Genomic DNA, 115,343 nt, shown 5'->3' with positions numbered 1-115,343 from the left:
AAATAGGCATACTTGCCGATGCCTTTAACAGTATGGTGGGGGAACTTAAGGAAAACATAATGTCCCTGGATGCAAAGGTAAATGAACGCACTTCTGAGCTTCAGGCAGCTTACGATAAACTAAAAGCCGTTGATGAGATGAAATCAGCGTTTCTCTCTAACGTCTCTCACGAGTTGCGGACTCCGTTGACCTCTGTGCTGGGGTTTGCAGAAATTATAAAGCAGTCTTTTGAAGAGACCGTTATGCCCCATGTTAACATGGAAAGTAAAAAGGTGGAGCGCTCTGCAAAACGCATCAGCGAAAACATAGAGATTATAATATCGGAAAGTGAGCGCCTTACGGCTCTTATAAACGATGTGTTAGATATTACAAAGATGGAGGCAGGTAAGATGGTTTGGAAAAAGGATACCATTAAAATATATCAATTGATAAATCACGCAATCAGAGCAATATCGCCGCTTTTGCGCGGCAAAGAGGCTCTGAGATTTGCAGTTGCGATGGAGGAAAATGTGCCTGACACAGTGGGCGATTATGACAGGATTCTACAGGTAGTGATAAACCTGATTTCAAATGCAGTGAAATTCAGCAAAGAAGGTGATATAACAATAAGAGCATCATCAGATGACAATAATGGAGAGATATTGGTATCTGTAACCGATGACGGGATAGGCATTCCGGCAGAGGAGCAGGAGATGGTTTTTGAAAAGTTCAAACAAATAGGAGACACTCTTACGGATAAACCAAAGGGGTCGGGTCTTGGGCTTCCCATTAGCAAAGAAATTGTAGAGCACCATCGGGGGCGGATCTGGGTTGAAAGTGAGCCAGGGCGTGGTAGCATTTTTTCTTTTACACTGCCTGTGGTACAGGCTGAGGCTGCCCCCTCAGCATAACATTAAATTGAGGAAATAACGTATAATGTTTAGAAAGAGGAGGATAAGTGGATCTTTTTAATTTGCGAAAGTTTCTTCAGAAAAAAGATACCATTAAACTGATAGACTCGCTTACTGACTCTATGGGGATAAAGGTCTGCATAGCGGACAGCACTGACACTGTCATATACGGTGCTGACAACCGCAACCACTCAGGGCTACCTGTAATAGTTAATGATGCAACCGTAGGGTGGGTCTATGGGCAGGATACAACTAAGAGTGCAACAATTGTCACACTACTGCATCACATGGTAAAAACAGAGATGGAGAGAAAAGCGCTGGCAACGGAGACACTTGATAAATACAACGAAATCACAATGCTCTACGATTTTGTAGAAAAAGTTAACACATTCAATGTTAAAGAGATCTCAAACTTTCTTATAAATCAGGTGTTGGCACAAATCAAAGCCGATAACGTATTTGTTATTTTAAAAAACGAAATAAGTGGCAGGCTTGAGATAGCGGCAGGATATGGTACAACCTATAACATAGGCATTGAGTTGCCGCAAAAAACAGAAACTATCTGTGACATTATGCTTAGCGGCAAGGCTGCGATAATAAATGACTGCCACTCAAAATCCGCATGTGTTTTGGATATAGATAACATAAACTCAATGATATGTGCTCCGTTAAAGGCAAAAGAAAAGACCCTGGGTGTGGTAACTGCTAGTACAAAGGATTCTTACAACTACTGTGCGGATGATCTCAGGTTTTTCTGCACTTTGGTTTCTCAGGCGGCCTTTGCAATTGATAACGCAAGGCTTTATGAGTCTCTTAAGGGGGCTTTTATTAAAACAGTTCACACACTTGCTGAGACCATTGAACAGAGGGACCCCTACACAGGAGGGCATACAAAACGTGTAATGAGCTACAGCATTGCTATAGCCGAAACCCTCATGTTATCAAACAGGGAGAGAGAGAGGCTTGAGCTTGCCTCAGTCCTCCATGACATAGGCAAGATAGGGGTCAGTGATAATGTGCTGCGTAAGACGTCTAAGCTTACGGATGAGGAGTTTGAGGAGATCAAAACCCATCCGGCCAGCGGGCAGCAGATACTGTCTTACATAGAAGAGCTCAGAGACATAATACCTGGGGTTAAGTCTCACCATGAACGTTTTGACGGCAAGGGGTATCCTGATGGGCTTAAAGGCACAGATATAGACCTGATAGCACGGATAATAGCCGTTGCCGACTCCTTTGATGCAATGACCTCAGACAGACCTTACAGAAAGGGGCTGCCTTTTGAAGCTGCCCTCGCCGAAGTGAAAAAATGCTCTGGTACTCAGTTTGACGCTGATGTTGTGGAGGCATTTTTTAAGGCATGTAGCGAAAACAAGATTAGACCCGCCGAACCGGGGAAATAAATTAAAGGAGGGACAGTAATAATGCCGATAATACTTATAGCAGATGATGAACAGCACATACGGATGTTAATCGAACAGACCCTCGAGACTCTGGAGGATGAGGGAGTGGAGATTCTTACAGCGGAAAATGGCGCTGAGGCGCTTGAAATAATCAAGGAAAAGCGCCCTGAGCTTGTTTTTCTTGACGTTATGATGCCAAAGATGAACGGCTTTGACGTGTGCAACACGGTTAAGAACGTACTTTGTATCACAGGAGTATATATAATAATGCTAACAGCTAAGGGTCAGGAATTTGACAAGGAAAAAGGCGTCGAGAGCGGCTGTAATGAGTATGTCACAAAACCCTTCAGTCCGAGGGAATTAAAAAACAAGGCTAAGGAAATCCTTGGGCTTACCTGAGAGGATAACTATCGTGAAGGCTGTGGCATGAGGCGGTTGACTGTGGCAACACTTGGAGTTGTTGTGTTACTTTTAGCAGCCGGGTGCGCCAAAAAGCAGGTGATACGTGAGCCTGAATCTCTGGAGCAGGAGATAAAAACACCATATGATGTTTTAGAGAAAAACATTTACAGCGCAACCAAGCCTTTCATAGGAAAAAAATACAAGACAGGAGCTAATCCTGAAAAATCTCCGTACACCGATTGCTCTCACCTTGTATGTGCAGTAACAAAAAACTCACTATCTGGCAGCGGCTTTGATTTTAAACCTCACTACCTGCCCTCCGATAAGATATACGACATGTCTTACGAGGTAACAAAACATGAAATCCGGCCAGGTGATCTGATGTTTTTCACAGACAGTAAAAACAGCCAAAACCATGTAGGTTTAATCACAAGGATACACAAAGGGGCGGTTTATTTTGTGCAGGCATCTTCACAGGCAGGCGTGGTGGAAAGTTCAACTAAATCGGATGCATGGGAGTATTACTGGAAAAGGCGGTTTGATTCTTTCAGGAGATGGAAAAAGATAGTTTTTAAAGAACTCGGATTAAAATATTAGTAATTGAGTTGAAATAATTATTATTTGATGGTACAATAATTAATGGTTACCCAGGAGAGGTTTACAGAGACGGGGAGAATATGAAGAAAAAAACATTTATAATAACGGTTGGGGTTCTTTTGTTGCCGCTAATGCCTTTTTTTCTGCCAATAGCGTTGATATACTTGTTTGCGGCAATTAATTTGAGCAAAGGTTACAGCAGACTTTATTGCGGAGGGGTTAAACCTACAACACGGGAAATTATTATCGAGAGCCTGGAGGACAAGGGAGTAGCAGTGCCAGCATGGCTTAAGACCAAGCCAAGACCATGTTACTAAGCCTTAGTTTATAGACAAAGCTAATCGCTGCCTTTTTTATCATTGCCTTTAATTTCCACATATAGCCGTATTAGCGATTTTTCATCCTCAGTAAGGTCAAGAAACTGCCCGCCTGCGAATTGGTAGCCGCCTGTGATTTTGGAGTTTCTTATCTGAAGCCGGATGTTTTTAAGGTGTTTGTCGAAAATCTCAAACTGCAGCCCATACACACGTTTTACTTTTAACGATTCGTGGCCTGTGGCAAATGCCCTTGTAGAAATCTTAAGCAGACAGCCGCTGACACTGAAGTTAAGAATAAGAGAATTTACGGAAAACCCTGTTTCCGGCTCTTTAACAACAGCAATACAGTTTGCAATAAACCTGCTGTGGCGTCTTTTTTTGGCAGGGGATTTCTCAAAATCTGAAAATCCCCAAAGTTTATGCGGATTTATGTGAAGATTTATGTCCGAGTATGAAAGCATCTCCACTACGGCGTAATCGTCCTCAGACGTGTCTCGTTTTATTGGGTTAGATGATGGAAATCCATTTGCCTTCAGTATGGTTTTAACCACAGGGGTATTAGCAAGTTTTCCTCTTGCTATAACTACCGCAACCTCCTTATTCTTAAGTTTAACAAAAGACCCCGGAGGATAAATCCCCAGATGTTTAATAAACAACATGGCAAGCGTGTCATCCACATCTTTTCCCTTTTGAAGAAAGATCCTCTTCATTGCCTCGTTAGCATAAAGAGGCCCCCTGTAGTTTCTCTCAGATACCATAGTGCAGTATATGTCGGCAAGGCGGGCAACCCGTGAGCTTTCTGAGATTTCCTCTCCTTTAAGTTTCATGGGATAACCGCCTCCATCATAGGATTCATGATGTTCCATGACAGTGCGCAGCCATAGTTCATCCTTTACCCCGCGTGCCTCCAGCATTTCAACACTTTTTGCAGGGTGGCTCTCTATTTCCTTGCGTTGGGATTCAGTAAGTGGAAGGCTTTGCCGCAGCAGAACGTTTTGAAGTTCCACGATTGATATATTCATAGTGACAACGGCAGCTATCAGGGATTTTCGCCACTCAGTGCTCCGGTTGAGCCTCCTTGCTATGATTTCAGCCACTGTTGCCGTATGAATAGGGTGTTTTACAGTGTATGAAAGACTTCTGTCCATGTAGAGAGCTCCCAGAGACAAGTCCTCGTCATCATAGCAGCACTGCTGAATACTGTCGGTTATCTGATTAACACGCAGCGACATGTTTAACTTTTCAGATGTATCTTTTATGAGGCTGTTGTAGTTATCTGTTACGCTTTGGATTATCTCAAACGGAGTTTCAACCATTAAGCTGCCCTTGCCTGCCGATAAATCCTGCTCGAATTCGTGGTAAACCGTCTTTGCATAAGGAGTCATGAGGTCGTTTAACATTCTGAGTTCGCTGTCGTTTCTTACCACATAACCACGCTGCAGCATGAGTTTTCCATGGACGTCATAAACGGGATGGGTAAGAGGTACTCCAACACGGATGTCTTTAAGTCCTATGAGTCTGCTTTCCATTGCAGGCGCCTTATTGAGAAGTTATACCAATTATTATTTAATAAAATGAAAGACTCACCCCATAACGGCAGGAGTGACTCACCCCCTAGACTTTCTTTACTTTAAGCACATCTTTTAGATTTAATGTTTCAAGCAAAGTGAACAATCTCTCATCTTTCACAAAAAGTTTAATCCCTATTTGATTTTCCAGTACAATCTTTAGCAAGTAACCTATTAATGAGGATGGCATTGAGACTGAATCAACGACCTTGATTGACAAGCTGTTTGTCCCTTTTTCTAAAAGGCTGCTGAGCGAGCCTTTGATTTTTAAATAATCATCTATTGTTTTAATATGTCCAGTTACTGTTAGCTCAGAGTCACTTGTTAACATAATTTCCATATTATCCTCATCCTATCGCGTTTATCAGTACCGCAATGGTACCTCGTTCATTATACAATACATTATTTGAAAGAGTTTTTGCAATTCTAATTCCCCTGCCGGAAAATTGTTTATTATCCGGATTTGCGTCGTTAAGTTTAGAAACATCAAAACCTAAACCTTCATCCTCAATTTTTATCACTAAAAAGTCCCGAATCTGATGTTTAATGGTATTAATGGTAACTGTTATTTTTTTGTCAACGAGTTTTTCTTTCTCAAGCATAAAATCCTCGTATTCGCCTTTTTTAACCATTTCGTCTTTTTTGCTTGATTTTATGTCCAAACTGCCGTGTTCATAGGCGTTTATCAGAAGTTCATTAAAAGAACTTATAGTTGCAACATTCTGTTCTTCGTTTAAACCTATAGAGGCCAGATATTTTTCCACCTCACATCCAAGGTAGTTAACCTGTTCAATCCGGCTCTCTATTACAAAGGTCTTTTGGTTTTTATTGGGGCAGTTAAACCTCTGAAGCAGGATAAATGTGATATCGTCCTCGGATACTTCAGTCGCTGCTTTGAATTTTTCATATAAATCATCTTTGAAAGCAGAGTTCAGGAAATCATCTTCAAGCTCCTCCTGGTAAATGCCGTTTTTGTTTATAGTGCGGCATTCATTTAAGCCATCGCTATAGATGAGGATCTTCGTGATGTCTTTAAGGCTGCAACTGTTAATAACATGGGAGTTGATGTATCGCATAATCGGCAGGTTATTACATCTCAATTTAAGCAGTGAGCCATCAGATGCTTCTATAAGTACGGGTGGCATGGAATATATGGCATAGTCCATGGTTTCATTCTGAAAATCGAAAAAAACAAAAGCTGCACACAGGATTTCCTCAGAAAGGAGTTCTTTTTTTATAAACTCAGTATAGTTTACTACAAAATCCTTAAAATCAAAGTTGCCGCTTTGTTTACTTTGGTCAATCATGTGATTAATGAAAGAGGTTGTAAGGATAGTTGTAACCGAGGCTGAAAGACCCTTACCCATAGCATCAGATATACAAAATAGGTATTTTTGTGTTGACACTTCTCTTATAGAGTAGCTGTCGCCGCTTAGTATATCCAATGGCACGTAGCAAACCCCCGCAAACCATAAGCTCCTGTCAGGGGATTCAATTGTTCTATGGCTGAGATCGTTTTTTATGATTTTAAGTTCTTTTAGAAAAGCCATCTCCTGTTGTGCCGAGTGGTATTTTTCCTTATACCGGAGAATTTCAAGTTCCTGGGCCTGATTTTTTTGTACAATATCCTCCACCACGTACTGTGAAACAGCCATTTCAATGGCATCAATAAGGGCTGGCATCTGAATTGGTTTTATGACAAACTGTGTTACGCCGAGATTGATTGATTCAATTAAGAAATCCGTGTCAACATAACCTGTTATAAGGATAATTGGAATCCGCTGGTTAACCTTTCGTATTTTCCTTATAAGATCGAGGCCGTTTAGCTCAGGCATCATGTAATCTGTGAGGATGAGGTCAATGTGGTTTTGATTAAACTTCATGAGTGCTTTCATGCCGTCCTCAGCCACTATGACATCTTTAAATATACGCATCAGCTTTCTGATAAGCCACGGTGCCGCCTCGTCATCAACATAGAGGACGGTTAACCCCTTTTTTATTTCAAATAACTGGTTGTAATCAAGCATAATTATCTCTACCGATATTAGATTATATTTTATTGCGGCCTTTGCCGTCAACTTTACCAAAATTTCATAAAACTTAAGACATTGACGCTTTGTCTGTAAAAATGGTTGAATACATAGAATACTTATATTTGATAAAAAAGATTTTATAATGATTGGAGTAAACATGATGACAGAACAAGGAACAATTAAAAGGTCTTTATATTCTTTAGTAACACGGCAGGCGCTAAACTCAAAGGGTTTTACGCTTATGGAGATACTGATAGTGGTTATGATTATAGGTCTCATTGCCTCTTTGATAGCTCCTAATATTATGGGCAGATTTGCCAGATCACAGGAGGAAATAGCCAAGGCGCAAGTGGAGATGCTCTCCTCCTCCGTACAGTCCTTCTACCTTGATATTGGGCGCTGTCCGGCTGATTTAAATGAACTGATTGCTTCTACGGAAAAGCTATGGAGAGGGCCGTATCTTTCTAAAAAAATCATTCCCGATGACCCCTGGCACAGAGCCTATCAGTACAAATGTCCCGGCGAACATGGCACCTTTGACCTCTACTCCCTTGGGCCTAACGGCAAAGTGGATGACCAGATAATAAAGAATTGGTAAACGAACTCCTGACAGACACAACGCCTGCCGCTGACTCCCAATCGCTTAACTCAACCGGCGATAATGCTCCCCACGGGCTTTTTTCATCCTCACCGCTGATAGGACAGATACTTACCGATAAGTTTGGTATAAGACAAGAGGAGATAGCAAAGGCTCTTGACGTTCAAAAGGAAATCGGTGGGTTCATTGGACAGATTCTTATCAGCACCGGCGCCATTACCGACTATCAACTGATTGAAAGCCTTTCCATCCAACTTGGAATTGAAATCTTTGACAGGGATACTTTTGGTGAGCCAAAAGACGATTTGGTTCAATCGTTTACCGGAAAACTTAATATTGACTACCTTATAAGAAACCGCTTTGTCCCCATTGAGTTAAAACAAACCCCGGCTGGGCTATCTGTCACGCTTATCACAAACGATCCGCTTAATGCTCCAATTATTGACTACATTACGATGGCGCTCAATGCCGATGTATCCGTGCTTCTTGCCACAGAGCAGACCATCAACGAGTTTTCAAGACCATTTAGAGTCACAGACAAAGACCTCGTATCCCTTAGTATTGACGATAATCCGGAGTTGCTTAAGGAGATGGCATCAGAGGCGCCTGTCATTAAGTTTTTAAATAACCTGCTTAGTTCTGCCGTAGAACTCAGAGCCTCAGACATTCACATAGAGCCCTCAGAGAGTGCCCATCGGATAAAGATGCGCATTGACGGAGTCCTCCACGAAACGCAGGATGTTGAGGATAAACTCTATCTTGCCATTATTTCGAGAATAAAACTCCTTGCCGGGCTTGACATTGCCGAAAAGAGACTGCCGCAGGACGGTAAATTCAGCACTAAAATCGCATCGGCGCTGATTGATATCAGAGTGTCCTCAATTCCTTTTGCAATAGGCGAGGGCGTGGTTATGAGGCTTCTTTACAGAGAGCGCCTCACGTTTGACATCACAAAACTTGGCATCGAGCCCGATGTGGCACCTGTTATTTTAGAACTTATTAATGTGCCTTTTGGAATTTTGCTTGTAACAGGCCCCACTGGCTCCGGAAAAACCACCTCGCTCTACTCTATGATTAGCACACTGGACAGGAAAGAGAAAAAGATAATAACCGTTGAAGACCCCGTTGAGTACAAACTTGACGGAATAAACCAGATACAGGTCAAATCGGAAATAGCCCTCACATTTGCCGCCGCTCTTCGCTCCATTTTAAGACATGACCCTGATGTCATAATGGTTGGTGAAATCAGAGACCCGGAAACTGCTGAAGTTGCCGTGCAATCAGCTTTGACAGGCCACCTTGTGCTCTCAACACTGCACACAAACGATGCTCCAAGCAGTCTGTTTCGCTTAATTGAAATGGGGCTTGAGGACTACTTGCTTAATGCCTCTGTGCTTGGAATTATTGCCCAGAGAATTGTCAGAATGAATTGCCCTCACTGCTCTGTTTCTATAGAAGCGCCAGAGCACATTGTTAAAAAGTATAACCTTACTGAGCTGATTAAACGATTCAGCGGACTCAATCTATCTCTTAATTTGAAAAAAGGACAGGGCTGCAAAAAATGCTCCGGCACCGGCTACCGAGGGATGCTTGCCATTTACGAGGTGTTTAAATATACCGAAGACCTTAAGGAATTGTTTATAAAAGAGCACTCCATTGTCTCACTAAAACGGCGGCTTATTGAGGTGCATAACTTCAGAACTCTTAGAGAGGATGGACTGATTAAGGTAATCTCCGGTATAACAACAATTGAGGAGGTGCTCAGGGTTACGTGAGCAGCTTTAAGTATCAGTGTGTTGATCTCACAGGTAAAGAAACAAGCGGTACTCTCTCTGCTCCCACTCTCTCTGAGGCTCGGACTGTGCTTAAAGACAAGGGGCTCAGGGTTGTCTCAATTACTGAGTCTGTATCCATTAAATCACCGTTTTCCTCTGCAACGTTTTCTGTAAAAAAAACAACAGTCGGTGAAACCGATCTCTACAACATGTCCAAAGAACTGAGTGTGCTCTTGCGAGCTGGGCTGAGGATTGACAACTCCCTTGAAATTGTAACTCAAACGGCTGCAAATCAGGTACTTAAGGCCTGCCTGCGCAGTGTGGTGAAAGAAATCAGAGCCGGCAAAAGTGTTGCCGAAGCCTTCGAAAAGACAGGCACATTTAACAACCTCATGCTCTCAGTGATAAGAGTTGGCGAAAGTGTGGGCGATCTTAAAATGTCCTTTGAGCAAATCGCCGGCAATCTGCAGTTTCAAATTCAATTTAAGGCTGAAATCAAAAACAACCTGACATATCCTGTTTTCTTAATTCTTGCCAGTATGGTGACACTGTTTATTATCTTTAAATTCATAATCCCAAGGTTTTTTAGTGTTTTTGGCGCAGATCAACTGCAACACCTTCCTGCTGTCTCAAAAATGCTTTTTGCAATGTCAGAGTACTTAAATATGTATGCAATTTTTGGAGTTATCGTTGCTATTGTGTTGTTTTTTAAATATGTCGGAGTTAAAAAGCTCTTTCACAGCGCTTATGCCCGCGCACTGTCCCTGCCTGTGTTCAGACCCCTGATACTAAACCTGGAGCTTTCCAGATTTTCCTACTCCATGCACACTATGCTCAGTAGTGGCATAGAGTTTATAAAGGCACTTAAGTACTCGATAGATTTAATTCAAAACGAAAGAATACGAAATGTGTTTCAGCCTGCGCTGAAACTGATAAAGGAGGGGCGCTCTATCGGAGAGGTGTTTTCAGGCATTGAGATGTTGCCCGATATTGTACCAAGCATGGTAACGGTTGGCGAAAAAAGCGGCAATATGAAAGAGATTTTTCTTGAGCTCTTTAACGTCTTTGACGACAGATTTAAACGTGCGGTTAAGAAAATCGTTATTCTCATTGAGCCTGCCATAATAATACTTATGGGTATAATTGTGGGGTTTATAGTGATTTCACTTATCCTTACCGTAATGAATGTGGGAAATATAAAGTTGTGAGACCAAAGGGTTTTACCCTTATAGAGCTGCTAATCGTAATAGTAATCATAGGCCTTATTTTTGCCGTGACAGTGCCGGTCTCTGTCAGGATGTACAACAGGTACATGGCCTCCCTTGAAGCTGAAAAGGTTATGCTCTTTATGTTTAAGCTCCAAAGGGACTCATTTCTTGACGGAGATGAAAAACTGGTAGAAACCGACACAGGGCTTGTAACAGTTAATGGAGTTCCCCAAAAATTCTCGGAGGAGTTCAGTGTTAAATCAGAAGGGCCGCCACAGGAACCGCAATCCGGTAAAACCAAAAGTAACTTCGTCTATATCCCTACCCCTATACTGTTTTTTACAAACGGCACAACCAGCGGAGGCATTGTGATGGTCTATGTAAAGGATTTCATTTTTGCCGTAAAGATAACTCCGCCGTATGGTGAAATTCGCATGGAGGCTCATAACACATGAGGAAATAGTTTTATTTGGATCTTTATTGGCTTTTAACCGTTATGTATGGGTAAAAGAATAAGTCCTTTTGTTTAATTATCAATAAACATCGTCATGAGAACCTATGTTGAGTAGATATATGTTGTCGTCGGATAGCTTAAACGTAATACGGATGTCATCGGTTACAAAACATGAGTATCTATCTTTCAGATTGCCTGAGAGTTTATGCGTTTTCAAAGCAGGTGTGAAAGGATTTTCCTGTAAAGTCTTTAAGATTTTCAGTAGTTTTTCATGTATTGCTTTTGAGTTTTTAGTAATCCTGGATGACTGCCGCATAAAGTGCTTTTCGATTTTAAGCGTGGGCAATCATTCTCTCCAGTTTATTATCGCTTCCATAGCCTCTTCGGCAGTATTAAATGTATAGTATTCACCCCTTTCTTCGGCAGCCAGAGTCTCTTCAATAAAGACTTTATGTTTACGTTCTCTCTCGGCAAGATAGGCTGTAAAATCGGCTATCTCCTTAACGCGCTCAGGGGACAACTCCGGCAACATCCCGATAATACGTTCGATATCGGGGTTCTTTATAACGGCTACCGGAGCCTTATCAATAAACGTTTCACTCATAAATTTATAGTAGCATAAGGGAGGTTCTAATGGCTATATTAAAAAAATTTTTGTGACATCAACGTAATGCTCAGAACGTTCCGAAAGTTACCCACCCATGCACTAACCTGGACACGGGTTAAAAACTGGAAAAAAAATCCCTTTCTGTCTAATTTCCACCTTGTGAATGCCAGTAAAACCACATTTTCATGAAGAAAGACACATTATTAGGGGCGCACACAGTGGTGCGCCCCTACATGACAGAGACAATCCGATGTGTTGATTTTAAGTTTAATATATGGTATGATAATACTAATATATGATAGCAGAGCTTATTTATCATGAAAAGAAATATTACAAAGATGATGCTATTAAGGAAATAAAAATATGGAGAGTTCCCAGGACAAAAGACAAACCATTTGGCTATAAATATTCTCTGGTTTATATAGTTAGAGGTGAACGGATTGTCGGATATGATAATTCTGAGGGCAAAGGTGATCACAGACATTTTAAGGAAATAGAGTATCCGTACAAATTTCAGACTTTAGACAAGCTTTGGGCAGATTTTGAAACTGATATTAAAAACTCTAAAGAGGACAAATCATGAAAGTAAGAAACATAAAGATAGTAATTAAATCCGACGAGGATATTTTTAATGAGGTCAAAGAGGTTGTAAGAAAGATTGAACAAAACGAAAAAATAAAAAAACACGAGGAAATATCCTTTGACGATATAGACACACTAAGAAAAACTCTCACAGATGGACGTATGAAAATACTTAAGGGAATTAAGAAGTATAATCCTCAATCTATTTACGAACTTGCTAAGATTCTTGACAGAGATATTAAGAATACTTTTGATGATGTTCAATTTCTTGCTGAGATGGGACTAATTGAACTAAAAAAGACAAAAAACGGCAGAGAAAAAACAACTCCGACTGTAAGCTATGACAATATTTTGGTAGAAATACATGTGTGATATTAATTTTCGTCCCCTCCGATAAGCGTTCTTGAAATAAAAAACTATGGGGTGTATAATCTTTTAAATGCTTAAGCAGTTAACGCCGCTAAAAAAACAATTACAAAACAATGGGTTTCTTGTAATAGAGATTCTGATTTCCGGCCTTATCCTTACAGCCTCCATAGCGGCCAGCATGTACCTTTTCAGAATTGGCTACGAAAGCCTCTCCCGGGCGCAGGATTCAAATATGATCTCGGCAAAAATGCCTGAGATCATAGATTTTCTTAAAAACGCCGACTTAGCAGAGACTAAAACCAGCGTTGATATGGGTGATGACGTTATACTTACGTGGAGAGCAACCCCTATAAGGCAAGGGAAACCTTCTTTGATAATTAATCCGATTAAAGACTACTCACTAACCCTGTACAGGATAGAGTTTGGCGTGACTTACAACCGATTGGGCAGGGAATATACACTAAATGTGCTCAGATATTAAAAAAAATACCCGAACGTGGATTAAAGGTTCCAAAGGTTACACCTTAATTGAGGCTGTGGTGGCTGTGGCAATATTTTCTGCCATGATGATGCTTGCAATGGCAGCACTTAATCAGGGGTTTAAGCAGTATAAGGCTGTAATGGAGGAGGGTGTTAACTTCTGGAAAATAGCCAGAAGCTACTGGTTGCATAAAAGTGTAAGCGGTGTGGTCTATTACTATGTGAGTGACGAGAAAAGACTTAGCTGGAACACATGGCGTCCTTACATTGTGTGCAGGCCGGATCTGTTAAGCTATGTAAGTAACACCCCGATGGCAGGAGAGCTGCCCGTTGTCGTCTGGATAGTGACAGAGAAAAACTCCACAAAAGATGCCCTCAATCTCATGTACTATGAGCTGCCGGTTTATACAAAAAACATAGAGGATATAAACCAGGAATTTATAAGCGGAGCGTATAAAAACGGAAACTCCTTTACAATTGTTGAAGATGTCACAGATGTTACGATGGAGTGTTACGCAATGGATCCGTCAACAAAGCTCTGGAGCTGGGTACAGAAATACGAGATGAAACCCGGCATGACAGCTTTGCCCTCTGCTGTCAGGATAAATTACAGAAAACATAATAAAAATCAAAATATTTTTTTTAATATAAGGGTAAATGGAACTTTTCACTCAGACCCTAACATAATATAGTATAATATGTGTGGTTTGAAGGACGTGCACGGAATAAATTTAGCATTATTACGGAACGAAAGTGGCTCAGCTGTTTTGTTGACGATAATGATAGCGTCAATAATAATAACGGTAGGGTTGGGGTTCAACTGGATTATCAAAGAGCATATAAAAACTGCAGGAGCGCTTAAGGATAAGTCCGAGGCGATGATTTTAGCCGAATCCTCCTTCGATACTTCGATGTTTGCTATCCTAACCGGAAAACTAACCCAGGACGGAGTTGCCTTTACGGATGATTCACTCCTTGGAGCATCTCAGATAATAGCTAATGGTAGTCCCTTGTGGGTTAACGAAAACATTATCCTGCGCTTACAGGACGCTAACGGTATGGTTTCTCTGGCAGCTAACGGTAACACCCTCACAGATAACTCCGCCTCTGATCTCAAAAAGCTTATAAACACTATTGCACCGGGAAAAAATGCAGACGAAATAGTTGATTGCATAAATGACTGGATTGATCCTGATGACCTTGTGCGTACAAATGGCGCTGAGTCAGACTACTACAGGATGATAGGCGCACCTTATCAACCCAGAAATTTTCACCTTCAGTACCTTGAGGAAATTCTCCTTGTTAAGGGTATGGACATTCAGCTCTTTAATAAACTTAAACCCTTTATCACTATGTTAAGAAACGAGGGGTTTAACGTCAACACTGCAAAGCCGGAGTTAATTGTCGCTCATTACGGCTTAAGTTCTGATGTTATCGAGCCTCTGAGACAGCATATGAAAACTAACACCACAACAGGAGCCATGGAGGCTCTAAACCAGATAGGGGTTGATACGTTATCCTTTTCAGGCACTCAGGCGCGTCCAACCGAGTTTTTTGAAATAACGCTTGCCGTCAGATCAGGCGAAAGCCTGTACCATATAAAGTCCGGAATCAGTATAAGAGACACGACAGGGTTTTCACCACATTCGGTTTACTATTGGAAAGAGGGATGAGCCGGTCTTGAAATCTGCTAATAAAATAGTTGACGGTATTAAAACCTATCTTAAAAAGACTTTTAAACGTAATACGGCAGAAAGTAAGGCAGCCATAACAGCCTGCTATATATATGAAAAAGGATTTGATTACTTTAAAATTGGAAAAGACAAGGTTGACAGAGTCCTCAATGGCAGAGTTTCCTTTATAAACAGGATTTTTGGCAAAAACGTTCTCATAATCGGTAAGGAGCTCTCCTTTTACTTAAGGAGCAAATATCCGCCCACAGGAGATAAAAACCTGATGGGAATGATTTCAAATGAACTGGATGAGCTCTTTCCAATGATTACATCCCCGGCATTTTATTTTCATGTATTTGAAAAACACGAAAACTACGTCCTGGTTGATATATGGGCGTGGGAAAGCGGGATTTCAGGCCGTATAACCGATGAATTTCCCTATAACTACACAGTCCCTGAGGATGTTTTGTTTAAATCCCCTGACTACGAGATCTCTGTGCTGCAAAATCAAGGAAAAACCTTTCTGATAGCTCACGGGCCGGAGGGTTTTATCGGCACACGAGTGTTTGTAAGAGCTGTCAACCAAAAGGACATGGAAACATTCATCAGAGGCCTTGGAGCGGTAAGAGAGAAAATTAAGCTCATCAGGTTTTTTGTTGTAGGAGAGGCAGCGGGTATTAGCAAAGGGTTTTCGCTTTCAATCCCAGTTTTGGAAACTGAGCCAAAGGACTATCCGGCAGTCCTTGATAATTTAGCCGCCTTTAATCTCAGTCCATTTTTATCGAAACCGTGGTATGCAGGCATTGACATAGAGTTTGTTATGAGAGTTTCTGCTTATTCCTTTGTCTGTTACATGATTTCAACATACATATCGCTACACAGGCTGGATAACACTGCCACAGAGCTGCAGAGTAAGATTTCAGATACAAATAAAAAAGTCTTGCTCTTAGCTGAGGTACAATCTAAGGACATTACATCAAAAGTGCTGACAGCCCTTGCCACTAAAGTGAAGGAGACCCTGCCGCCTCTTGAAGTTCTGGATGCGCTTGCACTTGCTTCACCGCAGGGTGACCGGTATCAGCAGATTCAGATAACCAACAGAAACGTAAATGCCATGATGCTTACAGCTGACCCAGCCTCTGCCATAAAAAGCCTTAGCACTAACCCTGCTGTGGAATTTGTTCAGTTAGTGGGTGAACCTCAAAAGGATGCCAAAAACACATACAAGATAAATCTGAGCATAACTTTTGCAGATAAAGACAAACTTGAACAGGCTCTTATGATACAAAAAAACATTGTCACAGCCTCTTTGCCTTCTTTAAAAGCCGGAGACAGCAATCTTAACTCATTGAAAGCGCCCTCATCACCTCAGCCTGTAATTAAATCTGATAACAATCTTAACTCACTAAAAGCGCCCTCAACGCCTCAGCCTGCGATTAAGTCCGATAACAAGGTTAACAACTCACTAAGGACGCCGTCGTCTCCTCAGGTGCAGTTTAAATCCGGTAAGGAGTTTTAGCGGAAATGTCTCAGAACATAAAACAAACCGGAGCTGGTATAAGCAAGGACAGGATCCGAAAGATCGGATTTCTTCTGGTAGCACTTCTCACAATAGCTCGTTTTGGCATAGTGCCTCTGACAACTGAGGTAGAAAAAAAGAAGTCTGTAATTGAGGACTATAAGGTCACTTACGCCTCTAAAATGGAGCTCCTGAAACGCTACATGTCAATAGATATGAACGACTACCCTGAGGTCAATCAGGAGCTATCCCAGCTTGTTTTTCCAAAGGAGAGCAATAAAACCTCAGTTCAGACCGACATTGTCAAGTTTTTGACTACAACTGCTGAAGGCAGGCAATTAAACGTGTCAAACTTTCAGATGGTTGAGGGCTCAGAGGGTTCAGTTATTACAGAGGTTACAGTCATAATTAAACTTAAGGGTAAACCAAAAAAAATTATAGAATTTTTGAGAGAAGTCCAAAATCACAAACCTCTTGTCAGAATAAAAAACATAGAGCTAAATCAATCCGGTGACACAGATTATGCAGCTAAAATTGTTGCCTCTGCGTACATCAGAAAATTATAACTTGACAAATGTTGATGATAAAAGAATATATTAAGGGTGTAACGAAACATTTCAGAGGGGGTACGGGTATAGCCAAACGTTGGCTTCCCGAACTTAAAAAGCACAGAAAGGATGTCGTTATATTGTTGGTAATGCTCAGTCTGATACCAGTGTTGGTGGTTAAAAAGCCGGATATCAGTTTAACAACCACAGAACATGGTGAAAAAAACAAATATATTGACAAAAAAACACTTCTTAAGTTAGTTTCAAACGGGATTGATAAACAATATGCGGGGATCAATGACAGAAATATCTTCTCTCAGGATGGCAAATATGAGGCTGAGGCCCCGCCAAAACCAACAAAGACTTACACACTTGTGGGGATAATCCGGGCAAAGCTCATTCAAGTGTTTTTAGTGGATAATCTTGGAGGAACTTATATTATAAAACAGGGTGATACTCTTGATGACGGAACTGTGGTAGCCAGTGTGGATAACATATCAGTGGTGTTGAAAAATGGGACGGAGGAGAAGAAATTGAAGATTTTGACGGTGGAAAAGAAATGAAATTAAAATATTTTTTAATTATAGTGCCTGTATTATTTATGTTTTTGTCCTGCTCGATGTTTTATAAAGCTACAAAGACTGAAAACGACTCATACTATGGTGTTTCAGGTAAAGACAATACAACGGCAGACAACATATCGCGGCGTTCTCCAGGCACTGGCTCTTTGCTGAATTTTGACGAAAAGAAAAAAGAGGGAAAGGATGAGGAGATTCCATATCCGGCTTACGAGAAAACCTCATCCGAAAAACTGGCAGCTGCGCTTGAACCTATAGATTATAAGAAGCTTGTGACTGAAACAAAACCTGTGATGATAAATGTGGATGGAATGCCGTTAAGCGATTTTATAGTATATGCTGTGGGAGACGCCTTAAAGGTGACTTTTTTCATTGATGAGGCAGTAAAAGCGCTGAAAACCCCTGTTACTATAAGAATGACAAAGGAGCTTCCGCCTGAGACAGTGCTTGAGATTGTTGTGGAGCAACTTAGGCAAAACGGCCTTCTGGTGGGAGCCCGTGGCCCAAGCCTGTATATTTTAAAACCTGCCGCCGTTGGAGAGCCCACAGATGTGAAGTTAGGGCGTGGCCTTGTTGCAAGTTCCGCACGAATTGTACAAGTGGTTCCACTTAGCTACGTAAACTCTGCAGATATTGTGCCCCTTATAGGTGAGCTCTATAAAACAAGCGCAATTGTTAAGAACTATCACAAGGACAATTCAGTTATTCTCATTGGAACGGCTGCCTCAATGAAGGACATATTAAACTTCATAGAGGTTTTGGACGTACCGTACTTGAATAAGAAAAAAATCATGCTCTTGAAACTTGTTTATTGGAAACCAGAGGAGTTCGTAACCCAGATGGCGTCAATTCTGGCAGGTACCGGAGTCACAGTATCATTGGACCCTAAGATGCCGGGCGTTACGTTTATTCCTATTAAGTTTTTAAATAGCGTACTGGCCATAAGTCCTGATGATACCTCAATGGAGTTGGTGATAAAGTGGAAAAATCGCCTTGATACCTCTGAATCGGCAGGTGCAGAAGAAAAAATTTACGTTTATACCCCACGGTTTTCAATGGCATCCGAACTGGTTGACTCTATACAGAAGCTTTATGGTTTAAAAACCGGCGCTACACAGCCAAAAGGCAAAACAGCCACAGGAGGGCTGCCCTCGTCATCGTCAAAGCCAGCTGCCGGAAAATCTCAAACTGACGGTGAATTTGCAGTGCCTGCGGCGCTACCCAAAACTGCGGCTACGGCTTCAACAGGGCTTTTACCTACAGCCCCGGGAGCTGTGACACCAGAGGTTCCCGGCCTTAAGATAACTGCTGACGATAAAAGAAACGCAGTGCTTATGATGGCATCTCCATCTTTGTACCGGACATTGCTGGGTCTCCTTAAAGAGCTTGACACACCGCCGCGACAGGTATCAATAGAGGCAACGGTTGCCGAGCTGACTCTTGACGATTCAAACAATATGGGCTTTGAGTGGTACCTTGCCGGCAGGATGCTTGGTAATGTGCTTGGAAGTAAATATATTGGACCTTATACATTGGGCACCCTCGGCAACCTTGGAGTAAGCAGCGGTACAGGCTTGTCTTATTCTTTCACTTCAGACACTGGCAACCTTCAAGCGCTTATAAGTATGTTGGCAAAAGACAAAAAGGTTGAAATCCTCTCTAAGCCGCACCTTATGGTACTTGACAATGAGGAGGCGACAATTCAGGTAGGAAATGAGGTCCCTGTTATAACAAGCGAGGTATCCGGCACAGACCTGACCTCGACCTCATCAACGACTCCCAGCGTGTTAAGGAATGTCCAGTACCGGACTACCGGTGTAATCCTGACTTTAAAACCGACTATAAATTCCGAGGGCCTTGTCACAGTTGATGTCAATCAGGAGGTAAGCGAGGCTGACACTAACACAACGTCAAGCATAGACTCCCCTTTGATTCTTAAACGGTCAATACATACAAAAGTAGTGGTTTCTGACGGAAATACAGTAGTGCTTGGCGGTATGAGATCGAAGTCGAGGTCACACTCTGTTAGTAAAATACCGTTTTTAGGGGATATTCCTATACTGGGATATTTATTTAAGGCAGATTCTGCAAGCGAGATAAAAACTGAATTGATAATCCTTATAACACCTAAAATAATTCATAATACCGAGGATGCTACATCGGTTACTAAAGAATTAAGGGAGGGTTTAGGGTGGTTCCACTAAATTAATTAAAATATACTTAAGTTTTTGAATTTATATACCGATAAGATGATTAAAAACAACGGGTCGGGCAGGAGTCCGCAAAGGAGGTGGATTGGAACTACGGGACAGAGAGCCGGACGCAGGATGCTAAAGATTTATCATACAGGATGTGTGGGGCCGGTGTTAGCAAGGTAGATTGTTTGCGTTAAAACGATATAGTATTATAGAGTTTTGGGCAAAAATTTTAAGTCTGTTGACATTGGAAGCAACAAGTGTTATTATGCCTATTAGTAGTTTGTGAGTTTTTGAAGGTAGAATGTGTGTATTTGTAAATATTATGACTGAAAGGGGGTATGGAGGAAAGGACAAACTGTTTGTTGCAAACTGCTATGCAGGGATTTTATATTCACTCATATAGAAAAAAACAGTAAGGAGGATGTAATGAAAAAGAGATTGGTATTTATACTTTTACTGGCTCTTGTTTTGACTGCATTTGCACTAAGGGTTGGTGTTGTTGCTGTCAACGCTATGGACAATGTGACATATACTTTGCCTTTTATGGGCATCCATACCAATAGTGTAGTTTATTGCTGGGCTGCAAATATGTCCACGGACAATGTGTCGGTGGGAGTCTCTGTGATGTCTAATTCTGTTTCCACTGCTCCACCAAGCCAGAATATCGCAATGCTTGGCGGTATGATTATTTACTCAAAGCAAACAAATATGATTACCTTTACTGGCGCAACGGCAACATTAGGCTCAGCTGTCGCCGATCTGTCTCAGCAAGTTGGTACAAACAGTGCCACTATTTATGGTGTTAATGTCACCTTTATTGGATCATATCAGGGTGTTACCACAACTCTTTTGACTTCCGGTCCAAACACTGTGTTCGGACCACAGGTTAGTACGAATATGACTACCTCGCAAGGCCTGCCAACAGTCCCAGCCAATTGTTTGACTATCGGAATGGCCTGCTATCAGGGTACCACATCACCTAAACGTAACTTAGTCGGTTACACTTGTATGGACAGTATTAATACATTTATCAAACCTATTAGTTACTAGGGTGGAGGAGGAAACTATAATGAAAAGAAGATTTATATATTTTCTGGCACTCGTGCTCTTACTGACAGGGGTGGCTGTTAACCAAACTGGTAAAAATGTAATTGCATCGGACAATGTTTCGTATATAATGCCTTTTTTGCATACTAACACCGGCAATGTTATTTATTGTGTAGCATCTAATATGTCGTCGGACAATGCGACGATTAGCGTAACGGTAATGTCAAATCCAACAGGCTTTACTCCTGCATGGAGGCCTGTAACAGTGACAACTGTGAATGCACGAAAGACAACGATGCTCACTTTCTCAGGCACATCTGTAATTGCCGGCACATCAGCAGCAGCCGATATATCCTCAGACGTTGCATCTGGTGCCAACGCTTATGCTGCAATTGTTAATTTTGCTGGCGCTAACAGTGCCACAACCACAGGTGCGGTATGGTATATGAATGGGCCGATGTCTGCTTGTACCCACATTGGACTAAATGATTGCTATATGAGTAATTCAGGCTATTCACCGAAATATACGTTTGGCAGATCAAATCGTTTGATAAACGGTACATATTACGACGTATATAATGGTCAGACTACTGTTCCTCTTACATGCCAAACTCTTACTATGTCTTGTTTCCAGGGGTCGACGACTCCTAAGAGAAATCTTGTGGGCTATATGTGCATGGATACTCTTAACTCTATGTATCCGCCGTTGTCATATTAGTTTTGGAAAGAGCTGGATACTAAGATGATGGCAGGGTGTGAAGGTGTGTCTGAGATGGTACTGTTCTTTCTGAACGGTAGTGAGTTGGTTACTTATATTAGTCAACGAATAAGGAGGATATAATGAAAAAGAGATTGGTATTTACACTGGCTCTTGCTTTGGCTGTAATTGCTCTAAAGATAAGCATACCTACAGTGAGTGCTGGAGACAACGTGACATATACGTTACCGTTTCTGGGCATTCATACAAATAGTGTAGTTTATTGTTTTGCTACAAACATGTCTGCAGATAATGTAACTGTGGGAGTTTCTATAATGTCTAACTCGATATCAAGCACTGACACTAGCCAGGAAATCGCGATGTTAGGTGGTATGAAAATCTTTGCACGAACAACGGATATGATTACTTTTACTGGTGCAACAGCGACCTTAGGCTCTGCCGTAGCAGACTTTACTGCATACACAGGGACAGACTCTGGTACCATATATGGCGCTAATATTACCTTTTTGGGGTCTTATAATGGAGTTACAACAGCGATTGTGACATCAGCCCTAAGTACGATATTCGGACCGCAAACTAACACAAACATGTCATTGAGCAACGGCCATCCGACCGTTCCAATCTCCTGTCTGACTATCGGTTTGGCTTGCTACCAGGGGACCACATCACCTAAACGTAACTTAGTTGGTTACACTTGTATGGACAGTATTAATACAAATATTAAACCTTATAGTTACTAAGGTGAAGGAGGAAACTATAATGAAGAAAAGATTTATATATTTTCTGGCACTCCTGTTGGTAATAACCGCAGTGGCTGCTAATGAAGGCAGTAAAGGTGTTATGGCTGCGGATAATGTTTCATACATTATGCCGTTTTTGCATACTCACACAAACAATGTTGTTTATTGTGTTGCCTCTAATATGTCTTCAGATAATGCAACAATATACGTAACAGTGCTGGCTTCTGGAACTGCCTCTACAGTTATACCATCATGGACAAGTGTGAATCTCTCCGGGTCAACTTTGTATGCAAGGTCAACCACTATGCTTACTTTCTCCGGAACTAGCGCAATCGCAGGTTCAGCAATTACAGATTTATCCAGCTCAGTCTCCTCTGGCTCTAATGCCTTCGGTGCACTAATTACTTTTGCCGGTGCAAATACACAAGCATCTACGACAGGAGTATGGTATGGAGTCCCGACGTCTTCTTTGGCTTATGAGGCAGGTAACAGAAATTTGGGTATTTATCAAGCCGGGCTTAAATCCGGCCTTTCACAGCTTCCACGTTATACATATGGTCAACAGGCCCGTTTAAGCGGCAACACCTATATAGATGTTAACGGTGGTCAGCCCACTGTTCCTCTAACTTGCCAAACTCTTACGTTGGCATGTTTCCAGGGAACAACATCCCCTAAGAGAAACCTTGTAGGTTATATGTGTATGGATACTATTAATTCCATGTATCCTGCGGAAACGTTCTAAGTATAGAAAAGTAGAGCAGGCCTGAAAAGGCCTGCCTACACTACTTTATTACCACTTAACACTGTGCTGAAATCCTTTCGCCCCCTATTTGAAAAGGAGATTATTTTTAGAGCAGCATATCCTGCATTTATAATTTTTTTTACAATCTTAGGATATTCTAATACGTTGAACTGCCCTTTTATTTTTGACGACGATGCTATCAGAAAAGTGACCTCGCTGCCAACTCTGCTTGATCCCAGATTTTTAGTGAATCTCTCTTTCTTATTCAATTACAAACTTAATTATCTCGGCGTTAAAGGGTATCATGTTTTTAATATTATTATCCATGTAATAAACGGGCTTTTAATATATTACGTTATTTCGCTTATTAGCAAGATTGAAGCAAATGAAAAAAACAATAGTTATTATCATTATGAAACGCTGGCATTTTTTGCCGCCTTAATTTTTGTAGCTCATCCCATGGAATTGTTTGCCGTGACTTATGTTGTGCAAAGGGCAGCTTCAATGGCGGCTATGTTTTATCTGCTAACACTTATTTTCTATATAAAATTCCGAATCGCACAAAGTACTGCTTTAGGAACAAAAAAATTTTATTTATTGTCATTGTTATTTACTCTTATGGCGTCAAAAACTAAAGAAATTACAATTACTTTACCTGTTATGCTTACAATCTTTGAGTTTGTTTTTTTTGACGGCAGTATCAAAAAGAGGCTGACTTATGTAATTCCTTTTTTTTTGCTGATACCACTAACCATTATTCAGATAAACGCAGTTGGAGTTGATGTTATTTTCAGTGAACCGCAAAGTAAAATCTATGTGCAACATTCTGCAACAGGAGCTGCTGCCAAATCTCCACTTATTGCAAGTAACCGTTGGGAGTATCTCTTTACTCAGTTCAAAGTGATAACTACATACCTGCGAATGTTTTTTTATCCCCACAACCTCACACTTATTCATTATTTTACAGTATCAAGAACTTTTTTTGAACTAAAGGTGGTTTTGGCTTTTATTTTGTTGCTTATGTTATTTGCATTTGGGACATATTTACTCTTTATAGGCAAGAAGAGAAGCAAATTATTCGGATTTGGTTTGATTTGGTTTTTTGTGGCTATATCTCCGCAGTCAAGCATAGTGCCAATTCAGGGGTGGATGATTTTTGAGTACAGGGCATATTTAGCCTCCATAGGTATTTATATATCTGTTATTGTGACAGTTTTTGGTCTTTTAAAGAATCATTATAGGATTGTCTATATGTTGATGCTGTCGCTTTCTATTTTACTTACAATTTTGACTTATAACAACAACAAAATCTGGGCAACTGAGATATCATTATGGGAAAGAAATGTCAAAGTGGAGCCGCTGCACCCTGTCCCCCACATAAATCTTGGAAGCTGTTACTTTGCTGCTAAAAGATATGATGATGCTATTGCTCAATTTAAACAGGCTATAGCCTTGACTCCAAATACAGCTGAAGCCTATAATGACCTTGGGTTAGTGTATGAGCGTAAGGGGCTCTTTAATGAGGCTTTGGAGAAATTTAAATACGCAATGAGTCTTGACAGCTCTTATGCCTCCCCTGTAGTTAACCTGGGCATGATGTACATGAACAGAGGGATGAATGAACAGGCTTTGGCGGAGTTTAAGGCGGCTTTAGTAATCAACCGCTCTAATCCCGGAGCACATATCAATCTCGGAACTCTTTACGCAAAAATGGGGCAAAGGGAAAAAGCAACAGAGGAATTTAAGAGAGTAACCGTTACTAATCCAAATATAGTTGAGCCATACGTTAACCTTGCAGCACTGTATGCAGAGCAGGGACTTAGTGCTTTAGCAGAGGATAATCTGAAAAAGGCTATGAAGATTGATCCATCCTTTTCGGAAACATATAACATAATGGGCACAATATACGAGGAAAGAGGGGCTTTTAATGAGGCCTCTGCTAATTATCAAAAAGCAATCAGTTATAATAAAGACAATATAAATGCCCGCCGCAATCTTGCAGTGATTTATCTAAAACAGGGATTGCTAAGCGATGCAGCAGGTCAATATCGGTATATTTTAAGTGCAGTCCCAGATGACGCTGAAGCAAGAGGCGCATTGTTAACCATAGAACGGCAGCAAAACTATCGGAGGCCCTAAGTTAATGTATAGAAAAAACTCAGTAATTTTGTTTATCATTTTGGCCTCAGCTTTTATTCCCTATTTGAATATTTTCAATTCACCTTTTGTTTTTGATGATGCAAGTATCGTAAATTTTTTTACAATAAGAAGTTTTAAAGAAAGCAGGTATATTACAGAATCCACTTTTACCATTAACCACATTATCCATGGCCTTTGGCTGCCGGGTTACCACTTTGTAAATATTATCATCCATGCTTTTAATGGAATATTAATCTATTTGCTTATTATGCAACTGTTTAAAATACAAATCTCTTCAATAACAAATAATGCTGCTAAAAAGTACTCATTTATTATCTCTCTTGCTTTTCTCCTGCACCCCATACAGATTCAGGCGGTTACATTTCTTTCGCAAAGAAGTACTGCACTTCTCACTTTTTTTGTTTTAAGTGCCTTAAACATATACGTGCTTTGGAGACGAAGGTGTTTTCCCATGGACGGTGGCAATACTATAATTGAATATTCTAAAAATAAATCTGTTGGACTTTACATGTTAGCAATGATAATTGCTGTTTTGTCTGTAAAAGTTAAAGAACTAGCTGTTGTACTACCATTTTTAATAACTCTTGTTGAATTTACATTTTTTAGTGGTAAAATTAAATCAAGGATAGCGTACGTTTTGCCTTTTTGTTTGATTATACCAGCCGTTATTTTTAATGCGTTAGGCGTATCCAGTGTATCATTTGACAGCCAGATGCAAACCACGTCTATACCGGCAGGGAATATGCCGGATGTCGTTATAGTGTATGACGTAAAAAGCCCTCTGATAGCCAATACCAGGATGGAGTATATTCTTACAGAATTCAGAGTTATCGTTACCTATTTAAGAATGCTTGTACTGCCTCTTAACCTGACATTAATCCATTATTATCCTGTTTCGAGAAGTTTTTTTGATTTAAAGGTAATTCTTTCACTTTTGTTTATTTTAACAATATTTCTTTTTGGAGCCATAATGTTTTTTCAGGGAAATAAGCAAAAAGATGTTATGAAAAAACTCACATCTTTTGGGATATTTTGGTTTTTTATAGGAATTTTACCCCAGTCAAGCCTCATTAATAAATATGGCTGGACTATTTTTGAATACAGGGTTTATTTGGCCTCCCCAGGGGTTTTTATAACATTACTGTTTATAACATTAAAATTTATTAGGAATATAACTGTGATTAAACTGATTTTTAAATATATTATACCTGCAATAATAGCAATCAGTGCTGTATGTACCTTTTATCTGAACATGAACTGGCGCAATGAGGTTAGTCTTTGGGAGGACAACGTTAAAAAGGAGCCGTTACATCCGATTGCCCGCATTATGCTGGGGAATGCCTACGGCAGAGCGAAACATTTTAAAGAAGCCCTTAGAGAGTTGAATTTAGTGTCTCAAATGGAACCGGGTTTTCCTGAAATTCCTTATTATATAGGCTGTGTGTATGCGCAAGCTGAACAGTATGATAAAGCGCTTGAAGAATTTGAAAAGTCTATTGAAATTAACTCCACCTTGCCTTTTCCCCATTATAGTAAAGGTAAGATACTTGTTTATAAGAAAATGTGGGTTGAGGCTGCGAAGGAACTGAAATTATCTCTGAAATTAGGAATTCAAACTCCTGACATTTACAATTTACTTGGAGATGCCCTTAATATGACGGGAGATGTGACGGGAGCTATAGAAATGTATGAAAACTCTTTGAAATTAAATTTGAATAATGCTGAAATGCACAACAATCTGGGCAACCTATACACTCAGACAGGTAATTTTGCTTTGGCTGACTCAGAAATTTTAACTGCACTTAAGCTTAACCCTAACCTGTACGATGGCTATAATAATCTCGGCGTTTTATACGCTAACACAGGCAGGATGACAGATGCTGTCAAGGAGTTTAAGAGGGCGCTATCAATAAAAAAAGATTATATAACTGGATTTAAAAATCTCGCTAATGCCTACATGGGGCTAAAGATGTTTGACGAGGCAGACAGTACTCTTAATGCTGCTATAGCAATGAATCCGGACAGCTTTGTAATATTAACAACAATAGGCAATATGCACTTGCTTAAAGGGGATAAAGCGATGGCCAGGGAATTTTACTTAAAGGCCTTAAAAATAAACCCTTCTTATACAGAGGCACTAAAAAACATAGAGTTAACTAAAACCAACTAATCGTAAATAATTATGAAACTCGTGTTCAAAGTTATCACTAAACAGGCCAGTTCCGAGTTTCTCTTCAATCTCTCTTATAGGATAGTATTTTACTGATTCTATTTCATCTTTGTTAAATACGATCTGTCCGTCATGGGTAAACGAGTACGAATACACGAGTTCCGATTCATAGTCGTTAGAGTGAATGTATTTATAGAGGAAAACCGGGACATTTTTATCTGAGGCTATGCCAAGTTCTTCCTCCATTTCCCTTTGCATGGCAACCTCTATGCTTTCACCAAAGTCAACGTGTCCGCCCACTGAGGTGTCCCATTTGCCAGGTGCAACGTCTTTGTTGAGTGATCGCTGCTGAAGGAGAAGTTCGCCTCTGTTGTTAAAAACAAACACATGCACTACCCTGTGTAATAGTTTGTTATTGCCGTGAACATCTTTTCTGAGTGCGCTTCCTATTATATCTCCATCAGGGGTTACAACCTCAAGCAGATCATTTCCAACATCATTCATATTAACCAAGTTTCTTTTTCAGGATTTCATTGACAAGTTTGGGGTTAGCCTTACCCTTTGTTTGTTTCATAACCTCGCCGACAAAAAACCCGGTTAGTTTAACCTCGCCAGCCTTAAATCTCTCCACCTCGGCACTGTACCGGTTTAAAATAGCATCTATTACACTATCAAGCTCTCCCTCGTTACTTATCTGAAGCAGTCCTTTTGATTTTACAATTTTTTCGGCTTGCTCTCCGCTTTTAAACATCTCCTCAAATACGGTTTTCCCTATTTTTACGTTTATAGCGCCGCTATCCACAAGTTTAATAAGGCCTATGAGGTGCTCTGGAGTTAGCTTACAGTATTCAATCCGGGTAGCGGTTTCATTAAGCAGCCTCATCAGCTCACCCATTATCCAGTTACTTACAGCCTTTGGGTTACCTCCTTTATTTACCGCCTCTTCAAACCAATGGGCAGTGTCCTTATCCTGTGACAGCAGCTCAGCATCATAGAGGGGTAATCCAAAGCTGTTAACATAACGTGTCACTTTCTCATCAGGAAGCTCAACTATCGTAGCTTTTATCTCTTTAAGCATGGCGTCGGAAACGACAATTGGCACAAGGTCAGGTTCCGGAAAATATCTGTAGTCGTGAGCCTCTTCTTTTGAGCGCATAGATTCCGTAGTGCCGGTTGATGTATTATAAAGACGGGTCTCCTGAATGACACGTCCTCCATCTTTCAGTACCTCCTCCTGACGCCATATTTCGTATTCAATGGCTTTTTCAACAAATCTGAAGGAGTTGATGTTTTTGATTTCCGCTTTAACGCCGAGTTCTGAGGAACCGACAGGCCGCAAAGAGACGTTAGCATCGCAGCGCAGTGAACCCTCCTCCATGTTACCATCACACACATCAAGATAGCGCAAAACAGAGCGGAGTTTTTTCATAAACGCAGAGGACTCTTTTGGAGAGCGAATCTGAGGCTCCGTTACAATTTCCATAAGCGGCACCCCGGCTCTGTTTAAATCAACGTTACTGTAATCCCCTGTTCCCTCGTGGATGTTTTTCCCAGCGTCTTCCTCCATGTGGATTCTTGTCAGTTCAATTGTCCTCTGTCCGTTTTCCATATTAAGCACAACCGCTCCACCCAAGCAGATGGGCAGTTCGTACTGGCTTATCTGGTAACCTTTGGGGAGATCAGGATAAAAATAATTTTTTCTTGCAAACCGGTTGTATGATGAAATTTTACAGCCAAGAGCCAGCCCCGCCCTAACAGTAAATTCAACAGCTTTTTGATTTATAACCGGCAGCACTCCTGGCATTCCGATACACACCGGACAGGTTTGAGAATTAGGCTCTGAGCCAAATTTCGTGCTGCAGCCGCAGAACATCTTAGTTTTAGTAAGCATCTGGGCATGTATTTCAAGCCCTATAACGGCCTCATATTTTTTCATAGCGTTGGCCTCCTTGTATGATGTGGGGTTGAGGCCTCATAGGCATAAGCGGCTTTTAGAATAGTTTCCTCATCAAATGCCTCTCCAATTAGCTGAAGCCCTATGGGAAGACCCTTTTGATCAAATCCGCAGGGCAGCGATATGGCAGGCACTCCTGCCAGGTTTACCGATATTGTAAAGATATCGCTAAGGTACATCTGTAGCGGGTCGTTAACTTTTTCACCGATTTTAAATGCCGTTGTGGGAGCGGTTGGAGTGGCAATTATATCAACCTTTTCAAACGCACGGTCAAAATCTTGTTTTATCAGGGTTCTTACCTGTTGGGCTTTTTTATAATAAGCGTCGTAGTAGCCAGAGGAAAGGGCATATGTGCCGAGCATTATTCGTCTTTTAACCTCAGTGCCAAAGCCTGCGGCACGGCTTTTCATGTATGTATCAATTAAATCATCAGCGTTTACCCTTAGACCGTACTTTATGCCGTCAAACCTGGCGAGGTTTGAGCTTGCCTCAGATGTTGCCAGTATGTAGTAAGCGGCTACGGCGTATCCGGTGTGAGGAAGGGAGATATCCACAATTTGAGCTCCAAGGGTTTCGAGGTGGGAAATTGCAGCCTTCACCGATTGCTCCACCTCTCTTTCCATCCCATCAATAAAGTACTCAGACGGGATGCCAACCCTCAACCCCTTAATATCCCTGCCGATGCTGGCGGTAAAATCCGGTACGCTAACTGTAGCCGATGTGCTGTCAAGCGGATCATGACCGGATATCGCATTAAGTAAAATAGCAGAGTCCTCAACTGTTTTAGTGATGGGGCCGATTTGGTCAAGCGAGGAGGCAAACGCTACAAGTCCAAATCTTGATACTCTGCCATAAGTGGGTTTAAGTCCTACAACACCGCAGAAAGATGCCGGCTGACGAATGGAGCCTCCGGTATCAGAGCCAAGAGCTGCAATACATTCATCAGCGCACACTGCCGCCGCAGAGCCGCCGCTGCTGCCCCCCGGCGCCCTTTCAGTATCCCATGGATTTTTGGTTGTGAAAAACCCTGAGTTTTCCGTTGATGATCCCATTGCAAACTCATCCATGTTGGCCTTACCTGTCAGTATATAACCTGATTTCAGCAGTTTATCTGTCACAGTGCTTTCATACGGAGGAATGAAGTTAGCAAGAATTTTAGAAGAACAGGTGGTCTTAATGCCCCTTGTGCACATGTTGTCTTTTATTGCCATGGGTATTCCAAAAAGGTTTGAGCTTTGGGATGGCGGGAGTTTTTCAACCATCTCAAATGCTTTATCTGTGGTTACGGTAACAAAGGCGTTTACAGTTCTTTCTACCGCCTCAATGCGCTGAAACACGCTTTCAGTTAGTTCTTTGACTGTTATATCTTTATTTTGCAGCAACGCATGAGCTTCTTTTATGCTAAGCTTGAAATATTCCACCAAATTACCTCCGGCAGATTTTAATATTTTCATACAAATTTAAGTTTATCATTAAATGATGAAACTTTTCAACAACTGTCCCCGGGAAATACCACACCCTGGCAGCAGTGCTGTATTGATTGATTTAAGTGTTTTTATTTGTTATATTACTAAAATGATAGCAATAGAGACTGCAATAATAAGTAATAAAGACATGCAGTTCTGTATGATGGCAATACAAATGGAACTACACTTACAGATAGTGAATAGTCGTGCAAAATGCAACACATAACAAAAGCCAACTTCTTTGATAGCGCTAAAAATGGAAAAATCATTTTGTTTTTCATTGCATTCGCTGTTTTTTCTCTGATTACTGTTTTACGAAGAGTTGATGTGCTTTTACATCCGCAATTTTGGGCTGAGGATGGATTTATATGGTATTCAGATGCATATGCTTCAAGTAATTCTCTTCAGCCATTTTTAGTGCCAGTACAGAGGTATTTACAAACACTTAATCGTGTTGGAGCTTATGTTAGTATGTTTTTTGATATTAAGTATGCTCCGCTAATATTCAATATAATCGCAATAACCGTCCAGATATTCCCTGCAATGTTTTTTACTTCAGAACGGTTTGAACAAGTGGTCTCAAAATACTATCAGCGTTTCTTATTAGGGATTGTATATCTGACTTTACCTGGAGCATTTGAAACACATGCTAACCTAACTAATGGGCAGTGGCGTCTTGCACTGCTTATGTTTCTTATTGTTATTGCATCAACAAGTAAAAAGATTTGGTGGAGGATTGTTGATTGTGTTGTTTTACTACTTGCAGGCCTAAGCGGCCCATTGGTTTTTTTCGTGTTTCCACTTGCATTATTCCAATCATACCTGAAATCGTTTAAGACTTCTATTTCACATCTCATTGTGCTTGCAGGAGCATTTCTTTTACAAGTTTATAGTTTTATTTTTATAGTTAATCCAGGCGCTCTGCGCTCAACTGCTACACTTGGTGCTGGGGTTTCTACGTTTATCAAAATTTTAGCCGGTAAAGTCCTTATGACAGGAACTTTTGGCGTAAGAACATATGATGTAGTGATGAATTGGCATATGTGGCAAAGCGGTACGCTTCCGGTTATAATTGCTACTTTGGGAATCTGTTTGACGGGTTACGCTTTTTGGAGAGGTACGTTGGAACTCAAATTATTAATGAGCCTTTCTATTCTCATTTTTGCTTCAATGCTTGTGACACCGCAAGTGTCTGATGTACAACCACAATGGACGGTTATGCTCGGGGCTGATGCAGGAAACCGATATTTTCTTTTTCCAGTCCTTGCATGGGTTATTGCGCTTATATGGCTTTTTGTAAAAGCACAAAATAAATTTTTAAAAAATACCGCTGGAGTTTTACTGGTTTGTATGGTATTAGTCGGCATACCGAAAGATTTCTTCATTATGCCATATGAGAATTATCACTTTCAAAAGCAGGTGATTGAGTTCAAAAAACTCTCACCCGGGCAAAAATATACCTTCTTGATAAACCCTGCTGGCTGGAGGATGACACTCATAAGGAAATAAGATATGTCGTTTGTTGTCACGTTATAAATAAAATAAAGACAATCTGGAGCTCTACCACACCCCTGCAACAGCACTGCCGCAAGCGGGGCAGTTACCGTTTTTTATAGCATTTGAAATTACGGTAAATCCGTCTCTTTTGATAAGGAGCTTTTTACAGGCTGGGCAACTTGTGTTTTCTCCTCCCATGCCAGGAACATTTCCCTGATATACAAACTTAAGTCCGCTTTCATACCCTATATCACACGCTCTCTTAAGTGTCTCTGTTGGAGTGCCCGGTCGGTCTGTCATCTTATAGGTGCCATAAAACCGGCTCACATGCCACGGGATTGAGGCATCCACCGAGACAATGAATTCTGCTATGCCTCTAAGCACCTGCTCGCTGTCGTTAAGCCCGGGAATCACAAGAGTTGTAACCTCAACCCAAACCCCGCCCTCTTTCATTAATCGTATTGTGTCCTTTACCGGCTCAACCTCTGCCCCGCAGATTTCCTTATAAAAACCGGCATCTCCCTTCAAATCTATATTGTCGGCGTGTAGGTAGGGGATTATGACCTCGGCACTTTCAGGCGTCATAAACCCATTACTTACAAACACATTTTTTAGTCCCTTCTCTGCCGCCAAAATCGCACAGTCCTGTGCAAACTCAAAAAATATCGTTGGCTCTGTGTATGTAAATGAAATACTCTCGCATCTTTCCGCTATTGCTGCCGCAACGATTGACTCAGCTGACACAGGATACCCAATCACGGCACCGTCGTGTTCCCTCGGATACTGTGAGATTGAACTGTTCTGACAGTGCAGACACCTGAAATTGCAACCCACACTTGCTATTGAAAATGTACGGGAGCCTGGCTTAAAATGAAAGAGCGGTTTTTTCTCTATCGGATCCACCTGTGTTGAGCAGACAGAACCATACACAAGACTCATAAGAACGCCGTCCTGATTTTCCCTTACTCCGCAAAGTCCCCGTCTCCCAACCCCAATAGTGCATCTGTGGGCACAGAGACCGCATTTAACGTTACCGTTCGGTAGCGGTTCAAAAAAACAAGCTTTATTCATCTATCCTCCATTTGTCACGCTCTTACGGATTGAATCCGAATGCTCCTATCAGTGGAACAAATATACATTGCAAATGGTGAGTTTCTTCTGTTTTGTCGCCGATTTTTCTGAGTTTGACAATTTTATGGCTATACCGGTCTCCAACAGGTGCTACCAATATGCCACCATCCGATGAAAGCTGCTCTATAAGGGGTGGAGGCACGGCAGGCGCAGCAGCCGTTATTATTATCTTATCGTATGGTGCATAATCTGGTAAACCAAGAGTACCATCCGACACCTTTACAAAAATATTTGTTTTCCCTGCTTGTTCAAATTTTTCCATCGCACCCTTTGCAAGCTTCTCTATCCTCTCTATGGTGTAAACCTCTTTAGCAAGCTCTGAAAGAACCGCTGCCTGATACCCGGAGCCCGTGCCTATCTCAAGCACCCTGTCGGTTTCCTTTAGCTCAAGCAGCTCTGTCATAACGGCCACCATGTAGGGCTGCGAAATTGTCTGGCCACAGTCTATCTCTAAAGCCATATCACCATAGGCGCGAATTAGGTTTTCCTCAGTAACAAAATTGTGCCGCGGAACTTTCAACATCACATCTAAGACTTTTTTATCGCTGATGCCACGGTTTACCAGTTGCTCCTTACACATGCGCTCTCTTTCTTTTGCGTATCTGTCCATATGCTCAGATTTGTAATATATGAGCCCAGTCATCTTTGATACAATCGAGAGCATCATAGTTTGTTAAATCCAGATGAAGCGGAGTCACCGAAATATACTTTGATTCCACTGCCAGGTAGTCTGTGTTTTCATCATCTGCCCATGAAGGCGTTCCTCCGCCTATCCAGTAGTGAAGCCTGCTCCAGGGATCAAGTGTCTCTTTTATAGAACCGATATATACCCGTTTACCCTGTTTTGTAAATTTTAGTCCCATTAACTCATCCTTAGCTACATTGGGTACATTTACATTAATCAGTGTATCTTTTGGAAGACCGTTATCGAGTATAATTTTAGCTAATTTAAGGGCAAACTCCGACGCTACTGCAAAATGATAATCCTTCTCGCCAACCATTGATATGGCAAAAGAGGAGACTCCTAAAATTGTACCCTCTATTGCGGCAGAAACCGTGCCTGAGTATGTGATGTCATCCCCAAGGTTGCCGCCTTTGTTGATTCCTGAGGCTATCAAATCCGGCTTTCTACCGAGAACTTTACCTATTCCCAGCGCCACACAATCAGTGGGCGTTCCATTTACTGAATAGATATTTTTTTTGATTTCTGTCACCTTAAGCGGTCTGTGCATAGTCAGAGAATGGCTTGTTGCGCTCTGTTCCCTGTCCGGAGCGATTATCACAGCCTCAGCTATCTCACTTAGCGCTCTGTGGAGACTTAATATACCCTCTGAATACACTCCGTCATCGTTTGTTACAAGTATTAATGCCATAGAACTCTCCGAGCTATGCCCTTGGGTGGTATTTTTTATATTCAGTTTTAATTCTGTCTGTGGTTATTTTTGTGTATATTTGAGTTGTGGAAATGTCTGAGTGGCCGAGCATTTTCTGAACGGAGCGCAGATCAGCTCCGCCATCAAGCAAGTGTGTAGCAAAGCAGTGTCTTAACGTGTGAGGGCTAAGCTCCACGCCTGCGGCTTTACCGTAGTTTTTAAGAGTTTGCCAAAACCTCTGGCGCGTCATAATCTCTCCCTTATAATTTAAAAAAAGATACGGAGATGTCTTACCTTTTAGTAAATCCTGCCGAAGTCCTGCCATATATACCTTGATGCTCTCCAAAGCCCGTACATTCATAGGCACGATACGATCCTTTGAGCCTTTTCCGGTTATGGTTAAAAAGCCGGCCTGAAAATTTACCCTGTCAACCTCAACCCCCATAAGCTCGCTAACTCTAAGCCCGGATGAGTACAGGAGTTCAAGCATTGCCCTGTCCCTTACAACCATCCTGCCTGAAACCTTTGCACTAAGAAGCAACAGCACATCGTCAAAACTTAACGCCTTTGGAATTGAGTCCCACTTCTTAGGAAGCCGTATGGTCTCAGCCGGATCATCCTCCCTGATTCTCTCAATAACCAGAAACTTACAAAATGTTCTGATTGACGATATAAACCTGCAGATTGAAGTCATTGAGTACTGGCTGTCCTTAGACATCTCGATAAAGCCCACTATATCCTCTCTTGTAAATGTCTCAAGGGTTTCGGTATTTCCGGACAAATATGCCTGAAACTGCACGATATCAAGCTCATAGGAATTTACCGTGTTTACTGCAGCCCCTCTTTCTACTGTTAAGTAGAGCAAAAACTCTTTCAGGATATTTCGTTTTTTAGCTGATGCCTGCTTACCCACCGGCAGCGCTCTCAGTTATGTAATCATAAATGCCGGTTGAACGCTTGAGTTCATTATAGACAAGCTTACTGATTGTAAGAAGATTAACGGTGTCTTCTCTGTTATATTTTATCAGAGTGGAAAGAGAGTCATTATCGCCGCGCTTATACATCTGCCAGAGCCTCACTGCGGCAAACCCATCCATTCCCACCACATCGTCGTCTCTGAGTATTCCTAAGATACTTTCTATTTTTTTCAATCCCCCATTAAACCCCACCCGTTTGCCCTCAAGACACACGTCAAAGTGAAGCATATCCAGCTCTAACGCAAAGTTATTAATTAAAAATGGGATGTCAAAAACAGAGCCATAAAAGGTTATTAACATCTTGTAGGGTTTTAGTGCATTTATGAGATTTTCGCGATTCAGGTTATTTCCTCTAATCAGACAGCTGTACTCAAAACCATCATAGAGGCCAACCATGGTAACGTATCCTCCGCCTTTAGAGGGCAGACCATTTGTTTCTATATCAAGATATAAAGCCTCATCTTTAAATCGTTCAAACAGTCTCCAGTGTTCTTTTCGTTTGAGTGACTTATTAAACTCCTCCTGATTGCCGTCTCTCAGGCTTTGTGTGAAGCGCGCTAGCTTACCGTCAAGAGCACCCTTGTGTGTGTCGTTTAAAAATGGAATACTTCGCTCATTTATAAAATCCTGCCACGTATGTATTCCGCGGCTCCAAAGGCGCTTCTCACCCTTTTGCCCTATGCCGTCTAAAATTGAAAAACTATTCTCTATCATAATCAATAGTATTATACCAGATTATGATTAGAAGGTGTAACCCAATCAGATATTTGTTCTATTGGGAATCGAACAAAATTTGTTGACACAGGAATAATCAATATGTTGCAATAACAAAGGGAGTGATCTAACTTAAACCAAGGGTTATGAGGATGGTATATTAAATCATGAATGATTTCTTGAGGATAACATTTGTAAGACATTCTAAAGTAATTTTAGTATGTATTGTAAATATTTGCTTTTCCATTGGATTTCTTGCTTTTTCTTATTATCTTAATGGTCAGAGCGATAATTTAAATCAACAATTAAATACTTATCACATTGGGGCCTCAAGAGTATCGGGACATATGAAAACAAAGAAAGAACTACCCGGAAAAGATACTCCAAATGGTAATTCCGGTGGCTGCGATGGCGGCTGCGGCGACACGTTTGTCTCAGGATGTGAATGGGGCTGCATCGACAGCTGTGATTGCGGAGGTTGCGATGCTTGCGACCTTGGAGGTTGTTAGCCTGCGTTTTAAGAGTTTAACCTAATCTGTGGGAAGAGCGTTTTTCTACTATTTCTTCAGTTACTTCGGGGTTACTTTCGCTAAGATATTTTTACACGGTTATTGGGTTTTTGCAGCAATTGGCACCTGTGTTTTTTTATACTTTATCCACAGAGAATTAAGGCTACATGCTTTATCTTTGAAATATCTTTTATTTCTTATTGTAAGCCTAATCATGGGCCTTCTATTGTCAAAGATACCTTCAGTGGTAAATAACTATTCAGATACCGGATTAATTACGTTAAGGGGAGGATTTGTCTTTTTTGGCGGTCTTTTAGGAACTTTTGGTGTACTTCTAATATTAATCACGGTATCGAAAATGAAGATGTATCCGTTTCTGGATATTGTTTGTGTTTATATCCCTCTTGCCCACTCCTTTGGCCGGATAGGATGTTTTCTTGCAGGTTGTTGTTTTGGTGTGGTTTGTAACGGCCCATTGTGCATTGAATATCCCCTTTGGTCACATGCCTACAGGGAACAGATAAGAGAGGGTCTTATTAATTATACCAGCCATGTTTCGCTACCGGTATTTCCGGTTCAGATTGTTGAATCAATATGTAACCTTTGCATTTTTACTGTACTTTACATAATGTACAATAAGGGAGGGGTTAAAAACGGAACTATTATAAAGGTCTATCTTATTACATATAGCGTGGTAAGGTTTTTTCTTGAATTTTTACGGGGAGATACTCCTCGTGGAATATATTTCGGTTTTTCCACATCACAGTACATAAGTTCTGCTATTGTTGCAGTAATTGTAATTAGTAATATCTTCAGAAAGCCGGCTTCTTTTGTAAAACCGTGCAATTCTTAAATTTTTATCTTTTTATCGTAATTACCTACATTCTAATGCTCCCAAGGCATGTGGCTTTGGGCTAAGTTATGGATTTAATAATAGGCAGGTTACCACTGGCCACGTTGACTTATTCTCTTTTGATGAAGTATTTTATTTAAAATAGGGGAAATGCTTAATTTAGCATGCTGTAGTGTTATACAGATTTAAATGCGGTTTGTCTTAACAGATGATAAAGGAGGTTGATATGCCAGTTTTGTTACGTAGAGCCATGACGGTTATAGCAGTGGTCATTATGATGGGACTATGTTGTGTGGTAACAGCCGATGCTGGTGATAAGAAGGATGCATTGCATAAAATCAATCATATAGTGGTTCTCTATCAGGAGAATCACAGCTTTGACAATCTTTATGGGCTATGGGAGGGCGTCAATGGGTTGAACAAAGCCCATATACCCCAGATCGGCCAAAATGGTATAGTTTTGGGTTGCTTGCCCCAGGTGGACGTCAACTTATTATCACCAGAGCCGCTGCCGGTAACCTGCTCTTATCATGGCTACGGCCACAATATTGACAGCCACTTCACTAATGCCCTGTTTCCCATAGATGATTTCATCTCACCCAAGGACAATACATGTCCAAAACCTGACGACAAGTCTGAAAACGGCATTGCCAAAGGCAATGGCGAAAGTGGCGGATGCACTATGGATCTCGACCATCGCTTTTATCAGGAGATTTACCAGATAGATGGCGGCAAGATGGACCGTTATGTCGTTGGCAGCAATGCCGCAGGGCTGACGATGGGCTATTACAATACTAAGCGCCTACCCATATACGTCTATCTGCATGCAAAAGGTCATCCCAACTACGTCATCGCCGACAATTTCTTTCAGGCGGCCTTTGGCGGTTCATTCCTCAATCACCAGTGGCTTATTGCAGCGAAAACTCCCCTGTGGTTAGAAGCAGTTAATGACGGCTCAAAAGCTGATTTGCATGCTGTTGTGGACTTAAACGGCATGCCAAAGAACACCCCTCTGTACGCTTCCCCAACCAAAGAGGCGTTAAAAGACAACCCTCTGACAGCCTCCTGCTATCCGGGTGAAGGCCGCAATTCAACACCACCTACAGTTGTGTGTGGAGATTACGCCGTCAACACTATTCAACCAGGTGCCTGGCCTTACAATCCAAAGGCTGATAAAGACTCCATGCGTCTGCCCCCGCTTACGTACCCTACCATTGGGGATCGCCTTAACGACGCTGGTGTGGATTGGGCATGGTACTCCGGTGGCTGGGCAAGCGCCGAGGGCGATAACACGCAGCCTGGTTACACAGCCGGCAACGGCCCGTCTTGCCCCGAAAGCGCCATTAAGGGTTCGAGCTGGCCGAAATGTCCAGACAGACTCTTTCAGTTCCATCATCAGCCGTTTAACTATTTCGCAGCCTATGCCCCAGGTACTGAGGCACGAAAAAAACACTTGCGTGACGAGGTCGAATTCATCCAGCTGGCGAAATCCTCTAAACATAAACACTGCAACCTAAAACCTGTAAGTTTCGTTAAACCCCTCGGCAATGAAAACGAACACCCAGGGTACAGCAGCGAATGGAACAGCAACGCACACTTGATAGACCTTATAAAGGCTGTTGAAAATAGCGTTTGCGCCAGGGACACGATGGTTATTGTCGCCTATGATGAGTTCGGCGGTCAGGCTGATCACGTCACCCCTCCGGATGCAGCCAATTCCAAGGGTCCTTATGACCAATGGGGACCAGGTACGCGTATTCCTGTGCTTATCATCGCACCAAACTTGCGCAATAAGTTTGCTATAGATCATCAAGAGCACGATACGACCTCGATCATGGCCACCATCGCACACCGCTTTAATCTGGTACCACTTGGCAGCAGGGATGAAAAGGTAGAGGACCTGAGCACGGTGTTCAATGCCAAAAAAAGCTATGAGCAACAAAAAAAATGATCTTCCCCCGATTCAGTGGACACATATTTAAGCTACTCAATTTGCAAAATAGAAACTTTTGCAGCATTTTTGCGGCACCAGAATTTACGTTTATTTCTTTCTCATGTTGCTCTTTGAATTCACAACCCTTGTTATATTTCCTGCGAATATGTTTACTTATGTTCATTATCTAAAATACTCATAATATCGTTTTGAAGCGCAGGAAGTTTATCTTTGATAATCTCCCACATAATATCATAATCTATTCCAAAATACTCGTGGGCAAGTATATTTCTGAAGTCAGTTATTTTACGCCATGAAATGAATGGGTATTTCTCAATTATGTCTGATGGAACTTTGCTTGCTGCCTCTCCTATTATCTCAAAATTTCTAATTATGGCGTCTATACGCATTTCATCCTGTAAAAGATTTTCATAAGAAATATCTCCGGCATATTTTATAATTTTTTTGCTTGCCATAAGTATATCTTCAAGGTATAGCCAATAATTTCTATGCATAAGTTATTTCACTTAAGATACTTTCTTTAAATTGTGGCCGTAGCGCATAAACCGTTACTAAATCCACCTTTCTGCCGAAAAGGTCTTCAAGGAAAAATTTGAGTTCCATAAAGTTGTCAAAGTTTTTTGCCCCTTCGTTAAAATCAACAAGAATATCTATATCACTAAACTCTCTTTCCTCCCCACGGGAAAAGGAGCCAAAGATGCCGATTTTCCTGACACCATATTTTTGATTTATTGTTTGTTCATGTTTTTTTAATATTTCAATAGCACTCATTACTCATCACCTTATTTTTTGATATTATATTCTAATTGTTATTTTGTCAGGGGTATTTGTTTTATAATTCAACTTCCTATAAACGATGATATGCACACTTGAACCTTCCTTTAATTATAACACATCCTCCAATTTCATCGTTAATGTTTTTGGTTCATTAAACCAAACATCACGTGTGTTGCTAACTTTATTGTAAGTTACGGTTATTTTATCTGGAATTAACCTGAAACCAATAGGGCTTATAGGTACTCTGTTTTTCAACGAGCAAATTTGCGGTATATATTTATTTTACGTAGCGCGCCAGTATATTAACCTTAAGAAAAAAAGTCGGGGCGAGAGGATTCGAACCTCCGGCCCCCTGCTCCCAAGGCAGGTGCGCTAACCAGACTGCGCTACGCCCCGACATAGACTTTATAATTTAATCCTTTCTATGTTAAAATGTCAATCACGGTTTTTGTATAATTTTGATATGCTAAAGAAATATCTGTCCATTTTATCAAGAGGGAATGTCTCTGGCCTTACTGCCGTTTTAGGCGGTATAGTGCTTATTGTCTCTGCACTCATAATTGTAAGAGACGCTGTTACCTTTGCCTCTAAAAACCATGAGCCGCCTCCTATCAACATTAACTCAGCAGAAAAAACCGCACCAAAGGAATTAGCAGGGTTTGCTCCGATTGTTGAAAAAAACGCATTTGGCCTCAGAGATTTAAAATTCACACCGATTGTACCGGTTAAGGGAACAAAAACCACAGCTAATATTTCTAAATATAAACTTATGGGAGTTATATCCGGTGACAAAGGAACAGGGTATGCCATATTTGAAGACGGAGGCGGTAAGCAGGAGATTTTCAGAACCGGCCAGCGTGTTTTTGACGGCCCTGTCCTTAAAGAGGTCTTAGCAAAGGGGGTTGTTTTTTCAGACGGCACCTCAATTTCCCTCTCTGAAATGCCGTCACCTAAAACTAAAGAAACCCAAATCGGCACAAATGCCTTAGGAAAAAAAATAGACTCATCCAACTACGTACTGGATGACAAAAAGGTTCAACAAGCACTCGAAAACCCGAAACAACTTATGACTGAGGCACGGCTGCAGCCAAATCTGGTGAACGGCAAACAGGCAGGGTTCATTCTGAAAGAAGTTAAACCGGGCGGGATTTACGACACCCTCGGCATAAAAAATGATGATGTCCTGTTAAAGATTAACAGTTACGATATTACAGATCCGGAGGCTGCTCTTCAGGCTTTCACGGCGCTTAGAGGCGTAAGTGAAATCCACCTTGATATTATTCGTGGTGGAAATAAAATGACCCTTAACTACAACATTATGTGATGATGAGGTTTTGATACTATGACAAAAAGACTGTTTATAAAATTAGTACCCGTTGTTTTTATACTGACTTTTACTCTACAGGCATGGGCTGAGGAGGAAAGGATAACTTTCAACTTTGTCGGGGCCGATTTACCTGCTATAGCAAAGTTTGTAAGCGATTTAACCGGTAAAAATATTATTTTTGACGACCAGTTTAAGGGCAAAATCACAATAATTGCCCCGGCTCCCATTTATAAGTCAGAGGCGTTTAAACTGTTTACTTCTGTGCTGGAACTAAAAGGTTTTACAGTAATTTCTGCTGGTTCAAACACCTATAAAATCATCACAACCGCTGAGGCTAAACAAAAAGGAGTTGATCTTACTTCTGATAAAATTTTAAATGAAAACTACATTGCACGGCTTATTCAGTTAGAGCATATATCGTCTGATGATGCTGTTAAACTGCTTAAACCGATTATGACAAAAGATGGTTTTGTCTCGGAGTTTTCACCCAGGAATATGATCCTTGTTATGGATTCCGGCTCAAATCTTGAAAAAATTCTTAAAATAATCAAAACCATAGACAGACCGTCTCAAGAGGATGTGCCAGATATAATATATCTTAAAAACGCCAATGCAGAAAACCTTGCCAAGACCATCAATGATGGGTTAAAGCGCGGACAAACACGTCCTGCGGTTGCAAAAAAGGGAGAATTTGAAGAGGCATATGTTGTGGCTGACCATAGACTCAATGCAATAGTAGTGTTTGGCGCTAAGAGTGACAGAACACCGATTAAGAAGCTTATCGGGCTCCTGGATGTACCGTCTCCTGAGGCTAACGGCGGTATAAATGTGTATTTTCTTGAACATGCCAATGCCGAGGAGCTTTCAAAAGTGTTGGATAATCTCATAAAAAAAGCTCAGCAGCAGCCTCAGGATAAAGCCGTACAAAGGCCACAAACCGCTGCCTTTAACTCTTCTGCGGATATTTCCGTAACACCGGATGTTGCCACCAACTCATTGGTCATCATGGCCTCCTCCTCGGACTACAAAAACATAGTTGAGGTCATAAGAAAGCTTGACAGGAGACGCAAGCAGGTTTACGTAGAGGCACTGATTATAGAGGTATCAACGAGTAAATTAGCCGATCTTGGCATGAATTGGCGCGGACTTGGCGCTCAGGGCAGCACCATGCTCATAGGCGGTGTGGGCTCTATCACTACCTCTGCGTTGCAAAACGTCATAACAGGGTTAAGCGGCTTTAGTATAGGCGGTCTTGGTAAGTTTGTTGATGTCCCTTACTCAGTAACAAACGCAGACGGTTCTGTGACATCCTCCACGTTGTCGGTGCCGGGGTTTGCCGCTTTGTTTAACATAAGCGATTTCAAGGACGTTATCAATGTCCTTTCCACCCCCCAGATTCTGACCTCTGACAACAAAGAGGCTGAGATTATGGTTGGCGAAAATGTACCGTTTGTTGCTAAAAGAGAATCTGATCCAACCAGAACTGCCTCGGTATTTAACAGCATAGAGAGAAAAGACGTTGGTATTTCTCTTAAGATAACGCCACACATTACTGAGGGAGATGTAATCAAGCTTGAAGTCTATCAGGAAATATCAGCAGTGTTAGCCGAAACTAATGCAGATATAACAATAAGCCTGGGTCCGACCACTTCAAAGCGTTCCACAAAGACTACAATTTTTGCCAAAGACAACGAGACAATTGTGATAGGCGGCCTCTTGCAGGAGCGTGAAGAAAACAGTGTACACAAGGTGCCTGTTTTAGGTGATATTCCTGTTCTTGGCCTGTTATTTAAACAAAAAGAAACTACAAAAGCAAAGATAAATCTCATGGTCTTTCTTACTCCCCACATTGTGGATACACATGATAACGCTGCCACTATTACAAACACAAAAGGTGCAAGTGTGGTTGACGATTACACATCCGGGAAAACAAAGACCACTGAGAGGGTTATTGTCAGGTTCAAAGACTCTGTCAACAAAGAACAATCTCTTAAAATAATTGATGATTATAAAGCACGTCTTATAAGCGAATTCTCAACTCCAAATCTGTTTTTAATAGAATTGCCTAAGGGGAAAACAGTCTCAGTAGCTAAATCGGATTTAGAGCTGATGTCTGAGGTTAAGTATGTTGAAAAAGAGTATTTTATGGAACGAGTTAAAGAGGAAAAAAATAACGATAAAAATGAGTGATACCAAGCTGCATCCTACCGCCTGCAACTCTGGTATCACTCTTATCGAATCCTAAATATTAATTCTAACCAATAATACACAGGGCTCTGAGTCAACTACCACAGCACACTACTGCTACTCAACGCTAGTGCCTGTCGCGATGCTCATCATTATGCTTTAGCCTGCTAATGTCATTGTCCAATTTATCAAGGTCATGATTTATTCGCTCTTTTTCATGAGGAGTAAGTTTTCCATCTGCTTTCATGCGATCAATTTCATCAATAACCCTGTCAAATTCTTTATGGAGCCTTTTTGCTTCTTGCTCTGAGAGAGATCTGTCTTTAATCCCGTTTTCAATCCTTTCCTTTGCATGCTTAACCCTTTTGTGTATTCCTCCGTGCCAATCCTCTTCAGCATAGGCAACCGCAACCAAACCAAGCATTACTACAACTAACATCACCGCTAATGCCGCTTTCTTCATATATACCCCTCCTTGTGTATTAAGCTACCACCATTCTATGATGCCGGTGGTTTTCTGATGTAACATCACAAACATAATACCACAAAGCCATAGATTAAATGAAACCTCCCCAGCACTCTTGACTTTCCTTTACCATCAACCGTTACAATATGAGCATAAAAAAAATGATAACACCGGATACGACAGAGGAAACCGCCTTTGATTTAAGCCTCATAAAACACATACCCCTTACGTTTGCCAAAACCAACATGGTTTTGCCTGTGAGGAGAGATGCCTCTGTGCTTGAGGGCTATGTCAGCGATATGCAGGGAGCATTTGCGCTTAGTGAGATAGCAGCGTCCTTAGCCCTTAAACCTAAGCCAATCCTGATAGACCGGGAAAAACTGCTTGCTCTGATAAACCGCATATACGCCATGGCAGGGAGTGCTGCCGAGGTAATGGATAACATGAGTGAGGGAGATTTTGACACTGTGGCTACCGAGTTTGAATCTCCTAAAGACATCATGGAACTAACCGGGGATGCCCCTATAATCAGACTCCTAAATGCTCTCCTTCAGCAGGCGGTTAAGGAAAACGCCTCGGATATTCACATCGAGCCGTACGAAAACGATCTGCAGGTACGGATGCGTATTGACGGGATTTTAAGAAAAATCCTGACGCCTCCAAAAATAATCCAGGATGCTCTCATTAGCAGAGTCAAAATAATGGCCAACATGGACATTGCCCAAAGGAGACTTCCTCAAGACGGCAGAATCCGGCTTCTTATCAGCGGAAAAGATATAGACGTTCGGGTGTCCATAATTCCATCGGTGTTTGGAGAGCGTGCGGTGCTGAGAATTCTGGACAGAAAGCAGGGCCTTATGGGGCTTAGCGCTCTGGGATTTGATGACGTTACAAAGGGCAAGCTGGAAACTCTCCTAAGTCGCCCTCACGGGATTTTTCTTGTTACAGGTCCCACCGGAAGCGGAAAAACCACAACCCTCTATGCCGCATTAAATCATATCTACTCCGAAGAGAAAAACATCATAACGATTGAAGACCCCGTAGAGTATCAGATAAGGGGGATAGCTCAGATAGGAGTAAATACGCGTATCGGGTTAACCTTTGCAAGTGGCCTTCGCTCTGTGCTGAGACACGATCCGGACGTTATAATGGTGGGTGAGATTCGTGACTTCGATACGGCAGAGATTGCGGTTCAGGCCTCCCTGACCGGACATCTTGTGCTTAGCACCCTGCACACAAACGATGCCGTCTCCTCAGTTACCAGACTTATTGACATGGGGGTGGAGCCGTTTCTGATAGCGTCGTCGCTGTGTGGGGTTGTTGCCGAGAGGCTTATCAGAGTTGTCTGCTCTGAGTGTAAAGAGCAATATGAACCCACTGAGCTTGAGAGAAGTTATTTTAGTTTTCCGGTAGAGACGCTTTTCAGAGGAAAAGGATGCCCGCGCTGTAATAATACCGGTTACTTTGGAAGAATTGGGATATTTGAGCTTTTTGCTATAGAGCCGGGCGTGCTACCGCTTATAAATTCAAACACCGATTCCACGGCAATTAAGAATTATGCGATAGAACATGGAATGAAAACACTGCGACAGGATGGCCTTATTAAGGCGGCAACCGGACAGACCTCTTTACAAGAGGTGCTCAGAGTGACTCAAAAAGACGATGCCGGTATTTAAGTACAGGGGGTATAACTCAGAGGGCAGGCGGCACTCCGGCACACTTGAGGCAGATAGTGTAAGTGAAGCTCTAAAACTTCTTAAGTTAAAAGACATTTATCCGGAGATGATTATACATGAAAACAAGACAGGATTCACGTTTTCTGTTACGAGTGATGCCGGAGCTTTAAAGACATTAACCGCACATTTGGCAGTGTTAGTCTCATCGGGGGTAGCAATTGTAGATGCTGTGGATACTCTTTCAGAAAGACGGGGGGGAAAGCTCCGGTCAATGCTTGTGTCAATTAAGGAACGTCTGCGGGCAGGTGCCAGTCTTTCGCGCGCTATGGAGGATTACCCCAAATTTTTCCCTGATTTCTATATAAGCATGATAAACGCGGGCGAAACCGGCGGCTGCCTGGACAGTGTGCTTAATGAATTGGCCGATTTTCTTGAAAGCCGTGACGAAATGGACTCCGCCGTTAAATCAGCCGCTATATACCCTGCCATAATGCTAACGGTGGGCACTTTGGTGTTAACCTTTGTATTTGTCTTTGTGGTGCCAAAACTGGTTAAGATATTTGAGGACTCAGATAAGGCGCTTCCTCTTGCCACTGTAATTTTAATAACTATGAGCAATTTCTTAAAGAATTACCTCTGGGCATTAATTGTGGGTATTATATGTTTAACGTATTTCATAAAGCGTTACATTAAAAGCCATGCTTTAAGGGTGGGAGAAATACTTACAAAAATACCGGTTTTGAATTCACTTTACGTATCGAGGTTTTTAAAAACAACCGGATCACTGCTTAAAAACGGGGTTCCGATGTTAAAGACGTTGAGGCTCTCGTCAAAAACCGTAGGGAATGCCTTTTACGAAAAGCAGATTCTTGAAGCTGAGAGGGCAGTTTCCGAGGGACTTTCACTATCTTTGGCACTATCGGATTTTCCACCAATTGTGAAAGAAATCATATCAACCGGTGAGCGCACTGGGGCGCTTTCAGAGATGCTCCTAAAGACGTCCCTTACGTATGAAAAGGAGTTCAAGGCAGGCACAAAGCGTGCGCTTTCTGCCCTTGAGCCTATAATTGTGCTGCTTATGGGCTTCATTGTTGGCTTTATCGTGTTTGCAGTTCTATTGCCGGTGTTTGAGCTTAATCAATTGATTAAATGATGGACTTTTTTTGTTAATCTACTTTTTTGACGGCAACTTGAGACCGTTGCATAATTCGATATTTTGAATTTTCACAATAAAAAAACTCTTATAGCGATATGCATAATTACGTTAATTATTTTTAAAGGCTGAGATTGCCACGTCGCTATCGCTCCTCGCAATGACGAATAAAAAACACAGTAAAAACTATTATTTATCGTCATTGCGAGCCCCCGCAGGGGGCGTGGCAATCTCATCCTTTTAAATAATCAATATGAATATCTTTTTGAATTTTGGTATATTTACAATTGTGTTTTTTGTAAAGTTTTGGCTGAAAAATGATTTTTGCAACGGTCTCAAATTGGTATAAATAGCGATACCACAAGCAGCATTCAATTGCAGAAAACTACAAAACATGCTATAGTATTTATATGACGATTGCAAAATCAACAAACAAAGTTAAACGCTTTGTAAAATTCGCGGAGAAACGCACACCCTCCCGTGATGACGACAGCGTTTTCGATAATGCTGATGCTTTGATTGAGCTTGCGCAAAAATCGTTTACAGAAGCAGCAAAGAAGGCTGCTGCCAAACATGACGCTCTCGGTATTCCTACTCACTACTCTGTGGGCGGCAAACTTGAAGTCTATACGCCGCCTTGTAATAAAACAACCCGCTCGCAGCGATAATCTATATCGTGTTAAAATGGATGTGGATTATAGCCGGACCAAACGGGGCTGGAAAATCCAGTTTTGCCGGAGAATATCTTGTAAACCTCGGGTACAAGAATCTTGTAAAATTGAATGCAGATGAACGTACGATTGAGTTGCGTAAGAAATTTCCTGAGGCGTTACAAGATGAACTCAACTTGAAGGCTGCAATTGAAATTGATAAGGAAGTGGAGGACTGCATCAAATCCCGTGTCAGTTTTGTTGTTGAGACAGTACTAACATCCCCAAAGTACCGGGATGATGTTCTGGCTGCGAAAGAAAATGGTTTTAAGATTGGCCTGATTTACATTTCACTTTATCCGCCTGAACTATCGCCACAACGCGTTAGTGAACGCGTGGCAATGGGTGGGCATAATGTCAATACTGAAAAAGCAATACAGCGGCATCACAAGTCCCATGAACAATTACGCTGGTTTGCTCCGCAAGCCGATGTCTTCATGGCTTTCGATAATAGCTTAAAATACCGCCCTGTTTTGCTGGCCTCCCGCGCAAACAATGAGCCGCTAAAATACCATGCTTTCGGTATAAACCCCGCCGTTGACCACGCCCTTGCTTTAGTGTCTTGAGAAAAGCCCTGTAAAAACTTTACCCAGAATGTGCAGTATTATCCATAAGTATTATATATTATTAGTATGAGGATACAAAGGGAGGCTACGCCTATGATTTTCAAGCCAAACATAGCCATAAGTTTTCCACCATCCAGCATCATTTAACTGGCGGGATGAGGAACTTATCAGCCAGTAGGGAAAAATGTGACGTTAAAAAGACTTGTTAATTACTCTGAGGAAAAGACTCTCAGCGAACTCGAAAGGGTTTCTGATCGGCACGGGTTAAAGGTTTACACTAAAGTCCGAGTGGTCGATGTTTTGCCTATCGAAAATAGCGGCATTTCGGACAAACAATACAGTTACGCTCTTCGTGCACACTTTGATTTTGTCGTTGTAAATAGTGATTTCAAGCCGGTTTTCGTTGTTGAATTTGATGGCCCATCTCATAGCATCAGCCAACAAGTACAAAAAGATTGCTATAAAAATGAGCTCTGCAAACGGTTTGATTGCCCCATTTTACGGATAGGTCTAAATTATGTTTCCAAAAAATATAGTGATATGACTATCCTTTCCTGGATTATTGATGTTTATCTCATCCAGATAGCCTTTTACGATGCCCAGGAAAAAGGGTATATTCCATACGATGAACTTTTCGATCCATTCTTAATTTTAGCAAACGCAACCTTTCCTGAAAAGGAATTTCCTTATTTTCTGTCTCGTGACGTTAGAATAAACCTCCAGCGCTTACACAAAGCGAATAAAATAAAATACCCTGTTTCATTTGGCTTTATAGGAGTTGATAAGAATAATGTAATGAGAGGTATCGAGTATATCCAGATAAACGATCGTGAAGGTGTATCTGTAACCACAGCGATGCGCCCACAAGGTTTCCCAGTCCGTTTTTCTGATTTATTGGATGAGCTCCTATCCATTTTTCTTTATGAAAAACTCGAAAGTGTTCTAAAAGGCGAAGCATCCCCCAAAAGGGTGGAGGAAATTAATCAAGAACTTCTCCAGTATGAACGTGATTATAGGCTACTTCGAGCCCATAGTTGTGGACAGGTTTCACTTTCTTTTGCAGGCTTTGCTTAACTCTGTGACAAACAATTCATGCGGATAATCGGGATTAAGACGCATGGCGATATGCAGCATAAGGTGTGTTTTAAAAGCCTCCGGAGGAGTATTTCCCTTTGATAAACCATAATTTACGGCTCCGTGGAATTTGTCATCAAAGGCATCTGCCATTCCCTCAATCATAGACAACGCCCCTGCCGTGTCACCTTTTGTAATCATCCCGACAAAACCAAAAATGTTGAAGTCTTTGCTGCCAAAACAAGTTTCATACGTATCGGAAAGTGTGATCTTTTTGCTGCCCAGAAGACTTAGTTTTTCAAGCTCGTTACTAAATAGCTCAAGGTCATCGCCATAGATTTCCTTTAGAAACTTCGCTGCTTCCGTCTCCAGCACGATTCCTCTCCGGTCACACTCGCCCATTAACCAGTCGTTTAGGGCATATCTCCCGCCGAGGGTCAGATCAATCAGCTTAAACTTACAGGCAAGCTTCATTGTCTCCTCTTTTTTACTGCCACCACGCGGCAGTGCATAAAAAAGGAACAGCGCTGAGCCCTCTGATGGCTTTGACACATATCTGTTGAGGTTCTCCAGTTCTTTTACTTTAAGTTTCTGTACATTTCTGATTGCTGCCATAGTTTTGGATGAAAACATCGGCATCACACACAGGCTATCTGCTATAGTTTGTATTAAAAGTGGATGCTCTGTGTCAAGGGTGTCATAAACGTCCATGGAAAACACATCGTCCCTGATAACAGAAATAGCTTGTTTTTCAAAAAAAGGATCCTCATACCGAACCACATACACAGGCTCCGGGAATCCTTTCTGTTTTTCCTCCTGAAGTGTTTTTAAGCTCATTGCTAAGTGTTAGTCCTCACTTTGACATCATAAGCTCAAAAACCAACGAGGCGGCAAGCCGTTTTATTGCCCCTGCCGCAGCCACTTCTTTTGACGCTACTATATCATTTACTGTATCAGGTGCGCTGACAGACTCATAAAACGGTGATTTCACTCCTTTAAGCTCTCTCTTTTTCCCGTCAATGCTCTTTAAGACAAAATCCCCGCTCATGGTTATGTTGTAATCAGTGGCAAAGCCCACCTTTTCAGCAGCAATCGTTAACTGAAACGAGTTAATTTCCCCCTCTATCGTGTTCTCTGCTGAGTCAGTTACAGTGATGCCTCTTTTTAAAAACTCTTCAGCCAAAGCCGTATAAAACATATCTTCAAGTTTAGGCTCTGGTGTGGTGTTTTTAATTCTCCCAATTTTTACCGTGGTAAACGGTAACGAGTCTTTGCCTATTACCCTGTAACCGCACCCAGCTAACAGGCTTAAGCAAACCAATAGTGCAAGTGTTATTTTTATATGTGATTTAAACATTCTCTAATACAATGTTTACAAGTCTGCCCCTGATGACATGCAGTTGCTTTATTTTTTTACCCGTAACGGAGTCTTGTATTTTTTCATGGCTAAGGGCGGCCTCTTTTACTGCATTATCATCGGAATCGGCAGGTATCATCATCTTTGCCCTGACCTTGCCGTTAATCTGAACCACCAGCTCAATTTCCTCTTCTTTAGCTGCAATTTCATCATAGGCCGGCCATTGCGCTAAAAATATTGACCTCCCATCACCTATTAGTGCCCACAACTCCTCACACAGATGCGGCGCAAACGGACTAAGCAGCAGCGTCAGGGATTTAAAGGCAAACTTAAGGGAGGCGTAATCTGCCATATCCGCGGGTTTAAATGCCGATATTTCGTTAAGAAGCTCCATCAGGGACGCAATAGCCGTGTTAAAGTGGTAATCACGCTCAATTGAGCCTGTCACTTTTTTTATTGTCTGATGGGTTTTTCTTACTAATTTACCGCTTAATTTTTCTGGGTTTATGTTAATAGTTTTTATTTTATCAGCATAACTATATAACAGATTCCAAAGCCTGTTAAGAAATCTGTAGGCGCCCTCAACTCCCTGAGCCGACCACTCAATGTCTTTTTCCGGAGGTGCTGCAAACAGTGAAAACACCCGTGCCGTATCGGCGCCGTACCTGCCGGTTATCTCATCCGGAGTCACCAGATTTTTCTTTGACTTGGACATTTTCTCAGTTCGGCCACGTATCACAGCGTTTTTGCAATGAATGCAGTTTCCGTTTTGGGTTTCATCGGGAAAAAGCCAGCCATGCTCGTTACACTTCAGGGTTTCCTTACAGACCATTCCCTGAGTAAGGAGATTTTTAAAAGGTTCATCAAAACTCACAATGCCTATGTCTCTCAGAACACGGCTAAAAAATCTTGAATACAGCAGATGAAGCACGGCATGCTCAACACCTCCAATGTACTGATCTACCGGCATAAACAAGTCTATATTGTTCTTATCCAGGGGTGCAGCATCTTTTTCCGAACAGTACCGTACAAAGTACCACGAGGAATCCACAAACGTATCCATAGTGTCGGTCTCACGCCGTGCAGCTGATCCGCAAGTGGGACACGTTGCATTTATAAAACCGGAAACCCCGGAAAGCGGTGAGCCTCCCATTCCTTTAAGTGTGACGTTATCAGGCAGTATTACCGGAAGATCCTCATCCTTTACCGGCACCACACCGCAGTTTTTACAGTAAACAACCGGTATAGGAGTTCCCCAGTACCGCTGCCGGGATATGCCCCAGTCTCTTAGCTTGTAGTTGGTTACGACTCTGCCCATAGAGGTACTCTCTATATGCTGGCCAATTTGCTCAATTGCAGTTTTATTATGAAGCCCACTGAATTGCCCTGAGTTTATAAGATACCCCTCATCCTCGTATGCCTCGGTAAGCTCAGTTGATGGGGCGGCATTTTTCTCACGCACAATAACCTCTCTTACTGGTAACCCGTATTTCTTTGCAAAATCGTAATCCCTCTGGTCATGTGCCGGTACCGACATTATGGCGCCTGTGCCATAATCCATTAGAACAAAATTAGCGGCATAAATTGGAATTTTTTCGTTATTTATCGGATTAATTGCGTACTTACCGGTAAAAACCCCTCGCTTTTCCTCTTCATTACCATAAAATGATTTCACATCATTAAGGGCATTCTTATCGTCCATTATGATGTCGGCTATGGGATGAATCGGAGCAACGCAGACAAATGTTGCGCCAAAGAGGGTATCCGGGCGTGTGGTGAATATTTTTATCTTTAAATCAGATCCGTCTATCGGGAAATCCATCTCAACGCCACGGCTTTTCCCTATCCAGTTCCTCTGCATGGCTACCACATGCTGAGGCCAGCCGTTTAGCGTATCACAGGCAGCCAGTAACTCCTCGGCATAAGCCGTGATTTTAAAAAACCACTGCTCAAGTTCCTTTTGCTCTACCACCGTATCGCATCTCCAGCACCGGGTGTCAATCACCTGTTCGTTTGCAAGCACCGTGGCACAGTGACTGCACCAGTTGACAAAGGAGTTTTTCTTATAGGCAAGTCCGCGTTTAAGCATCTGGATAAAGAACCACTGGTTCCACTTATAATACTCCGGGCTGCAGGTGGTGACCTCTCTGTCCCAGTCGTAGCTGCATCCGATTTTATTAATCTGAGCTTTCATGTACTCAATGTTTTCAAATGTCCACTTAGATGGATGTGTGCCGCTGTTTATGGCAGCGTTTTCGGCAGGCAGACCAAAAGCATCCCATCCCATCGGATGAAGCACATTATACCCGCGCATTCGCTTATAGCGTGTGATGACATCGCCGATTACGTAATTTCTGATGTGACCCATGTGGATTTTACCGGATGGATAGGGAAACATCTCAAGGCAGTAAAATTTTGGCTTGCTGCTTTTGGATACAGTCTTATTGAGCCCTGTCTCCTGCCAAAATCTTTGCCATTTTGACTCTATTTTTAAAGCATTATATTTTTCGTCCAAAAGAGTAACCTCCCAAAAACAATTTCATAGCCTGCGTGTATATACTAAACTAACCGCCATACCTATGTAAACATTCTCCCGAAATCCGATATAGGAAATGTAGTTCTCCGATAATTGGTAAATATTTATTTACTAACTCTCTTAGCCTTAAACCGTTGTTGAATTCTGCCATCAGCGCCAACTCTCCATGCACTGTTAAATTTTCATGGGTCCTCCCAAATTTGAACTGAAATAATCTTTCGTGTATCATAATATTAGCCCCGCTGATTTTTTTGTTAACCTTGCAAGTAGATATTTTATATCTTCTGAATACATTGAAGCACGAGGGCTTTTAACTTTTTTTCACACCTCTATAACGGATTTAGGGGTTAAGGTTTAAATCGTTGATGGCCTTGAGTAAATGTTGAGATTTAGCCAGTTACATACACAATTGCATTACACATCTTTAGTGAATTCCTTAAGTGTTGGCAAATCTGCTATGTTTTTAAGGCCAAAGTACTGAAGGAACTCCCTTGTGGTACCAAAAAGAAGGGGCTTTCCGGGTGCATCTTTGCGGCCTGTGATTTTTACTAAATTTCTTTCAAGTAAAATCTTAAGAGTCCAGTCGGAACCCACCCCTCGTATTTCCTCAATCTCAACTCTTGTAATGGGCTGTTTGTATGCCACAATGGAAAGCGTTTCAAGGGCAGCAATGGAGAGTTTCCCCATAGATTTATTTTTTTTTAGCACCTTTGCCCACTGCGCATAAGCAGGATTTGTTGTCATTTGATAGCCGCCGGCTATCTCTGCTACCAGTATCCCGCCATTTCTGTCCTTATAGGCATTTATAAGGGTTGTCAAGGAGGATAATATCTCAGCATCCGTTAAATTGGTATGTCTTTTTATATCATCAATAGACAGAGGGTCTCCGGCTATAAATAACAGAGCTTCGATTATTGCTGTTTGTTCGGCCTTTTCCACGCTGAATGTATCCCTTTATATTAAACCAAAAATAATATTTTCATAGTATAAACAAAAACACAAGAAAAAAGACTCTGAAATCGTATATAATTGTAATAATTATGAAAGCACTCGTAACCGGAGCAACTGGTTTTATAGGAAGCCACCTTGTTGAGGAATTGGTGAGGCAGAGGTACAATGTCACATGTCTTGTCAGAGGCGACTCTAATTTGAAGTGGATTGAGAATCATCCGGTTAAAAAGATGCTGGGTGACTGTTTGCAACAGGAGATTCTGCCCAAAATTACTGAGGAGTTTGATTATGTGTTTCACCTTGCGGGGCTTACAAAGGCTGCAAACATAGGGGATTTCTATTCTACAAACGTAACCGGCACGGATAATCTGATTAAAAATGTGATCCGGTATAATAAAAACGTAAAAAGATTTGTCTATATCAGCAGTCTTGCAGTTGGAGGGCCGTCTTTGAATGGCGTGCCGCTTTGTCCCTGTTCACCTCCTAATCCTGTCTCCGAATACGGCAGAAGTAAGCTTCAGGGTGAGGAGGCTGTCATAAGGCAAAGTGATGAGATTCCGGTTACCATAATAAGACCGCCTGCGGTTTATGGCCCCAGAGACAAGGACTTCTATATGTTGTTTAAGATGGTTAAAAGCGGATATCTGCCCTTTTGGGGTACATCCTTCTATTCCTTTATCTATGTGGAGGATCTGGCAAGAGGCATCGCAAACTCGGTAAAGACCGAAAACACTGTCGGGAAAACATACTATCTTACCGATACTGAAACGTATTCTAACGAGTTTCTTGCCGATACAATAGCCACTGAGCTTAACTGCAAATACATTAAACTCAGAATTCCGCAAGGTGCAATTCCTTTCATTGCCAAAATAATACAAAAACTGACAAAATCAAGCATAATAAACCCTGACAAGATGGCTGAACTTAAACACACACACTGGACATGCAATTGCGAAGATGCGGTGAATGATTTTTCATTTAAACCGGAGATAACTCTGAGAGAGGGAATTAAGTGGACGGCAAACTGGTACAAAATACACAAATGGCTATAGAAAACTCAAAATCAATATTTGATAAGTGCTATAAGTTTACCAGAGCAAAAGATGTTATGGCGCTGGGGCTTTATCCGTATTTCAGAATGATAGAGAGTGCTCAGGACCCTATGGTGACAATAAACGGGCGGCAGGTTGTCATGGCAGGCTCAAATAACTATCTGGGGCTTACCAGTCATCCTAAGGTAAAAGAAGCGGCTATAGAGGCAACCAGGCTATACGGTACAGGTTGTGCCGGTTCCAGATTTTTAAATGGCACTCTGGATATACACGTTGCTTTGGAAAATAAGTTGGCTAAATTTATGAAGACAGAGGCGGCTCTGATTTTTACAACAGGTTTTCAGGTAAACCTTGGCGTTATTTCAGCCCTTGTCGGAAAAGATGATACCGCTGTCCTGGATAAGATGAACCATGCAAGTATAATAGACGGTTGCAGGCTTTCCTACGGAGAGGTTAAAAAGTTTCGCCATAACAACATGGAGGACTATGAACGAGTGCTAAAAGAGGTCTCAGAGAGTGGTAGAAGCACTCTTACTGTGGTGGATGGCGTTTTTAGCATGGAGGGTGACATTGTAAACCTGCCCGGCCTTGTAACTGTGGCCAAAAAGTACAATTCCAAAGTAATGGTGGATGACGCTCATGGAATAGGAGTGCTGGGCCGTACTGGACGGGGAACGGCGGAGCACTTTGGTTTAGAGAGCGAGGTGGATCTCATCATGGGTACTTACAGCAAATCACTGGCCTCTGTAGGCGGCTTTATAGCCGGCAAAGAGGATATAATACATTACATAAAACACTGTGCGAGGTCCTTAATGTTCAGTGCTAGCCCAACTCCGGCAGCAACAGCCACAGTAAGCGCAGCGCTGGATATTATAGAGAGTGAACCGGAGCGAATGGAAAATCTGTGGAAAAACACAAGAAAGATGATGGAGGGGTTTAAGTCAATGGGGTTTAAAATAGGCCACACACAGACTCCCATTGTGCCTGTAATCGTTGGAGAGGATGAACTGGCTTATAAGATGTGCAAGATGCTACATGATGAGGGGGTATTTGTAAATGTGGCAGTCTCCCCTGCTGTCTCCCCCGGAATGTCACTTGTCAGAACTAGTTATATGGCAACACACACCGATGAACACCTTGATATTATTCTGAGCGCTTTTCAAAAAACAGGCAGGGCATTTGGTGTTATCAAATAATACAATACAGATACAAGAGGTAACGGATAAACGGCAGCTGGTGGATTTTATTAAATTTCCACTTACGCTCCACAAAGATGACCCTTTTTTTACCCCGGAACTGACCCATGACCTCAAAGAGCATTTTTCGGCAGAGAAAAACCCCTTCTTTAAACACGCCGATGTTAAGTATTTTCTTGCCCTTAGGGACAATACTTATGTTGGCCGCATAGCCTCAATAGTAAACCGGAGGCATCTGGAGTTTCATAACGATGGTGTTGGATTTTTTGGGTTTTATGACTCAATAGATGATAAATCTGTTACCACTGCACTGCTTGATACTGTTGCGGTTCAGCTGAAATCGCACGGGCTCTCTGTAATGCGAGGCCCTATGAATTTCTCAACAAATGAGGAGTGTGGCTTTGTTATCAAGGGGTTTGAGTATCCTCCGGTTTTGATGACTCCGCACAATCCGCCTTACTACATTGAGCTTATGGAATCTAACGGAATGAGTAAATCTAAGGACCTCTATGCCTACATAACGGATATACCGGAGGCGCTGCCTGAAAAAGTGGAGCGAGTGGCACAGATAGCTGAAAAAAGCGGCGTCTATGTTACAAAGGTAGATAAGCGACACTTTTATGAGGAGCTTGCTAAATTCAAAGAGGTGTACAACAGCGCCTGGGAGAAAAACTGGGGATTCATCCCCCTTACGGATGATGAACTTTTGTACCTTGGTAAACGGCTTAAACAGGTGGTTGAGCCGGATACGGCTTTAGTAGCTTCAAAAAACGGTGAGCCGATAGGTTTTTTAGGCCTCATTCCTGATTTTAATATAGTTTTAAGAAAAATGAAGGGGAAACTTAACCCTCTGACAATAGCCAAAGCACTGTATTACTCACGCAAGGTAAAAGGGACAAGACTCTTGCTTTTGGGTATCAAGGCCGGGTACAGAAACCGGGGAGTTGACGCGTTGCTTTTCAGGGAGGGATTTAAGGGATGCCGCAAACACGGATTTACATCCGTTGAATTTTCATGGATTTTAGAAGATAACCTGCCGGTTCAGATGCTGGTTAAAATGATTGGCGGCTCGCTATACAAAACGTTCAGGATTTTTGAAAAACCGATATAGTGGGGTTTACTAAATGCCTACGCATCAGGAGTTTTACAGTGTTAGTTTTGGGTTTTATGACTCCATGCCGTTTTTATCAATAGCCATTATGCCCTCTTGTGCAAGTTCCACTAACAGACGGTATTTTTTTCACTTTCCTTAAGTGAGCGCTCCAAAATCATCATCTGTCCAATCTTATCCTCTACGGCTTTACGCTCAATTACGCTGGCCAATATGTCAGCAACAGACGTTAAAAAAGTTTCCTCCGGCTTGTCATATTGATGTCCGGCTTTTACATATATATTTATAACTCCTAAAACTTTTGTATTTGATTTTATGGGAATACAATAGTGTCCGTGATTATCTATACCTTTAAGTACAATGTCATGGTCTTCATCCAGCGAGGATTTAAATATCGTTTTACCAGTCTTAGCAACAGTTCCGCATAAACACCTGCCCAGAGGGAGGCTGGTGCAAGTGCTGAATACATTTAAAGGCATTTGTCTGTGGGCTTTCATTACAAGCATTTCAGGGTTGCCCTCAATTATAAATATACATCCCATTGATGATGTTGCAGAAATCCACGATACGTTACTGAGTATATCAAGCACTTTCTGTAGTTTTTCATTTAATGGAATCAGTTCAAGTGATACGTTTAATATCAGATTCATAACATTTTGGGTCAAAGCACTGTCATGTATCTTTTGCTCAGATCTCTTTCTGACTATTATTCCAGCTATAGTGTTTGCTACTGTTTTTAAAAAGACCTCTTCATTGTGATTTCTTATATGGCCATGATTTAAATAAACAGTTAGTATTCCAACAAGTTTTTCGTCCAGTATAACAGGGACACAATAGTGGCCGTGAGGTTCCATGTTTTTGTACCTGATGGTGTGCCTCTCATCTGTAGAATCTGATGAAAACACTACGTCTTTCATAGAGGCAGACAATCCACAAAGACATTTACCAGGGGAAACAGAGGCACATGCCGATAAATGCGCATCACTTAAATTATGATATGCTGCAATTCTGAGATCATCGTACTTTTCGTCATAAAGGAATATACACCCTTTTTTTTGTAAAGACAACCACGGAACTGACATTAAGATTTCTAAAATCTCTTCAAGCTGCTTTCTCAGAGAAACAGACAATAGTGATACACGAAGTATTGAATTTAAAACTTCATGTACTCTCGCGTTTTGGCTTATATCCTCTTGCCGCAGACGTAATTCCTGTATTGTCTCTTGCAGCTTCTGTTTTGTTTCATAATTAAATATTTTAAGTACCCCAATCATAGAAAAAGCAATCACAAAAGCAGTAATTGCCCTGAATACCTGAACAGGAATACCTGTAAAAGATAAGAAAGTATCAGTATTAATGATATTAGCAGGGAAAAAATCGCTTTTGGGAACAATAAATCCAGCTAAAAAACCATAGAGTATAAAAAATGTTATAGTAATTAAAAAATATTTTCTAACGTTTAATTTTTCTATTAATTCTGTTTCTTTACAGTATAATCTCAACCCGATTGCAGTTAAAAAAGAACCCGATACCGCTAAAAAATATCTTGATAGTGTCCCAACTGTATTTATTGGCGATTCTGAATTAAACGAGACAATAAAGATAAATGTTAAAAGCACCGGCACTAACCACCACGTTAAATATTGAGAAATTTTTCTTACAGATTCATCCTCGCATATTCTCAAAGTTTTCCTGCCAAACTCAAATAGAAAACAAAATGATGAAATTAAAAACAAAAGTGATGCGATCTTTAGCACTTTGTAAGAAGTGTGTGTTAATAACAACATATCAAGCCACTCATTTGTACCATGAAGCACGGCAAATAAGGACAATAGCCAGATGACTTTTGCCAGTTTAAATTGTCCGTCACTTTTTTGCCGTAACAATAAGGCAACACCCATAAAAACAAAAGAAAATCCATACACAAGAAACACGAAGTCCATATTATTTCTAAAAAACAGCTCTAACGATTCCATGTTTACTCCTGTTTGCTCGTTACGCTTCTGCCCAAAAACATCCCTCACCTATGTATCTTAATTATACAAAAATTACTAAAAAAATATCAAAATAAAAGTCATAGCTCGTGTTGGATTTTTTGGATTTTATGACTCTACAGCTGATAAGTTCGTTGCCAAAGCGCTATTTTGATGCTGTGGCAGGGAGGATCAAATTAACCAGTCTCCTGCAGAATTTTTGAAAAAGCTATATAGTGGGAGTACTTAGAGGTATATTCTGTAGTACCGCAAGCAAGATTACTCCAGATTAGAAGGCTTCCATATTACTGCAACTTTCTCAAAATTGCTCTTACAGGAGAGCCATCGCTACTCATTTTTTTTCTAATGTAAAAAGGCGGATCCCCCCTCCACACCACCATATCCGTACTAAGGGTTAATGTTACATCAATCCATGGATTTATCGACACAGGTTACCTCCCGATTTTTTTAATCATAATAGTGCTGTAAATATGGTATATTATAGACTATAAGTGTAAAATTGTGAGCGTAAATAATATAGAAAAAAGATGGTTTAATAGTGAATATATCAAAACTTAAGCAGGCTGAGCAGGATTTTTTTGATATCTATCCAGATGGATTTTCAAACCCCATTATGCAACAAATTGCAAAAAAACATAAACCTGTACAAATGACAGAACTTGCATCCAAACTTTTTGATAAAGCAAATTTTGAAAATCCACTTGATATTGTTAGCGCAATGATCCAGGTAGTTACTCGTTCCTCGCTTATTTCAATATTTGAAAAGCCTAAATTTCGAGATTCTGCAAAAATCTTACCCTCATATATGCAGGAGCAAATGGCTAATGCCTTGTATAAATTTCTCTACTCCAATCAAGATTCAGGTTTTGAACTGCTTGTTAAAGCATTAAAAAATATAAAACTGGCTACGTGGTCTTTGGTGACCGTATGCCCTTTCTATGTATTTCCTAAAACGGAAGTATTCATGAAGCCTACTACAGTTAAGGGTGTTATTGAGTTTTTTGAATTGGAAGGGTTTGAGTATAAACCTAACCCAACATATCAATTCTACAAAAAATACCGGGATGCCATAAATGAGATGAAAGAACATGTTGATCCTTCACTTGCTCCGGATAATGGATACTTTTCCGGCTTTTTAATGATGGCTATGGAACATAAAGGAGACCATTAAAGCTGACTGGTGAGTCCAACCTTTTATTACATAAGTTTTTAATGATGTGCCGGATGATTTGTAAAAGAAGGTTCTATGCATATTTATTAAAAAGATGAATGTACTTAAAGTCAGTAAAATTGGCATGATTTTTGTCGTCATTTATAAAAAAAATTATGCTTTCTATTGCTTATGTTGACAGATTTTTGTTATAAAACACTCTGACTGCTCATCAATATGTTAAACTATTTAGTGGATGTCTGCAGAGAAAAAGATAAAACGTAAATGGCACATGAAATCGAAATGAAAACAATACGTCTTAATGCTCCAACAGTGTTGACGTTAAGCAGGATTTTGTTGATTCCCGTGTTTTTGTACGTAACTCCGACTCAGCCGTTAGCTGGGGCTGCGGTGTTTGGACTGGCAGCAATTACGGATTTTCTGGACGGTTATCTGGCAAGGCGTTCCGGGCAGGTTACAACGTTTGGGATAATTATGGACCCGATAGCAGATAAGTTTTTAGTCATAGCGGCTCTTATCCTTCTTGTTGATATGGGGTATCTGTCAATATGGCCTGCTGTGATAATAATTGTCAGGGAGTTTCTTGTTACTACTCTCAGAGTCGTAGCCCTCACTAAGGATATTGTTATAAAGGCAGAACTGGGAGGCAAACTTAAGACAGCAACCCAGATAGCCGGAATACTATGTATGATAGTGGAGGGCAATCTCTTTACCGGATTTAACTTCTACACCACAGGGCTTATGTTTATCTGGATTTCTGTGTTTCTTGCCGTTGTCTCAGGTGTACAATATACGGTGGTGTTTTGGAGAAAAATATGATAGTTTTGCTGCTCATACTTTCTTTTCTTTTAGGCTCAGTTCCCTTTGGGGTGCTGATAGCCAAAACCAAAGGTGTGGATTTGACAAAAACAGGAAGCTGTAACATTGGCGCCACAAACGTACTGAGATCAGTTGGAAAACTGCCAGCCCTCTTTACTCTCCTTGGGGATACACTTAAGGGCGCTGTTGCCATATTAATAGGCAAACTAACCGGACAGAGCGAAATTGCCGTAGGCCTTATGGGCATTTTTGCCGTATTAGGCCATGATTTTTCAATATTTATGAAATTTAAGGGCGGCAAGGGGGTTGCAACAAGCATTGGAACAGTTTTGTTTTTTATGCCCTATGCCGGTGTGGTTGTAATACTGGCGTGGCTTATAACAGCAGTGCTTACACGGTACTCTTCTTTGTCGGCACTGGTTGCCTTTACAGTGCTCCCGTTTGCATCTGTTTTTATATATGGCCAGACGTTTGATAAATTTAACTTCAGCCTGATACTGGCCCTTCTGATTTTTTATAAACACAAGGTAAATGTCCGGAAGCTACTCAGTGGCGAGGAACCTAAAATCGGAAAAAAGAGCTGTGAAAAAAGCGATACTCCTACTTAGCGGCGGGGTGGATTCCTCTACAACCCTTGCTGTTGCACTCTCTGAGGGGTATGACGTACATGCACTGTCGTTTGATTACGGGCAAAGACACAAGATTGAGTTGCAATTTTCAAGCCGCATAGCTGAACTCTTTAATGTAAAAAAACACACTGTTTTGAGTTTTAATTTAAGAGCAATCGGAGGCTCAGCTCTTACCTCTGACATTGCAGTTCCTAAGGGCGTACCTCAGGATACCTCCGAGTCCATACCGGTAACATACGTACCGGCAAGAAACACGATTTTTCTTTCCTTTGCCCTTTCCTTAGCTGAAGCTGCCGGGGCAGAAGATATCTTTATTGGAGCCAATGCAGTTGACTATAGCGGTTATCCTGACTGCCGCCCGGAGTATCTCAGGGCTTTTGAGGCTATGGCAAATCTGGCAACAAAGGCCGGAGTTGAGCATACCTCGGAGTTTAAAATCCATGCGCCGCTACTGTACATGTCTAAGGCAGAAATTATAACGCTTGGCGTCTCCCTTGGAGTTGACTTTGCTTTAACTTTGAGTTGCTATGATCCAGGCCCCACAGGTACTCCTTGTGGAGAGTGCCAAAGCTGCTTAATAAGAGAGAGGGGTTTTAAAGAGGCCGCAATTGCCGATCCGCAATTGATATAAGGGAGAAACTTCACATGGATAGCGTGGCTCTGCCTTGACTCATGAGTACAATTTAAGTATTTCCCTTCTGGCCTCTCCGATAGTAAGCGGGAGTTTGCTAAAGGGCAGGGCATCCTCATTTTTTAGTTTATAAATAAGCTCGGCTATTTGAGGGAGACGGAGCTTAACATCCTCCATATCCTCCGGGGCTGTAAAGACCTCCTCCGGTTTACCTCCCCTGGTGACACTGCCTCTGCTTAGTATGTAGAGATTATGAAGGAACAAGGGGATTAGCTCAACGCTGTGAGTTGCCATAACAATTGTTACAGAGTTTTCCTTATTTAATTTATTTAGAAGAGACATCATCTTGTATTCACCCATGGGGTCTAACCCGGAGGTTGGCTCATCAAGGAGCAGTATTTCGTGTCCCATTGCCAAAAGTCCTGCTATGCAGACTCTTTTTTTCTGTCCGTAACTAAGATTATGGATTGATTTTTTTGCAAAGGGGTCCATCTCAACTGCTTTAAGCGCTTTTTGTACAAGGTGTATGGTCTCTTCATTAGAGACCCCCATGTTTACAGGGCCAAAAGAGACATCCTCAAACACAGTTGAGGCAAAGAGTTGATCGTCAGGATTTTGAAAAACCATACCCACTTTGCTATAAATTTCACGTGGGGACAGTTTCCGTAAATCCTTGCCGTCTAAAAATGACGTTCCGTCATAGTCCTTAATTATTCCGTCCATTATCTTAAGCAGCGTGGTTTTCCCTGAGCCGTTAGCACCCAGTATGCCCACAAATTCGCCCTGTTTTATCTTTAAGTCAATTGCAGAAAGCGCCTTTGTGCCGTCAGGGTATTTATAAGAGTCAACTGTTATTGAGAGTCTGACTGTTAAAGATTTAATTAGATTCTCCACGCTGCCCCCATAAGTATAAGAAACAGGATGGAAACAATGATGTCAGTATGTTTTAGCGGCAGGGTTTCAGGCAATGGAATGTAGCCGTCGTATCCTCTTTGAACCATGGCTGTGGTCAGGTTTTGACTGTGCTCGAATGCTTTCAGGGTCAGAGAGCCAGCAAGTGTGCCAAAGGACTTGAGACCCCTTTTAATAGAGGAGTAGCCAAGACGGTTTTTTTGAGCGCTATAGATTACCGTAGCATCATCTATCAACACAAAAATGTATCTGAGGGCAAACATGGATATTTCGACGAAGCTTTTAGGTATCCTAAACCACGAAAGAGCCGCCATTATCTCGGCAAATTGCGTGGTAAAGCCAAGTGTTACGACAACAGACACCGCTCCGATTATTCTCCCTACTATGGCAAGCCCAGTCATCAGTCCGTCCCGGTATCCGGTAACAGATACGCTGTAGAGATTTATATGAAAAAGTACATCATGACCGGTAAAGAAAATTTTTAATACCAGTAGCACAGCTGCTATAAAAGCTGGCTCAGAAAATCTGAGGACAAAAGTGTTTAAAGGTATTTTTATTCTAAAACACAACATTAAACATAGAAAAAACATAAGCAAAGGAAATGTAAACCCCTTATAAGTTAAGATCATAACTAAAAGCACAAAGGTGACAACGAGTTTTACCCTGGAGTCAACCCTGCAAATCCAGTAGTTTTTGTTTGAATACTCAGTGAGGGAGTGCATTTGTTTTTTCCTCTTTTTTAGCTTCAGGTTGTTTTTGATCCATAAGTTTTTTCCATGAATAACCGGCAACAAATCCTCCGGCAGCTCCGGCAATGAGGAAAACAAAAAGCAAGAGGTCGCCCTGGTCTGTGTTTATAAATGGTTTCCACGCTTTCCTTCCGTGTTCCTCTGCATATTTTTGTACTACAGATTGGTCAACTCCTGTCCATTGGCCGGCAAAAGAGACTGACAAAAAAACTGTTAAAACAAATACAATAGTTAAAGATATTATATAAATATTTCTTTTTAGAGAAGTCATACCGTTACATCCTCCGGTTTCAGCACACGCATTTTTACAAGAAGATCGGGTCTCTTTTTAGAAAGAAGGACAACCATCCCAGCGGTTATAGCGCCCTCTAAAATCCCAAGCGGCAACTGAGTGGGAATAAAGGAAATCAGAATTTTCCAAAAAAGGGGCAAAAAGGGAGAGTCTCCTTTTATACCGGAGGCAAGCTCGACAGAGGTAGAAAAGTATGTTGCCCAATCGGCAATGAGCCCAGCTAAAAAACCCGCAACGGCAAGTTTTATTTTCATTACCCGTAAAGCCTTAAAAGTGAAAAAACCGGCAAAGGAGCCCACAACTCCCATGGAAACGATATTAGCGCCCCATGTGGTAAGTCCTCCGTGAGAGAGAAACAGCGCCTGGATAAGAAGAGCCACGGCACTTACCACAGCGCTTATTGAGGGGCCAAGCAAAATGGCAGCAAGCCCCGTTCCGCATGGATGCGAACAGGTTCCCGCCGTTGGCACAGGCACAGGCATACAGGATATTATAAACACCACCGCAGCCATAAGCCCCACCAGCGGTTTAAATGAAATATCTATAGACGATATTTTTTTAAACCTGTAAAGCCCATATAAAACAAACGGTAGTGCTACAAAAGACCACAGAGCAGCCCATTTGAGCGGTAAAATACCCTCTGAAATGTGCATTGCATAGACAGTTCCCGGGAAAACCGATGTTAATAGTATAAATGTCAATAAAAACACAATTTTCTTGATTTCCATATTAATAAACCTCCATAAGCGACATAGCGCGTTCAATTCTGTTAATAAACATTTCAGGTATTCCTTCATAAAAACCTAGACCTTTGGAGTAAATCTGATTTTCGTGTGTGATTGTAAGACATTCAACCTTGTAACCCATGTTTTGCAGAGCTGTTTTAAAACTGTCGTTATCACCCATCAAATCGTGCTCAAAGTGAAGTCCTGAGATAAACATAAAAGGGATTAAGCGCACATTTTTGATTTTTTTGGCGTCCGAGTGAGCAAAGAGTTTATTTAGCGCATGTAATTTATCAGGGAATCCGTCAACTGTAGCAAAAAAAGAATTAGAAACCTGCTGAGAAATATAGGATTCAAGAGACAGGTAGAGGATATTAGCGGGGTCAGCACAAAGAGGTGTTCCGTGGGCAACAACGATATTAAATCCTTCATCCTTTTTAAGAAAGCTCTGTGAGACAAGAGCAAACACCTCATGCACGTGCTGCCATCTGTGAAGGAGAGTCTCTCCGGCTACGATACGCATTCCTGGAAAGGAACGGCAGGTTTCAATTAACTCATGGTATTCGGTACCCGGAAAAATCTGAAGCGGCTGGATTATGGCCTTTCTGTAACCGCTGTCCTCCAATTGTGCCAAAGTCTGGAGAATTCCTGGTATTCCGGTTTTTTCGCGTATTATCTCAGACGTGTATGCCCATCGGATTTCGTATGCAGGATACTGCTCCCTGACTTTTTTATCAAATCTGTCATAAGCAGCCTTGCCACGTGAAGTGGTGCCAAAGGCAGCTATAACAATAGCGGGATTTTGTTGTAAATTTCTTTTTTTAAGTTTTCTTTCTTTCAAGATGAGCTCCTCCCACGCGTTGTGGCAAAGAGATGATTAAAGTATATTGCTCAAAATAATTAAACAACAAAAACTTCATTTGACCACCCTCGTAGTTAATAAGAGACAAATTACCTCTACTGCATGCGGTCAGGTTTTCCGGCTTAGGGTGTCCTGCTTACCCGCCTTCCCAGGTTCTATCCCAGTGGCAGTTAAGGGTTTTCGTTCCCACCACGGCTGCGGGGCTGCGTAAGATTACTCAATGTCCTTTACCGCGTATCTTTTAATTTACACTATAGTTGTTTGAATAGTCAACTTATATGAAAACAAAAGAAAAATAAAGCAAGGTTTAAAGGGGAGGGGGAGAGGCGCCCCCACTAATATGGGCAGTGCCTCTCCCTTATTGACTCATTTTCTTTAGAACAGTCCTTTAACTTTTCCTGTTTCAACGTCAACGTCAACGCGTCTGTATGCTGGGTCTGATGAGGTCCCAGGCATAAGCTTAATATCACCTGCTACCGGTACGACAAACCCGGCCCCTTTGAAAGTCAGTATATCCCGTACAAAGAGCCGCCAGTCTTTAGGAAGTCCTTTTTTGTTAGGATTGTCGGAGACACTCAGGTGGGTTTTAACCATACAGGTGCCAAGCTTGCTTAATTCAGGGTCAGACTCGATAGTCTTAGCCTTTTTAAGGGCCTCAGGTGAGAAGTCAGCTCCGTCTGCATTATATATCTCTTTAGCGATTTTATCGATCCTTTGGGTAAGCGGCATCTCTAATGGATAGAGGAATTTGAACTGGTTTTCCTCGTTACAAGCATCCACTACGGCATCGGCTAACTCAAGTGCACCCTCGCCGCCCTTTTCCCAATGTCTGGACAGAGCCACACGAGCTCCTGCTGCCTCGGCATTCCTTCTCACCGTTGCAATCTCATTATCCGTATCCGTAAAGAAAGCATTGATACACACAACAGGGTTAATCCCTGATGATTTAATCGTCTTTATGTGATGAATAAGGTTTACACAGCCCTTATCAACCCACTCTACGTTTTCACCCTTATACTCTTCAGGAATGGGCTTACCCGGTACCGGAATAGGTGCTCCACCGTGACACTTTAGTGCCCGGATTGTGGCAACGATGACCGCAGCATGAGGCTTTAGGGCAGAGTACCTGCACTTCAGGTTCCAGAATTTCTCAAAACCAATGTCTGCGCCAAACCCTGATTCAGTAACATGGTAATCTGCAAGTTTTAATCCCACTCTGTCTGCAATAATTGAGGACTGTCCGATTGCAATATTAGCAAAAGGTCCGGCATGAACCAACACCGGCTGTCCCTCTATGGTCTGCATCAGGTTTGGATTCAGTGCCTGAACCATCCAGGCGGTCATAGCTCCTGCCACCTCCAGGTCGGAGGTTGAAATCGGTCTGCCCTGTTTGTCATAGGCAACTACGATTTTACCCATTCTTTCTCTGAAATCTTTTAGATCATTGGCAACTGCAAGGATAGCCATAATCTCCGATGACACCGCTATGTCAAAGCGGCTCTCCATCATGTACCCGTTCATTTTTCCGCCCATTCCGATTATCATTTTCCGTAAGGACTGAGCGCAGAAGTCCATTATCCACCCCTGCTGCACGTTGTTTGGATCAACGCCAAGACGTTTGAGATTCCTCTTTGCCAGTTGCTCATCCGAGTAGTTAAGCTCGTGTTGCATTCTGGAGGTAAGAGCGACCATTGAGAGGTTATGGGCATTCACTATGGCGTTAATGTCACCGGTTAACCCAAGTGAAAATGGAGTCAGAGGCACACACTGAGAAAGCCCGCCACCTGCTGCTGAACCTTTAATGTTCATTGTGGGGCCGCCGGAGGGTTGTCTTATTGCCGCTATAACATTCTTTTTCCGTTTGCCAAGTCCTTGAGTGAGCCCCATTGTGGTTGTGGATTTGCCCTCGCCAAGAGGGGTCGGAGTTATTGCGGTAACGTCAATATACTTACCGTCAGGCTTACTGGACAGACGTTTAAGGATACTCTTAAAGTCCAATTTTGCAACATAATGACCATGCGGCAAAAGCTCGCTCTTTTCAAGCCCAAGCTCATCTGCCAACTGATATACGGTCTTCATGTTTTTTTCTGCTGCCTCGGCTATCTCCCAGTCAGCGTGTTTTGTTGGATCAAGTGGCACTGTTACAATCCTCCTTACAGTTTTTCTATTTTAACTGCACATACCTTAAACTCCGGTATTTTGCATATTGGGTCATACACCGGATTGGTCAGCTCATTAGCTGCTGCCTCTTTGAAATGAAATGGGATAAACACCACTCCGACATCAGGGCTTTTAATCACCCTGGCTTTAAGCACTATTGAGCCGCGCCGTGAAGAGACTTTTAGCATCTCTCCCTCTCTAATGCTTAAGCGCTCGGCATCCAGCGGATGAATTTCAATATAAGCTTTTGGTGATACCGTTGAAAGCGCCCGAACCCGTCGGGACATAGTGCCGGTGTGGTAGTGGAAAAGCTGTCTCCCTGTGGTCAGCATCAATGGATACTCATCGTCTGGCAACTCCTCCGAAGGGCGAAAGTCAACCGGAGTAAATCTGCCCTTACCGCGCGGAAAAGTGTCTTTAAAGAGATACGGCGTTCCGGGATGGTTTTCATCCGGGCAGGGCCATTGAAGCCCGCCTTTTTCAAGCCTGTTATAGTTCATCCCCTTCATATTGGTCCACACACTGCCGATTTCGCCAAAAACCGTTTCGGCTGTAGTGTTGGGCATTTCAAGCCCAAGCCGCTTAGAGAGCTCAACTATTACCGACATGTCATCTTTAGCATCACCAGGCGGCTCAAGCGCCTTTCTCACTCTTTGCACCGTCCGGTCGGTGTTTGTAAATGTACCTTCTTTTTCGGCAAAACATGTGGCAGGTAACACCACATCGGCAAGACGTCCGGTTTCTGTCATAAAAATGTCCTGCACTACGAGAAAATCTATCCCTTTTAGCACCTTTTCAGTGTGTTCCTTATCGGGGTCGCTCATTACCGGATTTTCACCCATTATGTACATGCCTTTGATTTTGCCTGCCTCTGCGGCATACATCATGTCAACGGCGTTAAGGCCGACTTTGTTGGAAAGCGGTACACCCCAGGCTGCTTCAAATTTTTTCTGAACAGCCTCATCATCCACCTTCTGATACCCAGGATAGACGTTAGGAGCGCAGGCCATGTCAGATGAGCCTTGTACATTATTTTGTCCCCTTAGCGGATTTAAACCGGCATTAGGCTTACCAATATTGCCTGTCATAAGAACAAGGTTAGCAAGTGAAAACACGTTGTCTGTGCCGTGAGAGTGCTGAGTTATTCCCATGGTGTAGTAAACACCGGCACTTTTAGCGCCTCCGTAGATACGTGCCGCCTCTATGATTTTCTCTTTAGGCACGCGGGTGATTTTTTCAGCGGCCTCTGGCGTAAATTTTTCTATAATTGGGATTATTTTTTCAAAATCCTCAGTACGTTCTGCTATAAAGGACTTATCCATTAATCCCTCTTTATATATGACGTGCATGATGCCGTTAATCAGGGCAACGTCAGTGCCCGGCAGTTGTTGAAGCCACAGGTGTGAGTTTTTAACAAGGGGCACCTTACGTGGGTCGGCTATGATGAGTTTAGCTCCCTTTTTAACCGCCTTAATCATCCGCAAAGCCACCACGGGGTGATTTTCTTTGGTGTTTGAGCCAATAACAAAAATCACATCGTTATCCTCTGTCTCACGCACAGAATTAGACATAGCTCCTGAACCAAACACGGTGGCCAGACCGGCCACAGTAGGGCTGTGTCAAAACCTGGCGCAGTGGTCAACGTTATTAGTACCAACTGCCGCCCTCATAAATTTTTGAAATATATAGTTATCCTCGTTTGTACACCGTGCCGAGGAAAGCCCGGCAAGAGCATCAGCTCCGTGCTGTTTCTTTATCTCTGTAAATTTATCTGCAATAAGGCTAAGTGCTTCATCCCAGCCGGCCTCCTGCAATTTGCCGTCTTTTTTGATAAGAGGAGTTTTCAGCCTGTCTTTGCTTTTAATGAATTCAAACCCAAAACGCCCCTTAACGCAGAGCCATCCCTGATTGTGGGTGTCCGGTTTGGAGTAAATCCGTGCCACCTCGTTATCTTTAACCTCAAGAGTAATGCTGCAGCCAGTGCCGCAGTATGCACACGTTGTGTCAACCTTCTTTAGGTGCTGGCGTCCCCTTTTAGCCCAAATCTTTCCGGTTAACGCTCCTGTAGGGCACACTGAAACACACTGGCCGCAAAATTCGCAGTTTAAATCCTTCTCAAAAGGCGGACAAACTTTGGACTTAAAACCCCTATAGGATATGTCAATTGCACCGACCCCTTGTACCTCATCACACACCCGAACGCACAAGCCGCAAAGTATACACTTTTCCATGTCCCGTTCAAGAAACGGATTACCGTCTTTGACATGATACTGGCGTCTTTGGCCGTAGAAGCGGTTTGACCGAAGGCCGTACAGGTAGGCAAGCTCCTGGAGTTTACAGTTGCCTGCACTCTCACAAACCATACAGTCATTGGGATGGTCGGAAAGAAGCAGCTCTACCACAGTTTTTCTTAGTTTCTCTATATAAGGGGTATCAGTCCTTACCTTCATTCCCTCGGTGACTGGTGTGGTGCATGAGGAAAATGGTCTTCTTACCCCCTCAAGTTCAACAAGACAGAGGCGGCAGCCTCCGTATGGCTCAAGATGAGGGTTGTCACACAGGGTTGGAATAAAAATCCCGTTTTCACGAGCAGCCTGAAGGATTGTCTTTCCCTCTTGTGCTATTAACTTCTTGCCGTTAATTGTTAAATTTATATCCATATCCTAAGTACCTCTGAAATCAAATCTTTTTTATGGAATTGAACTTACAAGCCTCAAAACATGAATTACACTTAACACACAGGGCCTGGTCAATTCTATGGGGTTTCTTTTTCTCACCGGTAATGGCTGTAACCGGGCATACCCTTGCACAGGCTGTACAGCCGGTGCATTTATCCGCATTTATGGTATAAGTAATCAGGGCTTTACAAACGCCTGCCGGACACCGTTTTTCCACTATGTGCGCCTCGTACTCGCCTCTGAAGCGCTTGAGGGTGCTTAGCACTGGATTAGGTGCCGTCTGGCCAAGTCCGCAGAGACTGGCAGCTATGATGTCTCTTGAAAGATCCTCAAGCAGTTCCATGTCGTTTGTTTTGCCTCTGCCCTCGGTTATTCTGTCAAGAATCTCAAGCAGCCGCTTTGTGCCAACTCTGCACGGTGTACATTTTCCGCAGGACTCATTTTGGGTAAACTCTAAAAAGTACCTGGCCATGTTTACCATACAGTTGTCCTCATCAAGAACAACCATACCGCCTGAGCCCATTATGGAGCCGGCCTGGCCCAGTGATTCATAATCCACGCTAATATCAAGAAGGTCCTCGGTAAGGCAGCCTCCCGATGGGCCCCCAGTTTGTACCGCCTTAAACTTCTTGTCCTTTTCGATTCCCCCGCCTATGTCATAAATTATCTCTCGCAGTGTTATTCCCATGGGGACCTCTATGAGGCCTGTGTTTTTCACTTTACCGGTCAAAGCAAACACCTTTGTGCCCTTGCTCTTTTCCGTTCCCATAGAGGCAAACCATTCCGCGCCGTTTCTGATTATATAGGGCACATTGGCAAGGGTTTCCACGTTGTTTATGATTGTGGGTTTTCCAAAGAGTCCCTTTTGAGCCGGAAAGGGCGGTTTAGCCTTTGGCATTCCGCGCTTACCCTCAATGGAGGCAATAAGGGCAGTCTCTTCACCGCATACAAAAGCACCGGCACCGAGTTTTACCTTTATATCAAAATTAAACCCTGAATTAAGAATGTTCTTACCCAAATACCCACGCTCTCTTGACTGATTAAGCGCCAACCGGAGTCTGTCCACCGCAAGCGGATACTCAGCCCTGATATAGACGTATCCGTGTTCCGCGCCGATAGCGTAAGCGCCGATAGCCATGCCCTCTATCAGGAGATGCGGGTTTCCCTCAACCACTGACCTGTCCATAAATGCCCCGGGGTCTCCTTCATCGGCGTTGCAGATTAAATACTTAACAGGAGACTTTTCACGGCGCCCATACTCCCACTTAAGACCGGTTGGAAATCCGGCCCCTCCGCGGCCTCTTAACCCTGAGTCTTTGATAATTCCGATAACATCATCGGGGGTCATGCCGTCAAGCACTCTTTTTATAGACTGATACCCGGCGCTCTTTATATATGCGTCAATGTCTTCCGGGTCTAACTCGCCGCAATCGGAAAGCACTACCTTAACCTGCTTATCCTTAAAGGCATGGTAGTCCTCTTTAACCGAAAGAGCGGCAACCACGACTCCGCCTACTATATGTTCTGAGACAATCTGTGGGACATGGTCGGGTGTGACGTGCTCGTAGGTAGTCTTATTGCCATCAATAACAATATCAACAAGAACATCTCTTGCGCAAAAGCCGCGGCAACCCACCTTGTGTATATAGGGGCTGTCCTGAAACTTAGCAGATATGCCTTCTTTGTTAAATTCCTCGGCAAACCTGTCCAGCACCTCTTTGCCTCCGGCAGCCATTCCGCCCGTGCCCATGCAAACATTAATGCTGATTCTTTTTTTCATTATTCGTACCTTAACACTTTTTTTGTTTTTAAGCGCTCTTAAGAACTCAATTCTTTAATTTTCTTAAGAAGCTGGTTAATGTTTACCTTACCGTGCACCTTTTTGTTAATAATTGCCACAGGGGCAATACTGCAGGCGCCAACACAGGCTACCTTTTCAACCGTGAAATTGCCGTCTTTAGTGGTTTCCTCATCTGAGGCAAGCTGAAGCTCCTGCCGTGTTCTGTCAATGAGCTTAGCCGATCCCTTAACATGACAAGCCGTGCCACAACAAAGTGTCACGATGTTTTTGCCCCGCGGTTTAAGATAAAACTGCGAGTAAAAGGTTGCTACTCCAAAGAATTTCCCTGCCGGTATATTCAGTCTCTCTGATACGTAATACACGGCCTCCTCTGAAATATAGTTAAGCTCATCCTGAATATGCTGCAATACGGAAACCAGATTGCCCTCATTCTTTACAAAATCGTCAATTATTCTGTCAAGCACTTCTTCCATAGCATTCTTGCTCCAAAAACTAAGATTTTAAGCCGCTAAACTATATTATTACCATAAAACTGATAAAAATTTCAATTACCCACAAACTTTTTAGGGGTCATCGTTACTTTAAGGGGATTCCACTGCCCAGGAGGCTTTTGATTGTTCAACAAGCGATTTCCTTGTGTTTTCTCTGTAGTCCTTAAGTTTATCCATAATTTCAGGATACTTGATGGATAAGATTGAGGCGGCAAGATATGCGGCATTAGCAGCACCGTTTATGGCAACTGTTGCAACCGGAACTCCTGTGGGCATCTGTACGGTAGCGTAAAGAGCGTCAAGGCCGTTTAGTTCGCCTGATTTAATGGGAATTCCTATAACAGGAAGTGTTGTGTTAGCAGCTATTGCTCCCGCCAGATGAGCTGCCATGCCTGCTGCCGCTATGATTACCTCGATACCCCTTTGTCGGGCACTTTTGGCGTAGAGAGCAGTCTCTTCAGGCATGCGGTGAGCCGATGACAACGTTACCTCAAAGGGCAGTCCCAACTCCCTGAGCACTGAGACGGCCTTTTCCACAACCAGACTGTCACTGTCGCTTCCCATAACTATTCCCACAAGCGGGTTATCCTGCAATTGTCCAAACCTCCGTTTTTATAGATTTATGTAGTGATGAAAACATTTTTTCATAATAAAATTCAATGATTTTTCGCATAGAAATTAAAAATCTTGATTATTCAGTTTTGTATAATGCTATGAGAGCAATTCTTGTATTTTTTGTTTCAAGTTTTCTTTGAGAACTCTTACTTTTGAAGAGTCGTATATTGTATGCACGAAATTACTTAAGTTTGTTGGTATCTTGTCAGCATTTTGCGTAATCAGGATAACATCCTTGCCCATTGCATGTGCGTATCCGACTTCATAAAATACATTCGGATCCTCGTCTGTCATATCTGCAATGATCAGGTGAGCTGTATTTATAGATTCATAAACTTTCTGAATTATCCCGCCAGTATATTGCATTTCATTAGCTTTCATACATGTAAACCCAAGCTCCGTTACCGCACCTCTAATACCAAGTTCATAAACATCGTTAAACTTATCATCATATGGCATGCAAACAAAAATAAATTTACTATTGAGCCCTTCTCTTACAAGATTTAAAAGGGGTTCGTTAAATTCTGACAACTGCCTTTCAACGATGGGTGTTTTTTCTAAATATCTGAGATTTCGATTAGATGGTGCTTTAAGAAACTTATTGAAAAGACTTGCAGATGCATACTGAGATATTATAATTACAAAACATGCTGGATTTTTTTCTATAATTATTTTTGCTACCTCAAGACCGCCAACCTCCATCCCATAAAATGGAATGTAAACGTCACAAATTACAATGTCAAAGAATTCCTCACGGCTTGCCATGAGAGCCTCATTGGCGTTAATAAAACTTGTAACATGATAATTAGCGGCTTGAAGAAAATTTTTGACTGATGCGTTAAATTCCACGTCATCATCAATAAGAAGAATTTTAGGTATTATTGCCATCATTGCTCTCCTGATTAACGGGTAGTATGACCGTAAAAGTGGTGCCAACCCCAGGATTACTTTCTACTTGTATCTGTCCCCTGTGAAGTTCCACAGCCTTCTTTACCAAATGAAGCCCAATACCAAAACCAGTCTTTTTTGTTGTATAGTGTAAGTTGAAAATCTTGTCTTTCTCTCTTTCATAAATTCCTATGCCGGTGTCGGTAACTGTAAGCTCAATCTGTCCTTCGGTTTGTTTAGCAGTTACGGTAATATTTATTTTATCGGGGTCACTTGCCTCTACCGCATTTATAACAAGGTTGGAAACAATTTGATTTAAGGACTCCCTGTCAGCCTGAATTACTATCGGCTCATCTGACATATTAACTTCTATGCTGCACTTTTCATAATGTAACCGAATCATCTCTATGTTTTCACTTATGACTTCATTTAGATTTACCTTGTCAAATCCCTGAACATATTTTTTGTTTAAATAGCTTAAGCCTCTCAGTTGTCTGTGGATAGATTCTAAACGTTTTTTGTTTTCAGAAATTAAGTCATCTATCTTCTCTGGGTCATTTTCGATTGTTTTATTCTTAAAAGACATCTCTATTATATTAATGAGGCTAGATATTTTTGAAAGAAGAGTGCTCAAGTCATGTACAAACTGGTTTGTAAATTCACCAATCTGCTGTAAAAATTCTGAATCGTCTTCTTTTTCATTAGCAATCTTGATTACATCATCAGTGGTGCGAATTTTTTTCTCAAGTTGGCGCGCTCTGTTTTCCCATTCTAATTTTTCCCGCACCAATCGTTTGATACTTTCTTCCAAATATTCTACTTTCTTTTCCTGTTCAGTCGCTGTATTCATTTTTTATTTTTATCTGTTTCTTCCTAAAAGTGTTTTTAAAGTTTGTTTTAATTTTACTAGGTCAGCACTTTTTATAACATACGCATCTGAAGCCCACACAGAAAAATCATCTTGATAATCATAAGCCGTACTCATGATAACAGGAAAACATGGTGACTTTTCTTTTATTCTCCTTAAAACTTCTATCCCATCCATCCCAGGCATTAAAATATCCAAAGTAACCAAGTCAATACCCCAATTGTGTAATATCAAATCCTCCTCAAGTATTTGTAAGGCTTCCATACCGGAGGCAGCCGTATGAACCGCATAACCCTCGTCCTCTAGTTCTCCCTTATATAACTTCCTCAAATGCGAATCATCATCCACCAAAAGTATTCCATATTTCCCCATTAATAGCCCTTTCAAACATAGTTAAACAATTCCCAAGTTAACAACCTATGTGTCTATAATACAAAAAATATCTGGATTTTTTCAAATTTAACTTAAATAGTTTTTTGCTTAATAGTTCAAAAATTTTCCATAGAAATCCCTTTTATTTTGTCTCTTCATACATTGAGTCAAGGAGTTTTTTAAATGTATCACAGACCCGGTTTCGTTTTAGTTTAAGAGAGGGGGTCAGAAATCCCTCTGAGACTGTCAAGTGGCCGCTATGAATATAGAATTTTTTGATTGTTTCAAACGACGCCAGATTTCTGTTGACTCTGTCTATACTTTTTTGGACTGTTTCCCGCATGGATGTATGGTTAATCAGTTCACTGTAGGTTGAAAAGTTAATCCCAATCGTAGCTGCATAAGATTTAACGGCCGCCTCTTTAAGAGTAATAAGTGCTGTAAGGTATTTTCTTTCATTTCCATAGAGCACAATGTGTTCAATAAGAGGGTCATCTTTAAACTGTACCTCAATTAACTGCGGGGATATGTTTTTACCGCCTGAGGTTACTATGATTTCTTTTTTTCTGCCTTTGATTTTTAAAAACTCATGCTCATTAAACTCACCCAGGTCACCGGTTTTAAACCATCCGTCTTCTGCAAATGTCTCTGCTGTAGCCTCAGGGTCTTTGTAGTATTGACTGAAAATATTTGGGCCTTTTGCTAAAATCTCACCATCCGATGATAACTTTAACTCAACAGAGGGAAACGGTTTTCCAACAGTGTTAAAATCAAAATCATTGGGTCTGTTCATAGTAAGCGTTGGGGAACACTCGGTAAGGCCATATCCCTCAATTATTAACATGCCGGCTTTAAGAAAAAACTCCTTTGCCTCACGCTTAAGGCCAGCGCCGCCAGAGAGACAAAACCCAAGCCTTCCTCCGGTTAGTTCACGCAGCTTATCAATTTGGGCATTTTCATCGCGAGATGAATTTATTGAGTCAAGGTACAGTTTTTCCCAATAAGCAGGAACACTCATAAAAACAGTCGGCCTGACCTCCGGCATCTTTGTCAGCACTTCAGCCGGAGTTGTCAGATACGTGGTAAACCCAAGCGTGTTTCCTAACCCGTACTCCCCCCAGCCAAATATGTGAGACATAGGAAGCCACAGTAAATCCACACGCACCTCCGGAATAAGAGAGCCAAGGGTATTTATCCAATCGGTGGCATTTTCATAGAGGTTTCTGTGTGTCAGCACCACCCCTTTGGGCCTGCCCGTGGTTCCGGATGTGTATAAAATTGCTGCAACGTCATCGACGTTAAACTCATCCACAAGTTTTTTGAACTCATCCGCAACACTCTCTGACATGGCAAAGCCTGCACTTAGCGCATCGTTAAAAAAGATCGCTTTATTTTCTAATTCTCTGTAAGATTCCGCCTGAGTTCCCATTACAATTATATTTTTAACGTTAGGAATATCAGGTAGAGCTTTTAAAACAACCGGCAGCATATCAGTCTCAGTTATAAGCACTTGTGCATCGCAGTGATTGATTATATACCCGGCCTCATGAGGAGTGTTGGAGTGATACGCGGGAACAAACACACTGCGGCAAGCATGTATTGCCATTAGAGAAAAAGTCCACTCGATACGGTTTTTTGCAAATATTGATACCTTTACGCCGGGCCCTGCTCCGATAGATTTCAGATAGAGCGCAAGCGCTGCGGAGTTTTTAAGGAACTCTCCCCACGTGGTAGTTATCCAGCCGTTTGTGCCATCTGAGGACATAAACCGTGGAGCATCGGGAGTTTGGAGCCCTCGCTCATAAAGGATAGCGGCATCAGATTTATACTGCCGGCTGTCAGTAATGTTTTGTATCATTTATCACTTTTGCGGCTGAGTTTAAGCACTGGCTTGTAATCATCAAACTGCGGCCATAATTTTATAGGGTGGTTTGGGTCCTTCTCCCATATAGCTATTTCAGTTCTCCAATCCGGCCAATGTTCATTAACAGTTGCTTTCATTCTGGCTCTGTATTCTGCCATTGATGTGGTTAGTGCGGTTACCGTCAGGGCAAAAGCTACTATGGATGATACTTTCAGAAAAGAGTTCTTATTAAATTTAACATAAGATAGTATTAGTACCATTAGCATCACTCCGGGGGCATACGCATACCTTGCCCCCCCTATAATATCCATTGAGGTTAGCATAAGCATTATTGAACAAAATGTTATTCCAATAACCAATAACCTTCTGTTTAAATCTGAAATTGATTTATAAACCAGCCAGATTAAATATATGGCAACCGGTACAACAAATATTAGATATATAAGATTACTTAAAATTAACTGTGTAAAAGTATAGCCAAAAATAGGCAACATATAGTTTTCTACAAGATAAAGTGACAGGACACTATGAAGATCTCTGTTATTAAACCTTTGTGGAAATCCAGTTGTATAGTATGAGTGAATTATTACTGCTATTTGGCAAACAGACGTAAAAACCTGTATGGCGGCATGAATTGTATGCTCACGGCATTTCCTGTGAAAAGCACGTAAAATAAAAATCGGAGTAAGATAACACGAGGGTATGCCAGCAAAACCTGCAATTAAAAGCAGCAGGCGGTAAGCCCATATTTTGAATTTAGTCTCTCCTTCAACCTCTGAAACTAAAATTAAAAAAGCGGCGAGAAACAGGAAATACTGCGAGGTTGCTGGTGCTATCCACATATCTCCAGTTGATATAACAAATATTGTTATTAATGTTGTAATTATTTTTTTTAAGTAGGTATCAAAGAAAAAAGAGCGTCCCCATAAAACAATGGCAAGGGGAATCAGTTGAACGAAAAAAGCTATGAAAGCGAATATAGCGGGAGCAAACGTTAGTGGTACTAAAGAGGACAGATACGCCGATATATTTAAAAAAACGTCTAAATATCCTTTATGAGGATGAACTACAAAAAGAGATTTAAAAAAAGAATTCTCATAGGCATATTTAAAAAAACACCAACCGTCTTCGTCATAAAATCTTGGAGCTGTAAGAAGGATAGGCGCTCTGAGAAAAATAACTACAGCAAGCGCTGACAGTATGCAAGTGTTAAGAATGTCTTCTTTTTTTGAAGTCATAAGAGTCCGCCTTTCTTTAATGTTTCTATCGGAGTATATTTTAAAATATTTGGTGATTAAAAAGATAATTAGTATGTGTTAACAATTTTCTTTTTTTAAGATTTCAATTTACTATTGCAAAAAACCTTTTTGGGAATTGATAAAATTACAGCTATGATGTTAGAATAAATATCTTAAAAATTTATAAAACAGGGAAGTGCTGAATATGAAAGTTGAGGATATACGTTTAGGTTTAACTTTTGACGATGTGCTTTTAGTGCCACGCAAGTCAAGCACATTACCATCTGATGTAAACGTTGAGACCTGGCTTACAAAAGACATAAAGATGAATATTCCGATAGTGAGTGCTGCAATGGATACCGTAACTGAATCCCGCCTTGCCATAGCAATAGCCCGTGAGGGCGGTATAGGGATAATCCATAAGGCCATGACTCCGGAAAACCAGGCTTTAGAAGTTAACAAGGTTAAGAAATCAGAAAGCGGCATGATTGTTGACCCGGTAACCATATCCCATGATTCTCTGGTTAAAGAGGCTCTGAGTCTTATGGAAAAGTACAGGATATCCGGAGTCCCCGTTACGGAAAACAATAGACTGATCGGAATCCTCACCAACAGAGACCTCAGATTTGAAACCGACACGACAAAAAAGGTCAGCCAGGTCATGACAAGTAAAAATCTCGTTACAGCAAAAGAGGGCACTAATCTGGACGAGGCAAAAGAACTACTGCATCAACACAAGATAGAGAAACTTCCCATCGTTGATAAGGATTTTAACCTCATGGGGTTAATAACGATAAAAGACATCGAAAAGAAAAAGAAATATCCTAACGCTTGCAAGGATACGTACGGCAGACTCAGGGTGGGAGCTGCAGTGGGAATAGGGAAAGACGCTATGGTCAGAACTGAATTACTCTGTGACAACGGTGTTGATGTGGTTGTGTTAGATACGGCACATGGACATTCTAAGACAGTTATTGACACTTTGAAAGAATTGAAAAAGATTTTTAAAATACCAGTGTTGGCTGGCAACATTGCAACGAAAGAGGCTGCCCTTGAGCTAATAGAGGCTGGGGTGGATGGCTTAAAGGTGGGGGTAGGACCGGGCTCTATCTGCACAACCCGAATTGTAGCCGGCGTAGGCGTCCCTCAGATAACGGCCATTATTGAAACCTGCGATGTGGCCCACAAGTACGGAATTCCGGTTATTGCTGACGGCGGAATCAAGTACTCCGGCGATGTGACGAAAGCTCTGGCATCGGGCGCAAGCAGCGTTATGATAGGAAATCTTTTTGCGGGCACAGAGGAATCTCCCGGAGAGACTATCCTGTTTCAGGGCAGAAGTTATAAGGTCTATCGTGGGATGGGCTCATTAAGTGCTATGGCGGATGCTCATAGCGCAAGAGACAGGTACTTTCAGGGCGCAATAGAAGATGCCGGAAAACTTGTTCCTGAGGGAGTTGAAGGGCGTGTGCCCTACAGAGGCCCTATATCTGAAACAGTGTATCAACTGGTCGGAGGGCTTCGCTCTGGCATGGGATACTGCGGCTGTGGTACTCTTGAAGAGCTACGTAACAATGCCTCCTTTGTACAGATTACAAACGCAGGGCTTCGGGAAAGCCACGTTCATGATGTCATAATAACAAAAGAGTCACCCAACTACAGAACAGAATAATGTTTGAAGATAAAATCCTGATACTTGACTTTGGCTCTCAATACACTCAGCTTATAGCGCGCCGCATTCGGGAACGACATGTTTATTCAGAGATTTTCCCATTTAATGCGCCGTTTGACAAAATTGAAAAATTTAACCCCAGGGGGATAATACTTTCCGGGGGGCCTGCTAGTGTGTTTGACTCAGATGCCCATCTGATTGGCATGGAGATATTTTCTCTCGGCGTTCCAATTTTGGGTATATGCTACGGTATGCAGCTTATGGCGCATCTTTTAGGCGGCACTGTAGAGAAATCCTCAAGACGGGAATACGGTAAAACTGAGCTAATAGCCACCGATGATACGGATTTGCTGCAGGGAGTGAGTAAAACCTCAACCGTGTGGATGAGCCACGGCGATAATGTGGTTACACTGCCTGGTGGCTTTAAAGTGATAGGGCGGACACAGAATGCTCCCTTTGCTGCAGCAGCGGCAAAGGACGATAAACTCTACGCTCTTCAGTTCCATCCCGAGGTCGCACATACAGCACAGGGCGCTACTATAATCAGTAATTTTCTTTTTAATATATGCAACTGTACTGCCTCGTGGGAGATGGCATCCTTTATTGAATGGGCAACGTCAGAAATTCAAAACACAGTGGGCGGCAATAAGGTAATTTGCGCTTTAAGCGGAGGGGTGGACTCCTCTGTGGCGGCACTTCTTATTCACAAAGCCATAGGTAAGCAACTGACCTGTATATTTGTGGATAACGGGCTTTTAAGAAAAAACGAGCGGGAAAAGGTTGTTGAAACCTTTCAGAAGTATTACCATATTAACCTGATAACGGTTGAAGCATCAGAACGATTTCTGACTAAACTTGCCGGAGTAACCGACCCGGAGAAAAAGAGAAAAATCATCGGAAATGAGTTTATTACGGTGTTTGAGGAGGAGGCCCATAAGATAGAGGGTGTGGATTATCTTGCTCAGGGAACACTGTATCCTGACGTTATAGAAAGCGTATCTTTTAAGGGACCATCGGCCACAATAAAATCCCACCATAATGTCGGCGGACTTCCTGATGTGATGAAACTTAAACTTGTTGAACCTCTCAGGGAGCTATTTAAAGACGAGGTCAGGTTAATTGGGCTTGAGCTGGGGCTTCCTGAGGAAATCTGCTTTCGTCAGCCTTTTCCAGGCCCTGGGCTTGCCATAAGGTGTATCGGTGAGATTACAGCGGAGCGTCTCCATATTCTCAGAGAAGCGGATGCCATAGTGCTTGAAGAGGTAAAAAAGGCAGGCCTCTACAAAGACACATGGCAATCGTTTGCCGTCCTTTTACCAATAAAAACCGTAGGGGTTATGGGTGATGAAAGAACCTACGAGCATGTGATTGCAATTCGTGCTGTAAACAGCGTGGATGGGATGACGGCAGACTGGGCAAAGTTCCCTTATGACGTCTTATCAAATATATCCAACAGGATAATAAATGAGGTAAAGGGCGTAAACCGGGTTGTTTATGATATAACCAGCAAACCTCCCGGAACGATAGAGTGGGAGTAAGGTTTTTCTAATAGTCTGCAGTTATTGCTTATATGGTATAATATATCAATGTTAGTAGAAAACAACAGCCTTAACATAGAACTGTCTAAAGAGATAGCTGAACGTGTGAAACTTGAAAAGTCTCTACAAATAGCCATGTTAACCCAAAAGGAAATGCAATATAAGCTTGAACAGATTGCACTTAATGAGAAAAACTATCGTCAACTTGTACAGCTTTCACAAGAGGGCATATGGGCTATTGATGAAGAAAACATTACCATATTTGTTAACAATGCGATGATTAATATGCTTGGGTACCCATATAGTGAAATGCTTGGTGCGCCACTGTTTAGTTTTATGGAGGAAGAGGAAAAACATAAGGCTGAAAAACATGTAATACGTCAAAGAGATGGAATAGGAGAAAGAATTGAAAGTCGTTTAATATGTAAAGATGGCTCGATAATTGATGTACTTGTCGCTGCCTCCCCTACCATAGACGAAAAAGGAAACATTATAGGTGCTTTTGCTATTGTATCAGATATAACTGCCCGCAAAAATCAGCAGAGGCTAATAAAAAACTATCTGAAAGAAATAGAATCAATAAATACAGCATTAAAGATCCAACTTTCTAAAGCTGAGATGGGACATGAGAGGTTAATAGCAAGCTATTTGAAAGAAATCGAATCAATGAATGTAGCATTAAATACCCAACTTTCTGAAGCTGAGAGTTGATATAAAGTGTAAGTAAAATGGCTGACCCCATGGCTGCTGTTTTTAAGGCGACAGGGGTTCGTTCCTTTTTTTCGTTGAAAAGAAATCTGCTTTCGTGATACAATTAGGGTGTGATAAACACTATACCGGATTTGAACAATAAAACGGTTAATTTAACGTCAGTAGTTTTATGGCAAAAGGCGCAATGGACTTAAACACATATTTAGCTGAAACAAAGTCTCTGACAGAGGATTTTTTAAAGATGTATTTTCGGCAGCCCGGAGAACCGGAGGTGCTCTTTGATGCGATGCGGTATTCTCTGTTTGCCGGTGGAAAGAGAATCAGGCCGATTCTTTGCATAACTGCCTTTGAGGCTTGTGGTGGAGTCGGCACAGACATACTGCCTCAGGCATGTGCCCTTGAGTTGATTCACACATACTCGCTGATACATGACGATCTCCCCGCTATGGATAACGATGACTTAAGGCGCGGTAAGCCCACAAATCATAAGGTGTATGGCGATGCAATGGCTATTTTAGCCGGAGATGGGCTTTTAACCGAGGCTTTTAGAATGTTTACAGTTGTGGCAGGTGATTACGACATCACTAAATACATAATACCTGCTATTAAAGAGCTTGCCGCCTCAGCCGGACTATACGGGATGGTGGCAGGACAAGCACTTGATATTATCTCAGAGGGTAAGACACCTGATAAAACTACTCTTGAGTTTATTCACAGAAATAAGACAGCAGCGTTGCTTAAGGCCTCGGTGCGTCTTGGCGGCATTCTCTATGGAGCCCAAAAACCTGAGATGGACGCTCTTAGCAACTACGGAGAGGCCATAGGGCTTGCCTTTCAGGTAGTTGATGACATCTTAGACGTAACTGGCACTACTGAGGAACTGGGAAAGCCACAAGGATCCGATGACAATAAAGATAAAATGACCTATCCTGCCCTGTATGGAATAGAACGGTCAAAGGAAATAGCCCGGGAATTAATAAACCGGGGTTTAGAATCGGCGGAGTTTTTTAAAGACAAAGCAATATGGCTAAAGGAGATAGCAAATTATCTTCTAAAGAGGACAAATTGACAGTTTCAAATGACAGTGACGACTACTTTTCCATACTATCAGAGGTAAAATCACCTGAAGACATAAAACTACTTTCGTTAGAAGAGCTTTCAGACTTAGCCCGTGAGATACGTGATGTTATAATCAAGCGGGTATCTATAAACGGTGGGCATTTGGCATCCTCACTGGGCGTGATTGAGCTTACACTTGCGCTTCACTACGTGTTTAGGAGTCCTGTGGATAAAATCATATGGGATGTCGGACATCAGTGCTACCCTCATAAGCTTATAACCGGACGCTTTGGGCGTTTTCATACTCTGAGGCAACACGGAGGGCTTTCCGGCTTCCCGCGCCGGGATGAAAACCCCCATGACGCCTTTGGAACCGGCCACAGTTCAACCTCTATTTCGGCAGCACTGGGGATGGCAGAGGGCGGATACAGACTTGGCAGATACAACAAGGTTATAGCCGTAATCGGTGACGGCGCTCTTACGGGTGGACTTGCCTTTGAGGGCTTAAACAATGCCGGACATTTAAAGCGGGACCTGATTGTTGTGTTAAATGACAATGAGATGTCTATATCTAAAAACGTGGGCGCTCTGTCCACCTACCTGACACGCGCCATGGGGAGCAGTATATATCAGAAATTCAAAAAAGAAACAAAGACTATATTTGAAATAATCCCAAAGGTGGGAGGCCATTTCTCAAAATTAGCCCAACGCACTGAAGACACTCTGAAGTGTTTTTTCATTCCCGGGATGTTATTTGAAGAGCTGGGGTTTACCTACATGGGGCCGGTTGACGGCCACGACATAGCGGGATTGATTGACGCCTTTGAAAGCGTAAAAACCCAGCAGGGCCCAATACTTATTCATGCTATCACAAAAAAAGGCAAAGGATATGAGTTTTCAGAGATGAAACCGTCGCGGTTTCATGGTGTCGGGCCATTTGAGACAGATACCGGTGAACCCAAAAAGTGTGCACAATGTCCGTCTTTTAGCGAGATCTTTGGCAGAGCACTGACAGAGGCAGCTAAGGCTGATCCTAAAGTGGTAGCGATAACGGCTGCTATGAAAGAGGGAACCGGGCTAAGAGAGTTTGCTGAAACGTTTCCAGGCAGATTCTATGATGTTGGTATAGCCGAACAACATGCCGTCACGTTTGCCGCAGGGCTTGCCGCATCCGGAATTAAACCTGTGGTTGCAGTGTATTCAACATTTCTGCAGAGGGCGTATGATGAGGTTATTCATGACGTATGCCTTCAGAATCTGCCGGTTGTGTTTGCAATAGACAGGACGGGAATCGTAGGAGAGGATGGCCCAACACATCACGGTCTTTTTGATATTTCATTTCTAAGAAGTATTCCAAATCTGACCATCATGACCCCTAAAAACTCAACTGAGATGAAAGATATGCTTGCGCTTGCCTTTAAACTTGCCACTCCGTGCGCTATCCGATACTCAAGAGACACGGTGCCGGACGAGCTTGAGGAGATTAACTCAACACTGGAACCAGGAAAGGGTGAAATCATCAGAGACGGCACGGATGTCGCAATTTTAGCCTCCGGGCAAAGCGTCAGTTATGCGCTCTTAGCTGCAAAGCGGTTAGAGAGCTCCGGAGTGTCGGCAAGTGTTGTCAATATGAGATTTATAAAACCTCTTGACGGAGACTTGATTGTAAAACTGTCACAGAAAGTGAAAGCAATCGTTACAGTAGAGGAAAACGTAACGGCAGGAGGATTTGGAAGCCTCGTACTGGAATTCCTTAATGCCACAGGCCTTAACAACGTAGCAGTTAAGGTGTTGGGAATTGCTGATAAGTTTGTCGAACACGGCAGACAAGATATATTAAGGAAATTGTACGGCATTGATGATGATGGAATTTATCAGACTGTTATGGGTGTTCTTAGTAAATGATACATGAGCCTATATGTATTGCAAAGAAAGACACTTATTGCAATTTGTGTAGGTAATCGTTTACAATTAAAAGGCTGATCAAGCTCTGGTATGTTTTACGTAGAGGTAGTTTGCCGTATGAGCTTAAATGATGGTGCCGCGGCGAGGTTTTGCACGCTTGTACCTATAAATGCCAAGGAGAAGATGGCAATAAGGTGTCAGTACCGTTTTTTTCAGTCGTCATAGATACTTACAATTATGGTAATTATTTAGAGCAGGCAATTGAATCGGTCTTAAGTCAATCGTTTCCCCTAAAAGATGTAGAGATAATTGTGGTTGATGACGGTTCTACCGATGATACATCCACGCGTGTTAAGAGATTCAACAAGGCAATAACCTATGTATATAAGGAAAACGGTGGACAGGCTTCGGCCTTAAATGCCGGCTTTTCACGTGCAAAGGGCTCGCTTGTCTCACTTTTGGATGCGGATGACTATTGGTATAAAGATAAGTTAAAGGTTGTGGCCGAACACTTTGAAAAATTCGATACGGTGGACGTTATTAACCACAATCTCAGCATATTGGATGAAAACGGTGGAGATGAATACCTGTGGAACCAGGATGAGGGCGATGTTGCATTCAGGCAATATAACTGTGAAGATTACCTCAGAGGTGTATTTATTCCTGTTGTACCGACATCCGGAAATAGTTTCAGGATGGATTGCCTTAAAAAAACTCTGCCTGTTCCACAATCCTACAGAGTCTGTGCCGACTCATATCTGCACACGGTATTGCCTCTTGTTGCAAGAAATATTCTTTACATCCCTAAGCCTCTGGGCGGCTATAGAATCCATGGTAAAAACTGCTGGTCAAATCACGATACCTTTACTATAGAGAGGATAATTGAAAAAGAATCACTCAACTTACATGACCTGCAGAAGTGGATGGACGACATGGCTATAAATAACAGACTGATATTAAACAAAATGCAGATGGCAATAAACAGAAAAAAAATATTTTTTTATAACGGCAACGGTGAAAAACTTAAGGCTCTTAAGGAGGCAATTTTGTATAAAGATTTTGCCCAGATAAGCCCTCCGCTGTCTTACAGGTTATTAAAGCGAATCTCAGTTGTTGCAAGTGCTGTGATACCGCCGGATACTTACCATGAGCTTTGCGAAAAGACCTATTTCATATATGTTTGGCTTATGAAAAAGTTCTGGAAAGGGTTAAAGTATGCTCCCATAATGAATAAAATTGCTAATAACAAAATGTGTTCGTCTAAAAAGAAGTGAGTAATCTTAATTATGAATATTAAACTTTATTTTATGTTGCAACTGGTAGTTGTATGATAAACTGTGCTCCATCCTCTATGTTTGAAACAGATATTTTCCCGTGCATCTTTTCTTCTATGATCGTTTTTGACATATAAAGGCCAACCCCTGTGCCCTCAGAGCCTTTTGTTGAAAAGTAAGAGTCAAATATTTTTCCTATTACATCATCAGGAATTCCACCGCCATTGTCTTTTATTGAGACAATAATTTCAGAGTTGTCCTCGTTGTTGCCGATAGAGATTTCTATTTTCCCCTGAAGTTGAGTATCGGTCCTCTTTTTAGAAATAATTGCATCTTTTGAGTTATTCAAAATGTTTAGCAGCACCTGCTTGAACTCGTTGGGATATCCATCTGTGAGCAGTGCTGTGCCCTGTTCAGCTTTTATAAAAATATCTATATGGCTTTTGTTAAATATCTGCAAAAACATCGAGAGTAATTCTTCTATGGCAGTGTTTACATAAAAATGGACTTTCTTTTTTGCCGGTATGAAAAAATTTCTAAAATCATCTATTGTCTTAGACATAAATTCAATTTGTTGTAACGAGGCACTAACTGATTCCTCGATGTATCTTGCATCCAGTTCACCAAAAGTATAAGCATCCTTCACATCATTAACATTTAGAGCCAGAGCATTCAGAGGCTGCCTCCACTGATGCGCAATCAGTCCAATCATTTCCCCCATACTTGCCATCTTAGACTGTTGAATGAGCAATTGCTCCTTATGTTTGTTTTTTTGCTCCTCAAGTTTTTGCATGGTTATATCGCGGGCTGTTATTACAACACCTTTCATCTCTCCGCCCTCGGCATACTCCGGAAAGAACCTTGCGTGAAAATAGATTGTTCCGCCGGGTGTTTCAAAGTCGTAATAAGCCTCTTGTGTTTGACAGGTATTAAAGACCTTTTGCAGCATCTCTTTCCACGATAAAGCAATGTCTTTAGACAGAAATATTTTAGAATCTATCGGTTCACCTATAAAATAATCGAGGTCAACAGAGCTGTCAAGCCTGCTGCAAACGGGGTTCATATAAAGACAAATGTAATTGTTGTCGTATCGAATGATTAAGTCCTGGCTGTTTTCAACCAGTGCGCGATATTGTTCCGTGCTTGACGTCATTTTAGTGGCATATGACGAAAGGGATTCCGCCATTTTATTTAAGGCAATGGCAAGCGAGGTAAATTCATTTTTTCCTTTTAGCCGTAATCTGTTAGTAAGGTTGCCGGTAGATATCTCTTCAGCAAAAGACTTGCACTCCTTCACATCTCTCGATATTACGGTGGATATAATGTACGCAATGATTAACGTGCCTAAAAGAATAAGAAAACCGCAACCCCACCTTATTAAGGATATTGTATCCCCGCTTTCCTCTCTTTCTTGTCTTGAGGCAATAACGCTGTTGAAAGCCTCCTCATTAAGAGAAGCCAGCAGAGGTTCTATAGTGCGTATTGATTGAACGTAGTTGTTATTAATAGTCCTGATCTCGTCGGATGTTTGACAATATAGCTGGAAAAAACCGGCGTATGAATCAGCCAGAGTAATGAGCCTGGATTTAATGTCAGATGGTAATTGTGCTGATGCAATATTTTTCTTAAATGTATCGCTGTCCTCACGATGTTTTGTAACGTAGAGGTCCCTGTTTTGTATGATGTAATTTTTTTCATTTCTGCGAAGCATCAGTAAATCTGATTTAAGCTGAAAGTTTTTTTGCATATCTAAAAGTGACTCAATCTCCCGTGCGCTACTCTGCAGTGCACCATAAGTCCCCGAATTAGAGAAACCAAGTGCCATGTATTTATCTGTCAAATTAAAGATAGTACTCTGATACTTATCCAATTCCATGTCTATTTTATAGGTTATTCCTTTAATACTCTGATTGCTTGTCAAAGACCGGATATTGCCCATTATATTCTTAATCTCGGAAACATAGGTAAGTATTGGCGTTATATATCTTGATTTAGCCTCGTTATAGCCGAAATCCTTGTACGTAAGAATAAAGTTTCCCATATTAATTCGGGCTTTCAGCATTGTAGAGTTGGCATCCAAACACAGGAAAGAGATCTTGTCCAAATTATCTTCTTTTGCAAACATCCCATCGAGTGTGACATCCTCTCTCCATTCGACAAAAGTTCCCAGAACTATAAAAAGTATAGAAGCCAACGTGAAGCTTATATACAGAACAGTTCTTATGTTTAAACGGCCAATGTAACTGTTTGCGCTGTCCAATATTTTCATCTCAGAATCTCCATATTGGCATTTTTAGGTGCTCTGATGATTATATCACTCCTCGTAGGGAACGAAGTCATATTGTACGATTATATTATTGACCGCAGAGGAGAGGCAGTAGTTGATGAATTCTTTCTCCAGGCCGGATGGAAGTGCTTTCGTAACAAGAGAGAGCGCACGGGAAATTGGATAATTCATGGTAATGATATTCCTGTTTGTGGGCATAATGTTGTCAACAGGGATAATCTTAACAGCGTCTCCTGCTTGTCCTTTACGCTGTGCTTCACCAGATGAAACATATGAAATTGCATTTGGATTAGTTGTCACCGCATTTATTACTACTGAATTATCACCGTCGATAAACTTGCCGGTTAACATGTCGTTACTAAATTTGAAATAATCGTAGAAGAGCTCGGTTGAGGCCCCTCTCCTTGTTTTCAACACCACAGATATGTTGGCATCATTGCCTCCGGCTTGTTTCCAGTTGGTAATCTTACCGGTAAAAATGTCAAATATCTGCTTATTGCTGAGAGTAACAACGGGGTTATTTTTATTTATAATGATGCTGACACCGTCGCGGGCGATTGTAAAACCGAAAAGGTCCTGCTCCTTATCGGTAAGAGCACGGGATACCATCCCGATTTTGGATTTTCCCTCCCTGACGTCTTTAATGCCCCGGGCTGAACCGCCACATTGTACGTCAAGGATAACCTTAGGATACAACGAATGAAATCTGTCACCTATAGCCTTTATCAGTGGACACATAGTGCTGGAACCTGTGATCGTTAGGTTCCCTTCTATCTTAAGTTTATCGTTGCCATTTACATCCAATGCGTGGCTTACTCCGGAACACATAAATAAACTCCCGAAAAATACACAGACTATAAACCATAATGGCAATGGTGAAAACACACTTCTTAAGTTAAAAGAACTGAGTATGGCTGATATTTTAAGCAAAAAAAGATATAACATTTGTTGTCCCCCTTTCACTTAACAACGTAGTCAATTTTACCTTTTATACTTGTTTTTAGTAAAGCAAACTAGTTTAAACTTAAAATTTACTTTAAAGAGGGAAACTTAATATATTTTTCCCAGATGAAGAGAAGTTTTTGAGTTGCCCACAGGTCTCCGGCACAGTATCTTGCGATTTTTTCAAACTCTCCCGACCTAAACAGGTCCTTTACCTCATATCCTGTGACCCCGTCGGATTTTGGGCTTTTTATGCCAAACGTGCGGCACCACACATCGAGGCTGAACCGTCTTTTTGAGGCGCCAAAGAAGTTAAGCCTGTCCATTAAATCAATGTGCTCAGTGCCGTAACGGTTAGGCAAGAGTTCTCGTGTTGGCATAACTCTGCATACGGCGCTTCTTACCAAAACAAATGGGCAGTCAAACACCCGCCCGTTAAACGTTACAAAGGTGTCGTACTTTTTTATAGTTTCCCAAAACTGAGACAATACATCGCTTTCAGTGCCTGGGTAGTATGATATATTGTCCTCATCAAAAGGCTTAACTGTGCCCCCCGGAGACTGAAAATATACTGCTCCTTTTTCAGTATCAGGGTTGAGCATTCCAATTGCCACCACCTCAGCCGTGTTTGGATAAAAGGAGAGGCTGTCTTTTGCAGCCTTCACCTCATCCTCCGTGTTTGTCCACTTTAGAAAATACTCCTGTAACCAGCGGTCAAGGCTTTCAAAGTCAAACCCTGCCGTCTCTATGTCAAAGATTACACGGGACATATCAGCTGGTTTTATTACTTTTCTTCAGTGTATCCCCGGTTTTTAATATATCTATAGCTCTTTGAAGCTGTGTGTCGTCTTTCTCTTCAAGCTCAAGCGGTGTTGAGTCTGACTCTTCACCCTCTTTGGTTTCAATCTGTTCGTTTTGCAGATGTCCGGTTAAGTCCTTTTCCCTTAGCACTTTGTGCTCTTTTCCATTTTCAGATTTAATCTTCACTATTATATCTGGTGTTATTCCGGTGTTTTGGATGGAAATACCGTTAGGGGTATAGTACCTTGCGGTAGTAAGCCTTAACCCTGAGCCGTCACTAAGCCCAAGCACACTCTGAACCGAGCCTTTCCCAAAGGTGGTCACACCCAGAATAACTGCCCTGTTCCAGTCCTTGAGAGCCCCTGCCACTATCTCTGAGGCGCTTGCAGATCCCTCATTTACCAGCACCACCATGGGCAGCATATCAAGCTTGCCCTCTGACTCCGTATAGAAGTCCTTCTTATCCCCTGAACGATCCTTTATGTAAACGACCAGTTTGTGTGACGGTAAAAACTGCTCAGCCACACCCACAGCGCTCTGTAACAACCCGCCCGGATCATTTCTTAAATCTACTATCACCGAGGTTATCTTTTTTTCTTTCAACGTGTTAATTGCTTTAACCAGATCCTGCACGGTTTTTTCCTGGAACTGGCTGATTTTTATATAGCCGATGTTCCCTTCAAGAACCTTATTTTTTACGCTCTTAACTTTAATAATCTCTCTTGAGATTGTAAAGTCTTTTGGTTCAGTCCATCCCTTTCTGAGGATTGAGAGAATAACCTTTGTTCCCCTTGGGCCCCGCATCTTATTGACCGCATCCATGAGAGTCATCTTGTCGGTAATTTCGCCGTTAACCTTTGTTATAACATCTCCAGCCTTTATTCCGGCCAAATATGCAGGTGTATCTTCAATCGGTGCAATTACAGTCAGAAGACCGCCCTTTTTGCCTATCTGTATGCCTACGCCGCCAAACTCGCCCTTGGTGTCAACCTTCATCTCCTTATACATGTCCGGTGTCATGAAGGCCGAGTGGGGGTCAAGAGAGCTGATCATACCCTTTATAGCGCCATAAATTAAATCCTTGGTTTTAACCTCCTCCACATAACTGCTCTTTACCAAAGATATAACCTCAGTAAACAGCTTTAATTCCTGATACGTTTCCGACTCAGCGCTTACGGACTTTACCGTCCACCTGCCAACTGCCACTCCGCTTGCTATTATTGCGACAAAAGCCGTCCAAATGAGCAAGTGCTTTAGTCTTTTATTCATTTATCCCTCCTGAACATCCTTTATAATTATCGTTGTTTAAGCCATTGCATAGGGTCAACTGGCTTTCCCTTATATCTTACCTCAAAGTATATTCCTGTTGCATTTAAAACACCAGAGGCGCCTGCTATGCCCAACATGTCGCCTTTCTTTACGTACTCACCCTGTTTTTGTGCTATGCTGCTCAGATTTGCATATACCGTGTGATACCCCAGGCCATGACTTAGTATAACCACCTGGCCTAATCCCTTAAAGGTATCTGCATACACCACTTTTCCCTCATACACGGCACGCACCTTTTCGTTGTCGTTGGTGCTTATGTAGATGCCGTATCTGAAAACCGGTGTTTTAAACTGCGGATCCTGATGCGATCCATAAGGTATTGAAACCTGCCCTCTTACCGGCCATGGCAAAGAGCCCTTCAGAGACCGGAATTCATTTCCCTGTTCGGACAAATCGGAATCGCTCCGTTGTATTATCTCTTTTATCTGTTTTGATGTGGATTCAAGCTCATTTAGTAAAGAGGCATATTTGAATTGCTCTTTTTTCACTGACGATAAAATGTGCTCATGCTCCTGTTTTTTCTTTACCAGGGAGTTTTCTGCGGCTACCAGCTGTTCATTTCGTTGATTTATATCCCCGTACATCCCCTTAAGGGACTTTTCTTTATCAGAGAGCTTTGCTGATAAGTCCCTGTACTCTTTCATTTGTTTATACTCTGTGGTTGTCAGTCTGGCCATGTATCTGTTTACTTTTAAAAGCTCATTAAAATCCTCGGCATTGAGCACCACTATTAATCTGTCCAGTCCGTAGCCGTAGCGTTGTATCAACTGAAACCGTCTCTTCAGGTTTTTTTTGACTGCCTGCACGGCTTTTGTTGTTTTAGCAATATCTGCCTTAACCACTTTTATATTATCCTCTAAGTCTTTTATTTTTTTCCTGTCTCTTATGATTTCGGAATTTATTTTATTAAGTTCACGACCGGCTCTTTCTATATCAGTCATTATAGAGCTTTCTTTTTTCTTTGCCTTATCCAGCTTCTCCTTATTTGCCTTTATATCATCCTGTATTTTTTTGTATTTTTCCTTCAGTGCCTCAGCGTGGCAGTCTATGCCGTAAAGCAGAAACACGAAAATAAATAAATAAAACATTTTTATCTTCAATACCTGACTCGTCCCACAGCAAACACGGCCCCCCCAAGTCCCAACATCAAACCGATCACCGGAAACAGTAAAAATACAGTAAAAGGAATGTTAACTACTGCAAACAGGGGAATTTCTGCTGTAAGTTTAGAAAGCGTAATTTTATTAAGCACCTGAAGCATGACAGCCCCGCTAAGTCCGCCGCAAAAACCAACTATTGAGCCCTCCAGAAAAAAAGGCAGCCTGATAAACCCTCTGGTAGCGCCCAGTAGTTTATATATCTCTATTTCCTCCTTTCTCCTGTAAAAAAGTATTTTAACAGTCGTATAGCTTATGAAAACCACGGCACAGGCAAAGGTGGTGGAAAGCGTAAGCCCGATAGTTCTGACTCCGCGTTTTAAGGCAGAAAGGGATTCCATCTGTGCCTGTCCAAACTCAACGTCGTCAACCGCCCTGTGAGTTTTTAGTTTTGATATTAATGCTTTTATATCGGATGTTTTAACATCTTCATCACTCTTAAATTTGATTTCATAAGAATTAAAAAGAGGATTTTCGCCAAACCCCTTTAATATAAAATCATCAGACTTAAAAACTTTTTTAAGGTCCTCCATAGCAGCCTCCTTTGAGATGAAGTCAACGGTCTTTACAAGTTTGCTCCGTTTGGCTTCACTTTCTACGGCTGCTATCTCCTCCTTTGAAGCATCATCTTTAAGCACAACAAGAGAGGAAAGTTTCGAGGGTATTTTGGAGGTAAGCATCTCCACATTATAGAGGACAAGCAGGATGGCAAAGAAGATAAATAATAAAACGCCAAGAGTTGCCATTGTCAGAAAATTAATCCACTTTTCCCTTAAAATGCTCTGTAGCGCCATTTTAACTGAAAACATCTTACGCTATCTCTTCTTTGGCAAGTGTGCCCTCATCCAGATAAAAAACCCGCTTACCAGTATTGGTAAACAGCGATCTGTTGTGAGTGGCAATGAGTATAGTTGTGCCTTTGTTGTTTATGTATTTAAATATTTTCATGATGTTGTCTTCGTTTTCAGCGTCAAGGTTACCGGTAGGCTCATCGGCAAGCATAACGGTGGGTTCGCCCACGATGGCTCGCGCCAGTGTGATTCGCTGCTGTTCGCCTCCGGAGAGTGTTGCCGGGTATTTATCGGACTTGTGTCTTAGATTTACCAGTTTTAGCACACTGTGGACACGTTCTTTGGTTTCCCTCTCCATAATCCCCCTGATTCGAAGCGTCAGTGCGATGTTGTCAAATACTGTCTTATTATTTAATAGTTTAAAATCCTGAAACACAACACCTATATTTCTCCTTAGGAACGGGATTGTGGCCTCTTTAAGGTTGGATGTATTAAAACCGGCAATGGTTATTGTTCCATCATCGGGTGTTTCGGCAAGGTAGAGGAGTTTAAACAAAGTAGTCTTCCCTGCGCCGCTAGGACCTGTAACAAAGGCAAGTTCCCCTTTTTTTATAGAGAAACTAACGTTTTTTAAAGCCGCCTGCGCATCGTAGTACTTTGAAGCCTTATCAAGCACTATCATCTATGCTCGTCTCAGTTCCTTTCGCGTGTATTGCATTTATTTAGTATATACCACTCATTATAACAAAAAATAATCAGTAATTATAAGAGAATGGATTTTTTATTTTTTTCTACGGGAATTAAGTGATTTTTTATAATCATAAGCGGAATTTGTGGATTAATTTTTTCAAGAGCCTTAAACTCATTTGAATGTACAGGAAGTACAATGACGTCATCAGATTTAGCGACAGCCGTTTTCGCTCTTGTTGAGTTAAGGAGCATCTCTTCTACACCAAAAGTATCGCCGGACATTTTTTGAACCTGAGGGTGCCCATCCTCAACAAGCGAAACGAGCCCGCTCACTAAGTAGTAAAAACTGTCAGCCTGTGTGCCTTTGTCAAAGATGACAACACCATCTCTAAAATTAAGCGTAAACCTTGCAAGTGCTTTAGCTCCTGGTTTGGCAGTACGCAGAGAGAGCAGAGATTCAACTGCTATCAGCCGGATTTGTGAACAAGACGCTGTTAACTCCACCCCTAAAATCAAAACATAAAAGTACATATAAACCCAGAAAAACACAACAAAGATAGCCTTAAGAGAGCCAAAAACAAATCCCATCTGTGGATTGATGTGCATTAAAAGGGCAAACGATGGCCTTAACGCTATCCACGCTATGGCAGTCAGTGAGGCGCCGGCAACAATATGATTAAGTTTTACCTTAACCGGTATAAACAAGTAATAAAACAGTATTAATCCTGAAAGTGTGAGAACAAAGTTACCCGTAACATCTATCAAATCAAAGGGAGCTTTGATGTCTTTTATAATAGGTTTAATTATCTCAATATAGACAACCTCTCCAAGAACGAGAAACACAAGGAGAAACATCAGGATAAACGTTGAGAGCACATCTGAGGCTAATTCTCTCAGAAACGACCGGTTAATTTTTTCCTTAAAAACACTGGAAAAGAGCGTTTTTAAACCATCCACAAGAGGAAATGTAAACCATACACAGACAGCAATACTGGCTATGCTCCAGTTGTCCTCAGCGATGTAGAGTTTTCTCGCCTCCTTAATTATTATGTCCTGAGAGTAGGGCAAAAAGAGTGAAATAGTTTTTTTAAAGTTAAGAAATACAACATCTGAGGACATTATGTATTTTCCCAGCAGCAGAAAAATCAGAAGCAAAAACGGGATAAAAGATAAAAGCCCCTGATAGGTCAGCGCTGCAGCAAGAAGTGTACCGTTGTTTTTTCTGAAATGCCGTATGGTCTCAAGTATTATAAACCTGTAGTAAGCCATCATGCCTTTACAATACACATTGAAGTCTCTGTTTGTTAATTTGCTGCAGAACTTTTTTTGTAGTTTTTATATTGCAGCAGCATCTTTTCAATCTTGTCTTTCCATAGTGTGTCATTATCAGGGGCTTTCTTAAGAGCAAAGGTAAATAATGTGAAAGCCTCATCAGTTTTTCCTGTTGTAAAAGCAAGGAGTCCCAGAGCGTACAGGTCATCGTATGTGCTGCTATAGGTAAAAATATCAACTCCTTTTGAGAGCATTTCGTATGCTTTTTCATCTTGTTTAAGGGATGAATAACTGTACCAGAGTTTTTTGTAAACATCCTTTTTTACCGCATCCTCGGTTGCATTAGATAGTGCGGCCTTAAACGCTCTGATTGCCTCCTCATACTTACCTTGTCTGTTCAGCAAATCCCCTTTAAGCATATACCCGCGCGGGTTAGAAGGGGAGACCCTTATTATAGTATTGGCACAGACTAAAGCCTCGCCGTATTTTTTTTCCTCCGTAAGTATAATGGCAAGAACCTGATTAACAAGCTCAATGTCCGGGTCAATTGAGTTGATACTCCTCATCTCCTTTAAGAAGGACTCACGGACATCAGGTGTTAATTGTCTTAGATCCAGCCCAGTCAGTGTGAAAGGATCAATTGTTTTAAGGGCGTACTTCTCTGTAATTTCAGAGTTTTTTGCATACAAAACCTCAATGTCGTCAAAAAACACGACCCTGTATTCCGGGTGTTTTGAAGATATGAGGTGCTTAAATGCTCCGTTAAGCAATGAGACAATTATATAGTCAGGTTTGTAGGTATTGAGAAAGGCTTCTAATGCTGAAGGATTTGTAAATGAACTTAAGACATTAAACATATCCTCATCTTTAAACAAAAAAGGGATTTCCATATCCATAAATATTTTATAGCGCGGGTACAGTTCCCACTCCAGATAGCCGCCGCTGTTGGGGTGGTTCATAATTGTGCCGCCTGTGTCTGCTTTTTTCAAAAATGACACGATACCGTGTGGAAGCACGGATTTTGATACGGGGACTGCTTTAAGCAGCATCCGCACGTTTATAAATGGAATGGACATAAGAATCAGGGATATGACAACAATTGAAGGGGTGTGAAAAAGGGTTTTTTCGGATTTTTTAACTGGTGGGTTGGCACTTATTAAAGGGAGCGCAAGGAGCGAAAATTCAAGTGAAAACCTGTTTGCCTTAAAAATAAGAACCGCAGCAGCAACAAACATAATAAAGTGGCTAAGCTGCAGCTTTCTGATGTTTGCCGCAATCGCTGAGATTGTTACAATTAAAAACAAATTAAAAACGGTTTGATAAGGCACATCTGTTGTGTTTACAAGAAACGAAAAGTAATCAGACAGCGGCAGCTTTACCAGTTCTGTTATGTACTCAGAAGCGTACCGGGTACTGATAAAGGGTGCCTTAAGCAGCGCAACCCCATGAGGGGTGAAATAAACGCAACACAAGACTAACGTCAGAGACATCAAAAAGGCATATTCATCTTTTGTAAAATTTCTTTTTTGTCTTACCCTTAAAACATAAGTTTCAAAAAGATACGCTCCGGCAATGAGAATCATAACCGGATACTCTATGCCGTGAAAGTTAACCCACAGGGTTGCTATTAAGGGCAAAATCCAGGCTTTTTCCCTTTTAAATTCCAATATATACAAAAATGCCGCCATACATAAATAGCTGACGGCATGAGGACGGCTCTGTAACCCCCGCGGCAACAGCAGGAGAAAGTACATGGAAAATATAAATGAGATATAAGGCAATGGCTTATTTTTGTCTTTTAACAGAAACATAAACACAATCAGTTCTGTAACCATAAAAATAACCGATCGCACAAAAACCAGCCCGGAGATGCCAAATAAGCTGTAAATCTTATAGTTAAACACCTGAAACAGCCAATAGTAGTCAACCCAGTGTATTTGAGGAGATATAAAGGAAAAGTAAGATGTCGCAGGGATTTCCATATGGCTCAATATGTATCTGCCGCCACTTAAGTGATAAAATATATCAGTGTCTCCTTTAAGAACAGGCAGAGTGCTTATTGAAATCATTGTATAAAGCACAAGCGCAGTAAGATATATTATGCAAAGCGCATTTAAAGAAAATTTATTAAATAATTTTCGTATTATCATCAGTTCCAACTATATCAGACAGTGTGTCTTTTTTAAGTGCAAAAACTTCAGTAACTCCGCCTCTTTTTTTCACGTATGATTCATAGAGTGAGAGAATTAAGGAGATGGGCGCAAAAAATATAAATAAAAAAATAATTATTAATACATAAAATTTAGAAACATCTTTAATCAGCCTCTTTGACCACTCCATATCAAGTATATATGAGTAGAGGAGGTTCTTTCTAACCCCTGCTGAGTTTAAAAGGCTTTGAAGCCAGCCAAATGGCGAGTACTCAAGGTCAAAACGCCGTACCTTTACAATTTTAAATCCATGCTGCTCTATAACACGTATCAGCCCGTCCCCGGTAAAGTGGCTGAGGTGATAGGGAATATCGAGGTGAAACCAGTTTTCTTTGGCATAGGAGGCCTGAATGCTTGAAAAATTAGGAACTGAGATGACAATAAGTCCGCCTGATTTAAGCAGGCTGTTGCATTTATTGAGCATTTCAAGCGGCCACGGGACGTGTTCAAGAACGTGGTTTAAAGTTATTACATCAAATGAGGCAGCGGTGAAAGTCCATAAATCCGGATGTCCGGATATACAGTTGATACCAAAAGTCTCCGACACGTTTGTAGCGGTTGGTTTGTCAAACTCCACAGCAGACACGTCCCAGCCGTGCTGCTTCATTATGTGTAGAAACAGACCACGCCCGCAGCCTATGTCAAGAATTCTGCCGTTTTTCTTAAAAAACTCTATCCGCCTTCTGCGGGAGTGTCTGAAGGCAATTATAAAATACTCTATAAAAGGGACAAACCGCCTCCCTTTCTTTTCACGGTACTTGCCAACTTCATAGAGTTTAGACAGTTGCGAGTTATTAGGTTCAGGGTCAGTCATGCCAATTTTGCATTTGTTGCAGAAAAAAACGCTATAGCGTTTATTGCTGAATGTAATATCAGACAAAGACGGCGCAAGTATCTCAGAGGCGCAAAACTTACAGATGACCCCGGCCATCTATCGGCTAAACACCGTGTCAGTATCTGATGGAAAAAGTTTCAAAATCTCCCTTATACTCCTGCCACGTTAACTTGACATTGGTTACAAGAGCGCCGGGAGGCCCCTTATAACAGGCGGCTACCACCTTTGCCACGGCAGTTTCCGGTCCCTCAAAGAGTGCCTCGACATCGCCACCGGCCAGATTTCTGACCCATCCGCGCACACCCTCCCTGCGGGCAGTCTCAGCCGTAAATGCCCTGAAACACACCCCCTGCACCCTGCCCTCAATTGTCAGGTGTGCCCGTTTATGCCCCTGCCCCTTTTGACCCATTATATGGCGATTATAGCAAAATACTTATAAAAATTTCTCACTCATACCGAGTTGCGTTCAAAGATAAAACGACAAAGATGAGATTGCCACACCCCCTGCGGGGGTTCGCAATGACGGCGTGGGGGACTGTACATGGACGTCCCTGTCCGTCATTACGAGGAGCGTTAGCGACGTGGTAATCTCCTCTTTAATATTATATTTTAGACTACTACTTGGTATCAGCAACCCATTTAAGCATGTGGTAAAACCGCTTCTTTCTTTTTCCAGCACTCGAAAGGTAAAATAGGAAAATGTTTTTAATGGAAAGGTAAAATGAAAAAGTTCATACAGGTCTGTTCACTGATTTTGATTGACCTTGCTGCCTACTACAGCTCTGTATATCTGTCGTGGCATGTTAGGGAAAATCTGTTACCCTTTTTTTTTACATTTAAAACACCAAACTATAGCTTTCACTACTATCTCCGATTGTGGTGGATACCTGCCATTTTTGTGTTTTTTATAGCTAATCAGCAGATATACACTGCAAGGACAACGTTTTGGGATGAAAACAAGAAACTCTTTCATGCCATAACCCTGGCCTTTGTAGTGCTTATGGCAGTGGTTACTCTGGGGCGGATCCCGGGTCTCGTCTCACGGCCTGTGCTGGTATGTTTGTGGTTATTTTCTTTTTTTGTTTACCCTGTGTTTCATCTATACGGTAAAAAGCTGTTGTTTCAAATCGGCATATGCAAGGAAAAAGTCCTTGTGCTTGGAGCCGGGAAGACCGGAAAACTAATCTCAAAATGGCTTGCCAGAGAAACCCATATTGGCTATGACGTGATAGGATATCTTGATGATGACACGGAAAAAATAGGCACTTTTATTGACGGGAAAAAAGTCTTTGGCTCAGTCAGGCATTACACTAAATTTGTAAGGGAACTTAAGATTAACACAATCATAATAGCAATGCCGTCTTTGGGCCCTGAGTTAACATCCGCAATGGCGTTTGAAATACAACAAAAAGTAAAAAACACCCTGATAGTACCAAATCTCTATGGCGTAGCGTTGTTAAACACCGAGCTTATGCATTTGTTCTATGAGGAGATATTTTTGCTTAAGGTGAGAAACAACCTGAAGTATATCGTTAACAGGGTACTTAAGAGAGTGTTTGACCTCATCGTAAGCCTTGCGCTTATGCCTTTTGTGCTTGTGCTTATGACGGCATTTGGTATAGCTATAAAGTTACAGTCAGCGGGGCCAGTCATCTATTCGCACGAAAGAATAGGTAAAAACGGTAAAGTGTTCAGATGTTATAAGTTCAGAACGATGGTTAAGGACTCTGAGGATCTTCTTACCGAGCTTCTAAACAGCAATCAGGAGCTTAGGGAGAAGTGGGAAAAGTACTGGAAACTTCCAAATGACCCGCGGATTACTCGTATAGGAGCGTTTTTAAGAAAAACCTCCCTGGACGAACTGCCGCAGATTTTTAATGTATTAGGGGGGAGTATGAGTTTAGTTGGCCCACGTCCGTACTTATTAAGAGAGATGGATGCCATAAAAGACCATCTTGATGCCATAACCACAGTTGCTCCCGGAATAACCGGCCTTTGGCAAGTCTCAGGCCGAAACAACACCACTTACGAAAACAGGATAAGGCTTGACATCTGGTACATAATGAACTGGTCACTGTGGCTTGATGTTTTTATACTATTGAGAACCATAAAGGTGGTTCTTTCTATGAAAGGGGTCAGCTAAATGAAAAAAATATTGATAGTTTTTATTCTGTTAATCACGTCATCAACTGCGTTTGCTGCTAAACCGTTTGTCTCTGTGATTAAGGACTACTATGAATCGGTAAAAGACATAAGGGGGAGTTTTGTTCAACTAAGCAAGTTAAAGGATTTGGAAAAGGAACTGACATATAGTGGGAGCTTTTATATAAAACCACCGAAGCGGATGTCCTGGCGGTATGAGGGCAATGAGAGTCAGGAGGTTTATATAAATGAGGGGGAATTGATAATTTATCAGAAAAAAAATGCTCAGGCATTCCGGTCAAAATATGATGAAAGGACAATCGGCCAGACACCGCTTGCGCTTTTAAGGGGTTTTAAGGATGTCCAGACAAATTATAATGTTGAGGAAAAAGACGGTGTCATAAGATTTACACCAAAACAGTCGAATTTCAATCTCCGGTATTTTGATATTTATCCGTCAAAGGAGGGGTTTCCAATCAAAAAAATAGTGGTTTATGATAAAAATGAAAACGTGGTTGAGCTTACTTTGTCAGGCGTAAGAATAAACACCGGATTAGAGGATTCTTTGTTTAAGTTTACTCCGCCCTCCGGGCTTTCCATAATAGATAACTAATAACAAGGGCAGAGGATATGCACCAGAAATATGACATTACATTAAAGGATTTATTGAAGGATATATACTAATACCAAGTTGCGCTCAAAAGAGGAGATTGCCCTCCCCATAGGGGATACCCCTGGGACCCCATTCGGGGGTTCGCAATGACGGCGTGGGTTGTGTATGGGCGGAATTATCCGTCATTACGAGGAGCGTAGCGACGTAGTAATCTCCTCTTTATATTATAGTTTAGATTGCAACTCGGTATAAAGTAAAACTGGAGGTGGAGAAAATGCCTATAACGATTGATTTTGCCGATAGCGATATTTATAAGGAAGCTGAGGAGAAGGGATTGCTTAAGGGTAAACAGGAGGGGCTGTTTGAGGGTAAACGTGATGGGCTGCTTGAGGGGATTGAGTTAGGACTGGAGCTCAAATATGGTTTAGCTGGACTTGAGCTGATGAATATTGTTAGAGCTATAAACTCTGTAGATAAATTAGAGGAGTTTAAAAATCTCATCAAGAAAGCTGGTTCCGTGGATGAATTGAAGGAGTTTTTGGGAAAGAGCGTGTAGGAAAAGATTTTATCCGCAGATTGTTTTTTTCATCTGCGTCCATCTGCGGATTAATACGTTTTCTTTTAAAAATTCCCTTGTATCAATAGACAGTATAAGTGAAATACTTATACTCGTAAGTATTCCAGCTTGTATCATAAATTATTTCAAAATAATAATAGGTACCAGTTTCAGCACCGTATGGAACATACGAATATAGATTGCTTGCAGACAATGTTTGTCCCGATGATATAGTTATACCGCTATTTAGAGCAAGCCATGTCCCGCTTGGTGTATAAACATAAGCGTACATGTAATAGGTAGAACTTGAGCTATTAATAACGGTTGAGGAATATGGCCCTAAATTACCACCACGATAGACTGCTGTTGTTGTCGGCGCTGTAAGTGTATGTGTGAGTGATGAGGATACACCAGTGTAGATATAGCCATAAGCAACTTCAGTGACTATTTTAGTACCATCTGATGATGAAGCTATTCCGTACCAATTTCTGCTACCAGCACCAGTTTGTGCAGTCCATGTAGCACCAGAATCTGTTGAGGTATAAATATATTCCGAGAAATTCCCTGCAGCGAGATTTGATCCATCTGATGATGATGTTATTGACCACCAATTTCTGCTACCAGCATTTGTTCGTTCTGTCCATGTAGCGCCTGAATCTGTTGAGGTATAAATATAACCAGTGAAACCATCACCACCACCGCCTACTCCGGCAACGAGCTTTTTCCCATCCGATGATCCTGCTATTGATTGCCAATATCTATAACCAGCATTTGTTCGTTCTGTCCATGTAGCACCTGAATCTGTTGAGGTATATATGTATGACCCACCAATACCAGCGTGAGCAGCAAGTTTTGACCCATCTGATGACGATGTTATACCGGTCCAATATCTATAACCAGCACCTGTTCTCTCAGTCCAGGTAGCACCTGAATCTGTTGAGGTATAAATATATCCCGGACCTTTGACTCCAGCAGCGAGTTTTGTCCCATCCAATGACATCGCTATACTCCACCAATACCCGATACCAGCATTAGTTTGCGCCGTCCATGTTGCACCAGAATCTGTTGATGTATAAATATAACCTCCGAACTCCCCTGCAGCGAGTTTTGATCCATCTGACGATGACGCTATAGGATACCAACTTCTGCTTCCAGCACTTGTTTGTGCTACCCATGTTGCACCTGAATCTGTTGAGGTATAAATATAACCACTATTAACTGCAGCAGCAAGTTTTGATCCATCAGAAGAGGATGCTACTCCTTGCCAATTTCTACTGCCTGCACCTGTTCTCGCAGTCCAAGTGTAACCGGATGAAGTAGTCCCTGATGCCGTTGTCGTAGTAGTTGATGCAGTAGTCGTTGTTGATGCTGTGGTTGTGCCTGCTGTCGTGGTAGTTGTGGCTCTCGTTGTGGTAGTTGTTGACGCTGTTGTCGTTGAGGTGGTTGGTGCTGTTGTGGTTGAAGCTGTTGTGGTTGTATCGATACCGATACCACCGATATCTGCAAATGAATTACTACTAAAAACAAATAAAAAAACGCTGCATATTAATAATATTATGAACTTTCTCATAAATGCACACTTTTTGATTGAACCATAAAACATCGTCACTCAACACCTCCCTGCCTTTTGTGACATAGTAAAGCACATATTAAAAAAAAGTCAAGCAAAAAAGTATGTGCGGGGGGAAAATTTTCATTTAATCGCTGTGTTATAATAGTATGATTATAAATAATAGGGAGAGGCAAAAGTGCACCAAAAGTATGATGTTACGTTGAAAGACATTTTGAAGGATATGCCAAAAGTATTTCTAAAAATTCTCACTGGGTATGATACGTGTAAATTTATAGATGTCCAGTTCCCGGATATCCAATTAAGGGAGCCTGATTTGGTGATGGAGGTTCCTGATGGAAAACTGATACATACTGAGGTGCAAGGCAGAAATGAAAACAATATGCTACAACGGTTCTATCTATATTCAGGGTTCATCTTTAACCAACATAAGATATTACCGATACAAATATTGCTTTATGTCGGTAGTGCGCCTCTGAACATGCAAAATCATATGGAAAACGAGTATATAAAATACTCCTACAAAGTGGTTGATATCCGGGAGATTGATTGCAGCCAGCTTATAGCCAGCGATAGTCCTGAAGATATTGTATTAGCGATACTTTGTAACACCAATGATGTGGACGTCACAATAAGAAGTATTCTTGATAAACTTACTTCGTTACTATCGCCCAAAGAAAGAGAAAGTTATATCAGAAAGTTGCTTATTCTTTCTGATTTACGGAAATTATATCCTAAAGTTAAAATGGAGGTAACTAAAATGCCTATAACGATTGATGTGAGAGAGAGTGATATTTATCAAGAGGGGTTGCTTGAAGGAAAACAGGAGGGGTTGCTTGAGGGGATTGAGTTAGGACTGGAGCTCAAATATGGTTTAGCTGGACTTGAGCTGATGAATATTGTTAGAGCTATAAACTCTGTAGATAAATTAGAGGAGTTTAAAAACCTGATCAAAAAAGCCGGTTCAATAGATGAATTGAAGGAGTTTTTGGGAAAAAGCGTGTAAAACGCAAGGAAACAATAGCTAATTTATGCAATCAGACACTGACTCTCTGATTCTTGCCATAGACACATCCTGTGACGATACCTCGGCAGCAGTCATACGCAACGGGCGAAGTATTTTATCAAGCATAGTTTATGGACAGGGAGAGATACACAGCCTCTACGGTGGAGTGGTACCGGAGGCGGCCTCAAGAAGGCACACGGAGATGATTTGGCCTACCGTAAAGCTTGCCATGGAGCAATCCAACACAGAGTTTAGCCAGTTATCGGCAATAGCCGTTTGTTGTGGTCCGGGACTCATTGGCTGTCTTATAGTTGGAACATCATTTGCAAAAGCTATGGCCTATGCATTAAACCTGCCCCTTATTGGGGTAAATCACCTTGAGGGACATATATGTTCTGTTTTTTTAACCCATGAACCGGTTTTCCCGCACATATCACTTGTCGTATCGGGCGGACACACCAGCCTCTACTTAGTACGCGCTATGGGTGCTTACGAGGAGATAGGCCGCACTCGGGATGATGCTGCGGGTGAGGCTTATGACAAAGTGGCAAAAATGCTTGGGCTTGATTATCCCGGAGGCCCGCTTATTGATAAGTTAGCGAGGATTGGAAATCCAAAAGCAGTTAATTTCCCAAGGTCCCTGATAAAAGGCACACTTGATTTCAGCTTTAGCGGCCTTAAGACCTCTGTTAGAAACCACCTGCTACACAACAGTAACATATCAACAGAGGATATATGCGCATCGTTTCAGGCTGCTGTGACAGATACGATTATTACAAAGTTACTGTGGGCTGCTGAAATTCATGGAATTAACACGCTTACTATATCTGGCGGGGTAGCTGCAAACGAGAGACTGAGGGAGCGGCTGCTGTCACTTAAAAACATGCGGATACTTATGCCGCCTAAAGAACACTGTACCGATAATGCCGCAATGATTGGCCTTGTTGGTGACTACTATTTCAGACAGGGAGCATCCTCAGATTTGACCCTTAACCCTAAAGCTTATTTACCAATAAACCAATAACCGCAAACTGCGGTTAGTCCTGCCCTCAACAACTGTGATAAGTCAGCACATGGTCAAACAGCTCACCTGGGCTCTCAAATCTGTCTCCACAGTATGGGCAGTCGGGAATTTTAGGTATCGGTATTGACTCTGTTGTCATGCCTGATCCCTCTGTACATTGTTTTGCCACGTCAATTAAATGTTTTCTCAATATGTGAACATCTCATTACATCTGACATATAATAACAGATTAATCATTTTTTATAAACAGAGTAATGGCAAAATATGTGGCTTAAATGTAAAATATCAACACAGTATGAGAAATGTGCACGCACATAAAGTTGCCGTTGTAATTCCGGCCTACAAGGTCAGCCATTATATCTGTGAGGTGTTAACAACCATTCCTGCCGAGGTTTCTGAGATTATTGTTGTGGATGACTGTTGCCCGGAAAACTCCGGTAAAGCTGCCGAGTCGGCAGCTGATACACGGGTCAGCGTACTTTATAATGCTAAAAACATGGGTGTAGGCGGCGCCGTTATTGAGGGTTATAAAAAGGCGTTGCAGCTTAATTGCACGGTTATCGTTAAAATGGACGGCGATGGCCAAATGAATCCCGCTTATCTGAAAGATTTGATTGCTCCCATAATAGAGGACTCTGCAGATTACTCAAAAGGTAACAGATTTTTCAATTTCAAAGCGCTTAAAGCTATGCCCTTTATTCGTCTTTTTGGTAACAGCGCTCTGTCTTTTGCTGTTAAGTTAACATCCGGGTATTGGAACCTTGCCGACCCCACAAACGGCTACACCGCAATATCCTCCGAAACTCTGAAAAAACTTGATCTTGAAAAAATATCCGTAGGATACTTTTTTGAATCCAGTATGTTGATAAATTTAAACATCATAAACGCTGTCGTAGCTGATGTCAACATTCCTGCAAAGTATGGGGATGAGAGAAGCTCACTCAGTATTGCAAAAGTGCTTCTGAGTTTCCCGTCTAAACTAATGTCTGGTTTTTTAAAGAGGATTTTATTTAAATATTTCATCTATGATTTCAATATGGCCTCTGTGTATATGCTTTTAGGGATTCCAATGTTTCTGTTTGGCGTATCTTTGGGGCTTTATGAATGGGTACAGTCATCCCTTACCGGACTTATCCGCTCTCCCGGCACTATAATGCTTACAGCGTTGCCAATTATCGTATCATTTCAAATGCTCCTTCAGGCCATAAACATTGACATCTCATCAGTGCCAAAGAGACGATGTTGAAAAACATCACAGTGATAATTCCTAACTACAATGGGCTTGTGTATCTTGGTGATTGCCTTAACTCTCTGAGAAACCAGACTTACAAAAGTTTTGAGACAATTGTTGTGGATAACGGCTCAACTGACGGCTCAGTCGATTTTATTAAGGAAAACTTTCCAGAAATAAGACTGATTTCCTTTAATGAAAACACCGGTTTTTCACATGCCTGTAATGCTGCGATTAAAGCCTCAGAAAGCCCCTTTATCGCACTCTTAAATAACGACACAGAGGTCTCCCCTCAATGGCTTTCCGCCCTTTTTGAAGTAATGAACAGTGAGGAAGAAACTGGGATGGTGGCCTCTAAAATTCTACTTGATAAAACAACAATAGACTCTACAGGAATGTTAATTTATCCTGATGGCATAGGACGTCAAAGGGGCAGAGGAGAGACCGATGCGGGGCAGTATGACGACAGAACCGAAATCCTTTATCCAAGCGGCTGTGCCTGCCTCATAAGGCGGAAAATGCTTGATGATATTGGCCTTCTTGATGAGGATTTCTTTGCCTACTGCGAGGATGTGGATTTGGGACTAAGATGCAGGATTGCCGGCTGGGGCGCTGTGTACAGTCCGGATGCCGTGGTGTACCACAAGTATTCCGAAACCGGAGGTAAATATTCCCTGTTTAAGGCGTTTCTTGTTGAAAGAAACCGGATTTGGGTAGCAGTTAAAAATTTCCCTCTGGAATTTATAATCGGCTCGCCTTTTTACACTTTTAAGCGATATTTATATCAGGCATATTCCATTATAACCAAAAGAGGAAGCACTGCAAGGTTTGCCGAGGGAGCGAGTGCCTCAGCCATGGTTCTAATGTTTTTAAAGGCATATGGTGTAGCAATACTGAAAATTCCTTTAATGTTGACCAAGAGGTTTTTTATAAAGAAAAGGATTTCAGCTTCAGAGTTTTCACGTCTTTTGAAAAAACACGAGGTGTCAGCGTCAGAGCTGATTTTAAAGGATTGAAATTTAAAATTTAACTCTATATAATAGCAGACAGTTATTTCTACAAAGGATGCGTCTGAGACCAAAGGTTATGTCAACAACGGCTTTTATATTGGCTTTTATAACCGGCTCTATATCATTTATATGGCTTAACGTGGTTTTTGTAAGAAATGGGATGGGCAGAGGGCTTGCGATGTTTTTATCATCCACTGTGGGCGGGCTTGTATCATCTGCTGTGTATTATGTCGTAATCGGTTTGTTTTGATATAGTAAGATGAAACGTGAAAATACCTTGCTTCTTACATTAACCTTTTTAAGTCAAATTTGAGATTAAATATGAACGGCATGAAAAACATATCAGAAAAACTAAAAAGAAATAAAACACTTCAGGCTGTTTTAATATTAACACTGGCGTTTGCTGCCTATTCAAACACCCTCAACGTTCCTTTTCAGATGGATGATGCCGGTAACATCATAAACAATGCTCTGATTAAAGACTACAGGAATTTCATTAACCCTTTTGCTATAGGTTCAGGGACTATGGAGTATGGGTTTAAATCACGCTTTGCCGGATACTTCACGTTTGCCCTCAACTATTGGATTTCTGGCGCTGATGTTTTTAGCTACCACGTGTTTAATATTGCCGTGCATATGGTTAATTCATTGCTTGTACTTATTTTGGTAAAGTTATTACTCAATACGCCACTCTTTTCTGATAACTGCAAAGACATCGCTGCTTACAAATATTTACCGTTTCTGACGGCAATGGTTTTTGCTCTGCATCCGGTTCAAACACAGGCAGTTACATACATAGTTCAGAGGCTAACCTCCCTCTGCTCACTTTTTTATCTCGCAGCAGTGGTTTTATACATTACTGCGAGAGTCAGCACATCTAAGAAACGTTTCTTTTATTATGCGCTTTCTGCCATTTCCGCAGTGCTCGCTATGAAGACCAAAGAAACTGCATTTACCCTGCCCTTTATGCTTACTCTCATAGAGTTTTCGTTTTTTACTGATAATTTCAAAAGAAAACTTAAAAACCTTTTCCCATTTTATTTAACTCTTATAATAATTCCATTAACTTTGTACGGTGGTTCAGCTAAAACCGGAGGGGCTTTAGCTGAGAGCTTATCAGTTGTAAGTTACGATGAAATCTCACGCGGCGACTATCTCCGTACGCAATTTCCTGTTATTGTCAGGTATCTGAAGCTCTTGTGTTTACCAATTGGGCAAAACCTTGATTATGATTTTCCTGTTTTTAAGAGTTTTTTTAACCTGAGAGTTCTGCTTTCGTTTTTGCTGCTTTTGGGGATTTTCTTATTTGCTCTCTACTTGTATAAAATATCAAAATCCCATCCGATAGCAAAATTGGCAGGATTTGGTATTTTATGGTTTTTTCTGGCTCTCTCAGTTGAATCCTCAGTCATACCTATAGCGGACGTAATCTTTGAACACAGATTGTATTTACCCTCTGTTGGGTTGTTTCTGACGGTGCTTATGGGGGTCTCATATTTGACGGCAAAGTTGGAAAGGAAAAACTCTGGCCTTAAAAAATATTTAATCATATTGACAGCCGTAATAACCTTAATACTTTTGGTGTTAACTTACAAGAGAAATTCAGTATGGGGCAACAGTGTAACTCTTTGGCAGGATACGGCGCTAAAAAGCCCGGGGAAAGCCCGTCCTCACAATAATTTTGGCAACGCACTGTTTGCTAACGGACAAATTGATGCCGCCCTTAAAGAATACATTGAAGCTGTAAGGTTAAAGCCTGTGTACTACGAGGCAAGATACAACCTTGGTAAGGCGTATGAGAAGTTAAAAAGAACTGATTTGGCAGAAAAACAATATGTAGAGTCTATAAGGTTAAAACCTGACTTTGCCGAGGCATTTAACAATCTTGCTGGTATCTATGAAAAAAGAGGAGACAAACCACTTGCTTTTTCATATTACTCAAAGGCTGTTGCATTGAAACCTGATTTTCCTGAGGCAATTAACAATATCGGCCAGATGTACGAATCTGCCGGAAAATTTGATGCAGCTATGCAACGATACCAGAAGGCTTTACGAGTTGACCCCTCGTATGAGGCAACTTATAATAACCTTGGGAATTTATACTTTAAACTCAGACGTTTTCCTGAAGCCATAAGCCACTATCAGAGGGCGATAGTACTGAACCCTGATTTTGCCGAGGCTCATAATAACCTCGGAAATTGTTATGATGAAACAGGAGACCTTACAGAAGCTATAACTCAATACACTCTTGCTGTTAGACTAAAACCCGACTTTGCCGAGGCTCATAATAATCTTGGAACGGCCTATGCCCGTGTGGGAAGAGTCTCTGAGGCAAGGCAGCAATATGATGAGGCGCTCAAATTAAAACCAAATTACGGGGAGGCCGCTTATAACCTTGGACTTCTTAAGCGATAACTATCACAGGATGCCATATGGAAAAAAGTTTCCAATAAAAAGTACAATATCGTTACAATGAATGTTTTCTCTGAAATTGTAATACCAAGTAGCAGTCAGAAGCGTCCCCAAGGGGATTCCCCTTGGCGGCAAGGAGAAAACGACGCCTCCCCTTACAGGGGATTCCCCTTTTAGGGGAGACGTTGAGGAGTTTTAGACGATGCCAACAAAATTAGGCGATTGAATGCGGCTTGGTGTAAGGTTTACGCAAAACGTCTATATTCAGGTACTAGCACTGGTGTCTCTTGTATTTCTTGCCTATTCTAACACCTTCAATGTACCGTTTATGCTTGATGATTTTGTAAATATTACTGACAATAACATAATTAAGGATTACAGAAATTTTTTAAATCCGCTCCGTGTTGGTCAAGGCAACATGGAGACGGAATTCAGGTCACGTTTTATAGGTTATCTGTCTTTTGGTATAAACTATCACTTCTCAGGTACTGATGTCAAAGCATACCACATAACAAATGTAGCAATTCATATTTTAAACACTGTTTTAGTATTTTTTTTGCTAAAGATTATATTAAAGACACCTTACTTTTCTAAAGAAGAAATACATGAGTGCAGAACTGATTTTAGTTTTTTACCCTTCCTTTCCGCCCTATTTTTTGGTTTACATCCGATTGAAACTCAGTCAATTACTTATATAGTTCAACGGTTCTCATCTCTGGCTGCTTTTTTTTGTTTGCTTTCTCTGTTTTTTTACATCAGGGCAAGATTAAATAACTATAACCGGCCTAAAGTGTTTATGGGTTATGTGCTGCCTCTTTTTTTTATGCTGCTTTCAATAAAAACAAAGGAATTAGCTGTTATTATTCCTCTTTTAATTTTTTTAATTGACACTGTTTTTTTTGGCGGCAGTATTAAAAGGAAAATATTCAATGTCTTGCCGTTTCTCTTGTTGACTCTCATCGTTCCGTTGACTATTCTGAGTAGTAATGCCAGACATTCCGATGAGTCACTTCTCAGTGAAAACCTCTTTATCGGAAGCCACGGAGTGATCACCTCTAAACACTATCTGTTAACCCAGTTCAGGGTTATTGTGAGTTATATAAGGCTTCTTTTTGTGCCTGTTGGACAAAATTTTGATTACGATTTCCCAGTCTATAAGACTCTCTTCAATCCACAGGTATTTTTCTCTTTTTTATTTCTTTCAGGTATTGTTTTATTTTCATTTTATCTATTTAAAAAATCAGGGAGAAATCCTGTAATAAGACTCATTAGTTTTGGAATATTTTGGTTTTTTATAACCCTTCTGCCAGAATCATCTGTAATTCCTATTGCAGACGTTATTTTTGAACATAGACTGTATTTACCGTCAATAGGTTTTTTAATGTCTTTTTCAGCCGGTTTAATTTTTCTGTCGGAAAAAATGAAAAAAAATACTTATAACGTATCTGGTGTTTTGGCGTTGATTCTGTTGGTCTTATTAGGTGTTTTAACTTATAAGAGGAATTCATTGTGGCAAGATGGAGTATTGATTTGGGAGGATGCAGCAAAAAAGAGTCCCCTTAAAGTTCGCCCGCACAACAGCCTTGGAAATGCTTATCTTCTAAGGGGAGATTTTGAGAAAGCCATCAAGGAATATGAAATAGCCCTGAGGTTGATGCCGTCATATTTTGGTGCATATTATAATATGGGCAGAGCTTACGAAAAACTCGGAAATAACGCTTTAGCTGAAAAGTACTACCTTGAGGCTATAAAATTGAAACCTAATTTCCCTGAGGCTCTCAATAATGTAGGCACTCTCTTTAAGAAACAGGGAGAAAACACAAAAGCGCATAAATACTATGCTTTAGCGCTGGCCCTGAAGCCTGACTTTGTTGAAGCCATCAATAATGATGCTCTGTTATATGCGGCAGAGGGCCGGTTTGATATAGCTTTAAACGACTTTGAAAAAGCTGTACGCATTGACCCCTTGTATGAGGCAACTTATAATAATCTGGGGAATCTGTACTTTAAACTCAGACGTTTCCCTGAAGCCATAAGCCACTATCAGAGGGCGATAGCACTGAAACCTGATTTTGCCGAGGCTCACAATAACCTCGGAAATTGCTACGATGAAACAGGAAACCTCAACGATGCTGTGGCGCAATACACACTTGCAGTTAAACTGAAACCAGATTTTGCAGAAGCACATAATAATTTGGGCACAGCCTTTGCTCGTGTGGGCAGAGTTGCTGAGGCAAAGATACAATATGAAGAGGCTCTTAGACTAAAACCCAATTACGAGGAGGCTGCTTATAACCTTGGGCTTCTTAAGTGATTATTAATATCTGAGGGAGGTTTTTTACAAGTGACTCATAAGATGGCCGGTGCACTACTGTCTGGCGGTGAAAACAGCCGCTTTCCATATCCTAAAGGGCTCATAAAAATCGGCGGCACAACCATCATGGAGAAAACACTAAGACTATTCAATGAGTGTTTTACAGAGGTCTTGTTAAGTACAAACAATCCTGAAATATATTTTTCTATTGCACCGCTTTATGAACACAAACCTGTTGCGCTAATTGGAGACGTTTATGATATAAGGGGACCTATGACCGGTATTTTTTCGTGTCTGTTAAACTGCAACTATGATAATATGTTTGTGGCTGCCTGTGATATGCCTTTTATTGAAAAAGAGGCTGTGGAACTGATGATTCGCTACGCACATGACAATCCTGATTTTGATGCTGTTGTACCGTTATGTGAGGGAGTGCCTGAGCCGCTTTTTGCCATTTATAATAAGGCTGTCTTGCCTGTCATGGAAAAATCTCTTAAGGGCGGACAAAAGTCCTTGAAAATTTTATTAAAAGAGATAAATACTAAGTACATTGATGGGTCGGATTTTACAGTGGGTAATTGTAAAAATAATTGTTTTATAAATATAAACACATTAGAAAACCTGAAAGAAATTGAGGATTGTCTTTGAAATAGAGTATAATAAACAAGGGGTGAGCCACCCCGGCCGTATTAAGAAAAGGAGGTTACAATATGTTTGGACTGGGAACACCTGAATTAATGTTGATCTTAATAATAGTAGTGGTGCTGTTTGGTTCCTCAAAGCTCCCTGAGCTTGGCAAAGGGATGGGATCATTTATTAAAAACCTGAAAAAGAGTATGTCCGATCACGACGAGATTGATGTCACACCTAAGAAAGAAGCAGAGGCGCCGAAGGAGAAAACTGAGAAGCCTGCTTAGTGTTTGCTGTGAGAGGACCGGTTGTTGAAATAGACTTATCTGCACTGCGGCATAATTATGCAGTTTTAGATAAACGATGTGGGGGACGCCCTGTAATAGCTGTCGTTAAGGCTGATGCTTATGGCCATGGTGCGGTGGCGGTGTCCTTAGCGCTTGAGGCCGCAGGCGTTCATTCCTTTGGAGTTGCCTTTTTGTCTGAGGCTGTTGAGTTAAGGGAGGCTGGTGTAAAAAAGCCCGTGCTTGTTCTTTTTGACAACCCTGAACCTGAAGAAATTGTCCGATATGCCCTTACCCCTATAGCCAGAAACGAAACTGACTGCCGTATTCTCAGTGATTATGCTTTAAGTAAAAATATAAGAATCAAAATTCATGT

General features: G+C 41.5%; 108 protein-coding genes, 1 tRNA gene, 1 pseudogene and 1 riboswitch (2 of these 111 running past the window's edge). Of the genes and pseudogenes, 61 read left to right on the top strand and 49 right to left on the bottom strand.

Features of this window, described 5'->3' with window-relative positions; translation table 11 throughout:
• The 5 genes from HQK88_02055 to HQK88_02035 all read left to right on the top strand — a co-directional run.
• A protein-coding gene (locus HQK88_02055; GenBank protein ID MBF0615581.1) for a cache domain-containing protein crosses the window boundary here: on the top strand, positions 1-890 show its 3' end. Its footprint begins 1,189 nt before the window's first position; only the last 890 of its 2,079 coding nucleotides appear in the window; its start codon lies off the left edge, out of view; it ends in the stop codon at positions 888-890.
• A 47-nt stretch (positions 891-937) separates the two neighbouring features.
• Positions 938-2,293 carry an HD domain-containing protein gene (locus tag HQK88_02050; GenBank protein ID MBF0615580.1) on the top strand — a complete coding sequence of 452 codons (1,356 nt, stop codon included), beginning with the start codon at positions 938-940 and terminating at the stop codon, positions 2,291-2,293.
• Between the two features lie 18 nt (positions 2,294-2,311).
• Positions 2,312-2,692, top strand: coding sequence for a response regulator (locus HQK88_02045; GenBank protein MBF0615579.1), 381 nt, complete (start codon positions 2,312-2,314; stop codon positions 2,690-2,692).
• 42 nt (positions 2,693-2,734) lie between these two features.
• On the top strand, positions 2,735-3,292 hold the full coding sequence (locus HQK88_02040) for a C40 family peptidase (protein MBF0615578.1): 558 nt from the start codon (positions 2,735-2,737) through the stop codon (positions 3,290-3,292).
• 80 nt (positions 3,293-3,372) lie between these two features.
• Positions 3,373-3,609, top strand: coding sequence for a hypothetical protein (locus HQK88_02035; GenBank protein ID MBF0615577.1), 237 nt, complete (start codon positions 3,373-3,375; stop codon positions 3,607-3,609).
• Between the two features lie 20 nt (positions 3,610-3,629).
• On the opposite strand, the gene HQK88_02030 is transcribed toward HQK88_02035, so the two are convergent.
• The 3 genes from HQK88_02030 to HQK88_02020 form a co-directional block, all read right to left on the bottom strand.
• Positions 3,630-5,138, bottom strand: coding sequence for an HD domain-containing protein (locus HQK88_02030; GenBank protein MBF0615576.1), 1,509 nt, complete (start codon positions 5,136-5,138; stop codon positions 3,630-3,632).
• Positions 5,139-5,223: 85 nt separating this feature from the next.
• Positions 5,224-5,508, bottom strand: coding sequence for a hypothetical protein (locus HQK88_02025; protein MBF0615575.1), 285 nt, complete (start codon positions 5,506-5,508; stop codon positions 5,224-5,226).
• Positions 5,509-5,524: 16 nt separating this feature from the next.
• Positions 5,525-7,264: a response regulator gene (locus HQK88_02020; GenBank protein ID MBF0615574.1), complete on the bottom strand. Its 1,740-nt coding sequence runs from the start codon at positions 7,262-7,264 to the stop codon at positions 5,525-5,527.
• A gap of 106 nt (positions 7,265-7,370) precedes the next feature.
• On the opposite strand from HQK88_02020, the gene gspG reads away from it, so the two are divergent.
• From gspG to HQK88_02000, 4 genes are all read left to right on the top strand, one after another.
• Positions 7,371-7,808, top strand: a complete 438-nt coding sequence (gene gspG, locus HQK88_02015; protein MBF0615573.1) for a type II secretion system major pseudopilin GspG — start codon at positions 7,371-7,373, stop codon at positions 7,806-7,808.
• Between the two features lie 95 nt (positions 7,809-7,903).
• Positions 7,904-9,583 (top strand): Flp pilus assembly complex ATPase component TadA, encoded by a 1,680-nt coding sequence (gene tadA / locus HQK88_02010; protein ID MBF0615572.1) that lies wholly within the window; start codon positions 7,904-7,906, stop codon positions 9,581-9,583.
• The gene (locus HQK88_02005) at positions 9,580-10,791 is read left to right on the top strand and encodes a type II secretion system F family protein (GenBank protein ID MBF0615571.1); all 1,212 of its coding nucleotides are present in this window, start codon (positions 9,580-9,582) and stop codon (positions 10,789-10,791) included. Before tadA ends, HQK88_02005 begins: the two co-directional genes overlap by 4 nt.
• A complete protein-coding gene (locus HQK88_02000) occupies positions 10,788-11,246 on the top strand; it encodes a prepilin-type N-terminal cleavage/methylation domain-containing protein (protein ID MBF0615570.1) in 459 nt (152 codons plus the stop codon). Before HQK88_02005 ends, HQK88_02000 begins: the two co-directional genes overlap by 4 nt.
• 78 nt (positions 11,247-11,324) lie before the next feature.
• Here HQK88_02000 and HQK88_01995 read toward each other — a convergent pair whose 3' ends face one another.
• Both HQK88_01995 and HQK88_01990 read right to left on the bottom strand, forming a co-directional pair.
• On the bottom strand, positions 11,325-11,591 hold the full coding sequence (locus HQK88_01995; GenBank protein MBF0615569.1) for a type II toxin-antitoxin system mRNA interferase toxin, RelE/StbE family: 267 nt from the start codon (positions 11,589-11,591) through the stop codon (positions 11,325-11,327).
• On the bottom strand, positions 11,592-11,849 hold the full coding sequence (locus tag HQK88_01990; protein ID MBF0615568.1) for a hypothetical protein: 258 nt from the start codon (positions 11,847-11,849) through the stop codon (positions 11,592-11,594). It abuts the gene before it with no gap.
• Positions 11,850-12,147: 298 nt separating this feature from the next.
• Here HQK88_01990 and HQK88_01985 point away from each other — a divergent pair, with 298 nt between their 5' ends.
• The 15 genes from HQK88_01985 to HQK88_01915 all read left to right on the top strand — a co-directional run bounded on the left by HQK88_01985 (position 12,148) and on the right by HQK88_01915 (position 27,376).
• The gene (locus HQK88_01985; GenBank protein MBF0615567.1) at positions 12,148-12,435 is read left to right on the top strand and encodes a hypothetical protein; all 288 of its coding nucleotides are present in this window, start codon (positions 12,148-12,150) and stop codon (positions 12,433-12,435) included.
• Positions 12,432-12,806 (top strand): ArsR family transcriptional regulator, encoded by a 375-nt coding sequence (locus tag HQK88_01980; GenBank protein MBF0615566.1) that lies wholly within the window; start codon positions 12,432-12,434, stop codon positions 12,804-12,806. Before HQK88_01985 ends, HQK88_01980 begins: the two co-directional genes overlap by 4 nt.
• Positions 12,807-12,873: 67 nt before the next feature.
• Positions 12,874-13,284: a hypothetical protein gene (locus tag HQK88_01975; protein ID MBF0615565.1), complete on the top strand. Its 411-nt coding sequence runs from the start codon at positions 12,874-12,876 to the stop codon at positions 13,282-13,284.
• On the top strand, positions 13,268-13,975 hold the full coding sequence (locus HQK88_01970) for a prepilin-type N-terminal cleavage/methylation domain-containing protein (GenBank protein MBF0615564.1): 708 nt from the start codon (positions 13,268-13,270) through the stop codon (positions 13,973-13,975). The genes HQK88_01975 and HQK88_01970 overlap by 17 nt, the downstream gene beginning before the upstream one ends.
• A 75-nt stretch (positions 13,976-14,050) precedes the next feature.
• Positions 14,051-14,956 (top strand): general secretion pathway protein GspK, encoded by a 906-nt coding sequence (locus tag HQK88_01965; protein MBF0615563.1) that lies wholly within the window; start codon positions 14,051-14,053, stop codon positions 14,954-14,956.
• Between the two features lie 7 nt (positions 14,957-14,963).
• Positions 14,964-16,475 carry a hypothetical protein gene (locus tag HQK88_01960; GenBank protein ID MBF0615562.1) on the top strand — a complete coding sequence of 504 codons (1,512 nt, stop codon included), beginning with the start codon at positions 14,964-14,966 and terminating at the stop codon, positions 16,473-16,475.
• Between the two features lie 5 nt (positions 16,476-16,480).
• Positions 16,481-17,041, top strand: a complete 561-nt coding sequence (gene pilO / locus HQK88_01955) for a type 4a pilus biogenesis protein PilO (protein ID MBF0615561.1) — start codon at positions 16,481-16,483, stop codon at positions 17,039-17,041.
• A gap of 14 nt (positions 17,042-17,055) precedes the next feature.
• Positions 17,056-17,586, top strand: a complete 531-nt coding sequence (locus tag HQK88_01950) for a hypothetical protein (protein MBF0615560.1) — start codon at positions 17,056-17,058, stop codon at positions 17,584-17,586.
• Complete coding sequence (gene gspD, locus HQK88_01945) at positions 17,583-19,805, top strand: type II secretion system secretin GspD (GenBank protein ID MBF0615559.1); 2,223 nt, start codon at positions 17,583-17,585, stop codon at positions 19,803-19,805. The genes HQK88_01950 and gspD (HQK88_01945) overlap by 4 nt, the downstream gene beginning before the upstream one ends.
• Positions 19,806-20,225: 420 nt before the next feature.
• Positions 20,226-20,849 carry a hypothetical protein gene (locus tag HQK88_01940; GenBank protein MBF0615558.1) on the top strand — a complete coding sequence of 208 codons (624 nt, stop codon included), beginning with the start codon at positions 20,226-20,228 and terminating at the stop codon, positions 20,847-20,849.
• Between the two features lie 19 nt (positions 20,850-20,868).
• Positions 20,869-21,564 carry a hypothetical protein gene (locus HQK88_01935; protein ID MBF0615557.1) on the top strand — a complete coding sequence of 232 codons (696 nt, stop codon included), beginning with the start codon at positions 20,869-20,871 and terminating at the stop codon, positions 21,562-21,564.
• A gap of 122 nt (positions 21,565-21,686) precedes the next feature.
• On the top strand, positions 21,687-22,304 hold the full coding sequence (locus tag HQK88_01930) for a hypothetical protein (protein ID MBF0615556.1): 618 nt from the start codon (positions 21,687-21,689) through the stop codon (positions 22,302-22,304).
• A 19-nt stretch (positions 22,305-22,323) separates the two neighbouring features.
• Complete coding sequence (locus HQK88_01925) at positions 22,324-23,046, top strand: hypothetical protein (GenBank protein ID MBF0615555.1); 723 nt, start codon at positions 22,324-22,326, stop codon at positions 23,044-23,046.
• Between the two features lie 165 nt (positions 23,047-23,211).
• Positions 23,212-25,185, top strand: coding sequence for a tetratricopeptide repeat protein (locus HQK88_01920; protein MBF0615554.1), 1,974 nt, complete (start codon positions 23,212-23,214; stop codon positions 25,183-25,185).
• A 4-nt stretch (positions 25,186-25,189) separates the two neighbouring features.
• Complete coding sequence (locus HQK88_01915; protein ID MBF0615553.1) at positions 25,190-27,376, top strand: tetratricopeptide repeat protein; 2,187 nt, start codon at positions 25,190-25,192, stop codon at positions 27,374-27,376.
• On the opposite strand, the gene HQK88_01910 is transcribed toward HQK88_01915, so the two are convergent.
• The 3 genes from HQK88_01910 to gatA are packed head-to-tail and all read right to left on the bottom strand — an operon-like array spanning position 27,359 to position 30,784.
• Positions 27,359-27,880 (bottom strand): NUDIX domain-containing protein, encoded by a 522-nt coding sequence (locus HQK88_01910; GenBank protein ID MBF0615552.1) that lies wholly within the window; start codon positions 27,878-27,880, stop codon positions 27,359-27,361. The genes HQK88_01915 and HQK88_01910 overlap by 18 nt on opposite strands.
• Position 27,881: 1 nt before the next feature.
• On the bottom strand, positions 27,882-29,312 hold the full coding sequence (gatB, locus tag HQK88_01905) for an Asp-tRNA(Asn)/Glu-tRNA(Gln) amidotransferase subunit GatB (protein MBF0615551.1): 1,431 nt from the start codon (positions 29,310-29,312) through the stop codon (positions 27,882-27,884).
• Positions 29,309-30,784, bottom strand: a complete 1,476-nt coding sequence (gene gatA / locus HQK88_01900; GenBank protein ID MBF0615550.1) for an Asp-tRNA(Asn)/Glu-tRNA(Gln) amidotransferase subunit GatA — start codon at positions 30,782-30,784, stop codon at positions 29,309-29,311. Before gatA ends, gatB begins: the two co-directional genes overlap by 4 nt.
• Positions 30,785-31,009: 225 nt before the next feature.
• Here gatA and HQK88_01895 point away from each other — a divergent pair, with 225 nt between their 5' ends.
• On the top strand, positions 31,010-32,305 hold the full coding sequence (locus HQK88_01895) for a hypothetical protein (GenBank protein MBF0615549.1): 1,296 nt from the start codon (positions 31,010-31,012) through the stop codon (positions 32,303-32,305).
• 51 nt (positions 32,306-32,356) lie between these two features.
• Here HQK88_01895 and amrS read toward each other — a convergent pair whose 3' ends face one another.
• Genes amrS through HQK88_01870 form a run of 5 tightly spaced genes read right to left on the bottom strand, consistent with a single transcriptional unit; the run spans position 32,357 to position 36,488 of the window.
• Positions 32,357-33,364 (bottom strand): AmmeMemoRadiSam system radical SAM enzyme, encoded by a 1,008-nt coding sequence (amrS, locus tag HQK88_01890; GenBank protein ID MBF0615548.1) that lies wholly within the window; start codon positions 33,362-33,364, stop codon positions 32,357-32,359.
• Positions 33,365-33,386: 22 nt separating this feature from the next.
• A complete protein-coding gene (locus HQK88_01885; protein MBF0615547.1) occupies positions 33,387-34,034 on the bottom strand; it encodes a protein-L-isoaspartate(D-aspartate) O-methyltransferase in 648 nt (215 codons plus the stop codon).
• Between the two features lie 4 nt (positions 34,035-34,038).
• A complete protein-coding gene (gene surE / locus HQK88_01880) occupies positions 34,039-34,797 on the bottom strand; it encodes a 5'/3'-nucleotidase SurE (GenBank protein ID MBF0615546.1) in 759 nt (252 codons plus the stop codon).
• 13 nt (positions 34,798-34,810) lie between these two features.
• Positions 34,811-35,677: a site-specific tyrosine recombinase XerD gene (xerD, locus tag HQK88_01875; protein MBF0615545.1), complete on the bottom strand. Its 867-nt coding sequence runs from the start codon at positions 35,675-35,677 to the stop codon at positions 34,811-34,813.
• Positions 35,678-35,702: 25 nt separating this feature from the next.
• Positions 35,703-36,488, bottom strand: a complete 786-nt coding sequence (locus HQK88_01870; protein MBF0615544.1) for a ribonuclease H-like domain-containing protein — start codon at positions 36,486-36,488, stop codon at positions 35,703-35,705.
• Positions 36,489-36,835: 347 nt separating this feature from the next.
• Between HQK88_01870 and HQK88_01865 the strand changes: the two genes are divergently transcribed.
• The 3 genes from HQK88_01865 (at position 36,836) to HQK88_01855 (ending at position 39,801) form a co-directional block, all read left to right on the top strand.
• Positions 36,836-36,997 (top strand): hypothetical protein, encoded by a 162-nt coding sequence (locus HQK88_01865; protein MBF0615543.1) that lies wholly within the window; start codon positions 36,836-36,838, stop codon positions 36,995-36,997.
• 28 nt (positions 36,998-37,025) lie between these two features.
• On the top strand, positions 37,026-37,850 hold the full coding sequence (locus tag HQK88_01860) for a prolipoprotein diacylglyceryl transferase (GenBank protein MBF0615542.1): 825 nt from the start codon (positions 37,026-37,028) through the stop codon (positions 37,848-37,850).
• Positions 37,851-38,076: 226 nt separating this feature from the next.
• Positions 38,077-39,801 (top strand): phosphoesterase, encoded by a 1,725-nt coding sequence (locus HQK88_01855; protein ID MBF0615541.1) that lies wholly within the window; start codon positions 38,077-38,079, stop codon positions 39,799-39,801.
• Positions 39,802-39,953: 152 nt separating this feature from the next.
• Here HQK88_01855 and HQK88_01850 read toward each other — a convergent pair whose 3' ends face one another.
• From HQK88_01850 to HQK88_01840, 3 genes are all read right to left on the bottom strand, one after another.
• Positions 39,954-40,298: a DUF86 domain-containing protein gene (locus HQK88_01850; protein MBF0615540.1), complete on the bottom strand. Its 345-nt coding sequence runs from the start codon at positions 40,296-40,298 to the stop codon at positions 39,954-39,956.
• Positions 40,291-40,575 carry a nucleotidyltransferase family protein gene (locus tag HQK88_01845; GenBank protein ID MBF0615539.1) on the bottom strand — a complete coding sequence of 95 codons (285 nt, stop codon included), beginning with the start codon at positions 40,573-40,575 and terminating at the stop codon, positions 40,291-40,293. The genes HQK88_01850 and HQK88_01845 overlap by 8 nt, the downstream gene beginning before the upstream one ends.
• Positions 40,576-40,902: 327 nt before the next feature.
• A tRNA-Pro gene (locus tag HQK88_01840) sits at positions 40,903-40,977 on the bottom strand.
• 67 nt (positions 40,978-41,044) lie between these two features.
• On the opposite strand from HQK88_01840, the gene HQK88_01835 reads away from it, so the two are divergent.
• Together HQK88_01835 and gspD (HQK88_01830) are read left to right on the top strand one after the other, a co-directional pair.
• A complete protein-coding gene (locus tag HQK88_01835; GenBank protein ID MBF0615538.1) occupies positions 41,045-41,905 on the top strand; it encodes a hypothetical protein in 861 nt (286 codons plus the stop codon).
• Between the two features lie 18 nt (positions 41,906-41,923).
• Positions 41,924-44,098 carry a type II secretion system secretin GspD gene (gene gspD, locus HQK88_01830; GenBank protein MBF0615537.1) on the top strand — a complete coding sequence of 725 codons (2,175 nt, stop codon included), beginning with the start codon at positions 41,924-41,926 and terminating at the stop codon, positions 44,096-44,098.
• Between the two features lie 124 nt (positions 44,099-44,222).
• On the opposite strand, the gene HQK88_01825 is transcribed toward gspD (HQK88_01830), so the two are convergent.
• On the bottom strand, positions 44,223-44,558 hold the full coding sequence (locus tag HQK88_01825) for a hypothetical protein (protein MBF0615536.1): 336 nt from the start codon (positions 44,556-44,558) through the stop codon (positions 44,223-44,225).
• Positions 44,559-44,722: 164 nt separating this feature from the next.
• On the opposite strand from HQK88_01825, the gene gspE reads away from it, so the two are divergent.
• The 5 genes from gspE to HQK88_01800 all read left to right on the top strand — a co-directional run bounded on the left by gspE (position 44,723) and on the right by HQK88_01800 (position 49,740).
• On the top strand, positions 44,723-46,237 hold the full coding sequence (gene gspE / locus HQK88_01820; protein MBF0615535.1) for a type II secretion system ATPase GspE: 1,515 nt from the start codon (positions 44,723-44,725) through the stop codon (positions 46,235-46,237).
• Positions 46,224-47,390, top strand: coding sequence for a type II secretion system F family protein (locus HQK88_01815; protein ID MBF0615534.1), 1,167 nt, complete (start codon positions 46,224-46,226; stop codon positions 47,388-47,390). Before gspE ends, HQK88_01815 begins: the two co-directional genes overlap by 14 nt.
• 410 nt (positions 47,391-47,800) lie before the next feature.
• Positions 47,801-48,058, top strand: a complete 258-nt coding sequence (locus HQK88_01810; GenBank protein ID MBF0615533.1) for a hypothetical protein — start codon at positions 47,801-47,803, stop codon at positions 48,056-48,058.
• Between the two features lie 8 nt (positions 48,059-48,066).
• A complete protein-coding gene (locus HQK88_01805) occupies positions 48,067-48,666 on the top strand; it encodes a zeta toxin family protein (GenBank protein ID MBF0615532.1) in 600 nt (199 codons plus the stop codon).
• Positions 48,667-48,852: 186 nt separating this feature from the next.
• On the top strand, positions 48,853-49,740 hold the full coding sequence (locus HQK88_01800; GenBank protein ID MBF0615531.1) for a DUF2726 domain-containing protein: 888 nt from the start codon (positions 48,853-48,855) through the stop codon (positions 49,738-49,740).
• Here HQK88_01800 and HQK88_01795 read toward each other — a convergent pair.
• The 4 genes from HQK88_01795 to scpB form a co-directional block, all read right to left on the bottom strand.
• On the bottom strand, positions 49,714-50,577 hold the full coding sequence (locus HQK88_01795; protein MBF0615530.1) for a hypothetical protein: 864 nt from the start codon (positions 50,575-50,577) through the stop codon (positions 49,714-49,716). The genes HQK88_01800 and HQK88_01795 overlap by 27 nt on opposite strands.
• 16 nt (positions 50,578-50,593) lie before the next feature.
• Positions 50,594-51,097 carry a hypothetical protein gene (locus tag HQK88_01790; GenBank protein MBF0615529.1) on the bottom strand — a complete coding sequence of 168 codons (504 nt, stop codon included), beginning with the start codon at positions 51,095-51,097 and terminating at the stop codon, positions 50,594-50,596.
• Positions 51,090-53,612 carry a leucine--tRNA ligase gene (locus HQK88_01785; GenBank protein ID MBF0615528.1) on the bottom strand — a complete coding sequence of 841 codons (2,523 nt, stop codon included), beginning with the start codon at positions 53,610-53,612 and terminating at the stop codon, positions 51,090-51,092. The genes HQK88_01790 and HQK88_01785 overlap by 8 nt, the downstream gene beginning before the upstream one ends.
• 435 nt (positions 53,613-54,047) lie before the next feature.
• A complete protein-coding gene (gene scpB, locus HQK88_01780) occupies positions 54,048-54,572 on the bottom strand; it encodes an SMC-Scp complex subunit ScpB (GenBank protein ID MBF0615527.1) in 525 nt (174 codons plus the stop codon).
• A 101-nt stretch (positions 54,573-54,673) separates the two neighbouring features.
• On the opposite strand from scpB, the gene HQK88_01775 reads away from it, so the two are divergent.
• From HQK88_01775 to HQK88_01765, 3 genes are read left to right on the top strand one after another with little or no spacing between them, the layout of a single operon-like run.
• Complete coding sequence (locus tag HQK88_01775) at positions 54,674-55,636, top strand: NAD(P)-dependent oxidoreductase (protein MBF0615526.1); 963 nt, start codon at positions 54,674-54,676, stop codon at positions 55,634-55,636.
• Complete coding sequence (locus HQK88_01770; protein ID MBF0615525.1) at positions 55,627-56,832, top strand: aminotransferase class I/II-fold pyridoxal phosphate-dependent enzyme; 1,206 nt, start codon at positions 55,627-55,629, stop codon at positions 56,830-56,832. Before HQK88_01775 ends, HQK88_01770 begins: the two co-directional genes overlap by 10 nt.
• Complete coding sequence (locus HQK88_01765) at positions 56,819-57,943, top strand: hypothetical protein (protein MBF0615524.1); 1,125 nt, start codon at positions 56,819-56,821, stop codon at positions 57,941-57,943. Before HQK88_01770 ends, HQK88_01765 begins: the two co-directional genes overlap by 14 nt.
• A gap of 110 nt (positions 57,944-58,053) precedes the next feature.
• Here HQK88_01765 and HQK88_01760 read toward each other — a convergent pair whose 3' ends face one another.
• Positions 58,054-59,919 carry a GAF domain-containing protein gene (locus HQK88_01760; protein ID MBF0615523.1) on the bottom strand — a complete coding sequence of 622 codons (1,866 nt, stop codon included), beginning with the start codon at positions 59,917-59,919 and terminating at the stop codon, positions 58,054-58,056.
• A 556-nt stretch (positions 59,920-60,475) separates the two neighbouring features.
• Here HQK88_01760 and HQK88_01755 point away from each other — a divergent pair.
• From HQK88_01755 to queC, 4 genes are all read left to right on the top strand, one after another.
• Positions 60,476-61,108 (top strand): hypothetical protein, encoded by a 633-nt coding sequence (locus HQK88_01755; GenBank protein ID MBF0615522.1) that lies wholly within the window; start codon positions 60,476-60,478, stop codon positions 61,106-61,108.
• A 282-nt stretch (positions 61,109-61,390) separates the two neighbouring features.
• Complete coding sequence (gene pgsA / locus HQK88_01750; protein MBF0615521.1) at positions 61,391-61,927, top strand: CDP-diacylglycerol--glycerol-3-phosphate 3-phosphatidyltransferase; 537 nt, start codon at positions 61,391-61,393, stop codon at positions 61,925-61,927.
• Positions 61,924-62,535 (top strand): glycerol-3-phosphate 1-O-acyltransferase PlsY, encoded by a 612-nt coding sequence (plsY, locus tag HQK88_01745; GenBank protein MBF0615520.1) that lies wholly within the window; start codon positions 61,924-61,926, stop codon positions 62,533-62,535. Before pgsA ends, plsY begins: the two co-directional genes overlap by 4 nt.
• On the top strand, positions 62,459-63,187 hold the full coding sequence (queC, locus tag HQK88_01740; GenBank protein ID MBF0615519.1) for a 7-cyano-7-deazaguanine synthase QueC: 729 nt from the start codon (positions 62,459-62,461) through the stop codon (positions 63,185-63,187). Before plsY ends, queC begins: the two co-directional genes overlap by 77 nt.
• A gap of 39 nt (positions 63,188-63,226) precedes the next feature.
• Here the strand turns inward: queC and HQK88_01735 are convergent, their stop codons facing one another.
• From HQK88_01735 to HQK88_01670, 14 genes and pseudogenes are all read right to left on the bottom strand, one after another.
• Complete coding sequence (locus HQK88_01735; protein ID MBF0615518.1) at positions 63,227-64,069, bottom strand: ATP-binding cassette domain-containing protein; 843 nt, start codon at positions 64,067-64,069, stop codon at positions 63,227-63,229.
• A complete protein-coding gene (cbiQ, locus tag HQK88_01730) occupies positions 64,069-64,821 on the bottom strand; it encodes a cobalt ECF transporter T component CbiQ (protein ID MBF0615517.1) in 753 nt (250 codons plus the stop codon). Before cbiQ ends, HQK88_01735 begins: the two co-directional genes overlap by 1 nt.
• Positions 64,805-65,868 (bottom strand): annotated as a pseudogene (locus tag HQK88_01725) (energy-coupling factor ABC transporter permease). The gene cbiQ and the pseudogene HQK88_01725 overlap by 17 nt, the downstream one beginning before the upstream one ends.
• Position 65,869: 1 nt before the next feature.
• Complete coding sequence (locus tag HQK88_01720) at positions 65,870-66,706, bottom strand: sirohydrochlorin cobaltochelatase (GenBank protein MBF0615516.1); 837 nt, start codon at positions 66,704-66,706, stop codon at positions 65,870-65,872.
• Between the two features lie 109 nt (positions 66,707-66,815).
• Positions 66,816-66,998, bottom strand: a riboswitch (cobalamin riboswitch).
• Between the two features lie 104 nt (positions 66,999-67,102).
• On the bottom strand, positions 67,103-68,866 hold the full coding sequence (locus tag HQK88_01715; protein ID MBF0615515.1) for a formate--tetrahydrofolate ligase: 1,764 nt from the start codon (positions 68,864-68,866) through the stop codon (positions 67,103-67,105).
• Between the two features lie 14 nt (positions 68,867-68,880).
• Positions 68,881-71,547, bottom strand: coding sequence for a formate dehydrogenase subunit alpha (gene fdhF, locus HQK88_01710; protein MBF0615514.1), 2,667 nt, complete (start codon positions 71,545-71,547; stop codon positions 68,881-68,883).
• 19 nt (positions 71,548-71,566) lie between these two features.
• Positions 71,567-73,345, bottom strand: coding sequence for an NADH-quinone oxidoreductase subunit NuoF (nuoF, locus tag HQK88_01705; GenBank protein ID MBF0615513.1), 1,779 nt, complete (start codon positions 73,343-73,345; stop codon positions 71,567-71,569).
• A 38-nt stretch (positions 73,346-73,383) separates the two neighbouring features.
• Positions 73,384-73,839, bottom strand: coding sequence for an NAD(P)H-dependent oxidoreductase subunit E (locus HQK88_01700; GenBank protein MBF0615512.1), 456 nt, complete (start codon positions 73,837-73,839; stop codon positions 73,384-73,386).
• Positions 73,840-73,947: 108 nt separating this feature from the next.
• Positions 73,948-74,421: a 5-(carboxyamino)imidazole ribonucleotide mutase gene (gene purE / locus HQK88_01695; protein MBF0615511.1), complete on the bottom strand. Its 474-nt coding sequence runs from the start codon at positions 74,419-74,421 to the stop codon at positions 73,948-73,950.
• 147 nt (positions 74,422-74,568) lie between these two features.
• Positions 74,569-75,363 carry a response regulator gene (locus HQK88_01690; protein MBF0615510.1) on the bottom strand — a complete coding sequence of 265 codons (795 nt, stop codon included), beginning with the start codon at positions 75,361-75,363 and terminating at the stop codon, positions 74,569-74,571.
• Positions 75,344-76,171, bottom strand: coding sequence for a HAMP domain-containing histidine kinase (locus tag HQK88_01685; protein ID MBF0615509.1), 828 nt, complete (start codon positions 76,169-76,171; stop codon positions 75,344-75,346). The genes HQK88_01690 and HQK88_01685 overlap by 20 nt, the downstream gene beginning before the upstream one ends.
• A gap of 48 nt (positions 76,172-76,219) precedes the next feature.
• On the bottom strand, positions 76,220-76,600 hold the full coding sequence (locus tag HQK88_01680; protein ID MBF0615508.1) for a response regulator: 381 nt from the start codon (positions 76,598-76,600) through the stop codon (positions 76,220-76,222).
• 142 nt (positions 76,601-76,742) lie between these two features.
• Positions 76,743-78,458 (bottom strand): long-chain fatty acid--CoA ligase, encoded by a 1,716-nt coding sequence (locus tag HQK88_01675; GenBank protein MBF0615507.1) that lies wholly within the window; start codon positions 78,456-78,458, stop codon positions 76,743-76,745.
• Positions 78,455-79,702: a hypothetical protein gene (locus tag HQK88_01670; protein MBF0615506.1), complete on the bottom strand. Its 1,248-nt coding sequence runs from the start codon at positions 79,700-79,702 to the stop codon at positions 78,455-78,457. Before HQK88_01670 ends, HQK88_01675 begins: the two co-directional genes overlap by 4 nt.
• A 205-nt stretch (positions 79,703-79,907) precedes the next feature.
• Between HQK88_01670 and guaB the strand changes: the two genes are divergently transcribed.
• From guaB to HQK88_01640, 6 genes are all read left to right on the top strand, one after another.
• Positions 79,908-81,374 carry an IMP dehydrogenase gene (gene guaB, locus HQK88_01665; protein ID MBF0615505.1) on the top strand — a complete coding sequence of 489 codons (1,467 nt, stop codon included), beginning with the start codon at positions 79,908-79,910 and terminating at the stop codon, positions 81,372-81,374.
• The gene (gene guaA, locus HQK88_01660; protein ID MBF0615504.1) at positions 81,374-82,912 is read left to right on the top strand and encodes a glutamine-hydrolyzing GMP synthase; all 1,539 of its coding nucleotides are present in this window, start codon (positions 81,374-81,376) and stop codon (positions 82,910-82,912) included. Before guaB ends, guaA begins: the two co-directional genes overlap by 1 nt.
• A 48-nt stretch (positions 82,913-82,960) precedes the next feature.
• Positions 82,961-83,623 carry a PAS domain S-box protein gene (locus HQK88_01655; GenBank protein ID MBF0615503.1) on the top strand — a complete coding sequence of 221 codons (663 nt, stop codon included), beginning with the start codon at positions 82,961-82,963 and terminating at the stop codon, positions 83,621-83,623.
• A 184-nt stretch (positions 83,624-83,807) separates the two neighbouring features.
• Complete coding sequence (locus HQK88_01650; GenBank protein MBF0615502.1) at positions 83,808-84,692, top strand: polyprenyl synthetase family protein; 885 nt, start codon at positions 83,808-83,810, stop codon at positions 84,690-84,692.
• Positions 84,647-86,587 (top strand): 1-deoxy-D-xylulose-5-phosphate synthase, encoded by a 1,941-nt coding sequence (locus tag HQK88_01645; protein MBF0615501.1) that lies wholly within the window; start codon positions 84,647-84,649, stop codon positions 86,585-86,587. Before HQK88_01650 ends, HQK88_01645 begins: the two co-directional genes overlap by 46 nt.
• Positions 86,588-86,781: 194 nt before the next feature.
• Positions 86,782-87,861 carry a glycosyltransferase gene (locus HQK88_01640; GenBank protein ID MBF0615500.1) on the top strand — a complete coding sequence of 360 codons (1,080 nt, stop codon included), beginning with the start codon at positions 86,782-86,784 and terminating at the stop codon, positions 87,859-87,861.
• A 31-nt stretch (positions 87,862-87,892) separates the two neighbouring features.
• On the opposite strand, the gene HQK88_01635 is transcribed toward HQK88_01640, so the two are convergent.
• The 11 genes from HQK88_01635 to HQK88_01585 all read right to left on the bottom strand — a co-directional run bounded on the left by HQK88_01635 (position 87,893) and on the right by HQK88_01585 (position 100,584).
• Positions 87,893-90,130, bottom strand: coding sequence for a PAS domain-containing protein (locus HQK88_01635; GenBank protein MBF0615499.1), 2,238 nt, complete (start codon positions 90,128-90,130; stop codon positions 87,893-87,895).
• Between the two features lie 45 nt (positions 90,131-90,175).
• The gene (locus tag HQK88_01630) at positions 90,176-90,976 is read right to left on the bottom strand and encodes a phosphate ABC transporter substrate-binding protein (GenBank protein MBF0615498.1); all 801 of its coding nucleotides are present in this window, start codon (positions 90,974-90,976) and stop codon (positions 90,176-90,178) included.
• A 203-nt stretch (positions 90,977-91,179) separates the two neighbouring features.
• On the bottom strand, positions 91,180-91,860 hold the full coding sequence (locus HQK88_01625) for a ribonuclease H-like domain-containing protein (protein MBF0615497.1): 681 nt from the start codon (positions 91,858-91,860) through the stop codon (positions 91,180-91,182).
• A 1-nt stretch (position 91,861) separates the two neighbouring features.
• Positions 91,862-93,160: a S41 family peptidase gene (locus HQK88_01620; GenBank protein ID MBF0615496.1), complete on the bottom strand. Its 1,299-nt coding sequence runs from the start codon at positions 93,158-93,160 to the stop codon at positions 91,862-91,864.
• A gap of 26 nt (positions 93,161-93,186) precedes the next feature.
• Positions 93,187-94,320 carry a peptidoglycan DD-metalloendopeptidase family protein gene (locus HQK88_01615; GenBank protein ID MBF0615495.1) on the bottom strand — a complete coding sequence of 378 codons (1,134 nt, stop codon included), beginning with the start codon at positions 94,318-94,320 and terminating at the stop codon, positions 93,187-93,189.
• The gene (locus tag HQK88_01610; GenBank protein MBF0615494.1) at positions 94,317-95,186 is read right to left on the bottom strand and encodes an ABC transporter permease; all 870 of its coding nucleotides are present in this window, start codon (positions 95,184-95,186) and stop codon (positions 94,317-94,319) included. The genes HQK88_01615 and HQK88_01610 overlap by 4 nt, the downstream gene beginning before the upstream one ends.
• 1 nt (position 95,187) lies before the next feature.
• Positions 95,188-95,850, bottom strand: coding sequence for a cell division ATP-binding protein FtsE (ftsE, locus tag HQK88_01605; GenBank protein ID MBF0615493.1), 663 nt, complete (start codon positions 95,848-95,850; stop codon positions 95,188-95,190).
• 80 nt (positions 95,851-95,930) lie between these two features.
• Positions 95,931-97,145: a YihY family inner membrane protein gene (locus tag HQK88_01600; GenBank protein ID MBF0615492.1), complete on the bottom strand. Its 1,215-nt coding sequence runs from the start codon at positions 97,143-97,145 to the stop codon at positions 95,931-95,933.
• A gap of 17 nt (positions 97,146-97,162) precedes the next feature.
• Complete coding sequence (locus tag HQK88_01595) at positions 97,163-99,280, bottom strand: tetratricopeptide repeat protein (protein MBF0615491.1); 2,118 nt, start codon at positions 99,278-99,280, stop codon at positions 97,163-97,165.
• Positions 99,258-100,271: a class I SAM-dependent methyltransferase gene (locus HQK88_01590; GenBank protein MBF0615490.1), complete on the bottom strand. Its 1,014-nt coding sequence runs from the start codon at positions 100,269-100,271 to the stop codon at positions 99,258-99,260. The genes HQK88_01595 and HQK88_01590 overlap by 23 nt, the downstream gene beginning before the upstream one ends.
• Before the next feature lie 19 nt (positions 100,272-100,290).
• On the bottom strand, positions 100,291-100,584 hold the full coding sequence (locus HQK88_01585) for an acylphosphatase (protein MBF0615489.1): 294 nt from the start codon (positions 100,582-100,584) through the stop codon (positions 100,291-100,293).
• Between the two features lie 312 nt (positions 100,585-100,896).
• Between HQK88_01585 and wbaP the strand changes: the two genes are divergently transcribed.
• The 3 genes from wbaP to HQK88_01570 all read left to right on the top strand — a co-directional run bounded on the left by wbaP (position 100,897) and on the right by HQK88_01570 (position 103,486).
• Complete coding sequence (gene wbaP / locus HQK88_01580; protein ID MBF0615488.1) at positions 100,897-102,318, top strand: undecaprenyl-phosphate galactose phosphotransferase WbaP; 1,422 nt, start codon at positions 100,897-100,899, stop codon at positions 102,316-102,318.
• A complete protein-coding gene (locus tag HQK88_01575) occupies positions 102,319-102,930 on the top strand; it encodes an outer membrane lipoprotein carrier protein LolA (GenBank protein ID MBF0615487.1) in 612 nt (203 codons plus the stop codon). It begins immediately after the preceding gene.
• Between the two features lie 274 nt (positions 102,931-103,204).
• Positions 103,205-103,486, top strand: a complete 282-nt coding sequence (locus tag HQK88_01570; GenBank protein ID MBF0615486.1) for a hypothetical protein — start codon at positions 103,205-103,207, stop codon at positions 103,484-103,486.
• An 82-nt stretch (positions 103,487-103,568) separates the two neighbouring features.
• Here the strand turns inward: HQK88_01570 and HQK88_01565 are convergent, their stop codons facing one another.
• Entirely contained in the window at positions 103,569-105,095 is a 1,527-nt protein-coding gene (locus tag HQK88_01565; GenBank protein ID MBF0615485.1) for a hypothetical protein, read from the bottom strand.
• A 139-nt stretch (positions 105,096-105,234) separates the two neighbouring features.
• On the opposite strand from HQK88_01565, the gene HQK88_01560 reads away from it, so the two are divergent.
• Together HQK88_01560 and tsaD are read left to right on the top strand one after the other, a co-directional pair.
• Entirely contained in the window at positions 105,235-106,062 is an 828-nt protein-coding gene (locus HQK88_01560) for a hypothetical protein (GenBank protein MBF0615484.1), read from the top strand.
• Between the two features lie 25 nt (positions 106,063-106,087).
• Positions 106,088-107,086, top strand: coding sequence for a tRNA (adenosine(37)-N6)-threonylcarbamoyltransferase complex transferase subunit TsaD (gene tsaD, locus HQK88_01555; protein ID MBF0615483.1), 999 nt, complete (start codon positions 106,088-106,090; stop codon positions 107,084-107,086).
• 25 nt (positions 107,087-107,111) lie between these two features.
• Here tsaD and HQK88_01550 read toward each other — a convergent pair whose 3' ends face one another.
• Entirely contained in the window at positions 107,112-107,276 is a 165-nt protein-coding gene (locus HQK88_01550) for a hypothetical protein (GenBank protein MBF0615482.1), read from the bottom strand.
• Positions 107,277-107,381: 105 nt separating this feature from the next.
• Between HQK88_01550 and HQK88_01545 the strand changes: the two genes are divergently transcribed.
• From HQK88_01545 to alr, 8 genes are all read left to right on the top strand, one after another.
• Positions 107,382-108,332, top strand: a complete 951-nt coding sequence (locus HQK88_01545; protein MBF0615481.1) for a glycosyltransferase family 2 protein — start codon at positions 107,382-107,384, stop codon at positions 108,330-108,332.
• A complete protein-coding gene (locus HQK88_01540; protein MBF0615480.1) occupies positions 108,326-109,333 on the top strand; it encodes a glycosyltransferase family 2 protein in 1,008 nt (335 codons plus the stop codon). The genes HQK88_01545 and HQK88_01540 overlap by 7 nt, the downstream gene beginning before the upstream one ends.
• Before the next feature lie 70 nt (positions 109,334-109,403).
• Entirely contained in the window at positions 109,404-109,577 is a 174-nt protein-coding gene (locus HQK88_01535) for a hypothetical protein (protein MBF0615479.1), read from the top strand.
• Positions 109,578-109,648: 71 nt separating this feature from the next.
• On the top strand, positions 109,649-111,742 hold the full coding sequence (locus HQK88_01530; GenBank protein MBF0615478.1) for a tetratricopeptide repeat protein: 2,094 nt from the start codon (positions 109,649-109,651) through the stop codon (positions 111,740-111,742).
• A 223-nt stretch (positions 111,743-111,965) separates the two neighbouring features.
• Positions 111,966-114,053, top strand: a complete 2,088-nt coding sequence (locus tag HQK88_01525; protein ID MBF0615477.1) for a tetratricopeptide repeat protein — start codon at positions 111,966-111,968, stop codon at positions 114,051-114,053.
• 30 nt (positions 114,054-114,083) lie between these two features.
• Positions 114,084-114,701: a molybdenum cofactor guanylyltransferase gene (locus HQK88_01520; protein ID MBF0615476.1), complete on the top strand. Its 618-nt coding sequence runs from the start codon at positions 114,084-114,086 to the stop codon at positions 114,699-114,701.
• 62 nt (positions 114,702-114,763) lie between these two features.
• A complete protein-coding gene (locus tag HQK88_01515; protein MBF0615475.1) occupies positions 114,764-114,970 on the top strand; it encodes a twin-arginine translocase TatA/TatE family subunit in 207 nt (68 codons plus the stop codon).
• A protein-coding gene (gene alr, locus HQK88_01510; protein MBF0615474.1) for an alanine racemase crosses the window boundary here: on the top strand, positions 114,970-115,343 show its beginning. The gene runs 748 nt beyond the window's last position; only the first 374 of its 1,122 coding nucleotides appear in the window; the start codon lies at positions 114,970-114,972; its stop codon lies off the right edge, out of view. Before HQK88_01515 ends, alr begins: the two co-directional genes overlap by 1 nt.

This window comes from Nitrospirota bacterium (assembly GCA_015233895.1).
Taxonomy (GTDB): Bacteria; Nitrospirota; Thermodesulfovibrionia; order Thermodesulfovibrionales; family Magnetobacteriaceae; genus Magnetomonas.
Note: the sequence above shows the minus strand (reverse complement) of the source record. Positions and strands in the feature narration are given on the sequence as shown.

Bases quoted from the DNA above. Each gene is read 5' to 3' on its own strand.
- ftsE (MBF0615493.1), bottom strand. From the start codon at position 95,850: ATGATAGTGCTTGATAAGGCTTCAAAGTACTACGATGCGCAGGCGGCT.
- HQK88_01700 (MBF0615512.1), bottom strand. From the start codon at position 73,839: ATGGAAGAAGTGCTTGACAGAATAATTGACGATTTTGTAAAGAATGAG.
- HQK88_01935 (MBF0615557.1), top strand. From the start codon at position 20,869: ATGAAAAGAAGATTTATATATTTTCTGGCACTCGTGCTCTTACTGACA.
- HQK88_01535 (MBF0615479.1), top strand. From the start codon at position 109,404: ATGTCAACAACGGCTTTTATATTGGCTTTTATAACCGGCTCTATATCA.
- HQK88_01775 (MBF0615526.1), top strand. From the start codon at position 54,674: ATGAAAGCACTCGTAACCGGAGCAACTGGTTTTATAGGAAGCCACCTT.
- plsY (MBF0615520.1), top strand. From the start codon at position 61,924: ATGATAGTTTTGCTGCTCATACTTTCTTTTCTTTTAGGCTCAGTTCCC.
- HQK88_01815 (MBF0615534.1), top strand. From the start codon at position 46,224: ATGCCGGTATTTAAGTACAGGGGGTATAACTCAGAGGGCAGGCGGCAC.
- gspG (MBF0615573.1), top strand. From the start codon at position 7,371: ATGACAGAACAAGGAACAATTAAAAGGTCTTTATATTCTTTAGTAACA.
- HQK88_01530 (MBF0615478.1), top strand. From the start codon at position 109,649: ATGAACGGCATGAAAAACATATCAGAAAAACTAAAAAGAAATAAAACA.
- HQK88_01525 (MBF0615477.1), top strand. From the start codon at position 111,966: ATGCGGCTTGGTGTAAGGTTTACGCAAAACGTCTATATTCAGGTACTA.
- gspD (MBF0615537.1), top strand. From the start codon at position 41,924: ATGACAAAAAGACTGTTTATAAAATTAGTACCCGTTGTTTTTATACTG.
- HQK88_01650 (MBF0615502.1), top strand. From the start codon at position 83,808: ATGGACTTAAACACATATTTAGCTGAAACAAAGTCTCTGACAGAGGAT.
- HQK88_01545 (MBF0615481.1), top strand. From the start codon at position 107,382: ATGAGAAATGTGCACGCACATAAAGTTGCCGTTGTAATTCCGGCCTAC.
- gspD (MBF0615559.1), top strand. From the start codon at position 17,583: ATGAAATTAAAATATTTTTTAATTATAGTGCCTGTATTATTTATGTTT.
- HQK88_01515 (MBF0615475.1), top strand. From the start codon at position 114,764: ATGTTTGGACTGGGAACACCTGAATTAATGTTGATCTTAATAATAGTA.
- HQK88_01645 (MBF0615501.1), top strand. From the start codon at position 84,647: ATGGCTAAAGGAGATAGCAAATTATCTTCTAAAGAGGACAAATTGACA.
- pgsA (MBF0615521.1), top strand. From the start codon at position 61,391: ATGAAAACAATACGTCTTAATGCTCCAACAGTGTTGACGTTAAGCAGG.
- HQK88_01585 (MBF0615489.1), bottom strand. From the start codon at position 100,584: ATGGGTCAAAAGGGGCAGGGGCATAAACGGGCACACCTGACAATTGAG.
- guaB (MBF0615505.1), top strand. From the start codon at position 79,908: ATGAAAGTTGAGGATATACGTTTAGGTTTAACTTTTGACGATGTGCTT.
- HQK88_02030 (MBF0615576.1), bottom strand. From the start codon at position 5,138: ATGGAAAGCAGACTCATAGGACTTAAAGACATCCGTGTTGGAGTACCT.
- HQK88_01850 (MBF0615540.1), bottom strand. From the start codon at position 40,298: ATGCATAGAAATTATTGGCTATACCTTGAAGATATACTTATGGCAAGC.
- HQK88_01540 (MBF0615480.1), top strand. From the start codon at position 108,326: ATGTTGAAAAACATCACAGTGATAATTCCTAACTACAATGGGCTTGTG.
- HQK88_01595 (MBF0615491.1), bottom strand. From the start codon at position 99,280: ATGATAATACGAAAATTATTTAATAAATTTTCTTTAAATGCGCTTTGC.
- HQK88_01635 (MBF0615499.1), bottom strand. From the start codon at position 90,130: ATGAAAATATTGGACAGCGCAAACAGTTACATTGGCCGTTTAAACATA.
- amrS (MBF0615548.1), bottom strand. From the start codon at position 33,364: ATGAATAAAGCTTGTTTTTTTGAACCGCTACCGAACGGTAACGTTAAA.
- HQK88_01670 (MBF0615506.1), bottom strand. From the start codon at position 79,702: ATGACTTCAAAAAAAGAAGACATTCTTAACACTTGCATACTGTCAGCG.
- HQK88_01655 (MBF0615503.1), top strand. From the start codon at position 82,961: ATGTTAGTAGAAAACAACAGCCTTAACATAGAACTGTCTAAAGAGATA.
- HQK88_01980 (MBF0615566.1), top strand. From the start codon at position 12,432: ATGAAAGTAAGAAACATAAAGATAGTAATTAAATCCGACGAGGATATT.
- HQK88_01910 (MBF0615552.1), bottom strand. From the start codon at position 27,880: ATGAATGATGTTGGAAATGATCTGCTTGAGGTTGTAACCCCTGATGGA.
- HQK88_01925 (MBF0615555.1), top strand. From the start codon at position 22,324: ATGAAGAAAAGATTTATATATTTTCTGGCACTCCTGTTGGTAATAACC.
- HQK88_02035 (MBF0615577.1), top strand. From the start codon at position 3,373: ATGAAGAAAAAAACATTTATAATAACGGTTGGGGTTCTTTTGTTGCCG.
- HQK88_01610 (MBF0615494.1), bottom strand. From the start codon at position 95,186: ATGTTTTCAGTTAAAATGGCGCTACAGAGCATTTTAAGGGAAAAGTGG.
- HQK88_01885 (MBF0615547.1), bottom strand. From the start codon at position 34,034: ATGGACAGATACGCAAAAGAAAGAGAGCGCATGTGTAAGGAGCAACTG.
- HQK88_01950 (MBF0615560.1), top strand. From the start codon at position 17,056: ATGATAAAAGAATATATTAAGGGTGTAACGAAACATTTCAGAGGGGGT.
- HQK88_01620 (MBF0615496.1), bottom strand. From the start codon at position 93,160: ATGAATAAAAGACTAAAGCACTTGCTCATTTGGACGGCTTTTGTCGCA.
- HQK88_01895 (MBF0615549.1), top strand. From the start codon at position 31,010: ATGCAACACATAACAAAAGCCAACTTCTTTGATAGCGCTAAAAATGGA.
- HQK88_01790 (MBF0615529.1), bottom strand. From the start codon at position 51,097: ATGTTTAAATCACATATAAAAATAACACTTGCACTATTGGTTTGCTTA.
- HQK88_01680 (MBF0615508.1), bottom strand. From the start codon at position 76,600: ATGGGGAAATATGGAATACTTTTGGTGGATGATGATTCGCATTTGAGG.
- queC (MBF0615519.1), top strand. From the start codon at position 62,459: ATGTCCGGAAGCTACTCAGTGGCGAGGAACCTAAAATCGGAAAAAAGA.
- HQK88_01690 (MBF0615510.1), bottom strand. From the start codon at position 75,363: ATGATGGCAATAATACCTAAAATTCTTCTTATTGATGATGACGTGGAA.
- HQK88_01575 (MBF0615487.1), top strand. From the start codon at position 102,319: ATGAAAAAAATATTGATAGTTTTTATTCTGTTAATCACGTCATCAACT.
- gatA (MBF0615550.1), bottom strand. From the start codon at position 30,784: ATGAAAATATTAAAATCTGCCGGAGGTAATTTGGTGGAATATTTCAAG.
- HQK88_01985 (MBF0615567.1), top strand. From the start codon at position 12,148: ATGATAGCAGAGCTTATTTATCATGAAAAGAAATATTACAAAGATGAT.
- HQK88_01825 (MBF0615536.1), bottom strand. From the start codon at position 44,558: ATGAAGAAAGCGGCATTAGCGGTGATGTTAGTTGTAGTAATGCTTGGT.
- HQK88_01975 (MBF0615565.1), top strand. From the start codon at position 12,874: ATGCTTAAGCAGTTAACGCCGCTAAAAAAACAATTACAAAACAATGGG.
- HQK88_01630 (MBF0615498.1), bottom strand. From the start codon at position 90,976: ATGTGTTCCGGAGTAAGCCACGCATTGGATGTAAATGGCAACGATAAA.
- pilO (MBF0615561.1), top strand. From the start codon at position 16,481: ATGTCTCAGAACATAAAACAAACCGGAGCTGGTATAAGCAAGGACAGG.
- HQK88_01625 (MBF0615497.1), bottom strand. From the start codon at position 91,860: ATGTCCCGTGTAATCTTTGACATAGAGACGGCAGGGTTTGACTTTGAA.
- gspE (MBF0615535.1), top strand. From the start codon at position 44,723: ATGATAACACCGGATACGACAGAGGAAACCGCCTTTGATTTAAGCCTC.
- guaA (MBF0615504.1), top strand. From the start codon at position 81,374: ATGTTTGAAGATAAAATCCTGATACTTGACTTTGGCTCTCAATACACT.
- tsaD (MBF0615483.1), top strand. From the start codon at position 106,088: ATGCAATCAGACACTGACTCTCTGATTCTTGCCATAGACACATCCTGT.
- HQK88_01930 (MBF0615556.1), top strand. From the start codon at position 21,687: ATGAAAAAGAGATTGGTATTTACACTGGCTCTTGCTTTGGCTGTAATT.
- cbiQ (MBF0615517.1), bottom strand. From the start codon at position 64,821: ATGCACTCCCTCACTGAGTATTCAAACAAAAACTACTGGATTTGCAGG.
- HQK88_01675 (MBF0615507.1), bottom strand. From the start codon at position 78,458: ATGATACAAAACATTACTGACAGCCGGCAGTATAAATCTGATGCCGCT.
- HQK88_01845 (MBF0615539.1), bottom strand. From the start codon at position 40,575: ATGAGTGCTATTGAAATATTAAAAAAACATGAACAAACAATAAATCAA.
- HQK88_01760 (MBF0615523.1), bottom strand. From the start codon at position 59,919: ATGGAATCGTTAGAGCTGTTTTTTAGAAATAATATGGACTTCGTGTTT.
- HQK88_02025 (MBF0615575.1), bottom strand. From the start codon at position 5,508: ATGTTAACAAGTGACTCTGAGCTAACAGTAACTGGACATATTAAAACA.
- HQK88_01570 (MBF0615486.1), top strand. From the start codon at position 103,205: ATGCCTATAACGATTGATTTTGCCGATAGCGATATTTATAAGGAAGCT.
- wbaP (MBF0615488.1), top strand. From the start codon at position 100,897: ATGAAAAAGTTCATACAGGTCTGTTCACTGATTTTGATTGACCTTGCT.
- HQK88_01810 (MBF0615533.1), top strand. From the start codon at position 47,801: ATGACGATTGCAAAATCAACAAACAAAGTTAAACGCTTTGTAAAATTC.
- HQK88_01865 (MBF0615543.1), top strand. From the start codon at position 36,836: ATGAAAACAAAGAAAGAACTACCCGGAAAAGATACTCCAAATGGTAAT.
- HQK88_01970 (MBF0615564.1), top strand. From the start codon at position 13,268: ATGTGCTCAGATATTAAAAAAAATACCCGAACGTGGATTAAAGGTTCC.
- purE (MBF0615511.1), bottom strand. From the start codon at position 74,421: ATGGGAAGCGACAGTGACAGTCTGGTTGTGGAAAAGGCCGTCTCAGTG.
- HQK88_01990 (MBF0615568.1), bottom strand. From the start codon at position 11,849: ATGAGTGAAACGTTTATTGATAAGGCTCCGGTAGCCGTTATAAAGAAC.
- HQK88_01940 (MBF0615558.1), top strand. From the start codon at position 20,226: ATGAAAAAGAGATTGGTATTTATACTTTTACTGGCTCTTGTTTTGACT.
- nuoF (MBF0615513.1), bottom strand. From the start codon at position 73,345: ATGAAAAAAAGAATCAGCATTAATGTTTGCATGGGCACGGGCGGAATG.
- HQK88_01835 (MBF0615538.1), top strand. From the start codon at position 41,045: ATGCTAAAGAAATATCTGTCCATTTTATCAAGAGGGAATGTCTCTGGC.
- HQK88_01915 (MBF0615553.1), top strand. From the start codon at position 25,190: ATGTATAGAAAAAACTCAGTAATTTTGTTTATCATTTTGGCCTCAGCT.
- HQK88_01770 (MBF0615525.1), top strand. From the start codon at position 55,627: ATGGCTATAGAAAACTCAAAATCAATATTTGATAAGTGCTATAAGTTT.
- gatB (MBF0615551.1), bottom strand. From the start codon at position 29,312: ATGAAAAAATATGAGGCCGTTATAGGGCTTGAAATACATGCCCAGATG.
- HQK88_01590 (MBF0615490.1), bottom strand. From the start codon at position 100,271: ATGGCCGGGGTCATCTGTAAGTTTTGCGCCTCTGAGATACTTGCGCCG.
- HQK88_01870 (MBF0615544.1), bottom strand. From the start codon at position 36,488: ATGATAGAGAATAGTTTTTCAATTTTAGACGGCATAGGGCAAAAGGGT.
- surE (MBF0615546.1), bottom strand. From the start codon at position 34,797: ATGGCATTAATACTTGTAACAAACGATGACGGAGTGTATTCAGAGGGT.
- HQK88_01795 (MBF0615530.1), bottom strand. From the start codon at position 50,577: ATGAGCTTAAAAACACTTCAGGAGGAAAAACAGAAAGGATTCCCGGAG.
- HQK88_01855 (MBF0615541.1), top strand. From the start codon at position 38,077: ATGCCAGTTTTGTTACGTAGAGCCATGACGGTTATAGCAGTGGTCATT.